Origin of the sequence: Kribbella caucasensis, assembly GCF_004361855.1 — a bacterium.
Classification (GTDB): domain Bacteria; phylum Actinomycetota; class Actinomycetes; order Propionibacteriales; family Kribbellaceae; genus Kribbella; species Kribbella caucasensis.
On record NZ_SNWQ01000012.1, the window covers coordinates 1 to 113,108 of the forward strand.

Genomic DNA, 113,108 nt, shown 5'->3' on the forward strand with positions numbered 1-113,108 from the left:
CGATCAACCGGCCGATACGAATTCGCCATATCCCAATACTCGAACACCCACCCGGTTATCCACATCACCGCCACGCCCATTTCCCAACAGGCTCTGCAACCCGACAGTGGCGCAACACCCCGTCACCGGCGACCCTGATTTCGGTCAAGTGGGCACTTCGGGGACGGGGATCGGGCGGCCGAAGAGGGCTTCGCCGACGGCGGCCAGGTGGGGTGCGATGTCGGCCTCGGTTGCCTTGGCCAACGTGGGTGTGCCGACAGCGGTTCGGAGGATGCCGATGCCGAGCAGCCAGGCGGCGAAGAGTTCGGTCCGGAGGTCGGCATCTTCGTTGCCGTCGGCAAGCTCCTGGAGAACGCCGAGGTAGCCGTCGCAGACCTGTTGGCGGACCCGGTCGCGCATGTCGTCGTGGCTCGCGGACCGGAGCATCGCGATCAACGGATGTTCGCCGGCGTACTCGGCCCAGTCCTCGAAGACGAGCTGGCGCAGGAGCTTCGCGGGCAGTTCATCGACCGGGCCGTCGGGGAGCACCACCGGAGCGGACGAGGTCGCCATCGCCTCGGTGAACAACTTCGACTTCGACCCGAAGTACCGGAACACCAATGCCGGATCCACGCCGACGTCCCCGGCGACATCTCGGACGCTGGTCCCGTCGTACCCGTCGCGGGCGAACCGCAGGCGCGCGCACTCCAGCAGCCGGGCCCGGGTCGCCTCCCGATCCCGCTTGTGCGTCATCACGGCTCCTCTCAAGTCATCGGTCGTTGACATCCTAACTGCCGACTGCCTATGCTCCAGCTAAGTCATCGATCGATGACTTAGTCTGGGGAACGAGGAGACAACCGATATGAAGAACGTGTTCGTGGCCGGTGGGACGACCGGAATGGGCCGGGCGATCGCGATGCACTACCTGGAGCGGGGTGCCCGCGTCACCGTGGTCGGGAGTACGCCGGCGCGTGGTGAGCGGTTTCTCGCCGACGCGGCCGCGCTGGCGGCGCGAGATCGGGCGGCCTTCGTGTCCGCCGATCTGCTGTCGGTCGCGGAGAACCACCGTGTCGTCGAGGAGATCGAGGCGCGGCACGACGCGTTGGACGCGGTGGTGTTCACCGCGATGCTGCCGTTCATCAAGCGGCACGAGACGGTCGACGGGTTCGAGGGGTCGTTCGTGCTGTACTACCTCAGCCGGTTCATCCTGAGCTACCGGCTGACCGGCCTGCTGGAACGCGGCGATACCCCGATCATCACCAGCATCGGCGCGACCGGGCTCACCAAGGGCGCGGTCAACTGGGACGACCTGCAGTTCACCCGCAACTACGGTGTCGTCCGCGCGACGATCAGCAGCGGCCGGGCGAACGACCTGCTCGGGGTGCACTACGTGGCGAACCACCCGGACGGGCGGACGAAGTACTTGCAGCTGCGTCCGCCGTACACGAACAGCGGGACCAACCACCTGCCCCAGCCGTACCGCGCGCTGTCGCGGCTGCTCGCGACGCTCTTCGCCAAGTCGCCCGAGGAAAGTGTTCGCGGCACCCTCGCCCTGATGGACGATCAGCCCACCGACCGCCTAATCCTCCGCGCCCTCGACAAACCGGTCGACCCCAACCTGCCGACCTTCGACCCCACCAACGCCCAACGCCTGTACGACCTGACCAAACACGTGCTCACCCCCTTAACCGAAACGCCGCTCGGTCAGGTCCCGGCATCGGCCGGCCGGCGCGACCCCACCTTGGGCACCCGGCAGGCGTAGTCGGGCGGGAAACGTGCCTGGCCGGCGCCCAAGGTCGCGCGTTCCACTCGATGGACCGGACCTGACTGTCAACACCTTCTGGGGAGATGGGACAGGGTATTTCCTGTCCGAGGCACCGGCTTCTTGTCCGAGGTGCCGGCTTCCTGTCCGAGGTGGCGGGAAAGTGGGGCGAAGTCGGGTGTCGAATTGGTGGTGGCCGGGTCGACGTGAGAGTAAGTGATCGACCGACGAACGAGGGAGTGGCAACTGATGCGGTACATGATCATCAACAAGGCGGACGCGGACACCGAGGCCGGGAAGATGGTGAGCCCGGGGGTGGGCGAGGCGGTCGGCAAATTGGTCGACGACCTGTCGAAGTCTGGTGTGCTGCTGTTCGCGGAGGGCGTGCACCGGAGCTCGCTGGGTGCCCGGGTGAAGGTGGCCGGTGGCAAGCGGACGGTGACCGATGGGCCGTTCGCGGAGACCAAGGAGCTGATCGGCGGCATCATCGTGATCGAGGTCCGCGACCAGGACGAGGCGATCGAGTGGGCAGCGCGGCTGGCGGAGGCGCTCGACGCCGAGGTGGAAGTCCGCCGCGTCGTCGAAGAAGCCGACTTCGACAACCCCGAGCTCTTCCAGCACTGAGTTCTTGGGTGACCTGGCAGCCAAGAGCTGCCAGGTCACCTAAGCTCGGTCGGGTGACGGTTGCGGAGGCGCAGGGGGCTGTTGACGCGGTCTGGCGGATCGAGTCGGCTCGGATCATCGCGGGGGTCGCGCGGATCGTCCGGGACGTCGGGCTGGCCGAGGAGCTGGCACAGGATGCCCTGGTGGCGGCGCTGGAGCAGTGGCCGGAATCGGGGGTGCCGAAGAATCCGGGGGCCTGGCTGATGGCGATCGCCAAGCGCCGGGCGATCGACCTGATCCGGCGGAAGGAGACCTACCAGCGCAAGCTGGCCGAGCTCGGGCACGAGCTGGAGATCGACGGCGACAGCGTGGAAGACGATGTCGAGGCGATTCTCGAGGACCAGATCGAGGACGACCTGCTCCGGCTGGTCTTCACCGCCTGCCATCCGGTGCTGACCACCGACGCACGGGTGAGTCTGACCCTGCGGCTGCTCGGCGGGTTGAAGACCGACGAGATCGCCCGTGCGTTCCTCGCACCGGAGCCGACCATCGCGCAGCGGATCGTCCGGGCCAAGCGGAACCTGGCGAAGGCCGGGGTGGAGTTCGAGGTCCCTGCCGGTGACGAGCTGATCGAGCGGCTGTCGTCGGTGCTCGAGGTGATCTACCTGATCTACAACGAGGGGTACTCCGCGACCGCGGGCGACGACTGGATGCGCCCGGCCCTGTGCAACGAGGCGATGCGGCTCGGCCGGTTGCTCGCCGAACTGATGCCGCAGGAGCCCGAAGTCCACGGCCTGCTCGCGTTGATGGAGCTCCAGGCGTCCCGCGCGACCGCCCGTACCGGCCCGTCCGGCGAACCCGTCCTGCTGCTCGACCAGGATCGCCGTCGCTGGGACCGCCTGCTGATCCGCCGCGGCCTGGAGAGCATCGAGCGCGCGTGGACCCTCGAAGCGCCACCCGGCCCGTACCTCCTCCAGGCCGCGATCGCCGCTTGTCACGCCCGAGCCGCCGAGCCCGGTGACACGGATTGGGCGCGCATCGCCGGCCTGTACGAGGTACTGGCGCAACTGGTCCCGTCGCCGGTGGTCGAACTGAACCGGGCGGTCGCGATCTCGATGGCGTTCGGGCCCGAGCGGGGACTCGTCGCGGTGGACGCGTTGCTCGACGAACCGGCGTTGAAGGACTATCACCTGCTGCCGAGTGTGCGCGGCGATCTGCTGTTCAAGCTGGGCCGGTACGACGAGGCGCGGGCGGAGTTCGAGCGGGCCGCCGGGCTGACCCGGAACGAGCGGGAGCGCGCACTCCTCCTCGACCGGGCCGCTGCGTGTGGTGTCGATTCTGGTGTCGATTCTGGGGCGGGTCGTTCGACGCAGGGGTGACGCCGGGAGAACGCCCGGCCCGGATGAGGAGAAACATCATGGAAAAGGTCACCTCGGCAGACGGCACCCCGATCGCGTACGACCGGCTCGGCGACGGATCCCCGGTGATCCTGGTCTGCGGCGGCTCGGTGGACCGGATGTCGAACGCCTCGCTGGCCGCGCTGCTGGCGGAGAACCACACCGTCTACAACTACGACCGCCGCGGCCGGGGCGACTCCGGTGACGCGGAGGTCTACGCGATCGAGCGCGAGTTCGAGGACCTGGACGCGATCTTCGCGTTGGCCGGTGGATCGGCTCACCTGTACGGCACCTCGTCCGGCGCGGCCCTGGCCCTGCTGGCGACCGCGTCCGGCCGTCCGGTGAACCGGCTCGCGCTCTGGGAGCCGCCGTACATTCTCGAGGGCACCCGGCAGCGGCCGCCGGCGAACACGGCCGACATCTACCGGGAGTTCGTCGCGGCGGGCCGGCGGGACAAGGCCGCGGAGTACTTCATGGCCGAGGTGGTCGGGCTGCCGGCCGAGTTCGTCGCGATGGCGAAGGAGTCGCCGTGGTGGCCGGACCAGGAGGCGATCGCGCACACCCTCGCGTACGACGCGACGATCATGGCCGACTACGAGGTCCCGACCGACGCGATCGCCAAGGTGACCGTGCCGACCCAGGTACTCAGTGGCGGCGCGTCCGACGACTGGATGCTGAAGAGCAACCAGGCCGTGGTCGAGGCACTCCCCAACGGCAGCCACCGGGTCCTGCCCGAGCAGCAGCACAACGTCGACGCCGCCGTACTGGCGCCCGCTCTGAAGGAGTTCTACCGATGACGAACACAGCGGTCTCGAAGGACGGGACGACGATCGCGTACGACCGGGCCGGGGACGGGCCTGCGGTGGTGCTCGTCGACGGGGCGCTGTGCAGTCGCGCGCAGGGCCCGATGCCCGACCTGTCGAAGGAGCTCGCCGGCAGGTTCACCGTCTACAACTACGACCGGCGCGGCCGGGGTGACAGCGGTGGGAGCAAGACCGGCGACGCGGCGTACGAGTTGGATCGGGAGATCGAGGACCTGGCCGCGGTGATCGAGGCGGCGGGCGGATCGGCGTACGTCTACGGCACGTCGTCCGGGGCGGCGCTCGCGCTGCGGGCCGCGGCGGCCGGGGTGCCGATCACGAAGCTGGCCGTGTTCGAGGCGCCGTTCGTGGTGGACGACAGCCGCAAGCCGATCCCGCGCACCTGGGTCGCGGATCTGCAGCAGCTGGTCGACGCCGGCCGGCGCGGCGACGCGGTGAAGTACTTCATGACGAAAGGCATCGGGCTGCCCGGCGTCGTCGTCCTGATGATGAAGCTGATGCCGGCCTGGAAGCCGATGAAGGAACTCGCCCACACGCTTCCGTACGACGCGGCGCTGCTCGGGGAGAACTGCTTCGGTCAACCGCTCGACGCATCCCAATGGTCATCGCTTGAGCAGCCGGTCCTGGTCGCGGGCGGCGGAAAGAGCCCGGGCTGGATGCGCACGTCGGTCTGGGCGGTCGCCGACGCGATTCCCGGGGCGACCCACCGGGAGATCCCCGGTCAGAACCACATCATCAAGGCGACCGCAATCGCCCCGGTGCTGACCGAGTTCTTCAGCTGACACCGTTGCGTCCGAGGAACCGTGTGACCCACGGTTCCTCGGACGCAAAAGCAGAGGTGTCAGCCGACGGTGATGAGGCCGCCGGCGTTGGTGCGGGCGGCGTCGAAGCGGGCCTGCGCGTCGGCCCAGTTCACCACGTTCCACCAGGCCTTGACGTAGTCCGGCTTCACGTTCTTGTACTGCAGGTAGAAGGCGTGCTCCCACATGTCCAGCATCACGATCGGGATCTGCCCGGCCGGCAGGTTGGCCTGCTGGTCGTACAGCTGGTGGATCAGCAGCCGGCCCTGCAGCGCGTCCCAGCCGAGGATCGCCCAACCGGACCCCTGGATGGTGGTCGCCGCCGCGGTGAAGTGCGCCTGGAACGCGTCGAACGAGCCGAAGTACTCGTCCAGCGCGGCCGCCAGCTCGCCGTCCGGCTTGTCGCCACCCTCCGGCGACAGGTTCTTCCAGAAGATCGAGTGGTTGACGTGCCCGCCGAGGTTGAAGGCGAGCGTCTTCTCCAGCCCGACGATCGAGCCGAAGTCGCCCTTCTCGCGGGCCGCGGCCAGCTTCTCCAGGGTGTCGTTCAGGCCGTTGACGTAGGTCTGGTGGTGCTTGGAGTGGTGCAGCTCCATGATCTCGCCGGAGATGTGCGGCGCCAGTGCGCCGTAGTCATAGGTGAGGTCGGGAAGCGTGTACGTGGTCAACTCTGCTCCTTCGTCGGGGCCCCGTCGGGGCCGATATCTGCGATGTCCTGTCTCAGCGGCACCAGCTTGAAACTTCAACCACGGTTGAGGTCAAGTCACCACGCCGGGCGGCGCCCGCCTTGGTCGACCCTGTGCCCGAACCTGTCGCCGTCTACACCCGGCCGACGGCTCGGTCACCACCCAGCTTCACATACTCCGCCACCCGCGGAACCGCCCGGTCTCATCCCAGTCCGAACCTCTCAACAGCCACTCAGCACTGTGCGGAGCCGGGCGGCGAACGCGTCCGGGTCGTCCACGAAGCCGATGTGGCCGCCGGGGAAGAAGGTGGGATCGATGCTCAGCCCCTTCGCGAGTGCGCGCGACGTCCAGTCGCAGAGCTGATCGGCCGATTCCTCACCGATCCCGACCACGATGTGGACAGGGCCGGACGTCAACGCGTCCAGGTCCGGCTGCCAGCGAACACTCGGGCGCAGCTCGTGCTCGAACCAGAACCGCTCGTCGGCCACGACCTGCGGGTCCCGCTCGCCGCCGAACATCACCTCGATCATCTCGTCCGGCAGCTGGATGTTCGCCTGGACGAAGAACTTCCGCCAGGCCCCGAGCACGTCACCGCCGAGGTAGGTCGCGACCAGGTCGTCGGCCAGTTCCCGCTGCCGGTCGCGATCGTCGAGCAGTTCTTCCAGTGGCGGCTCGTGTGCGATCGCCGTGCGGACCAGTTCGGGGTGGTGCTGGGCGAGCGCGAGGGTGCTGACCGCCCCGCCGCTCGAACCGAGCACGATCGCCGGTCCCGCGTCGAGGTTCCTGATCAGCCGGGCAAGGTCGCCGGCGCGCTGCTCGGGCGTCGAGTCGGCCGTCGGATCCTCGAGCGGGCTGCGGCCGATCCCGCGCGGATCGGTGGTCAGCACGGTGTGGTCAGCGGCCAGCAGATCGGCCAGCGGGGCGAACGACTGGGCATTCATCGGTGCACCGACCAGTACTACGAGGGGCCCGGCGCCGCGGACCTCGTAGTACAGGCCGGCGCCGGGGGTCTCGAGGGTCGAGGTGGTGGTCATCGTCTTCTCCTTCAATCGTGGGTCCTTGGGGATACAACGAGTGGAGAGTCCGGCGATGGACATCCGGTCCGAGATCGGCTGACTACGGTCTGGTGCAGGGGCGCGCTGGCGGGGCGAATAGACTTTGACCGCCGATGTCGGTGGCGAGCCCGGCCGCCGAGGCCTTCAGATCCCCATTGACCTGACCAGAGGTTGTTGTCGTGCTCACCATGCAGGACGCGCTGCTCGCGCTGACGAAGTACTGGACCGCCCGTGGCTGCATGATCGTGCAGCCGTTCAACACCGAGGTGGGAGCCGGCACGCTGAACCCGGCGACCATTCTGCGGGTGCTCGGTCCGGAGCCGTGGCGGGTCGCGTACGTCGAGCCGAGTGTGCGGCCGGACGACAGCCGGTACGGCGAGAACCCGAACCGGCTGCAGACGCACACCCAGTTCCAGGTGGTGCTCAAGCCGGACCCGGGCAACCCGCAGGAGCTGTTCCTGGACAGCCTGGAAGCGCTCGGCATCGACATCCACGCCCACGACGTCCGGTTCGTCGAGGACAACTGGGCGAACCCGGCGACCGGCTCCTGGGGACTCGGCTGGGAGGTCTGGCTGGACGGGCTGGAGATCACCCAGTTCACCTACTTCCAGCAGGCCGGCGGGATGACGCTGGACCCGGTGTCGGTGGAGATCACCTACGGCATCGAGCGGATCATGATGGCGCTGCAGGGCGTCTCGCACTTCAAGGACATCGCCTACGCCCCGGGCATCTCGTACGGCGAGGCGTTCGGCCAGGCGGAGTACGAGATGAGCCGGTACTACCTCGACGACGCCGATGTGGATGCGCAGAAGCGGCTCTTCGAGGAGTACGCGAACGAGGCCCGCCGGATGCTCGACGCCCGTCTCCCGGTCCCGGCCCACGCCTATGTACTCCGGTGCTCGCACACCTTCAACATCCTGGACGCCCGCGGCGCGGTCAGTACGACGGAACGGGCGAAGGCGTTCGGCCGGATGCGCGGCCTGGCTCGTGAGGTCGCCCAGCTCTGGGCCGAGCGGCGGACCGAGCTCGAGCACCCGCTGGGTCTCGCCGAGCTCCCCGACGCCGCGCCGGAGCCGGCCGAGTTCCCCAAGGTCAGCGGGACCCGGCAGCTGCTGTTCGAGATCGGCACCGAGGAGATGCCGCCGTCGGAGGTCACCAAGACCGCGGACGCGGTGCACCAGGCGCTGACCGAGAAGCTGGCCGCGACCCGGCTCGGCCACGGCAAGGTGACCACGTACGCGACGCCGCGCCGGGTGATCGCGTTCGTCACCGAGGTCCAGGCGGTCGAGCCGGACGCCGAGCGGGTGGTCCGCGGTCCGCGCAAGTCGGCCGCATTCGATGCCGAGGGCAACGTCACGAAAGCGGCCGCCGGGTTCGCCCGCGGCCAGGGTGTCTCCGCCGATGAGTTGCACGAACTGGACGTGGACGGCGTCGAGTACGTCGCGGTGACGAAGCCGGATCCTGGTCGGGGTGCGGCCGAGGTGCTGAGCGGCGTACTGGCTGAAATCGTCAGCGGGCTGCGGTCGGACAAGAACATGCGGTGGAACGACGCCAAGTTGTCGTTCACCCGGCCGGTCCGTTGGTTGGTGGCCCTGCTGGGCGACCAGGTCGTCCCGGTGTCGGTTTCGACCCTCGCTGCGGGCCGGACCACACGCGTCCACCGCACGGCCGCGCAGCCGGCCGTCGAGATCGCCGCGGCCGAGGGGTACCTCGACCTGCTCCGCATCCACGGTATCGAGGCCGACCCGGCCAAGCGCCGCGACCAGATCGTCAAGGCGGCCGTCGAGCTCGCCGGCACTGTCGGCGGCACGATCGACGTCGACGGTGAGGCCGCGCTGATCGACCAGATCGTCAACCTGGTCGAGGAGCCGACACCGATCCTGGGCGGCTACTCGGCCGACTACCTGGACCTGCCGGCCGAGATCCTCACCACCGTGATGCGCAAGCACCAGCGCTACCTGCCGGTCCGTGCCGAGGACGGCAAGCTGCTCGCGCATTTCGTTGCCGTGGCCAACGGTTCCGTCGACGAGGAGACCGTGCGTGGCGGTAACGAAGGCGTCCTGCGGGCCCGGTACGAGGACGCCAGCTTCTTCTGGCGGGCCGACCTGGAGACCACGCCCGAGGAGATGAAGTCCGGGCTGGAGAAGCTCGCCTTCGAGGAGCGGCTCGGTTCGATGGCCGAACGGGCGGGCCGGATCGGCAAGGTTGCCTTGAAGCTCGCCGAGACGGTGGAGCTCGACGGTGACGACCTGACCACGTTGCGCCGGGCGGCCGAGCTGGCCAAGTTCGACCTCGGTTCGCAGATGGTCGTGGAGCTGACCAGCCTGGCCGGCACGATGGCCCGCGAGTACGCCCGCCGGGCCGGTGAGACCGAGGCTGTCGCGCAGGCGCTGTACGACATGGAGCTGCCGCGCTCGGCGGGTGACCCGATCCCGGCGACCACCCCGGGTGCGCTGCTCGCGCTCGCGGATCGCTTCGACCTGCTGGCCGGTCTCTTCGCGATCGGCGCGAAGCCGACGGGCAGCTCCGACCCGTTCGCGCTTCGCCGGGCCGCCGCGGGTGTGGTCGCGATCCTGCGCGAACACCCGGAGCTGCGCGCGATCAGGCTGTCCACCGGCCTGGCCGCGGCCGCCGGTGAGATCGGTGCCCAGGGCATCGAAGTTTCGGCGGACTCGCTGGCCGACGTGGCCGAGTTCACCGTCCGGCGGTACGAGCAGCAGCTGCTCGATCGTGGTGACGACCACCTCCAGGTCGCCGCCGTCCTCCCACTCGCCGAAGCGCCCGCGACCGCCGACGAGGCCCTCACCGAGCTGGAGCGCCTGGTCACCACCGACGGCTTTGCGGACTTGGTCGCGGTGCTCCAGCGGGTACGCCGAATCGTGCCCGCGGACGTTGAAGCGCAGTACGACCCGGCCAAACTGACTGAGCCGGCTGAGCTCGTCCTGCACGAAGCGGTGCAGAAGGTCGGCAAGGCCCCGACCGCACTGGCCGAGTTCGTCCCGGCCGCGTCGGTCCTGGTCGAGCCCGTCACCACCTTCTTCGAGGAGATCCTGGTGATGGCCGAAGACCCCGACCTTCGCGCCGCCCGCCTCGGCCTCCTCGCCACCATCAGCGATCTGGCCGCCCCCGTCATCGACTGGCAAGCCCTCGGCACCAGCCTGACCGCATCAGCCTGACCGCCTAGAGCGGGAGGGTCAGTAGTGGGGCCAGGCGGTCGGCGATCAAGTGGTAGCCGTCGGGGGTGGGGTGGACCTCGTCGGCGTACAGGTGGCGGGCTTCTTCGGGGGTGAGGATGGTGCGGCCGTCGATCAGGTGGAGGTCGGGGTCGTGCAGGGTGCGGGCGCCCAGTTCGATGCAGGCGCGGACGTCGTCGAGGGTGAGGCCGACGGCGTTCGGTTTGCCTTCCAGGTCGGGCGCGATGAGCGGTGTGATCACGACCAGTGGGGTGTGTGGATGGCCGTCGCGGACGGTGCTGACGAAGGACTCGACCTGGCCGGGAAGGGTTCGCCCGCTGAAGGTCTCGGCGCCGTAGATGTTGATCCCGAGGCACATCGAGATCAGCCTGGCGGGGGTGTCCCGGATCGTCCGGGCGGCGATCGGGTCGAGGTGGCATTCGCCGGAGAAGCCGAGGGCGACCAGGTCCCATTGATGCCGCCGGGCGACCAGGGCCGGCCAGGTCTCCGAGGGACCATTCGCCCCGCTGCATTGGGTGATCGAGCTGCCGTACGTGATCCAGCGCGGCCCGGTCGGCGGCCGCGGCACTGCTTCCCCGTCGAAGCGGACCGCCCGCACGCCGATCGCTCCGGACTGGGGTAGCCAGATCTCCAGATCGACCGGTTCGCCGGGGAGGTCGACGGTGATCAGTTGTTCGCCTGGGTTGACCTCATGGCGCTGGTGCAACTCGCCGCCGATCAGGAAGTCGACCGGTGCGATGCGCGCGTAGATGTCCAGAGCGGCCCGGATCTCCAGGGTGACCGCGGTCGCCGTCGTACTCCAGGCTGCCCGTACGCCGGCCGGGGTGGCCGCGCGTGACCAGAGGCGGTGGCCCGGCTTGTTCGGGTAGGCGTGCCAGTCGTGCAACCGGAACGTCTGGCCGCGCGGGTCGAGCCGCCAGAAGGTCGCCCAACCGTCGGCGTCGACCTCGCGGTACCGGTATCCGGTCCAGAGCGGATCAGCGACCATGGCTCTCCTTCGTCAAAAGCCTGCCTATCCTCAAGTGCCCAGCCTCAAGTGCCCAGGCTGCTCAGTGCGCGGGCGCCGAGGCTGGCGTTCACGTGGGCAAGCATGACAGCCGCGGCGGTCTCACCGTCGCGCGAGGCGATCGCGTCGACCAGGGCCAGGTGGTCGGCGTGGGTGCGCTCCAGGTCCTCCTCGGTCCGTCCGCTCTCCAGCGCCAGCCGGCGATAGCGGTCGGCCTTGTCCCAGAGCCCGTCAAGGGCCTGGATCAGGAGCTGGTTGTGCGACGCCGTGTAGATCGCGGCGTGGAAACAACGATGGCTGGCCAGCTCCTTCGGCCCGGGATCGGTCCGGAGCGGCTGAAGGTCCGACGCGGTCTGCCGGATCAGGTCGAGGTCCGCCCGGGTCCGGCGTTCCGCGGCGAGGCCGGCGGCCAGCGGATCCAGCGAGCGACGGATTTCGAGCAGGTCGCGAGCCTCCTCCGCGGTCAGCGCCGGCACTCGCGCGTCGCGGTGCGCGTCCAGCTCGACCAGGCCGTCGCTCATCAACCGGCGCAGCGCCTCCCGAAGCGGGGTCGTGCTGATGCCGAGCTCCCGCGCCAGCGACCCCTGCTGGATCACCGAGCCGGGTGCCAGCTCGCCGGCGAGGATCTTGTCCCGGACCAGCCCGTACGCCGTCTCCGCCTTCGTCGACACCGATCCTCCAGTCGTTATAACGCGAGATCCGCCCGTTTCAAGCACTGAGACTACTCCACAAGCCAGCTTGACGAAACAGATTATAACGAAGGACAGTGGTTCGCGGACACCGACGAGAGGACAGTCACGATGGATTCGACCCACAGCTACCGGCTCGGCGTCCTGTCCGGTGACGGCATCGGACCTGAGATCGTGCCCGCCGCTGTGCGGGTGATGGACGCCGCCGTCGCCGCAGCCGGTGCACCCCCGATCGAGTGGGTGCCGTTGCCCGTTGGCGCCGCCGCGATCGATACTCACGGCAGCTCCCTACCGCCGAAAACGGTCGAGACCCTCGCGGAGCTGGACGGTTGGTTGCTCGGCCCGCACGACAGCGCGTCGTACCCGGAACCGCATCGCTCCCAGCTCAACCCGAGCGGCGCGCTGCGCAAGCACTTCGACCTGTACGCGAACATCCGGCCGGCCAAGTCCTTCGACGATCGCGGCATCGACCTGGTCGTCGTACGGGAGAACACCGAGGGCTTCTACGCCGACCGCAGTACGTATCGCGGCACCGGCGAGTTCATGCCGACGCCGGATGTGGCCATCGCGATGGGCATCTTCACCCGGCCCGCGATCGAGCGGATCGCTCGGGAGGCGTTCGAGCTGGCGCGTCGCCGCCGCAACCACGTGACCGTTGTGCACAAGGCGAACGTGTTGCGTACCAGCACCGGCTTCTTCCTCGACATCTGCCGCGAGATCGCCGCGGCGTACCCCGAGGTCGAGGTGGACGACTTCCACATCGACGCGATGACGGTGCACCTGGTCCGGCGCGCTCCCGCGTTCGACGTCGTGGTGACGGAGAACATGTTCGGCGACATCCTCTCCGACCTGGCCGGCGAGCTGGCCGGGTCGCTCGGGATCGCGCCCTCGATCAACTCCTCCACCGAGCGCGCGATGGCCCAGGCCGCGCACGGTTCCGCGCCGGACATCGCCGGGCGGGATCTGGCCAACCCGACCGCGATGATCGGATCCGGCGCGATGCTGCTCGACTGGCTCGGCCGCCGGTACGACGACCAGCGCGCGCTCGAGGCCGCGGTACTGATCGAGAAGGGGCTGTCGGCAACCATCAGCCAAGGAACCCGGACCAGGGATCTCGGTGGAACTGCCGGTACGGCGGAGTTCGGGGCGGCTGTGGCGTCGTCGATCGGGTCGCCGTGATCTACCAGCCATTGCAGGCGTCACCCCGGATGCCCCGGACCCTGCGCATCCTGCTGGAGAACGCACTCCGGCACCACACGGCAGCCGACGTACTGCGGAATTGGGTGCCTGGGGCAACCGGTGAGATCGAGGTGTTCCCGTCCCGCGTATTCCTGCACGACACGAACGGCGTACCCGTGCTCGCCGACCTCGCCTCGATGCGCGACGCACTGGCCGAGTTCGGTGGCGATCCGGCCGGGCTGGATCCAGTGATCCCGGCCGAGTTGGTGGTCGACCACTCGGTGATCGCGGACGTCTTCGGCCGGCCGGACGCGTTGGAGCGCAACGTCGAGCTGGAGTACCACCGCAACGCCGAGCGGTACCGCTTCCTGCGTTGGGGGCAGCAGGCCTTCGACCGGTTGAAGATCGTGCCGCCGGGATCGGGGATCATGCACCAGGTCAACCTGGAGAAGCTGGCCCGGGTCGTGGAGATCCGCGATGGCGTGGCATTCCCGGATCTCTGCCTGGGCACGGATTCGCACACCACGATGGTCAACGGACTCGGTGTGCTCGGCTGGGGGATCGGCGGGATCGAGGCCGAGGCCGCGATGCTCGGGCAGTCGGTCTCGATGCTGATCCCGCCGGTGGTCGGTGTCCGGCTGACTGGTTTGCTGCCGGCCGGTACGACGGCGACCGATCTGGTGCTGACGATCACAGAGCGGCTGCGCGCACACGGAGTGGTCGGCAAGTTCGTCGAGTTCTTCGGCCCGGCGCTCGCGGAGCTCCCGGTCGCGGATCGGGCGACGATCGCGAACATGAGCCCGGAGTTCGGATCGACCGTCGCATGGTTCCCGATCGACGAGCAGACGCTCACCTATCTCCGCTTCACGGGTCGCCCGGCCGAGCACGTCGACCTGGTGGAGGACTACGCCAAGGAACAAGGGCTCTGGCACGACTCGACCACCGAGCTGACCTTCGACGAGGAACTGACCGTCGACCTGGCCGACGTGGTCCCGTCGATCGCCGGCCCGAACCGTCCCTACCAGCGCATCCCGTTGACCGAGGTACCGACCACCAAGGCTCCGACCGACGAACTGCGGGACGGGTCGGTGGTGGTCGCCGCGATCACGTCGTGCACGAACACGTCCAATCCGAGCGTGATGGTCGCGGCCGGACTGCTGGCGAAGAAGGCCGTCGAACGCGGGCTCGCAACGCAGCCGTGGGTGAAGACGACCCTGTCGCCCGGATCGCGAGTGGTGATGGAGTACTACGATGCCGCCGGGCTGACGCCGTACCTGAACAAGCTCGGGTTCCACCTGGCCGGATTCGGCTGTATGACGTGTATCGGCGCGTCGGGTGGGCTCGCGGACGGCGTGGCCGAAGTGGTTCGCGCAAAGGACTTGTCGGTCGCGGCCGTGCTGTCGGGGAACCGGAACTTCGAGAGCCGGATCCAGCCCGACGTCCGGCAGAACTACCTCGCTTCGCCGCCGCTCGTGGTCGCCTACGCGCTCGCGGGACGGATGGATCTCGACCTCCAGGCCGATCCGCTCGGAGTGGACGACGATGGCCGGCCGGTCCATCTGAGGGATCTGTGGCCGTCCCGGAACGAGATCGAAGAGGTGATCCGGACGGCGCTGCGGCCCGAGATGTTCACCGAGGTCTACGCCGACGTGTTCGCAGGTGACGATCGCTGGCGGAATCTGCCCGCTCCCGTCGGCGACACGTTCGCCTGGGAGGACGAATCGACGTATCTCCGGCGTCCGCCGTACCTGGAAAACCCTGCGCAGCCTGGTGATCTGAAGGGCGCGCGGGCGTTGGTGCGGCTCGGCGACTCGGTGACCACGGATCACTTGTCGCCGGCTGGAGCGATCCCGGCCGACAGCGTTGCCGGGATGTATCTGCGTGAGTTGGGTGTGCGTGAGCTGAACACTTACGCATCGCGGCGCGGGAACCACTTGGTGATGATGCGTGGCGCGTTCGCCAATCTGCGGTTGCGGAATGCGTTGGTGGACGTTGAAGGCGGCTTCACGACCAAGGATGGCGAGCTGCTGACGATCTACGACGCGGCCGAGGCCTACCGGGCGGACGGTACGCCGGTGGTGGTTGTCGCGGGCAAGGATTACGGGATCGGGTCGTCGCGGGACTGGGCGGCGAAGGGGCCCGCCCTGCTCGGCGTACGGGCTGTGCTGGCGCAGTCGTTCGAGCGGATCCATCGGTCGAACCTGGTCGGGATGGGCGTGCTGCCGCTGGAGTTCGCGGCGGGCGAGGGGGACGACCTGACCGGTGAGGAGCCGATCGACATCACGCTTGGCGAGGACGGGTTCGCCCTGGTCCGATCCGCCGGTCGTAGTTATCGGATGCGGATGCGGCTCGATACGCCGCGGGAGGTCGAGTACTACCGGCACGGCGGGGTGCTGCCTTACGTGCTGGCGCGGTTGCGCGGGGAAGCGTTGCCTCACTTGGAGCGTAACGAGTAAGCTGATGTAACAGGTGATGCAGATTAACTCAGGTTACGCTCACCTAATCCCCTGCGGAAGGAATTCCAGAGATGACCGCGGAAGTCGTGGCCGAGATCCATCACTCGCACCGGGACGTGACCGGCGGCTGGTTGCGCCCGGCGACCTTCGGCGTGATGGACGGGCTGGTGTCGAACTTCGCGCTGGTCGCCGGCGTTGTCGGCGGCGGTGCGAGCGGCAAGGTGGTAATCGTCACCGGCCTGGCCGGCTTGGTCGCCGGGGCCTGCTCGATGGCGTCCGGCGAGTTCACCTCGGTGTCGTCGCAGACCGAGCTGATGCGGTCCGAGATCGAGGTCGAGCGGCGCGAGCTGAAGGTCCATCCCGAGGAGGAGCTGAAAGAGCTCGCGATGATGTACGAGGCGAAGGGCCTGCGCCCGGAGCTCGCCCTCGAGGTAGCCAAGGAGCTGACCGTCGATCCCGACGTCGCCCTGGACGTTCACGTCCGCGAGGAGCTCGGTGTCGACCCCAACGATCTGCCGTCGCCCTGGCTGGCGGCCGGTTCGTCGTTCGTGGCCTTCGCGTTCGGTGCGGTGATCCCGCTGCTCCCGTTCATCTTCGGCGCCGCCAGCGTGCTGCCCGCGCTGTTGCTGAGTGCATTGGGCCTGCTGGTTACCGGTGGCATCATCGGCAAGATCACCGCCCGCCCGTTCTGGTACGGCGGCGGCCGGCAACTGTTGCTCGGTGGGCTGTCCGCCGCCATCACCTACCTGATCGGCCTGGCAGTAGGTACCGGTCTGTCATGAGACCACTGCGGGTGACGGTGCTGGTGAAGCAGGTGCCGAAGGGGGATCACAGCGGCCGGCTCGACGCCGAAGGGCGGCTGGAGCGGACCGGGGCCGTGACCGAGATGAACCCGTGGTGCCGCCGCGCCGTCGCCCAGGCTGTCCGGCTGGCCCGTGAGACGGGCGGACGTAGTACGGCGATCACGATGGGTCCGCCGGCCGCGGTCGATGTACTGCGCGAGTCGCTGGCCTGGGGGATCGACGACGCGGTCCAGCTCAGTGATCCCGTATTGGCCGGGTCCGACTGTCTCGTCACCGCTCGCGCGCTCGCCGGTCTGGTGGATCGGGCTGATCTTGTGTTGGTCGGCGCGAGTTCGGTCGACGGGAGCACGGGTGCGGTCGGCGCGATGATCGCCGAACTGCTGGGGCTGCCGTTCGCGGGTCCGGTGCTGACGATCGAGCCCGAGGATGACGGTACGACGATCCGGGTGCGGGCCGTGGTTCAGCGTGACGACGGGCGCGAGTCGGTCGTCGTACAGCTGCCCGCGGTCCTGGCGGTCGCCGAACGTTCCTGCCCGCCCGTGAAGGTCCCGGTGGAGGAGTGGTCGTCCGCGGACTCCGTACGTCGCGTCACCACCGCCGCGCTCGCTCCGGGGACCTGGGGTCTGGCTGGCAGCCCGACCAAGGTCAACGGAGTCCAGCCGGTCGGGTTGACCCGCGAACCCGTCATCTTCCGTGGCACCCCCAGCATCCAGGCCGGCCGAGCGATCACCGAACTCCTGACCCGAGGCTGCTTCGACCGACTGAACCTGGCCACCACCCAAGACGAGGTCGTACCAGAACCGCTTGCCGCCCCGTCGGGACGAGGGCCTGAGGTTGTCCTGCTGGCCGGACCAGGGCCGGAGGCCGGTACCCGGGCTCTGCTCGGCGCGGCGGCAGTCCTTGCCGCTGAGGTCAGCGGGTCGGTGACTGCGGTGACTGCGGGGCGAGCGACTGAGCAGCTGTTCGGGTGGGGTGCGGATTCGGTGGTGCTGCTCGGGGGCGATGCACCTCGGCCGGTGGCCGCCGCGTTGGCTGAGTGGATGGCCGGTACTTCGCCCTGGGCTGTGCTCGGTGCGGCGTTGCCATGGGACCGGGAGGTTCTCGCCAGGCTCGCGGTGGCCTCCGGCGCGGGCCTGATGTCGGATCTCATCAGCCTGACGAGCCGTCGCAACGATGGTCCGGTGCCACGGTTGACCGGGTTGAAGCCGTCCGGCGGCGGAGTGCTGGCAAAGATCGTCAGTTCTGGTTCGCCGCAGATCGCGACCGTGCGGACCGGCCTGCTCCCGCTGCGGAAACCGCGCGCGCCCCGCGTCCACCGGCACTACGAACTCACGGTGCCGCCTGATCCCGCGATCGTGTGGACGGATCGGCGTACCGGGCACGAAGGCGACGCGCTGGACCGGGCCGACGTGGTGATCGGGGTCGGGCGCGGTGTCGACCCCACGCAGTACGAGGCGCTGGAACCGATCCGCAGACTGCTCGGCGCCGAGCTGGCCGCCACCCGCAAGGTCACCGACGAGGGCTGGATGCCACACGGCCGGCAGCTAGGGATCACCGGCCGGAGTGTGGCACCGCGGATGTACGTCGCGGTCGGCCTGTCCGGCAACCAGAACCACCTGGTCGGCGCGAGCCGGGCCGGGACCGTCCTCGCGATCAACACCGACCCGGCGGCGGAGATCTTCGCGCACTGCGACGTCGGGCTGGTCGCGGACTGGCGGGAGGTGATGCCCCACCTCGTCGACGCCTTGCAGGAACATGCGATCCGGTGAGTACGGATAACCTGTCCGGCATGGCAACGTCCCGTCGTACCAAGGCTCCCGTGAAAGAAACCTGGCTGCTGCTGATCTACAAGGTGCCCAGCGATTCGTCCCGGGCCCGGGTGGCGGTCTGGCGGGAGCTGAAGCGGCTCGGCGGGTTCTACGTGCAGCAGGCTGTCTGTGTGCTGCCCGATCGCGAGGATCTGCGGGCCGGGTTGGCGAAGGTCCGTGAGCGGGTCACCGAGCTCGGTGGCTCGAGTGTGTTCCTCACCTTGACCGATGTCGACGACGACGCCCGGACGCAGTTCGTCGAGGGGTTCCGCAGTCAGTCGGCCAAGGAGTACGCCGAGATCGTCGAGGAGTGCGACACCAAGTTCGTCAAGGAGATCGAGTTCGAGCGGTTCCGGGAGAACTACACGTTCGAGGAGGCCGAGGAGATCCGGCAGGACCTGGAGAAGCTGCGGCGCTGGCTGGCCAAGGTCGAGGGCCGCGACTGGATGGATGCCGAGGGCAAGGAGCTGGCCCGGTCCAAGGTGGCCGACTGCGAGCGGATGCTGGAGGAGTTCGAGGCGGACGTCTACGAACGCACCGAGGGCAAGGTCTAGGACCGCTTGCGACGCCGTTTGCGTGCTTCCGGCAGGTTAAGGGCGAGCTCGTCGGCGCGGGAGTAGCCCATCAGGTCCTCGCGCAGCTGGTTCATCCGGCCGGTCGTGTCCAGTGATCGGTCCCGGTCCTGGGCGGCCACGGCGATGATCAGGGCCTCCAGCAGGATCAGCACGGTCGCCTGACTGGTGAACGTACCGGGCCGGCTCATCGGCGCGGACAGCACGGCGCTCACCTGGTCGCGCAGTGCCTCGCCGAGCGTGTCGGTCAGCAGGATCACCGGGATGTCGAGCTGGTCGCAGTGATCCAGGATGACCCGCGTCTCCCGGGTGACCCGGTTGTGCGCCATCAGGATCACCACGTCCTCGGGGCCGAGCATCAGCAGCCGGTCGGCCAGCCGGTAGCCGGTGTCCGACGCCGTCCGGGCGCGGTGACCGATCCGGGTCAGATGCGTCGCGGCGTACTCCGAGACGCCGTCCAGGCCGGCGAAGCCGCAGATCACGGTCTCGCGGGCGTTGTCGATCAGTTCGACGGCACGGCGGAACTCGTCCGGGTCGATGGTCCGCTCGGCCTGCTGCAGCCGCTCGACCTGGTCGCTCAAGGTCGCGCTGAGCACGCCCTCCGGGCCGTCGCCCATCGACAGCAGGCTGTTGCTGAGCCGGTTGGCCGGGGTGAGCAGGGCCTGCAGGTGGCCTTGTAGCGAACGCTTCAGGCCCGGCAGACCGTCGAAGCCGAGCGCCTTGGCGGTGCGGACCACACTCGCGTCGCTGGTGCCGGTGGCGCGGCCGAGCTCCTCGGCGGAGGAGAACGCGGCCTCCTGCGGGTGCGCCGACAGGTACTCGGCGACCTTCCGCTCGGTGGCGGTGAGCGAGCCGAGCTTGCTCGCGACCCGCTCCTGCAGGGTCGGTGCGTTGGCTCCGGACACTCTCCACCTCGCAGTAGCGCTGTTGGTTACGCACAGATCATGTCACTCGCGAGTCTTTGTCACCGCCAGGTAAACGATGCCGCGACCCGTTGACAGCGATTGTAGTACTCACTACCGTCAAATGAATCTTCGTAGTGAATACAACGAACGGCTTCAAATTCCGTCCATACCTGGAGCGATCCCCGTGACAGAGCTCTTGACGATCGACATCTCCGGCGCCGACGCCCGGGAGCGCGGCCGGCAGTACGGCGAGGCGGCGCGCGAGCAGATCGCCCGCTCGGCCGCCTTCTACGCCGAGTCCGTGGCCCGGAAGACCGGACTCGGCTGGCCGGACGTGCTGGCCCGGGCGCCGCGCTGGATCCCGGTGATCGAGGACTACGCTCCCGGCCTGCTGGACGAGGTCCGCGGGATCGCCGACGGGTCGAACCGCAGCTTCGAGGAGATCCTGGCGCTGAACAGCCGGGGCGAACTCACCCGCGGCAACCCGTTCGAGGACGACGAGGGCTGTACGTCGTTCGCGATCCTGCCGGAGGCGAACGCGGTCGGGCACGTGTGGGCCGGGCAGAACTGGGATCTGTGGGCCGCGGCCGCGGAGACCGTCGTGGTGCTGCGGATCAGCCAGCCCGGCAAGCCGACCATCGTCTGTCACCTCGAGGCCGGCCAACTCGGCCGCCACGGCGCGAACTCGGCCGGTCTCGCCCTGAACGCCAACGGCCTCGGCGCCGGCTTCGGCCAAGGACTGGGTGTCCCCGGCACCTTCGTGCGCCGCAAGGTGCTGGAGAGCTGGGACCTGCACGACGCTCTGCAGGCGGTGTTCGATGCCCGCCAGAGCCTGTCGAGCAACCTGTTGCTGACCCATCGGGACGGTTTCGCCATCGACGTCGAGACCACCCCGGGCCGGCACGGCTGGATGTACCCGACGGATGGGTTGCTGGTGCACGGCAACCACTTCCAGGCGTTCGTCCCGCCACAGATCGACGACCACTACAAGCCGTTCTCGGTGGATTCGCTCTACCGGGTGCCCCGCGTCGAGGCGGGCCTGCGCCAGGCCCGTCTCGCCGGCACCACCGAGGAAGCGGTGAACGCCATCGTGCAGACCACGATGAGCGACCACTTCGGCCACCCCAACGCCGTCTGCCAGCACGTCGACCCGCGCCGGCACGAGCTCGACCGCTACGCCACGATCGTGTCCAGCCTGGTCGATCTGACCACTGGCACCTACCGGCTCACTCCTGGCCTGCCCTGTGCGAACAGCTATCAGCAGGCGCCATGGAACCTGTACGACGGCCCCGGTCCCGACGACCGTCCCGACGTCTCCGCCCCGGCCCTGTCCCTCGCCGGTCTCGGCGGATGAACCCCAGGAGCGAAATCCCATGTCCCAAGTTTCGAAAGTACGGCGATCGATCGCCGTCCTGGCCCTGACCGCCGCCTCGGTCGCCCTGTCCGGCTGTGGCGAATCGGCCTCCTCACCCGCCACCGGCGCCGCCCCGAACGCCGACCGCGCCGCCGCCGCGAAGGGCGTCAGCTCGGACCTCAACCTCGACGAGTGCGGGAAGCCGACTCGTACGATCAAGCACGACCTCGGCACCACCACGGTCACCGGCGACCCGAAGCGCGTGGTCGCGCTGGAGTACTCGTTCGTCGATGCGCTGGTCTCGGTCGGGATGTCCCCGGTCGGGATCGCCGACGACGACAAGCCGGACCGGATCATCCCCGGCCTGCGCAGCAAGATGGCCGAGTACAAGTCGGTCGGCCTACGGGCGACGCCGAACATCCAGGTGATCACCGCGCTCAAGCCGGACCTGATCCTGGCCGAGAGCGGCCGGCACAAGGCGATCTACGACCAGCTGTCCAAGATCGCCCCGACCGTGGCCTACCCAAGCCTGAACGGCAACTACCAGCAGGTCGTGGACAGCGAGATGTCGAGTGCCATCGCGCTGAACAAGTGCGACCAGATGAAGACCCGGCTGGCCGAGCACGACAAAGTCATCGAGGGCCTGAAGGCCAAGGTACCGGCCGGCGAGACGCGCAAGGCGCTTTTCGTGGTGACGTCGGAGAAGGGCTTCACCGGGTTCCCGCCGAAGGCCTACACGCCGGGTGTGCTGTCGCTGTTCGGCATCCAGTCCCCGTTGGCCGATGACAGCGGCGACGCCTCGGTCTCGCTCACCCTCGAGACGCTGGTCGCGACCAAGCCGGACGCGATGTTCATCGCCGGCCAGAACGGCAAGACGCTGGCCGACACGTGGGAGAAGAGCCCACTGTGGCAGGAGGTTCCGGCGGTCAAGAACAGCACGACGTACAAGGTCGACCAGAACATCTGGTCGCGGTCGCGCGGCCTGCTGGCCTCGGAGCTCATCGCCGAAGAGGCGATCAAGAACCTCTACGGGAAGTGACATGTCGCTTTCCGCGGGCACACTGCCCAGACCGGCCGAGTCCGGGGACGGCGAGCACCGGCGGCCCCGGATCGTCACCAGCAAGCAGCGCGTCACCTGGGTGACCGCGGCCCTGTTGCTGGTGCTCGTCGCCGGCATCGTCTGGAGTCTGTCGATCGGCAGCCAGCACATCCCGCTGACCCGGTTGCCCGGCGCGATCTTCAAACCGGACGAGACCGACGAGCTGATCGTCCACTCGATCCGGCTGCCGCGGGTGGTGCTGGCGCTCTGCGTCGGCGCCGCCCTGGCGGTGGCCGGGGCGTTGATGCAGGCCGTCGCGGCCAACCCGTTGGCGGCGCCCGAGATCATGGGCGTCAACGCGGGCGCGGTGCTGGTCGTCGTGCTGGCGGTCACCATCGTGCCGTCGCTGTCCGGGGCGCCGACGATCCTGCTGGCCTTCGGCGGTGCGGCCGCGGCGGGGATCTCGGTGATGTTGCTGGCCGGGTCGGGGCGCGGCCGGGTCAGCCCGGTCCGGCTCGCGCTGGCCGGGGTCACCGCGAGCAGCCTGTTGATCTCGCTCACCCAGGTGCTGATCATCTTCGACGAGAACTCCACTGACAGCGTGCTGTTCTGGCTGGTCGGCGGGGTCAACTACGCGGGCTGGCACGACATCCGGATTCTGCTGCCCTGGTTGGTGTTCGGGCTGCTCGGCTCGTTCGCGCTGGCCCGCTCGCTGAACCTGCTGGCTCTCGGGGACGACATGGCCCGCGGTCTCGGCCAGAACGTCGAGCGGACCCGGATCTTCGGGTCGGCGTTGGTGATCGTGCTCTGCGGTGCGGCCGTGTCCGTGGCCGGTCCGGTCGCGTTCATCGGCCTGATCGTTCCGCACATCCTCCGCCGCCTGGTGGGTTCGAGCTACACCGTGCTGTTGCCGCTGTGCTCGATCGGCGGCGGCGTACTGATCCTGTACGCCGATGTCGTGTCCCGCTACGTACGACCGCCGTACGAGGTGCCGGCCGGTGTGGTGACCGCGTTGATCGGCGCACCGATCTTCGTGTACCTGGCCCGACGGCAGAAGGTGACCTCATGACGAGTACGACGATCGTCGCCCAGTACGTCCGTCGTACGACGCTCGCCCAGCGGCATCCCAAGGTGCTGATGGGATCGCTCGGGGCGCTCGCGGTGGTGCTGAGCTTCTACAGCCTCAGCGTCGGCGCGACCGAGGTCTCGATGGGCGACGTGTTCAACGCGCTGGTCGGCGACACCACTGATCAGGCCGCGCGGATCGTGCTCGACTTCCAGTTGCCGCGGGTGTTGCTGTGCTGGCTGGTCGGTATCGCGCTGGCGGTCTCGGGTGGCGTCATGCAAGGCGTGATCCGCAACCCGCTGGCGGCGCCTGACGTCATCGGTGTCACCAAGGGCGCCGGTTTCGCGGGGATGTTGTTGCTCCTGGCAATCCCCGGTCTGCCGGTGTTCGCGGTCGTACCCGCGGCCTTCGCCGGTGGCCTGGGAGCCGCCGCGCTGGTCTACCTCTTCGCCTATCGGCGAGGTGCGACGCCGGTGCGGATCGCCTTGGTCGGGATCGCGGTCAGCGCGGCCTTCGAGGCCGGGATCCGCTTCCTGCTGGTGCGGAACCCGTTGGACGTCAGCGCGGCGCTGATCTGGCTGACCGGCAGCCTGTTCGGCCGGTCGATGAGTTCGGTGCTGGAGATCCTGCCCTGGGTGCTCGTGCTGGTTCCACTGATCGTGATCTGGAGCCGCAAGCTCGACGTCCTCGGTCTCGGTGACGATTTGGCCGCCGGGCTGGGGGAGCCGGTCGAGAAGACCCGCCGGATGCTGCTGCTGTTCGCAGTCGCGCTGGCTGCCTCGGCGGTCGCGGTGTCGGGCACGATCGGCTTCATCGGGCTGATCGCCCCGCACATGGCCCGCCGGGTCTTCGGTGGTCGTCACCTCGCGTCGATCCCCGCCGCCGGGTTGTTCGGCGTACTGCTGATGCTGTTCGCCGACATGCTCGGGCGCGGTCTGGCGCCACCCCTGGAGATCCCCACCGGACTGGTGACAGCGGTCATCGGCGGTCCGTACTTCCTGTACCTGCTCGTGAAGACCGGAAAGTAGGAGCCCGCCATGCGTCTGCAGGCACAAGGCGTTCAACTCGCCTATGACCGCACCGTGATCGCCAAGGACCTGACCCTGACCATCCCGGACGGCAAGGTGAGCGTGCTGATCGGGCCGAACGGTTCGGGTAAGAGCACCGCGCTGCGCGCCCTGGCCCGGCTGCTGCCGCCGAGCAGGGGCAGTGTGATCCTGGACGGTAAGTCGATCCAGGAGACCCCGACCAAGGAGGTGGCCCGGCTGCTGGCGATCCTGCCGCAGGTGCTGGTGACTCCGGAGTCGATCTCGGTCGAGGACCTGGTCTGGTTCGGCCGGCACCCGCATCGCGCCTCGTTGAAGGTGCCGAGTGAACAGGACCGGGAGACCGTCGAGTGGGCGATGAAGGTCACCAGTACGGCGGAACTGCGGCACCAACACGTCGACCAGTTGTCGGGCGGTCAACGGCAACGGGTCTGGATCGCGCTCTGCCTCGCGCAGGGGACGGACCTGATCCTCCTGGACGAGCCCACGACGTACCTCGATGTCGCCTACCAGTTGGAGGTGCTCGACCTGCTGGCCGAGCTCAACCGCGATCAGGGTAAGACGGTGGCGATGGTGCTGCACGACTTCAACATGGCGGCCGAGTACGCCGACCACGTGTTCGTGATGAAGTCGGGCGGCCTGGTCACTGAGGGCGCACCGGAGGAGGTGTTCACCTGCGACATCATCCGGGACGTGTTCGGGGTCGAGTCGCAGGTCGTACCGCATCCTGTCAGTGGTAAACCGATGTGTATCCCATTGCGGGCGGGGCTCCGGACCCAGCTCGCGGTAGCCAACGGATAGGAGCACTGGATGACAGAGCTGGACCCTTTGACCCCGGCGGCCGCCGCCGAGCGTTCCCACGCGGTCGCGCCGAAGTTGCGGGAGCACCTTCCGGTCACGCCGTTGGTCCGGTTCGATGCGTTCAGCGAGGAACTGGGCGCCGAGGTGCTGGTGAAGTGTGAACACCAGCAGCGCACCGGGTCGTTCAAGGCGCGCGGCTCGATGGCGAAGATCCTCACCCTGACCGACGAGCAGCGGCAGCGCGGTGTGGTGACCGCGTCGACCGGCAACCACGGTCTCGGCGTCGGCAACGCGTTGGCCACCCTGGGCGGACACGGGATCGTCTACCTGCCGGAGAACGCGTCGCCGAGCAAGGTGGCCGCGTTGCGACGGCTCGGGTTGGAGTTGCGGGCCGAAGGCAACGATTCCGGCGTGCTCGAACCGAAGGCGCGTGCCTATGCGGCCGAACACGATCTCACCTACGTCCCGCCGTACAACGATCCGGACATCATCGCCGGGCAGGGCACGGTCGGAGTGGAGATCGTCGAGCAGCTTGATGGGCAGCCGCTCGACGCGGTGGTGGTCGCGGTCGGCGGTGGTGGCCTGGTCAGTGGTGTCGCGGCGGTGTTGAAGAGACACCTACCGGGGATCAAGGTGTACGGCGCCTCGCCGGTGGCGGACGCCGCGATGGCCGCGTCGGTTGAGGCCGGCGAGATCGTCCAGGTGGATGGGCGGGAGACGTTGTCGGACGGGACGGCCGGGAGTGTCGAACCGGGCAGCATCACGTTCGCGTTGTGCCAGGAGTTGGTCGACGACTGGGTCCTGGTCGATGAGGATGCGATCCGGGACGCGCTGCGGATGGTGATCGATACGGAGCACCAGTTGATCGAAGGCTCGGCGGCCATGGCGTTCGCGGCCGCCCGGCTCCGGCGTACGGAACTGCAGGGCAAGCGGGTTGCGATCGTCTCCTGCGGTGGCAACATCTCGTCGAGCACCCTGGTGGCCGCGCTGACCTGACCCCTCCCCGGCGCGGCGGGCGCCCGGAGAACCTTCTGGATCTCCGGGCGCTTCAGCCTGCCCTCGTTCGGCCCGCGGACAGATTCCCGACGATGCGTTGACACCCTCAGAACTACGTAACTATCGTTACGTGAAGCATATGTTGCATCTTGAGAGAGGAAGTGAGAGATGGACGCGGCAACGTGGGGTCTCGTGATCGCGACGTTTGTCGCGTGCTTCGTGGAGATGGTGGAAGCCACCACGATCGTGATGGCGATGGGCTACACGCGCAGCTGGAAGTCGGCGCTGGCCGGCACGTTCGCGGCGCTCGGTGCGTTGGCGGTGGTCACGGTGTTCGCGGGCTACGCGCTGGCGACCTGGCTGCCCGAGTCGGCACTGCAGCTCGCCATCGGTGGTCTGCTGCTGATCTTCGGACTGCAGTGGCTGCGCAAGGCGATCCTCAGGTCGTCCGGGCGAAAAGCCGTGCACGACGAGGACAAGATCTACCAGGAGGAAGTCGCGGCGGCGAAGGCGGCTGGTGAGAGCAAGGGCAGCCTGGACATGTTCTCGTTCATGGTCTCCTTCAAGGGTGTCTTCCTGGAGGGCATGGAGGTCGTCTTCATCGTGATCACCTTCGGCCTGAACGCGAACAACATCCCGGGCGCCAGTGCCGGTGCGGTCGCCGCCGTGGTGATCGTGCTGACCGTCGCTGTCGTCCTGCGCCGGCCGCTGTCGATGATCAACGAGAACCTGCTCAAGTACGGCGTCGGCCTGCTGCTGGCGTCGTTCGGGACGTACTGGGCGGTGGAGGGTATCGGCATTTTCCAGGCCGGCCGGGAGAGCCTCGACTGGCCCGGTCACGACCTGATGATCCTGGTTCTGCTGGCCGCGTGGTTGGTGCTCAGCCGGATCTTCGTCGCGGTACTGAAGGTGCCCGCGGCAACCCCGGCCCCGGTCGGCACTCCGGTGGAGGTGGAGAAGTGAAGTTCCTCAAGTCCTTCGGCCAGTTCTGGTACGACTTCATCATCGGCGACGACTGGAAGATCGGCGTCGCCGTGCTGACCGCGCTCGTCGTCCTGTTCGTCGCGATGAAGGCCGAGTTGTTCGGAGACACCGGTCTGACCTTGCTGGGCGGCGCCGCCGTCGTGGTCGCGTTCGCGATCAGCCTCGCCATCGACGTCCGTCCGAAGAAGAGGTGAGGGTCTGACCGGGGTGGTGGGCTGGGGCAGGAAATCAGGCTGAATTCCCTGCTCTGCATGAACGCCCGGCCCTGCACGTGTCCCCTGACCGTGCGGGGCCGGTGCCATGTCCGGACGTCTCCGGCCTGCTGGCTCTGTAGCAAACACAACGTCTTCTCAAAATCTCGTAGCGTCTGCTACGGTGAGAATCGAGGCGCCCATCCCCAGTCAGTCGATGAACCGGAGGTTGCGATGCGCGACACCGCCGAGATTGTGCTCGGCCTGCTGCCCGCGGACGTGCAGTACGCCGATGTCCGGGTGGTCCGCCGGACTCACGAGCAGGTGCTGGTCGAGGTGGACGGCCCGGGCGAGGTCGGGTACGACGACTCGCTGGGCCTCGGGCTTCGCGTCGTCGTCGGCGGCCACTGGGGATTCGCGGCGACGTATCGCCTGGACCCGCAGGGCCTGGACGCCGTAGTCCGGCAGGCCGTCGGCCAGGCTCGCGCGGCCGGTGGCGGCGGAAAGGTGAGCCTCGGGCAGCCGGTGACGACGCGCGACACCTGGTCGTCTCCGATGGAGGTCGACCCGTTCACGGTCGCGTTGTCCACCAAGCTCGACCTCCTCGCGGCGACCGTGAAGGAGGCGTCGACGGCCGGCCCGCTGGTCCAGCAGATCGAGGCCTCGCTGGACTTCTACCGCGACGAGAAGGTGTTCGCGAACACCGAGGGCGCGCTGATCGAGCAGACCCTGACCGAGAGCGGCGGCGGCCTGATGGTCAACGCCGGCAACGGGGACGACCTGCAGCGCCGGTCGTTCCCGCAGGGGGTGCCCCGGCAGATCCGCGGTCAGCGTGGCGACTTCGCCACCGCCGGCTTCGAGCACGTCCTGTCGCTAGGGCTGGATCAGGAGGCGGCCCGGATCGGCTCCGAGGCGGTCGCGTTGCTGTCCGCGCCGCAGTGCCCGGACGAGATCACCACGCTGGTGGCCTCCGGCAACCAGTTGGCGATGGTGCTGCACGAGTGCGCCGGGCACCCGATGGAGGCGGACCGCGCACTCGGGACCGAGGTCAGCCTGGCCGGCGGCACCTATGCGACCCCCGAGCGCCGCGGCACGTTCCGCTGGGGCTCGCCCATCGTCTCGGCGTACGCGGATGCGACCATCCCCGGAGCTCTCGGGTCCTTCGGGTACGACGACGAGGGTGTGCGCGCGCAGCGGACCCAGTTGGTGAAGGACGGGATCTTCCTCGGCTACATGTCCGGCCGGGAGTCGGCGGCCGCGTTGGGAGCCGAGTCGACCGGGGCGGCGCGGGCCGATGGGTGGCAGCGGTTGCCGCTGGTCCGGATGACCAATATCTGTCTCGAGCCCGGCGACTCGTCGCTGGCCGAGATGATCGCGGACACGAAGCACGGCGTACTGGTGGACACCAACCGGGGTTTCTCGATCGACGATCAGCGGATGTCGTTCCGGTTCGCGACCGAGGTCGGCTGGGAGATCCGCGACGGGAAGGTGGGCCGGCTGCTGAAGAACTGCAGCTACGAAGGGGTGACGCCGCAGTTCTGGGCCGGGCTGGACGCGCTCGGTGGACCCGATGAGTGGAAAGTGCACGGTGTGCCGTCCTGCAACAAGGGCGAACCGTTGCAGGTGGCGCATGTCGGGCACGGGACCGTGCCGGGCCGATTCCGGAATGTGCAGGTGGGACGATGAGCATCGATCAGGCCCAGATCGAGCAGGCCCTGGAGATCGTTGGCGAAGGCACCCGCCTCGACGTCCTCGGTGAGAACGCCGACCTGCTCCGCTATGCCGAGTCCGCCATCACCGCCCAGCACAGCGAACGCCGCCTCCGCGTCCGAGTCCGCATCACCCGCGACGGCCGAGCCGCCGCCGGCACCCTGGAAACCCTGAACCCACAAGCCGTCCGCACCCTGGCAGGCCGCCTCACCGCAGCCCTGACAGAACTCCCACCCCTCCCCGCCCAGGCGGAATGGGGCGAGGCGGGTCATAGCGCGCGGACTGCGCGGGCGGAAGCGCCTGTGATCGTTCCTGCGCCGTCCGTGCTGGAGTCCGACCCGGCGGTGCGGCATCGGTGGTTTGCGAGAGTGCGGGACGGGCTCGATGCTTCGATGACGCTTGGTGGGGCGATCCGGTACGACGTACTCGATCGCGTGGTGGCCGACTCGGACGGGCTGTTCCGGGCCGAGACGTTGACCAAGGCATCCATCCAGGCGATCGCGAAGCAGGACGGCCGATCCGCCAGCGTGAAACTGGTGCATTGGGACGCGGACCGGATTCCGGTGGACGAGATCCCCGGCCGGCTGAGGGAAGCCCTGATGCCGTTGCCGGGCCGGGAGCCGCATCACGGGACCTGCCGGGTGCTGCTGAAACCTCAGGCCGTCAACAGCCTGATCGCCACCTACGGCTACGCGGCGCTCGGGGCGAACCAGTATGCGACCGGGCGGTCCGTCGTGGCCGGCCGGATGGGTGAGCGGGTCGTCGGCGAACTGCTCACGCTGGTCGACGACGGCGGTGATCCGGACGGCCTCCCCAGCGGATTCGATGCTGAGGGCAACGTTCGGCGCAGGACGACGTTGATCGAGAACGGCATGCTCACCGGCGTGGTCTCGGATCAGCGCCGGGCAGGGCTCACCGACGGCGTGCCGACCGGACACGCCGTACCGGATGGCTGGCGGTTCGGCGGCGACCCGGTTCCGTCCCACCTCTTGCTTTCGCCCGGTGAGTCCACCGAGGACGAGCTCCTGACCGAGTGCGGCAGCGGGCTGGTCGTGAATCGGCTCGACTATCTGCGAGTGCTGCACCCCAAGCAGACCCTGGTCACCGGCACCACCCGGGACGCGACGTACTGGGCCGAGGACGGGAAGCTCGTCGGCTGGCATCCGCAAGTGCGGTTCACCTTCCGGATGGACGAGGTCCTCAACGCCGTCCTGGCCGTCGGCTCCGTTCGCGAGCGCTGCGACCAGACCTTCATGGAGAGCGTCGTCGTCCCCTCCCTCCTGATCGACGCCGGCCCACTCGTCATCCCATGACGGTCGCCGACCGAACTCCGAGCATGCTCGAGGATCCGCCGCAGGTCGGGATGGTCGCCGCGGCGGAGGTGCTGCGGTCGCGGTATGGGATCGAGGCGGAGCTGCGGATGTTGCGCAGCGAGCGGGACCGCAACTTCCTGGCGATCACCGCGGACCGTCGCGAGCTCGTGCTGAAGGTGTCGAACAGTGGCGACGATCCTGCGCAGATCGCGATGGAGAGCGCGGCGATGCGGCACGTCGAGCAGACCGATCCCGGGCTGCCGATCCCGCGGATCCTGCCGGCGATCGACGGTGAGCCGGTGGTGCTGGTCAAGGCGCCGGACGGCCGATCGCACCAGGTGCGGGTGATGACGGTGATGCCCGGCGACGTCGGTGATCTCGTCGCGCTGCCGGACTGGTTCGCCGCCGAGTTCGGCACGATCGCGGCCCGGACCTCCCATGCGCTGCAGGGCTTCGGTCACTCGGCGGCCTATCGCCGGCTGGACTGGGATCCGCGGGTGGTCGCGTCCCTTCGCCCGTACGCCGAGCGGTTGCCGGAGGAACCGCGTCGTGACCCGATGGAGCGACTCCTGGACCGGTTGGAGACGTTGCCAGCAGCAACCAGCCGGCTACCCGGGTACGTCGTCCACGGCGACGTGACACTGAGCAACCTGTTGCTCGGCGCGGACCGGATCACCGGCCTGATCGACTTCGGCGACATGCACCACACCGCGCGGGTCGCGGACCTCGCGATCAGCCTGACCTCGTTGCTGCGGGAGTCCGAAGACCTGTGGCCGGCCGCGAGACGTTTCCTGGACGCCTACCAACGGGTGCTGCCGCTGGAGCCGGAAGAGGTCGGCCTGATCGGTGAGTTGGTACTCGCCCGGTCGGCCGGGAGCGTACTGATCTCCGCCTGGCGTGCGCCGCTCTATCCGGGGAACGAGGAGTACCTGACCAGTCTGGTCGCCGGGAGCTGGCACGTACTCGACGAATGGTCCGAGCTGGATCCGGCCGAGCTGGCTCAGCGGTTCCACCGGCTGTGCGGGACCAGCAGAGTGACGTCGGTGCCGGACCCGACCCTGCCCGACCGTCGGGGTGCGTCGCTCGGTGGGCGGAAACTGTCGCCGTTGTTCTACCGGCAACCACTGCAGGTCGTCCGAGCTGAAGGTCCATGGATCCACACCGCCGACGGCCGCCGGTATCTCGATGCCTACAACAACGTTCCCGTCGTCGGCCACGCGCACCCGGCCGTAGTACAGGCGATCTCCCGGCAGGCCGCGCTCCTCAACGTCAACTCGCGCTACCTGCACCCGAACGCGGTCGAGCTGGCCGAGCGGCTGACGGCGTCGATGCCGGCCGGGCTGGACACCTGCATCTTCATGAACTCCGGCAGCGAGGCGAACGACCTGGCCTGGCGGATGGCGCGGATCGTCACCGGGCGGTCCGGCGCGGTCGTCGCGGATCTCGCGTACCACGGAGTCAGCGAGGCAACCGCTGCGTTCTCCACCAACACCTACCCGCCGTCGGCCCGGCCCGCGCACATTGCCGTCTTCGAGGCTCCCCGGGGTGCGGCCGATGAGACCGATGCGACCAGGCGCGTGCAACATGCTCGCGAAGATCTGCAGCGGGCGGGACACGACCTGGCCTTGGTGGCGGTCGACACGGTCTTCAGCAGTGCAGGGATCCTGACGCCGACCGATGAGTTCATGCGCGGACTGCAGGACCAGGTACGGGCGGCCGGTGGGTTGTTCTTGGCCGACGAGGTGCAGGCCGGGTTCGGCCGGGGCGGACGCAACCTGTGGCGGTTTCTGGACTTCGGGCTGACGCCGGACTTCGTCACGCTGGGCAAGCCGATGGGGAACGGGCATCCGATCGCGGCGCTGATCACCCGGCGGGAGATCGCCGAGCGGTTCGCCGAGGTGGACGAGTTCTTCAGCACCTTCGGCGGCAACCCGGTCTCGTGTGCGGCGGCGCTGACCGTGCTGGACGTGATCGAGGAGACCGGCTTGGTCCGCCGCTCCGGCGAGGTCGGCGCGTTGCTGTCCGACGGGCTGCGCCGGATCGTGCCGGACGTGGTCAGCGTGCGCGGGCAAGGGTTGATGGTCGGCGTCGAGCTCGACGCGGCGCCTGAGCTCGCCGAGCGGCTGCGGGAGCACGGCGTACTGGTTGGGACGACGGGTCCGGGCGGCAACGTTCTGAAGGTGCGGCCGCCGCTGATCTGGCAGCCGTCTCAGGTCGAGGTGTTCCTGGCTGCATTCGAGGCCGCCTTAGGGTAGGGGCGTGCGTGAACTCGTTGTGCTGGGCACCGGCAGTCAGGTCGCGACGCGGGAGCGCAATCAGAACGGCTACTTCCTGCGCTGGGACTCCGACGGCTTCCTCTTCGATCCGGGCGAGGGCACTCAACGGCAGATGCTGTACGCCGGGATCGCGGCCGGCGCCCTTACCCGGCTCTGCGTGACCCATTTCCACGGCGACCACTGCCTCGGCGTACCGGGGGTGATCCAGCGGCTGTCCCTCGACGATGTGCCGCATCCGGTGCACGCGCACTATCCGGCGTCCGGGCAGCGGTACTTCGAGCGACTCCGGTACGCCGCGTCGTTCTACGAGCGGGCCGAGGTCCGGGAGGAACCCGTCGAGGAGGACGGGCTGCTCTCAGTCGGACCGTTCGGCCAGCTGTGGGCCCGGCGACTCGAGCACCCGGTCGAGGCCTTCGGCTACCAACTGGTCGAGCCGGACGGACGGCGGATGCTGCCGGACAAGCTCGCGCAGTACGGCGTCCGCGGACCGGCCGTCGGGAAGCTGCAGCGGTCCGGTTCGATCGTCGTCGACGGGCGGTCCGTCACGATCGAGGAGGTGAGCGAGCCGCGTCCGGGGCAGCGGTTCGCCTTCATCATGGACACCCGGTTGTGCGAGGGCGTCTTCCGGTTGGCCGATGGTGCGGACATGCTTGTGATCGAGTCGACGTATCTGTCTGGTGAGGCGACGCTGGCTCGGCGGTTCGGTCACCTCACGGCTGGTCAGGCTGCGCGTGTCGCCCGAGAGTGTGGGGTGCGAACGCTGGTGCTGACGCATTTCTCCCAGCGGTACACGGATCTCAGCCTGTTCCGGGAAGAGGCGGCCGCCGAGTTCGATGGCGAGATCTTCATCGCGACCGATCTGGCCCGGATCCCGGTGCCGTCGCGGCGCTGAAATCTGGTCGAGCATTCGCTGACACCGAAGGCCTCGGTGTCACGGTCTAGCGCAGGTCGCGGAAGAATTCGCGGACGTCGGCGAGCAGTAGCTCCGGCTCCTCGAGGGCGGCGAAGTGGCCGCCGTGGTCGACGTCGGTCCAGCGGGTGATGGTGTTCTCCCGCTCGGTGTAGCGGCGGATGCCGACGTCGTGGGCGAACACGATCGCGGCGGTCGGGACGCCGGAGTTGGCCGGTGTTGCGCCCCAGGCCTGTTGTTGCGCGTAGCCGACGTATGCCGCGGAGCCGGCCGTCCCGGTGAGCCAGTAGATCATCACGTTGGTGAGCAGCTTGTCCCGGTCGATGATTGCGTCCGGCAACGTTGTCCGGGGATGCGTCCACTCGCGGAACTTGTCCATGATCCAGGCGAGCTGTCCGACCGGTGAATCCACCAGCCCGTACGCCAGCGCCTGCGGCCGGGTCGACTGGATCGCGATGTAGCCGAACTCCTCCTGCATGAACGCGTTGATCCGCGCCACCCGGTCCTGCTCCAGCGGCGTCAGCTCGGCGAACTCCTCGGCCGGCAACGGGTACGGCGGGATCGGTCCGGGCCCGTTCAGGTGGACGCCGACGACGTGATCGCGAGCGGCCCGGCCGACCTCGGGTGAGACGGACGCGCCGATGTCGCCGCCCTGTACGCCGTACCGGTCGTAGCCGAGGCGGTTCATCAGCTCGGCCCAGGTCCGGCCGACCCGTTCGGCGGTCCAGCCCGACGACGTGATCGGGCTGGAGAACCCGAATCCGGGCAGCGACGGGATCACCACGTGGAAGGCGTCGGCCGCCGACCCGCCGTACGAGCTGGGGTCGGTGAGCGGCCCGATCAGGTCGATGAACTCGACGAACGATCCGGGCCAGCCGTGCGTCAGCACCAGCGGTAGCGCGTCAGGTTCGGCCGAGCGGACGTGCAGGAAGTGGATCACCTGACCGTCGATCTCGGTCGTGTACTGCGGGAACTCGTTGAGCTGCTTCTCCACGGACCGCCAGTCGTACTCGGTCCGCCAGTAGTCGACCAGCTCGGTCAGCCAGCCGACCGGGACGCCGGTGTCCCAGTCGTCACCCGGCAACGCGGCCGGGATCCGGGCGTGGTCCAGCCGGTGCTGGAGGTCGTCGAGGGTGCTCTGCGGGATGTCGATGCTGAACTGGTTGATCATGTTTCGATGGTGTCACCCGGTTAGGACAGCTTCGGTCCTAACCGGGTGACAGAATTCCGGGCATGCTGGAAACCTCCGCACGGCTCCTCAAGCTCCTCTCGCTGCTACAGTCACCCCGCGACTGGAGCGGCGCCGCCCTGGCCGAACAGGTCGGCGTCGGCGTACGGACGGTACGGCGGGACGTCGACAAGCTCCGCAACCTGGGCTACCCCGTCGAAGCGGTCGCGGGGGTCGCCGGCTATCGGCTCGGCGCGGGTGCTGCCTTGCCGCCGTTGCTGCTGGACGACGAGGAGGCGGTCGCCGTCGCGATCGGCCTGCGGGCAGCCGCGACCGGCAACGTGACCGGGATCGAGGAGTCGTCCATGCGGGCGTTGACCAAGCTCGAACAGGTCCTGCCGTCGCGGCTGCGGTATCGGGTCAAGCTGCTCCAGTCGGTCGCCGTGACCCCGTCGACGAGCGCGACCGTCGAACCTGACGTACTGCTGGCGGTCGCCTCGGCGTGCCGCGATCAGCAGCGGCTGCGGTTCGACTATCAGAGTCACGACGGTACAGCGGGGGTCCGCACGACCGAGCCGCATCGGCTGCTGCACACCGGGCGCCGGTGGTATCTCGTCGCGTGGGATCTCGATCGGGACGACTGGCGCACGTTCCGCCTTGATCGGCTGACCCCGCGGATCCCGACCGGGCCGCGGTTCCAGCCGCGCGACGTACCGGAGCTCGATCGGACCATGGGCGGCGTCGCGTCCGGGGGGTACCGCTACCAGGCGCGCATCCGGATCGCTGCCGCGGCGGAAGCGGTCGCAGACAAGATCTCCAGCACGATCGGCACGATCGAGGCCGTCGACGACTCCACCTGCATCCTCAGCACCGGCTCGAACTCACTCGACGAACTCGCCCTGTACGTCGGGTTGCTCGGCTTCGGCTTCTCGGTCGAGTCGCCGCCGGAGCTGGTCGATCACCTGCGCAACCTGACTCGGCGGCTCACGGCTGCGACTGACGGAGCTCGGTCAGGGCCGGGACCGGCCGACCAGGCGGAGTGAAGGCGGCCAGCACGGTCGCGGTGATGAAGTCCGCCGCCTCCCCGGTGGCGACCCGGCCGGCGTTGATCTCGTCGGCGGCGCTGTGCATCACGCTGTGCATGCTGCCGACCAGCCAGGAGACCGGCAGGTCGCTGCGGAACACGCCTTCGGCCTGACCGCGTTCGATCAGGCCCTGGACGCGCTCGGCCGGCCCGGCGTGCAGCGCGCGGATCCGGCCCGGCGGCAGCACGCTCTGGGCGGCCTGCAACAAGGACCGGAATCGGTCGACCAGATGCCAGCTGGAGTCGATCAGCCGGGCCAGCGCCTGCCGCGGATCGCCGGACAGGTCGACCGCGTCCAGGGCCGCGTGCCCATTCTCGATGGCGTGCGCGAGCGCCGCGTCGACCAGGTCGGCCCGGTTCGGGAAGTGGCCGTAGAGGGTGACCCGGCCGACGCCCGCCGCCTTGGCGATCTCGCTGACGCTGGCGTCCGGATTGCGGCTCAGGCTCTCGGTCGCGGCTTCCAGGATCGCCGCGATGCTCCGCTGCGCATCGGCCCGTTTGGGCTGTGTCTGCGGCACCCGACCCCTCCTCTTGTCGAACACTGGTGTACGAGTTAGCCTACCCGATATAACTCGTACAGCAGTGTTCAATTTAGGAGTTGGCTGTCATGTCAGGATCGTCTGAAACCGCCGCGGACCCACGTCGCTGGCGACTACTCGGACTGCTCGGAGTCGCGCAGTTCATGCTCATCCTCGACGTCACGGTGGTGGCGATCGCGCTCCCGAACATCGGCGCGGACCTCGGTCTGGCCCGGGACACCCTGACCTGGGTGGTCAGCGCCTACACGCTGATGTTCGGCGGCCTGATGCTGCTCGGCGGCCGGGCCGCGGACCTGTTCGGCTCCCGCCGCGTCGTCCTCGTCGGGCTGCTGGTGTTCACCGCCGCCTCCCTGGCGACCGGGTTGTCCAGCGGCGCGGAGTTGCTGATCGCCGGCCGGATCGCCCAGGGCGTCGGCGCCGCGATCCTGTCGCCCGCCGCGTTGTCCGTGGTCACCAAGATCTTCACGGGGGAGGAGCTGAACAAGGCGCTCGGCATCTGGTCCGCCCTCGGTGGTGGCGGCGCCGCGATCGGCGTACTCCTCGGCGGTCTGCTGACCGCGGGACCGGGCTGGCAGTGGGTCTTCTACGTGAACGTCCCGATCGGCATCATCGTGCTGGTGGTGCTGAGCCGGATGCTTCCAGTCGATCGTCCGGTGGAGAGCCGCGCGCGTCTGGACGTACCGGGTGCTGTGCTCGTCACGGCCGGCACCGGTACGGCGATCTACGCGCTGATCAACGCCGGCGACCAGGGCTGGCTCTCGGCCGCGACGCTGGGCCTGCTGGCGGGTGCGGTCGTCCTGTACGCCGCGTTCGCCTCGCTGCAGCGCGTCGTCCGGTCACCGTTGATGGACCTGCGGATCCTGGTACGCCGGCCCGTGGCATCCGGGACGTTCCTGATTCTGATCGCGACCGCGCTGATGATCTCGGTGTTCTTCCTCGGCACGTTCTACTTCCAGCACCGGCAGGGATACGGCGCGCTGCGGACCGGCCTGCTCTTCCTCCCGGTCGCGGTCGCCACGATCGTCGGGGCACAGGTGTCCGGGCAGGTCGTCGGACGATTCGGCGCCCGTCCGGTCGCGGTGATCGGCATGCTGATCGCGGCACTCGGCACCGCGATCGCGGCGATCTGGGACGGTCCGGTCCTGGTCGTCACCGGAATCAGCATCGGTGCCGTCGGTATCGGTGCGGCCTTCGTCGCGTCGTCCACGACGGCCCTGGCGCAGATCGACTATCGGGAGGCCGGGCTGGCTTCGGGGATCCTGAGCACGTTCCACGAGTTCGGTGCCGCGCTCGGCGCCGCGATCGTGTCCAGCATCGCGGCGGCCAGTATCGCCGGGACCAGCGGCACTGGGTTCACCCGTGGATTCACCTTCGCCGCGATCACGGCCGCGGTTGCCGCAGTACTGGCGCTGGTCGTCGTACCGGCCGCGAAACCGGCTCACCAGACCCACTGAATCGGAGACAGATATGACTGCACAGTCCATCGGCATCCGCCGCGCCGGCCCAGCCGATGCCGCCCTCCTCGTGACGATGATTCGCGAGCTCGCCGACTACCAGGACGAGGGGCAGTACGTGACCATCCCGGAGGACAAGTGGCGTGAGTTGCTCACCAACGAGGACGTGATCGTCCTGATCGCCGAGAGCGGAGAACAGGCGGCCGGGTACGTCTCGGCGTACCGTCGACCGCACTTCTGGACCGGCGGGGACATCCTCGCGCTCGACGATCTGTACGTCCGGGAGCAGTTCCGGGACGGCGGCGTCGGTCGCACCCTGATGCTCGAACTCGCCCGCCTCGCCCTGCCGCAACAACTCACCATCACCTGGGGCATGCGACCCGAGAACGTAGCCGGCCAGCGCTTCTACGCCCGCCTCGGCGCCAAACTGAAGCCGAAGGTGGTCGCCGCCTGGGATCCGGCGACGTACTCGAACTCCCTTGCCGACTGAGCAACGGCGGCGCGCACCAGAACAGCTGGTACGCGCCGCCCTTGCGTGCGCGATCAGCTGACGGGTAACTGTCCCAGCAGTCGCTTCATGGTCGCGATCTCCTTGGTCTGATCGGTCTCGACCTTCTTCGCCAGCGCGACCGCTGCGGTGTCCCTGCCGGCCTGCTGCTCCGTTTTCGCCATCGTGACCGCACCCGTGTGGTGCTTGATCATCAGCTGGGTCCACATCCGGTCGAACATCGCGCCGCTGGAGTTGCCCAGGTCGGACATCTCGTCCTCGGTCATCATGCCGGGCATCTCGGACATGCCGTGGCCGCCGTGCTCGGGGGCGGGTACGGGTTTGCCCCAGGTGGTGAGCCAACCCGACAGCAGCTTGACCTCCGGGTTCTGAGCGGCCTTGATCGCGGTCGCGAGCCGCTTGACGTCGGCTGTGGTCGCCTTCCTGATCGCCATGTCGGACATCTGCACCGCCTGCTGGTGATGCGGGATCATCTGTGTCGCAAAGGTGACATCGGCATCGTTGAACTCGCCCGCGGCGCTGCTGGGCGCTGCGGTCGGGGTGGTCGCGTGGTTCATCCCGGGCATCGTGCCGGAGTCGGAATCGTCACCGCAGCCGGCCAGGACGAGGGTCGCGGCGACGACGAGTGCCGTACCGCCAAGGGTGATTCGAACGTGTTTCATCGCTGAAGATCCTTCGTGAGTGTGTGTTTGATCGGGAACCAGGCGGTCGGCCTAGATCCGCAGCACACACAACTTGGACAGCGATGGGACAAGCCAGGGCGGCGACCGCCCGGTCAGCACCGGCGGCTCCGCCAAGGCGAAGAGCCGCACCGAACGCCATGCCGACAAGCTGCGCAGGGCCAGCGCGAGCGCCAGCAACAACACCAACCCGGTCAGCACCGCAAGACACACGCCACCCATCGAGTGGTGCCCACCAAGCGGCGCGAACGCCGGATGCTCCTCGCCGGCCGGCTTCTCGTTGGTGGGCGCGAGGGTCCTCGTCTGGGCGGGACCGGCATGGTCCATTTGCTGGTGGCCGGCCGGGAGCACCATCGCTCGGGGCGCGACGTTCAGGTGCTCGGCGGCCATTGCCGCGTCGTGGTTTCCGGTCAGGGCGTGCATCGCGAAGACGCCGGCGATCACGCCCAGCACAGCGACGGCCCGGGTGACCCCGGACCGCAGCATGCCCCCGACCTGGACGTTCATTGCTCCAAATTTAACCAGCAGGGCGGATGTTCTGGTTCAGGTGGAAGACATTCGTGGGGTCGTAGGTGGTTTTGAGGGCGGTCAGGCGGGTGAGTTTGGCGGGGGAGTAGGCGCGGTTGACGGTCTCGCCGTTGAGGGTGTTGACGTAGGCGCCGCCCGCGTACGGGTCCAGGCCGGCCGCGTAGCCGCGGATCGCGGTGATCCGGCTCTCGTCGTCGGCCGGGTCCTCCCACCTGGTGGCGGTGACGAACTCGAACAGGGTGTCCCGGTGGCTGAAGGCGGCGTCCTCTTCGGCGACGTCGGTGATCGCGCCGCCGTAGGCCTGGAGGCTGGCCGCCATGCCGGAGGGACGCTGGAGGAGGGCGCGGATCGCGTCGTCGGTAAGGGCCTTGAAGTAGTGGCCCTTCCAGTAGCGGCGGTACCGATGGCCCTGGATGCTGTCGTCGCGGCTCTGCAAAGTGAGGTAGGGCAGCTCTTCGATGCTCGCGGCAACTACTTGGCCGAGGGCGCGGAAGGCGTCCACGAGCGGCGTTGCGTCGGTGGGGTCGCCGATCCAGACGAAGCCGACGCTGAAGCCCTGGTCCGACAGGCTCACGGTGAACGTCGCCTGCCGGGGAGCCGACGCGTTGAGGTCGCGCCAACCCCGCAGTACGGCGAAGGCCTGATCCGTCGGATAGGTGAACTCGGTGACGAGGGTGCGAGTGCCGATGTGGTGCAGCCGGAAGACGAACTCGGTGACGATGCCGAAGTTGCCGCCGCCACCACGCAGTCCCCAGAAGAGCTCGGGGTTCTCGTCCGCGCTCGCCCGTACGACGTCGCCGTCGGCCGTGACCAGCTCGTACTGCGTGACGTTGTCGCAGGCGAGTCCGTACTGGCGCGCGAGCCAGCCCATTCCGCCGCCGAGGGTGAGCCCGCCGACGCCGGTGTGGGACACGTTTCCGGCGGTCGTGGCGAGACCGTACTTCTGCGCGGCGCGGTCCAGTTCGCCGAGGAGCGCGCCGCCCGCGACCTGGGCCAGCCGCCGCTCGGGGTCGACCTCGACCGCGTTCATCGGAGCCAGATCGATCATCAGGCCGCCATCGGGAACGGCGAGCCCGGCGATGTTGTGACCGCCGCACTTGACCCCGATCTCGAGGTCGTTGGCGCGGGCGTAGCGGACGGCTTCGGACACGTCCGCGGTCGAATGGCAGCGGGCGATCATGGCCGGGCGGCGGTCGATCATCGCGTTCCAGACCGTCCGGGCTTCGTCGTATCCGGGCTGACCGGGGTGGATGAGGTCCATGGGAGTGTCCCTTCTCGTCGTCCCCATCAGCCTGACAAGGAAGCGGTACGCCGGTAAGGTCCAGTTCCGTGGGCCGTGAGAGGACCAATTCCGTCGCCGGTGGTGAGCTGCTCGTCGAGCTCCGCCGGGACGGTTCGGTGCCGCTGCACCAGCAACTGGAGGGCGGGATCCGGGACCGGATCCGGCAGGGGCTGCTCCGGGCGGACGTGGTCCTGCCATCCACCCGGGCGCTCGCGGCCGACCTCGGGTTGTCGCGGGGTGTGGTGGTGGAGGCCTATCAACAACTGGTCGCCGAGGGGTATCTGGTCAGCCGCACGGGCGGATACACCCAGGTCGCGCCGGCCGCGGCCCGCCCAGCGGAGTCCCTGGGTACTACGGCGCAGGCCGCGCCGCCGCGGATCGACTTCAAGTACAGCCGGCCGGATGTGTCGCAGTTCCCGCGCGCGGCCTGGTTGCGGTCGATCCGGAAGGTGCTGAACGAGACCCCGCATCTGAGCTTCGCCTATCTCGACGGGCGTGGCGCGGACGAGCTGCGGATCGCGCTGGCCGATTACCTGAACCGGGTCCGCGGGACCTGCGCGACGCCCGAGAACATGCTGATCTGCAACGGTTTCGCGCAGGGATCGCGGTTGCTGTTGCAGGTGCTGGCGGCAACAGGATTCCGTCGGCTCGCGGTGGAGGACCCGTCCGACAACGAGCTCCGGGACGTCGCGATCGCGGCCGGCCTCGACGTCGTCGGCGTACCGGTGCTGGAGTCCGGGGTCGACGTGGACGCCCTCGCGCGGTCGGGAGCGGACGTAGTACTGGTGACTGCGGCGCATCAATTCCCGACCGGGGCGGTGACGTCGGCGGAGACCCGGGCGGCGTTGGTGGCGTGGGCGGCCGAGCGGGATGCGTTGATCGTCGAGGACGACTACGACGCGGAGTACCGGTACGACCGGGAGCCGATCGGGGCGATGCAGGGTCTGGCGCCCGAGCGAGTCGTGTACGCGGGGACCGCGAGCAAGACGTTGGCGCCGGGGCTCCGATTGGGTTGGCTGATCCTGCCGAGTCACCTGGTCGGGCCGATGTCGGCGGCGAAGGTGTCGGACGATCGTGGGTCGCCGGTGCTCGATCAGCTGACGTTCGCGGACTTCGTTGCGCGTGGCGAGTTCGATCGGCACCTGCGGCGGATGCGGCCGCGGTACCGGGTTCTGCGCGACACCTTGGTCTCGCGGCTGGCCGAACGCGTGCCGGAGTTGCGGCCGGTCGGGGTCTCGGCCGGCCTGCACGTGATGACGTGGCTGCCGCCGAACCTGTCCGAGGCAGCAGTGACGCAGGCCGCGCGTGAACGTGGGCTGGGGATCTATGGGCTGCGGCCCTATTGGGTGGAGAATGCGGGTCCGGAGGGGCTCGTCTTCGGCTACGGCGGGCTGACCGAGAAAGCCGTTGTCGAAGGCATCGAGCTGCTCGCCGAGACCGTCGCGTCACTGCGCTCTACTGATTAGGAGCTGGTCGCCGGTGCCGAGGACGCGACCTTCCCGGTCGACGAGACCCGCGTGATGGCCGACGCGATCCCCGGCTCCCGCTTCGTCGTACTGGACGGAGCCGCCCACCTGGCCGCCCTGGAATGCCAGGCCGAGGTGAACACGTTGATCGACGGATTCCTTGCGGAGCACGCGTCTCTGGAGCAGTGACCGGCTGCGAACCCGACCTCGGTGGGCGTGTCTGGGGACCGTGACCAAGTTGTCGGGAGCTCGGACAAGGTGTGCGTTGTTCACGGTCCCGCGATGTTGTTCACGGTCCCGCGATGTTGGTCAAGGTCCCCGGCTCGGGCCCGCGGCGAAGCGGTTGAGCCCGGTCGTCCCGTCGCACGCACCACTAGATCGACTCGACCCGGGACCGGGTACGGCGATCGCCACCTCCTCGAACGTCGGCAGCGCTGGACCGGGGAGGTTTTTCGCGGCGACCGGGGAGGCTTCCTTGCCTCAGACGCGCAAAAACCCACCCCGAACCCGAGGATGAACCGTGAGCGGTGTTGGCGTTGGTTGCTGGGGGCATCTGGTTTGCTGAGGATCGGCTGGGGGTGGGCTGAGAATTGGCTGGGGGCGGGTGGGGTGTGGGCTGGGACACGTCGGATTCTCAGCTGATTCCTCTGTTGGCTCGATGGAGTTCTCAGACTGGCGAGGTCTACTCGTTCGTGAGACGGGCTGAGGAGGCACCGGGACGATGAACGAGCCAACAGGACAACAGGGCGACCAGCCGTACTACGGACCTGCGGGCGGCCAGTCGGGCGGCCAGCCGCAGTACGGGCAACCAGGTCCCGAGCAGTATGGGCAGCCGGGGCCGCAGCAGTATGGACAGCCGGGCCCTCAGCAGTATGGGCAGCCGGGTCCCCAGCAGTACGGGCAACCGGGTCCTCAGCAGTATGGGCAGCCGGGGTATGGGCCTTGGGGCGGGTATCCGCAGGGGCCGTTCCAGCAGCCGCCGAAGCGGCGGAAGCGGTTGCCGTTGGTGCTCGGGTCGGTGGGGCTGGCGCTGGCGTTGGTGGGCGGGTCGGTGGCCTGGGGGATCGATCAGCGGGCGGCGAACTCGTCGCAGGTGGCTGCGGTGATGAACCCGTCGGCCGTCGCGGCGGAGGTGTCGCCCGGGCTGGTCGACGTGAACACGGTGCTCGGCTACGAAGGCGCTCGCGCCGCCGGTACCGGGATCGTGTTGACCTCGGACGGCGAGATCCTGACCAACCACCACGTGATCGAGGGCGCGACCGAGATCTCGGTGACGGCGGTCGCCACCGGCAAGGTCTACAAGGCCAGCGTCGTCGGCTATGACGAGTCCCACGACATCGCTGTACTGAAACTGCAGGACGCGTCCGGGCTGGAGACGGCCAAGATCGGGGACTCGTCCGAGGTCAAGCTCGGGGACCAGGTCGTCGGTGTCGGCAACGCGGGTGGCGATGGTGGCGAGCCGAGTTACACGGCCGGCCAGGTGACCGGGCTGAACGAGTCGATCACGGCCACGGACGAGTCCGGTTCGGATCCGGAGAACCTGACCGGGTTGATCGAGACCAACGCGGACATCGTCGCCGGGTACTCGGGCGGCCCGCTGGTGAACAGCGAGGGCGAGGTCATCGGCGTCGACACGGCCGGCTCCAGCACCAACGGCAACAGCGGCCCTGGACAAACGGCGTACAGCCCGGCTGCGAGCAGCCCGTCGGCTGTGCTCACCGCGGATGGCTTCGGTCCCGGCAACGGACCAGGCAACGGTCAGGGTCAGGAGCAGGAGTCGCAGGGGTACGCGGTGCCGATCAACCAGGCGATGGAGATCGCCGACCAGATCGAGGCCGGGAACGCCTCCTCGACCATCCACATCGGCGCCTCCGCGATGCTCGGCATCTCGGTCGCGAACGTCGCCGGCATCCAGGGCGCGGCCGTCAACGACGTGGTCGCCGACGGCAAGGCGGACGAGGCCGGGCTGTCCGCCGGCGACGTGATCACCGAGTTCGGCGGCAAGACGGTCGACTCGCCGGACACGCTGTCGACCCTGCTCGACCAGCACCACCCCGGTGACAAGGTCTCCGTCACCTGGGTCGACCAGAGCGGCGAGCGGCACACCGCCACCATCGAACTCATCACCGGCCCGGTCCGCTGACGCCTCCCCCTCACCGGCGGACCGAATCCGGTCGGGCCCGGCGCTCCCCACCCCCCAGGAGCCCGGGCCCGATCGCACGTTGTCCAGCCGTCTCACCGACTGACCGGTGATTCTGTGTTCCAGATCTCAACCCGGTACAGTGGACGACCCAGGTCGAGAGGCGCTGCAACGGGCCGGAGGGGTCCGCCACGCTCGGCCTGACGCACTAGACCGCAAGGGCGCCTCCGGATTCATTCTGGAGGCCTACGTAGTGAGTACGAGCGAGTTGCGGACCCTGCTCGACCAGCGGGTGGTGGTGCTGGACGGTGCCTGGGGCACGATGCTCCAGGGCGCCAAGCTGACCCCCGCCGACTACCAGGGCGATCGCTTCCTCGACCACAGTCACGATGTCACCGGCGACCCGGACCTGCTCAACCTGATGCGTCCGGACGTCATCCTGGACGTCCACCGGCAGTACCTAGAGGCCGGGGCGGACATCACCACCACCAACACGTTCACCGCGACCAGCATCGGCCAGGCCGACTACGGTCTGCAGTCGCTGGTCCGGGACATGAACATCGAAGGCGCCCGGCTGGCCAGGCAGGCGGCCGACGAGGCGGGCGGCCGGTTCGTGGCCGGCTCGATCGGCCCGTTGAACGTCACCCTGTCGCTGTCCCCGCGGGTGGAGGACCCGGCGTACCGGGCGGTGTCTTTCGAGCAGGTGCGGGACTCGTACGCCGAGCAGATCTCCGCGCTGGCCGACGGCGGGGTCGACCTGCTGCTGGTGGAGACCATCTTCGACACGCTGAACGCGAAGGCCGCGATCGCCGCCGCCCGCGAGGTGGCGCCGCAACTGCCGCTGTGGATCTCGGTGACGATCGTCGACCTGAGCGGCCGGACCCTGTCGGGCCAGACGGTCGAGGCGTTCTGGAGTTCGATCGAGCACGCCGACCCGCTGGTGGTCGGGGTGAACTGCTCGCTCGGTGGGCGGGAGATCCGGCCGCACGTCGCCGATCTCGCCCGGTTCGCCGACACCTACGTCGCCACCCACCCGAACGCGGGTCTGCCGAACGCCTTCGGCGGGTACGACGAGACGCCGGACGAGACCGCCGGGATGATCGGCGAGTTCGCCGGTTCGGGCCTGGTCAACATCGTCGGCGGCTGCTGCGGTACGACACCGGCCCACATCGCGGCGATCGCCAAGGCCGTACAGGGCGTGAAACCGCGCTCGGTCGCGCCCGCCTCGGACACCACCCGGTTCAGCGGGCTGGAGCCGTTCAAGATCGGCCCGGACACCGGGTTCGTGATGATCGGCGAGCGGACCAACGTGACCGGATCGGCCAAGTTCCGCCGGCTGATCGAGTCCGACAACCACCAGGCCGCGGTCGACGTGGCGCTGGAGCAGGTCCGCGGCGGCGCGAACCTGCTGGACGTGAACATGGATGCCGACCTGCTCGACAGCGAGCAGGCGATGACCACATTCCTGAACCTGATCGCCACCGAGCCCGAGGTGGCCCGGATCCCGATCATGATCGACAGCTCGAAGTGGTCGGTGCTCGAGGCCGGGCTGAAGTGCGTACAGGGCAAGGGCGTGGTCAACTCGATCAGCCTGAAGGAGGGCGAGGAGGAGTTCCTCGACCGGGCCCGGCGGATCCGCGACTACGGCGCCGGCGCGGTGGTGATGGCCTTCGACGAGCAGGGCCAGGCCGACACCGTCGAGCGCAAGGTGGCGATCTGCGGCCGCGCCTACGACCTGCTCACCGGGATCGGCTTCCCACCCGAGGACATCATCTTCGACCCGAACGTGCTCGCGGTCGCGACCGGCATGTCCGAGCACAACGGCTACGCCAAGAACTTCATCGACGCGCTGCCGCTGATCAAGCAGCGCTGCCCGGGCGTGCACATCAGCGGCGGCATCTCGAACCTGTCGTTCTCGTTCCGCGGCAACGACATCGTCCGCGAGGCGATGCACTCCGCGTTCCTGTACCACGCCGGCAAGGTCGGCCTGGACATGGGCATCGTGAACGCCGGTCAACTGGCGGTCTACGAGGACATCCCGAAGGACCTGCTGGAGCTTGTCGAGGACGTCATCTTCGACCGCCGCGACGACGCGACCGACCGGCTGGTCGCCTTCGCCGAGAACGTCAAGGGCAAGGGCACCAAGCGCGAGGTCGACCTGACCTGGCGCGAGGGCACGGTCCAGGAGCGGCTGTCGTACGCGCTGGTGCACGGCATCGTCGACTTCATCGAGGACGACACCGAGGAGGCCCGGCAGCAGCTGCCCCGGCCGCTGGAGGTGATCGAGGGTCCGCTGATGGACGGCATGAAGGTGGTCGGCGACCTGTTCGGCGCCGGCAAGATGTTCCTGCCGCAGGTGGTCAAGAGCGCCCGGGTGATGAAGCGCTCGGTCGCCTACCTGGAGCCGTTCATGGAGGCGGAGAAGGAGCAGGCCCGGCTGGAGGGCCGCGCCGAGGCCGTCCGCGGCCAGGGCAAGGTCGTGCTGGCCACGGTCAAGGGCGACGTGCACGACATCGGCAAGAACATCGTCGGCGTGGTGCTCGGCTGCAACAACTACGAGGTGATCGACCTCGGTGTGATGGTGCCCGCCGGCAAGATCCTGGACACCGCCGTCTCCGAGGGCGCCGACGCGGTCGGCCTGTCCGGCCTGATCACGCCGTCGCTGGACGAGATGGTCGCGGTGGCCGACGAGATGCAGCGCCGTGGGCTCAAGCTGCCGTTGCTGATCGGTGGCGCGACCACCTCCAAGCAGCACACGGCGGTCCGGATCGCACCGGCGTACGAGAACACCACCGTGCACGTGCTCGACGCGTCGCGGGTGGTCGGGGTGGTCTCCGATCTGCTGGACGCCGACCGCTCCGAAGCGCTTGCCGTCAGCAACAAGGCCGACCAGGAACGGCTCCGCGAGCAGCATGCGAACAAGCAGCGCAGCCCGTTGCTGCCGATCTCGAAGGCCCGCGCGAACCGCGAGCCGGTCGCGTACGACGAACTGCCGGTGCCGGCCTTCTCCGGGCTCCGCCGGGAGTCGCCGAGTATCGAGACGCTGCGGGCGATGATCGACTGGCAGTTCCTGTTCCTGGCCTGGGAGCTGAAGGGCAAGTACCCGGCGATCCTGGATCAGCCGGTCGCCCGCGAGCTGTTCGACGACGCGAACACGTTGCTCGACCAGATCATCGCGGACGGGTCCTTCACCGCCGAGGGTGTCTACGCGTTCTGGCCGGCGCACAGCGAGGGCGACGACATCCTGCTCGACGGGACCGACGTGTCGTTCCCGATGCTGCGGCAGCAGACCGAGAAGCCCGAAGGCCGGCACAACCGTTGCCTGGCCGACTACATCGCGCCGTCCGGCGATCACCTGGGCGGCTTCGGCGTGGCGATCCACGGTGCGGAGGAGCTCGCCGCGCAGTACGAGGCGAAGAACGACGACTACCGGGCGATCATGGTCAAGGCGCTGGCGGACCGGCTGGCGGAGGCGTTCGCCGAGTGGATCCACCTGGAGGCCCGCAAGGCTTGGTTCGAGCCGGACGTGGAGCCGGTGCTGGCGGATCTGCATGCCGAGCGGTTCCGCGGTATCCGGCCTGCGCTGGGCTACCCGGCCAGCCCGGATCACAGCGAGAAGAAGGACCTTTTCGCGCTGCTCGAGGCGGACAAGATCGGCCTCGGCCTGACCGAGTCGTACGCGATGACCCCGGCCGCGGCGGTCAGCGGCCTGATCTTCGCCAGCCCCGACGCGAAGTACTTCAGCGTCGGCCGGATCGGCAAGGACCAGACCGAGGATTACGCCCACCGCCGCGGTCTCTCGGTGGCCGAGGTCGAGCGCTGGCTGCGTCCGAACCTGGCGTACGACCCGGAGTAGATGTCACATCCGCGGGACGGCGGCCCTCTCAGGATCCGGAACTGTCGAGGGAAGGATCTGAAGGATGACCGACGTCCCGCGTGACACCGAGGTGTTCGTGGAGCACCGGGAACTGCTGTTCTCGATCGTCTACAGCATGCTCGGGAGTGTCGCCGACACCGAGGACGTGCTGCAGGAGACGTGGTTGGCCTGGTCCGGCCGGACCGGGATCGAGAACCCGCGGGCGTACCTGGTTCGTATTGCTGTCAACGCCGCCCTGGCCCGGCGGACGAGTATCAACAAGCGCAAAGAGGAGTACTACGGGCCGTGGTTGCCCGAGCCGGTGGTGGAGGCCTCTGGTGATCCGGTTGAGCGAGCCGAGGCGGTGTCGCTGGCGTTGCTCGTCGTACTGGAGACGCTGACGCCGTTGGAGCGGGCGGTGTTCGTGCTGCACGAAGTGTTCGGCTACGCGCACACCGAGATCGCCGAGATTCTCGACCGCAGCCCGGCCGCGGTCCGCCAGCATGCCCATCGAGCGCGCGAACATGTGCAGGCCCGGCGACCGAGGTTCCAGGCCGATCCGCAGGTCCGGCAGCAGGTGACCGAGCGGTTCATCTCGGCCGTCGTCGGCGGCGACCTCAACGCGCTGATGGAAGTGCTCGCCCCGGACGTCACGATGTGGGCGGACGGCGGCGGCAAGGCTCGCGCGGCAGGCCTGAATCCCGTCCAGGGCCGGGACAAGATCGCCCGCCTTATCATCGGCGACGCCGACCGCCGGCCGATCCCTGCGCTGAACGTCCAGTACCGCACGGTCAACGGCGATCCGTCCGCACTGCTGCTGTCCGGCGACACCCCGTTCGCGGTGATCGTCCTGGACCTCGCCGGCGACCAGGTCACCGGCATCTACGCGGTCACCAACCCCGACAAGCTCGCCCGGGTGGATCTAAAGTGACCGGATGACGATCATGCTGCGCCCGGCCGAAGACGCTGACGCCGAGGCCGTTGCTGCCATCTGGTACGCCGGGTGGGGGGATGGGCATCTCGGCAACGTCCCGGACGAACTGGTTGCGATTCGGACCAAGGAGTCGTTCTGGGAGCGGGCCCCGCAACGGATCGGCGACACGACTGTGGCGGTCGTGGGTGATGAGGTGGCTGGGTTTGTGATGGTGGTGAATGACGAGGTCGAGCAGGTGTACGTGTCCGGCGAGCATCGCGGTTCGGGTGTGGCCGGGATCCTGATCGGCGAAGCGGAACGCCAGGTCGAGGCGGCCGGGTACGACGCGGCCTGGCTCGCGGTCGCTACCGGCAACGCCCGAGCCCGCCGCTTCTACGAACGCAGCGGCTGGATCGACGAAGGCCCGTTCGACTACCCCGCTTCGGTGGAGACCGGCACCCTCGCGGTCCCATGCCACCGCTACGTCAAGCCGGTCTGATCGCGGGGGAGTAGGCCGAAGAGGAGGCTGTCGACGGCGGTTCGCAGGGCCGGTTCGAAGTCCATCCGGAGGGTCGAGAGCTCCGGGGCGGCTTCGTAGGCCGCAAGGATCGCCGCCGACGGTCGCGAGTGGGTCCAGATCGCGCCGGCCAGCATGCTCGCGGCCGCGATGAAGCGGGCGGCTCCCTCATCGCCCAACTCCGGCAGGGCGCGCAGTACCGACGCGACCAAGCCGTGATAGTTCACCAGTGCCGCACGCTTGAACCCGACCGCGACGTCGGTCGAGACGTTGTGCTCGAGCACGGCCGCCTGTGTGCTGATCAGCTCGCAGAACATCGGCCGCGCCGCCATCGTGCTGACCACCGCGTCCGCCAGCAGGTCGGCCCGCTCGCCGGCCGGCGACTTCGGGTCCGTGGCGGCCAGAGCTTGGTCGAGGTCCTCGATCCAGGCGGCCAGTTCGCGGTTGGTCAGCTCCAGCAGCACGGCCTCGCGGGACTCGAAGTACTTCAGCACGTTCGACTTCGCCAGCCCGACCCGGCGGCTCAGCTCGTTCAGGGTCAGCTGCGCGACCGGCATCTCGGCCAGCATCGCCGCCGCCGTCGCCAGGATCACCCGCCGCCGCTCGGCCCGCTGCTCATCGCTGCGGGCCCGCTGGAAAGTCGTCATGGTCACACATCTTACAGACCGCCGGTCTATTGCGAGCAGACCGACGGTCTGTTAGCTTGGGCGACGTAACAGACCAACAGTCTTTTAATCCCAGGAGCACACCATGTATGTCGTCCCTGACCAGACCGGCAAGCTCGCCGTTGTGACCGGCTCCAACAGTGGTACCGGCAAGGAGACCGCCAAACGCCTGGCCGCGGCCGGCGCCCGGGTGATCATGGCCGTCCGTACGCCGGCCAAAGGCGAGGCCGCGCGGGTGGAGATCCTGGCCGAGCACCCGGCCGCCCAGCTCGAAGTACGGCGGGTCGACCTGGCGGACCTGGCCTCGGTCGAGGAGTTCGCGACCGGCCTGATCGCCGACGAGTCGTCGCTCGACCTGCTGATCAACAACGCCGGCGTGATGATGCCGCCAACCCGGATGACGACCAAGGACGGGTTCGAGCTGCAGTTCGGCAGCAACTTCCTCGGCCCGTTCGCGCTCACCCTCCGGCTGCTGCCGTTGCTGCTGGCCGCGCCCGCGCCGCGGGTGGCGACGATGAGCAGCGGTGCGGCGAACGTCGGCAGGATCAACTTCGACGACCTGCAGTGGGAGCGGACCCGGTACCGCGCGATGCCGACGTACGCGCAGTCGAAGCTGGCCGACCTGATGTTCAGCCAGCAACTCGCGGCGGTCGCGGCCGAGCGCGGCTGGAACCTGCTCAGCACCGGTGCCCACCCCGGCTTCACCCACACCAACCTGCAGACCGCGGGCGCCAGCCTCGGACGCGACAAGCTGCCCTGGTACCACTCGGTCCTCTACCGCTACAACCCGCTACCGAGTCAGGGTGTAGAGCAGGGATCCGAGCCGCTCCTGCACGCCGCGGCCAGCCCTGATGCCTTCGCCGGCGTGTACTACGGACCGAGGGGCGCATTCGGAATGTCCGGCCCCACCAAGGTCGTCAAGCCGACCAGTCGGGCCCTCGATCCGCGCGAAAACGCTCGCCTCTGGCAGGCGGCCGAACGCCTCACCGGGGTCACCATCCCTGTCTCGGCGGGCTGAAGTTCCCTATCCTTCGGGCGTGGAGCGATGGTCGAGCGGGGAACAGTACGAGCCGTACGTCGGACGCTGGAGCCGGCTGGTCGCGGCCGAGTTCGTGAACTGGCTGGATCAGCCGGCCGGGTTGCGCTGGCTGGACGTGGGGTGTGGGACGGGAGCACTGAGCTCCACGATCCTCGCGGCCGCGACTCCCTCCGGACTACTGGCGCTCGATCCGTCGGCGGACTTTCTCGGCTACGCCCGGTCGAAGCTGGCTGAGCGCGCGGATGGCGTGGCCCGGTTCGTGGTCGGGAACGCCGAAGAGCTGGTGGACGAGAGCTTCGACGTGGTGGTCTCCGGGCTCGTGCTGAACTTCGTCCCCGACCGGGACCGGGCGCTCCGCCGGATGCGTGAGGTCGGGGGAGTGGTGGCCGCTTATGTCTGGGACTACGCGGACGGCATGCAGTTGATGAAGTACTTCTGGGACGTGGCGGCCGAGGTCGATCCGGAGCACCGGCACCTGCACGAGGGAGATCGCTTCCCGTTCTGCCGGCCGGATGCGTTGGAGGAGATGTTCGCGGCCGCCGGGTTCGACGGGGTCACCAGCCGCGAGATCGTCGTACCGACCGTGTTCCGGGATTTCGACGACTACTGGTCCCCGTTCCTCGGCGGTCAGGGAGCGGCACCGGCGTACGTGAGCACGCTGACCGACGAGGTCCGGGCGCGCTTGCGGGACGCCGTACGGGAACGCCTTCCGATCGAGGCCGACGGGACGATCCCGCTGACCGCCCGCGCGTGGGCGGTTCGCGGCAACTGAGCAGATGTCAAAACCGCGTGGTCGGCGACGTCTTCTCAGTGAAGCCGAGACGGGAGCCGACCATGAAGTATCTGCTGATCCTGCAGGGCGATGCCGAGTTGTGCGCACCGGATCACGACCGATTCCGCAAGGTCGCCGACGAATCCGGCGAACTGATCACCGGCCACCTACTGGCCGATCCGTCGACCGGCCTGGTGATCGGCACCGGCCCCGCGAACCCGATCCGCGCCTACTACCTGATCGACGTAGACACCCTCGACCGCGCCACCCACCTGGCCCACCTACTCCCCGAATCAGAGGCCCTAGCCGTCGAAATCCGCCCGATCATGCAACAGTCCGCCGCCGACTACTAGTACTTCACCTTGAACCAGAGGTTGTTTGCGAGTGGGGCGGTGCTGTCGTGGGTTCGTTCGAGTTTGACGTTGCGGCCGCCTGGTTGGCGGAAGAGTGGGGTGCCGTCGCCGAGCAGGACCGGGGCGATGCTGACGAGGATCTCGTCCACGTCGCCGGATTCGAGGAGTTGGTGGGCGAGGTTGGCGCCGAGGACGTTGACGTACTTGTCGCCGGCGGCCTCTTTCGCTTGCGCCAGGCCGTCCGCCAGGTCGGTGACGAAGAAGAGGTTTGGCTCCTGATCGGCCGGGACGTGGTGGGTGACGATGTACTGCGGGCCGTCCCAGCCGCCGCCGAATGCCTTGCCCTCGCCTTCGCGGCCCTTGTTCGGGTCGTCACCGGTGTAAGTCTTCTTGCCGACCAGCAGCGCGCCGATGCCGTCGATCAGGTCGGCGATGATCGGGTTGGGGCTGAAGTACTCCGCCAGCCAGGACATGTCGCCGCCGGGGCCCGCGATGAATCCGTCCAGCGACATCGACGCCGTGTACAACACCTTCGCCATGGTCCACACCTCCATTGGTTGCGTTCCAGTTGAGACGAGTGAGGGCTGGAGAACTCATCGGCGTACATATCGACATGAGGTAGTCGCCCTGTCGGGGTCCGGCCGCGCCGCCGTCAGCGTGAGGTTGTCGGTCCTGGACGACTACCTCATGTCGATTTGTACGGGAAGAAACCGGTGGCAGGGGCGGGTGGGGTGCTTGATCATGGGTGCATGTCCGCTGACAAGGGTGCCGCTTTCTGATCCACGCGGTTTCCGTGTGATCACCCGCTGCCGCCGTTCAGGCCGGTAGCGCCAGCCCGGGGTTCCGACGCCGGGCCGTCAAGCGTGCACCCTCCTCCAAGGAGCGACATCCCATGCGGTCAGACCCACTCGAGGTCGCCTGCGACGAATCAGGGTTCTCGGGCAGCAATCTGCTGGATCCCCGCGATCCCGTCATCACCCATGCCGCCGTCCACCTCGACACCGCCGAAGCCACCCGCGTGGTGCAGGCGATCCGGGCGAGATTCCGGTACTCGCCGAGGGAGTACAAGGCGAACCAGCTGCTCCGCCGAATCCAGCGCCCGGTGCTGGAGTGGTTGCTGGAGCCCGGCGGTCCACTGCACGGCCGGGCAACCGTTCATCTCACCGACAAGACGTTCTTCGTCGTGTCGCGCCTGGTCGACTACCTGCTCGGCGAACCCTCGTACGCCGCGGGGACGAGCCTCGATCGCGCACTCCACCAGACCGCGCTACACCTGCATCTCCAGGGGCCGGTCGAGTTCGGGGCCGATCGATGGGTGGACTTCCTGAAGGTCTTCGCGAGCATGATGCGGACCAAGCGCCATCGGATCATCAACCGTCCCGCTGTCGACCGGTTCTTCCGGACACTCGAAGGCCTCCGATCCGATGCCGTCGACCTGGACCCGTTCCGCCGTGCCCGCCCGCAGGTGGAGGCCGTCCTCACCGAACTGCTCGACGACCGCGCACCCGTCCCGCCCGCCCTCGAACCGCTGCTGCCGGCTCTCGTCGAGACCACCCTCCACTGGACCAGCAACGGCCAGTCGGTCGTCCTCGTCCACGACGAACAGAGCGCGCTCACCCGGCACCGCATCGCCCGCATCCAGCAGGTCCTCAACACCCATCAGTGCATCGCCCTGCAAGCGGTCGTCAGGGTCGACTCCCGCACCGACCCCCGCGTCCAACTCGCCGACCTCCTGGCCGGTACCGCCCGCCGCCTCGCCATCACTCCCGCTGCCGATGAGCTCATCGGCCTGCTGACCCCGTACGTCATCCCCACCCCGCTCTGGCCGTTCCCGACGGTGACGAACCGTTGACGGATTAGTAATCGATCTGCAAGCTTTGGCTACTCGCGCTGCAAAAAATTGGCAGGAGTCGTGCAAGTACAGAACTGAGGACAGCCATGAACCGCAGACCGCCCACCCGCCGCCTGATCGGAGGTCTGCTCGCCGCAGCCCTCGTCCTGATCGGGTCCACCCCGCCCACCACAGCCTCGGCCGCACCACTGACCAAGACCGTTTCCGCGAGCAGCCAACTGGGGGCGTATCCCGCCACCAACGCCGCCGACGGCAACCAGAACAGCTACTGGGAGAGCGCCAACAACCAGTTCCCGCAATGGTTGCGAGCGGACCTCGGTTCGGTCGTCAGCGTCGATCGAGTGGTGCTCAAACTCCCGTCCTCGTGGGGCGCGCGCACCCAGACCCTCGCAGTCCAGGCCAGCACCAACGGCACCTCGTACGCCGATCTCGTTGCCGGCGCCGCTTACAACTTCACCCCGGCGAGCGGTAACACGGTGACGATCTCCTTTCCCGTGACGACCGCCCGCTACGTCCGCCTCACCATCACCGCGAACACGGGCTGGCCCGCCGGTCAGCTCTCCGAGTTCGACCTCTTCGGCCCGGATGCCGGTGAGCCGAGTGACACCGACCTCGCGACCGGCAAACCGATCGAGGCATCCTCCTCGGTGCAGACGTACGTCGCCGCCAACGCAAACGACAACAACGTCGGCACCTACTGGGAGTCGAACGGCTTCCCGTCCACCCTGACCGTCAAGCTCGGCGCCAACGCCGACGTCAGTTCGGTGATCGTCAAACTCAACCCCGACCCGATCTGGGGCACTCGCACGCAGAACGTCGAGGTCCTCGGCCGCGAGCAGAACGCCGCCGCATTCACCACACTGTCCGCCCGGGCGAACCACGTCTTCGATCCCGCGGCGCAGAACACGATCGAGATCCCGGTCACCGGTCGCGTCGCCGACGTACGGCTGCAGTTCTTCAGCAACACCGGCGCCCCGGGCGGCCAGGTCGCCGAGCTGCAAGTGCTCGGTACTGCGGCGCCCAACCCCGACCTGGTCGTCAACTCGGTCACCTGGTCGCCGTCGTCGCCCAACGAGGCCAGCGCCATCACGCTCTCCGCGACGGTCCAGAATCTCGGCTCCGCGGCGGCTCCGGCAACGACCGTCGATTTCACCCTCGGCGGCACCGTGGCCGGCAGCGCGTCCGTACCCGCGCTGGCAGCGGGCGCCTCGACCACCGTCTCGTTCGATGCCGGACCGCGTCCGATGGGCAGCTACTCCGTCGCGGCCACGGTCGACCCGGCCAACACCGTCGTCGAACAGAACAACGACAACAACACCTTCACAGCGCCCACGCAACTGGTGGTTACGCAGGCACCCGGCCCCGACCTCGAGGTCACCGGCATCACGACCAACCCGGCGAACCCGGCCGTCGGACAACAAGTCAGCTTCACCGTTGCCCTCAACAACCGCGGTACTGCGGCCGCGGCGGCGAGCACGACCCGCTTGGTCGTAGGAGGCACCACTCTCAACACCACCACCGGATCGGTCGCCGCCGGTGCGACCATCAACGTCAGCATCAACGGCACCTGGACCGCCACGAACGGCGGCGCCACCATCACCGCGACCGCGGACGCGACGAATGTCGTTGCCGAGACCAACGAAACCAACAACGTCCTCTCCCGCGCGATCGTGGTCGGCCGAGGCGCCGCGGTCCCGTACACGTCATACGAGGCCGAAGCGGCGTCGTACCAAGGTGAGTTGCTCGTCAGCGACCCGCTCCGGACGTTCGGTCACACCAACTTCGCGACCGAGTCGTCCGGCCGCCAGTCGGTGCGGCTGAACAGCGCGGGGCAGTACGTCGAGTTCACCTCGACGAACCAGACGAACTCGATCGTCGTGCGCAACTCCATCCCCGACTCGGCGAACGGTCAGGGGCAGGAGAAGACGATCAGCCTCTACATCGACGGCACGTTCAACCGGAAGCTCACGCTGTCGTCGCGGCACAGCTGGCTCTACGGCAACAGCGACGGACCCGAGTCGCTGACCAACACCCCGGGCGGCGACGCACGCCGGCTCTTCGACGAATCACACGCGCTGCTCGGTACGTCGTACCCGGCCGGCACGCGGTTCAAGTTGCAGCGCGACGCGGGCGATGACGCGTCGTTCTACATCATCGACATGATCGATCTCGAGCAGGTCGCTGCACCGTTGAGCCAACCGGCCGGGTGTACCTCGATCACGCAGTACGGCGCGGTCGCGAACGACGGGATCGACGACGCGGACGCGATCCAGCGCGCGGTGACGGACGACCAGAACGGCGTGATCAGCTGTATCTGGATCCCGGCCGGGCAGTGGCGGCAGGAGAAGAAGATCCTCACCGACGACCCGCTGAACCGGGGCCAGTACAACCAGGTCGGGATCAGCAACGCCACGATCCGCGGTGCCGGGATGTGGCATTCGCAGCTCTACTCCACGATCGAGCCGCAGAGCGCGGGTGGGATCAACCATCCGCACGAAGGGAACTTCGGCTTCGACATCGACCAGAACGTGCAGCTGTCTGACATTGCGATCTTCGGTTCAGGTCGGATCCGTGGCGGTGACGGCAACGCGGAGGGCGGGGTCGGGCTGAACGGCCGGTTCGGTACCGGGACGAAGGTCAGCAACGTCTGGATCGAACACGCGAACGTCGGGGTCTGGGCCGGCCGCGACTACGACAACATCCAGGAGCTGTGGGGTCCGGGCGACGGGCTGGAGTTCACCGGGATGCGGATCCGCGACACGTACGCCGACGGGATCAACTTCACCAACGGGACCCGGAACTCTCGCGTCTTCAACTCCTCCTTCCGCACCACCGGTGACGACTCGCTCGCGGTGTGGGCGAACAAGTACGTGAAGGACCAGGCGGTGGACGTTGCCCATGACAACAGTTTTGTGAACAACACGATCCAGCTGCCGTGGCGGGCGAACGGGCTGGCGATCTACGGCGGCTACGGCAACAAGATCGAGAACAACCTGGTCTACGACACGATGAACTACCCCGGCATCATGCTCGCGACCGACCACGACCCGCTGCCGTTCTCCGGGCAGACGCTGATCGCGAACAACGCGCTGTACCGGGCCGGCGGGGTGTTCTGGGGTGAGGAGCAGGAGTTCGGCGCGATCACCATCTTCCCGCAGAACCTGCCGATCCCCGGCGTCACCATCCGCGACACCGAGATCCACGACTCCACCTACGACGGGATCCAGTTCAAGGGCGGCGGCGGTACCACGAACGTGGCCATCACCAACGTCCGGATCGACCGGTCGAACAACGGCGCCGGCATTCTCGCCCAGGGCTCGGCCCGCGGCTCCGCGACCCTGTCCAACGTCACCATCACCAACTCCCAGGCCGGCCACATCGTCATCGAACCCGGCTCCACGTTCACCATCACCGGCCAGTAAACCCACGCCCGGGCCTGGCGGGCTGTCCCGCCTGCCGGGCCCGAGCGGCCCTCCGATCTGTGAATGTCGAGAACCTCCCTGTGGTGCCGACGTCCTGGGTGCAATGAAGTACTTGATCCTGATCCACTCCAACCCCGAGCCTTGGGGGCATCCGACCATGGCCTATACCGCGGAGGGGCGGGCGCTCTCGGCTGAATGTCATCAGCAGATGAACGCCGACTTCGAGCGGTTGATGACCGAGCTCTCGGCTTCGGGGGAGTTCGTCACCGCCGAAGCCCTCGCCGCCCCGACGTCGTCCAAGCTCTACCGCTCGACCCCGGGCGGCACGGTCAAAACCGACGGCCCGTACGCCGAGGCGAAGGAGCACCTGGCCGGGTTCTTCCTGATCGACTGCGCCACCCGGCAACGTGCCGAAGAGATCGCTGCCCAATTCGTCACCCCGGGCGACACGGTCGAGCTCCGGCCGGTGATGTGAAGGTGTCCGACTCGATCAAGCTCAGCGGCATCGCGATCAACTGTCCCGATGCCGCCGAGCTGGCCGCCTCCTACGCCGAGATCACCGGCGGCCGGGTCATCTACACCGATCCTGTCTGGGCGGTCGTCGACGGCGCCGGCGGATCGCTCTGCCTCCAGACCATCCCCGACCACACTCCACCCACCTGGCCGGACCCGACCGTCCCGAACCAGACTCACCTCGACTTGGCGGCGTGCTTGGCGCGGCGTTTGGCGCGGGTCATGCGGAAGAGGTAGGCGGGGGTTGGTGGGACCCAGCCGAGTTGCTGGGCCTGGCCGAGGTCGTCTCGGTTGGCCCAGTGGTCGATCACCTGGCCGTCCTCGATCCGGAACCAGTGCGACTGGGTGACCGCGAACGTCTTGCCGGTGGGCGGGAACGCGGTGTCGACCTCGCCATCGGTGGTGTAGACGACGAACGGTGCGACGTGCCGGCCGTTCATCGTCGAGTTGATCGCCACTAGGTTGCCCTCGGCAACGACGTGGTGGATGTCGTAGTGCAGGTCAGCGAACGCCGTCCGCAACCACTCCGCGGTCGCCCGGTATCCGGCCGGCCCGCCAACCCGCGAAGGCGGCGGCTGTACGACGTTCTCCCGGTCCACGGCGGCCGGGTGGATCAGCTCGTCGAAGTCGGCTGCGGTGCCGTCCGCCATGATCTGGATGCTGCGCACCGCGACCGATTTCGGGTCACTCGCGACGACCCCCCGTTTGGTGTCCATGTCCCCTCCAAAAATTAGATACAGTTAGACTGTCTCCAAATATGGGAGTGCTGATGACGGATGTCAAGAGGAAGTACGACGCCTCCGGCCGACGCGAGCAGGCTCGTGCCCGCCGGAGGGCCGTCGTACGGGCTGCGCGGGAGTTGTTCGAGCGGAATGGGTTCCAGGCGACGACGATCGCGGCCGTCGCCGAGAGTGCGGGCGTCTCGGCGGAGAGCGTCTACAAGGGGTTCGGGACGAAGGCGGCGCTGGCCAAGGCGGTGTTCGACGCGGTGCTCGCGGGTGACGACGAGCCGGTCCCGATCGCCGAGCGTCCCGAGGCGGAGGCGGTCCGTGCCGAGCCCGACGTACGGCGCAAGCTCGCCCTGTACCTCGGCGGGCTGGCGCGCCGGCAGCAACGGTCCGCCAAGATCCAGATCGTCATCCGCGACGGCCGGCACGCTGATCAGGCCCTGGCCGGGATCTGGCGGCAACTCCTCGACGAACGCCTGATCGGCATGACCATGCTCGGCCGGCACCTGCACGAGACCGGCCAGCTCCGGACGGGCATCACCGTCGACGAGACCGCCGACCTCCTGTGGACGTACATCGCCGTCGAGCAGTACGAGCTCCTGATCCTGAACCGCGAGTGGTCCCTGGATCGATACACCAGCTGGCTCACCGACGCACTCGTCGCTGCGCTCTGCCCCTGACAACTCCGCTATGCCATCGTGGGGAGATGACCGTCGAGTTTCGCGGCACCGTCAGGCGCTGGGACGAGACCAAGCCGGGCGGCCTTGCCGTGGTCGACGTACCGGCGGGCCTCGTCGCGGACCTGGGCGGGCGTCGGCAGCGGCGCGTCACCGGCACCATGAACGGCGCCGACTTCAGCGGCAGCACCATGCTCGTGGCCGGCGGCGGCTTCTGCATCGGCGTCAGCAAGGCAGCCCTCAAGTCCGCGGGTGCCGCGGTGGGGGACGACGTACAGCTGAGTCTCGAGGCGTGAGTCGATGACGATCGTGATCCTGACCGGGCCGCCCGGATGCGGCAAAGGCACCCAGGCGGAGATCATGGCTGGGCGGCTCGGGGTTCCGGTCATCTCCACCGGTGATACCTTCCGCGCCCAGGTGGCCGCCGGGACGGAGCTGGGGCGACGCGCGCAGGCGTACCTGGATGCCGGGGAGTATGTCCCCGACGAGGTGACCAACGCGATGGTGCTCGACCGGCTGACCGCGGACGACACTCGCCCGGGCTTCCTCCTCGACGGTTATCCCCGCACGCTCGATCAGGTTGCCGTCCTCGACGAGTTCCTCGATGCGCACCATCGCCACCTCGACGCCGTCGTCGCCCTGGAGGTGCCGCCCGACGAACTGGTCCAGCGCTTGCTGCATCGGGCCCAGCTCGAACACCGCTCCGACGACACCGAGGACGTCATCAGGCACCGGCTGGAGGTGTACGACCAGTACACCCGCCCCCTGATCAAGGAGTACGCCGGCCGCGGCCGCCTCATCCCCGTCGACGGCACCGGCGAACTCGCAGAGGTCAGCAACCGAATTCTCACCGTCGCCGATTCGTTGCTGTACCCGCACGCCTGACGAGTTCACCGGATTCTGCCAGGAACCACGGGGGGGTCTTCACAGCTGGCGTTCCTAGCGTCTTCCACGGTCCTGCCCGGTTGGTACCAGGGCAGAACCGTGCACACCCACGTGAAGATCCGGCCACCACCACTAGTTGAGTCAGGGCCGGCCGGCGCTCTGGGGACCTCGTTCGGTCGAGGTGGCGCCGGCCAGCAAGGTGTTCGACCGCTGATCGATCAAGCGGGTGATGAACTCCTGGGCGGCACCGAACACCACGGCGTACGCGAGGATCTGTGACCGGGTGTCGATCTGGGTGAAGCCCGGAACGACACCCGCGCGCAGGAACAGCAGCCCCAGTACGGCCGCGAGCGTGCCGAGGGCGGCCTTCAAGAGTGCTTGGAAGGAACGCGTCGTCGACATCGGCACGGAGGACGCAACCGAGCTCTGGGCAACGAATCGCACTCCGGTCAGCACGGCGCCGAGCAATCCGAAGAGCACGACGAGCGCGACATCGCTGCTGGCGGGTTCGCTGTGCGGTCCACTCGGGCAAACCGCCGTCACCCCCTCGGCACCTGGGACCTTGGGATCCGGGAAGCACAGCGGAAGCATGCCTGGCCGGAGGAAGCCGAGCACGACCAGCCCGGCGACCAGCAGCAGCAACAGCAACGAGCCGATCGCGATCGAGATCTGGAAGCGCCGCAGCCGGTGGTACTCGTCCGCGATCCGCTCTTGCACGATCCGGAGCGTCTGCGCCAGCATCAGCCGATTCGGGTTGTCGCCGATCGCCAAGCGCTCGGGGTCGTTTTCGTTCAAGTACTTGCATGACAGCGCCTGGACATGCGGGCGGTACGCCTTGAGCTGCGCCGTGTCCATCAACTCGATCAGCGCGAGCTGTGCGTTGTGAATGTGTCCCCAGGTCCCTTGCAGGCGGGTGCCCAGCCACCAGGTCCGGACGTTCGCCCGCAGATCCAGGTACGACCCGGCGTACTCCAGTTGGCCTACGACCTCGGCGTACGACTCGCGCAGCTCGGCCTCGCCGACCGGGTCGCCCTCGCCGACCTCGGTCCGTGCGGTGAGCGCGCGATCGGCCTGGTGCTGGATGCCGTCCATCGCGACCTGCGCGACGACCTCCCACGACCGCATCCGCCGGGTCCGCGGGCGGCCTTCGTCCAAGTCTTCCGAGTGGCCCGGCCCTGAGGCCTTCCCCCGGTACAACTGCAGCGTGGCCATTGTGGTCCCTCCCTACCAGTACGGAGTACGGGTGGGCTGTTGCGATACGCAAGGAAAAAAATTCTTCGGCGGATTGTGTATCAGGGTCCGCCTGGACTGCTCCGTCTCAACAAGGCACAAGCGTTCGGGGGGACAGGTGCCGCGGGGCGAGGTCCGGAGGGATGATCTCGCCCCAACACCTGTGTCCGGGCGAGTACCTGTGTCAGGGTGAGACGACTCCGGTCAGGACCGCGGTCCCCGAGGCCGTCCGGCAGAGCAGGCGGAACGGCTCGCCAGGCACCGGTCGCAGGACGAAGAACCCGAGCTCGTCGATCACCGCCGTACCGATCGCGCTCACCTCGTCCGTCACCGGCCCGCTGTACGCCGTCACGTCGCCGGCCTCGACCGGTGAGATCTGCCCGAGCAATGCCTCGGCCGTCAACTCCAGCTCGATCGTCAGGTCGGCCCCGGCGAACGTCAGCGCCCGAAGCGTCGCGGAGTCGGCCCGCAGAACTCCGGCCAACTCCAAATCGGCGGCGGAGTCGTAGGTGAGTGCGGCCAGCTCGGCATCGATGGCCCGCCACGCGTACGCCGCTTTGCCGGCCTCGACGAACCCGGGCGGCACGGCACGCGCGTCGTTGAGTGCATCCGCGAGCACGGCCAGCAGCCGGTCGTCATCGTTCAACCAGTCATCGGGCATGTCGCTCACCTCCTCCAGTCTGCTCGAACTCGGCCCCGATCAAGGCGGCACGCAGTTTGTCCAGGCACCGGGTCCGGGTGGGACCGATGCTTCCGATCGGCATCAGCATCGCGTCGCTGATCTCGCCGTACGGTTTCGGCGGGTCCTCGACCAGCAATGACAGCAGTCGCCGGCATCGCTCCGACAACCCGGCGAACGCGGACCGTACGGCGTGCCGTCGCTCCTGCAGCAGCAGATCCTCGTCGACGGCGGCACGGCCGTCGTCGGCCAGGTCCTTGCTGTTCGCCAACGGGTCGACCGGTTCGATCCGCCGGCCGAGTCGCAGCAACCGGAGACACTCGCGCTGGGTCGTGGTGGCGACCCAACCCGGCAGTGCCGCCGGCTCCCGCAGGCCCGGCAGGTTTTCGACCAGCCGGAGCCAGACGCTCTGACCGACGTCCTCGCTGTCCGCGGTGGACAGCCGATGACGCCGGCAGATCGACCAGACCAGCGGGGCGTACCGCTCGACCAGTTCGTCCCACGCGGACTTGTCCCCGTCGCACGCCCGCGCGACGAGCCGGACGACAACGGGATCGCTCCGCATGCCGTGCCCCCTTCCCCTGCCGGCGGCGCGGATCCATGAGCTGGTCACAATCTGTCGAGAACCATTCACTTCACGGAGCACGCCGTCCCCAGCCTGATACATCGACCCTCTCACGATTTCGCCTGTCGCGATCAGGCTCCGAGCGCCACGAACGAGGACGCCGTCGCGACCGACACCGGGTCGTCGTCCATCCGCTCCCGGGCACCCGCGAACGCCTCCGCCAGCGATTGGCCGGACTGCAGGTTGGCATGCAGCGCGAGCATGAATGGCACCGCCACAGCATCGTTCACCGGTACTACGCTCGCCAGGATCCCCGCCGCTCCCAACGGAACCAGACTGCTTGTGAGACCGAGGAGCTCGTCCGCGCCGACCGGTTTCGCGACCCCGGATTCGCAACTGGACAGCACCAGCCGATGGGGTGCGCGCCGAAGCCGCTCGAAGTCGTACACGGTCAGCGGTCCGTCGTCGAGCTTGAGTGAGGAGAACATCGGGCTGTCCGAGCGGAACGTGCCGTGGGCCGCGAGATGCGCGAGCCACGCGCCGTCCAGTGCTCGGAGTACTCGCTCGGCGGTTGCCTGGCCGTCACCGAGGAGCGTGGCCGACGGGTAGCTGCCGGCGAGCTTCTGGACCTCGGCTCCACCGGACTTCAGCCCAGGTCCGAACGCCAGTGTGACGCGTTGCCGACGTGGGGGAGCGAGTCGGTGCGCCCGGAGCCACGTCGCCGCTGACGGAGCCACGCTGACGGGTCGGCGTACGAGCGGGGGCAAGAGCGTCCAGGGGAGCGCCTGCAACCGGCCGGGCGGGACGATGACCACCGGGCCGTCCATGAGGTCGGTCGCGGCGTCGCCGAGCAGAACTGCGGCCAGTCGGGCGCCGATCACGTCGAGCGGGGGACCGGCTGACGGCCTCGCTCGAGCCAGTTGGCGCAACCGGAACCTCGCCCGCTCCACCTCCAGCTCGGCGTCGCGGATCGGGCCGAGCAAATGCCGTTTGATGCGACCGTTTGCGACCACGATCGCGTGCAGGACTTCGTCGACCTCGACCAGTTCGACCAAGGTCGTCGACCCGAGAGCGGCCGTGATTTCGTCGAGGTCGAACGACTTGGTGGATCGCGGGTCGGCTCCCGGTGCCTGGATCGCCCTGGCCCGGATGGCGTCCTCGAGCCGGCGCCGTTCCCGGTTCAGCTGCGGGTCTTCCTCAGCACCGTCCAACCGGCGTACGACATCGCGGAGCGCGGCGAGATCCGCGATCGTGGACTTGTCGTCAGGCGGCCGGACCGACGGTACTGCGAGGGCGGTGGCGCGCCATCGCTCGCTCCAGGCCAGCAAGCGTTTGGTGTCTCCCTGGCGCAGCGCGTCGACCTGCGCCAGGCGGGCGAGCTCGGTCCCGTGCGTCGAGGCGCGTGCACGTAGCTCGGTCGCGCCCATCATCTGCCGGTGTTCGTCCAGTGCGTCCAGTCCGCGGCGGCAGGCGGCAAGCATGCCGCGAACGTCGCCCTTCGCCTCGCAGCGCAAAGCCTGGCCGAGCCACGCGCCACCACGGGTGAGCGGAGGAGCACCTCGGCGGAACCGGGCGGCCCTCTCCAACTCCTCACCTGCCGCTGCCGAACGATCCTGAGCCAGCGCAAGCCGCCCCGCCAGCAGATGTGCGGCCGATGCCTCCACAGCACCCAACTCGTCCATGTGCTCAGCAAGCCGAGTGACCTGCTTCAGGAGTTGGGCGCTTCGCTCACCAGCGCGGTAGCGGGCTTCGAACAGAACCATCGTTGCCCGCGACATCCACCAATCGCGTTGCTGGGTTGAGAACAAGCGCCGCGCCTGGTCCGCGCGATCCTGCGCCGTCGCGAGGTCGCCCGCGCTCAGCGCCGCCTTCGCCGCGGCGAACAACAGTTCGGGCCTCTTCGTCTGCTGCCCGCCGTCCTGCTCCATCCGGACGACCGCTTCATCGGCGACGGCCAGAGCCTCGGTGGTCAGGCCGGCGGCCAGTAAAGTCCCGCAACGATCGATCGCGAGGTCCGGCCAGAAGACGCCCAGCGTGCTGAAGCGGCGCCCGGCGTCGTCGAAGTACGCGAGTGCGGCCGGCAGATCTCCACGCGCGAAGGCGACCAGACCGCGGTTCAGCCAGGTCTCCGCGAGCTCGAACTCCTGCCCGGCGGTGGCATACAGCTTCTCGGCGACGGCGAAGTCCGCCTCAGCCGGCCGGGTCGCGCCCTTGGCCAGATGGGTAAAGCCGCGGTAGTTGTGGGACCGCGCCTCCCACGCCACGTCGCCCGCGCGCCGAAGCCGGGTGACCGCGCCGCGCAGATCTTCGAGGGCCTCGTCGTAGCGACCCATGATGATCAGTACGTCGGCGCGGCGCAGCAGCACCTTGCCGGCGAGTGCGCCGCGGCTGGCCTTCACCGCGAGGTCGAGGGTGGCCAGCCCTTCCTTGCCCCGGCCCGCCCGGCCGAGGGTTGCGCCGAGGGTCGCGAGTACGTCGACCTCGCGCTCGCGTTGTCCGGATGCGCGAGCCAGGCGGACCGCGGTACGGAGCTCGCGCAGTGCGGCGGGGATGTCGCCGAGCTGGCGGCGCGCGATTCCCGTTGCCTGCCGGGCGAAAGACGCGGTGTCCGGCGGCGGGTCGGTGGCGAGCAATTTTTCCGCGGCGGCGATCGCATCATGGGGCCGGGACAGAGCGAGTGGCAGTAAGTCCTCCGGTGCCCCTTCACTTGCGGTCGCCACAGTGACAGGGTATCGGGGTTGGTTTCCAACTGAATCTATTGCTCGTGGGGGAAGACATGACGGAACAGACACCGGTCAACGGTGGGCAGGACAACGGGAACGGGGCGGCGGCTCAGGCCAGGACCAAGGAACAGGCCCAGATCGAATTGATTCTGGCGGAGTTCCGCGACGAGGTGGAGGTCTCGCCGAAGAACTGGGCCGAGACCGGCGCCGACAGCATCTACCGGTCCGGGAGTTTCCTCATCCGCGATCGCGATCTGGTCCGGATCGAGGAGATCTTCGGCCGGGGCAACACCGATTTCCCGAGTATCGACGGGCTGACAAGGTTCGAGCCATCGGCGGAATTCATTTTTCCCGAAGATGCGCCGGAGGCGCCCACGCTGACCTTGCGGTACATCGCGCTGGCAGACAAACGGCTCGGCCGGGGCGTCGCCCGGCGGGACTCGCTGGTCTACGCGTGCCCCAGCGTGAGCCCATGTCCGGCGACCGAGCAGTTGGAGGTCCCACCGGCCAGCTCGCCGACGCCCGCACCGGTCGGCGGTGACTGCGACGGGCGTGGGGTCAAGGTCCTGGTCGTCGACGTCGGCTGGACCGAGAACGACGCGTACTGGCTCGAGGGAGTCACCGGCGAGGACGAACACCCTTATTCCTCTGGCGACAACATCCGCCCGTACGCCGGTCACGGTGTCTTCATCGCCGGCGTACTGCGTTGTGTCGCACCGCGTACCGAGATCGTCGTCAAGGCCTACCTCAACCGGGCCGGCGCGGCGTTCGGTTCCGACCTGGTCGTCAAGCTGGACGAGGGACTGGCTGAAAGCCCGGATCTGATCAGCCTGTCCGCGGGGACCTATACCGGCGACGGTTCCAGCTCGCTCGCCTTCGACGTCTTCCTGGAACGGCTCAGTCGTCTGAAAGGCGTGCTCATGGTCGCGGCGGCGGGCAACGAGGGCGACCGCGACTACTTCTTCCCCGCGGCCTCACCGGAGACCTTGTCAGTGGGTGCACTCGCCGAAGACCTCAACAATCGGGCGACCTACTCCAACTACGGCGGCTGGGTCGACGTCTACGCCCCGGGTTCGAACCTGGTCAACGCCTACCTGCACGGCACCTTCACCTGCACCGAACCGCCGTACGTGGGCCAGGTCCGCCACTTCGACGGCATGGCCCGCTGGAGCGGCACCTCCTTCGCCACTCCCGTGGTCGCCGGCCTGATCGCCGGCCGCATGTCCGTCACCGGCGAAAACGCCCGCCAAGCAGGCGACGCCCTACTCGCCTACTCCCACCACCTCCCGGGCGTCGGCCGCGTCCTCCTTCCCGGCGACGCCTGCCCCAGCACAGAACCCGCCCCCTGCAAACCCCACCGCTGCTGCTGACCCTCTCGTATCAAGAGCCCAGGTCGGCGCCTCCGTCAGGTGTCAGCACCGCGGAGGTGGCGACCGGGGGAGGGGACATGTCATGCCGTTGCGCCGTTATGGGGTTCTCGTCGGTCGGGCGGTGGCCAGTCGGGCGGAGGGCGGGACTGACACGCCACACTTTCAGATCCAGGTCCGCGGCGGCGGTGAGGACTTCCGGGTGGCCGTCAACGTGCTGTCGTAACAGTCCCCGCCGGAACTGCTCTACCTGGCTGTCGACAACTTCACGCATCCAGTGCTCGCACAGTTGACCGGACTGGCAGATGGCTACACACTTCCGCTGGGCGGAAGCACTGCGGAGGTGCCGACCGGGGGAGGCCCTATCGTTGCCGCATGTCGATCTTGGCTCGGCCGGCGGTGGCTTCCCTGGCTGCCAAGGCGTTTCAGCGTTTGGTCTCCTTGTCCGATCGGGGTACTTCCCGCGACAGCTTCCCCGAGTTCCCGCGGAACACGCGTGAGTTGACGATTCCGACGTCCGTCGCGCCGGCTCGGGTTGTGGTGTATTTGCCGGCGGAGTACGACGGGACGCCGCCGGTGCATGTCAACTTTCATGGTGGCGGATATGTGTTGGCGCCGACCGAGGTCGATGATGCGCTTTGCCGTTATCTTGCGGCGGAGGCGGGCGTTGTTGTCATCAACGTCGACTATGTCGTTGCACCGCAGCATCCCTTCCCCGAGCCGCCGCGTCAGGCGTTCGAGGTGGTTCGGTGGGTTGCTGAGAACGGCGCCGGGCAAGGTTGGGATGGGGCTCGGTTGTCGGTCGGTGGGCAGAGCGCGGGTGGGGGGTTGGCGGCGGCGGTTGCTCGTCTCGCGCTCGACGAAGGCGGGCCGGCCATCGCGCTTCAGGTGCTGCATTACCCGCCGCTCGACCTCGCGATCGATGCGCGGGACAAGCGCGCGGCCATCGCGAAGCCGGTGTTGCGGCCGTGGATGGCCGACATCTTCGACAATGCGTACGTCCCCGATCCGCAGCAACGGACTGATCGGCTGGTCTCGCCTGCCAACCCCGCCGATATCGCAGACCTGACCGGGATCGCTCCGGCGGTCGTCCTCACCCCGGAGTACGACCTGCTCCGCGTCGAGGGTCTTCGGTACGCCGACCGCCTCGCCAACGTGGGGGCCCTTGTCGAACACAAGGACATCGCCGGTGCCGATCATGGGTACGACCTCAAGGACCTGGTCAACGCTCGCGAGAGCTACGCCCTGATCGCACAGCACGTCAGGCAGGCCACGGGCGCTCAGGCATCTGAGGAGACCTGAGCGCCTGTGGGATCAGGATGTCTTCGGTTGGGTTAGGTCGTAGAGGGTGGTGCCGTCGACTGTCACCTGCTGGAAGGTCTGCTCGACCCAGGAGGTGATCGCCGCCGCGGTGCCGCGTCCGCCACCAGGGCCGCCGCCACGGTTGCTCCCGGCGAAGTAATGGATGCGGCCTTCGTCGACGTACTGCTTGAACTGCTCGAGGGTCGGGGACGGGTCGCCGCCGGAGAAGCCGCCGATCGCCATCACGGGCTTCTCGGTGGACAACTGGAGGTCGGCGCTCGTCTGGGACGAAACGGTCGCGGCGACCCAGGCGTATTTGTCGGCGTCCTTCGTCAGGAGTTTCTTGAGTTCCGCACTGATTCCCTGGAAACGCATGCCGCCGGGGAAGCCACCTTGCGCACCACCCTCGAAATCGCCAGCGCCGCCTGGTAGTTGCCCGCCGCCCCGACCCATGCCGCCCATCCCTCCCATCCCGCCCATTCGCGCCGATGCGGGGCCGGCGGTGATGATGCCGCCGTTGTGGCCGTCGCCGATCGTGGTCAGGCTGTACGCAACGGGTCCGGCGAGCGATGCCACCCCGGCCAGGGCAACCGCACCCATCGCCACTCGTCGGCCGAGTTGATCCGTGAGCAGCAGGGCCGCCGCCGCGACGAGTCCGCCGAGCAGAACGAACCACTTCAGCCACGGCACGTACTCCGGCGTACGGTTCAGCAGGACGAAGGCCCACGCGGCCGTGATGATGACCGAGCCGGAGAGCGTCGCGAGCACCCAGAGCCAGTCGCGGTGCTTCCACAGGGTCACGGTCCCCATCCCGACCAGCGCCCCGACGTACGGCGCCATCGCGACCGTGTAGTACTCGTGGAACGTGCCCTTCATGAAGCTGAACACGATCGTTGTGATCAGCAACGACCCGCCCCAGACGAGGAACGCGGACCGCATCACCTTCGCCTTCCACACCAGTACGAGTCCGGCCACGAGCAGGATCAGCGCGGCCGGGAGAAGCCAGGAGATCTGACCGCCGACGGCCGAGGCGAACATCCGGCCGATCCCGGACTCCTGCGAGAACGGGCTGCCACCCCGGAAGCCACCGGCACCGCTACCACCACCGCCGCCCGGCATCTCGTTGCCGTTGATCCGGCCGAGTCCGTTGTAGCCGAAGGTGAGGTTGAGGAACGAGTTGTTCTCGGAGCCGCCGATGTACGGTCGTGACGACGCGGGCCACAGTTCGACGATCGCGACCCACCAGCCGCCCGCGACCACCATCGCCAGTCCGGCGAGCAGCAACTGCCCGACCCGCTTGCCGAGCTTCACGGGTGCGCAGAGCAGATAGACCAGGGCCAGCACCGGCAGGATCAGGAAGGCCTGCAGCGTCTTGGCGAGGAACGCCGCGCCGATGACGGCACCGGCCAGCACCATCCACTTCGACCGGCCGTCCTCCAGCGCCCGTAGGACGAAATAGATCGCGACGGTGAGCAGCAAAGTGAGCAGCGCGTCGGGGTTGTTGTAGCGGAACATCAGTACTGCGACCGGGGTGAGCGCGAGCACCGCTCCCGCGATGAGACCGGCCACCGGCCCGAAGCGGCGTCGTACGGCCGCGAACAGAATGCCCACGGTCGCCACGCCCATCAATACCTGCGGAGCGAGGATCGTCCACGAATGCAGGCCGAACAACCGCACGCTCAAGGCCATCGGCCACAGCGACAAGGATGGTTTGTCGACGGTGATCGAGTTGCTCGCGTCCAACGAGCCGAAGAAGAACGCCTTCCAGCTCTCACTCCCCGCCTGGGCCGCCGCCGAGTAGTAGGCGTTCGCCCAGCCGCTGACGGTCAGACTCCAGACGTACAGTACGGCGGTCGCTCCGAGCAGACCGATCAGTGCCGGCCGCACCCACCGCGGATCCTTGGTGGTATTGGTCATCAGGCGGCGATCTCCTGGTCGTCGTCGAAGGTCACCTGGACCTGGGTTTCAGCCGGTTTGGTCTCTCGGTCGGCGAACACCCAGCCGCGGAGGAGGAGGAACCGCACGAGCGTGGCGGCGAGGTTGGCCGCGACGAGTACGGCGAGTTCGGTGGCGTGGTGCGCGTCGCCGACCGTGTTGTCGAGAACCGCCAGCGAGCCGCTGGTCAGGACCAGGCCGATGCCGAACACGATCAGGCCCTGCGCCTGGTGCCGGACCATCCGGTTGCGTCCCTTGAGGCCGAAGGTGAGCCGCCGATTGGCCGCGGTGTTGGCGATCGCGGAGATCAGCAGTGCCAGTGCGTTCGCGAGCTGTGCGTCGGCGAGCACCCGGAATCCGGAGTACAAGACCAGATAGAAGACCGTCGACAACGCGCCGACGGCACAGAAGCCGAGCAGTTGGCGAGGCAGACCGACCGGAACCCCGGCCACTTCACGATCGCGCGGATCGTCGCCGAACGGCCGAGTCAGCCGGTTCAGCGGTAGCGCCCCGGTTGCGAGCGCACGGCCAACCCGCAGTACACCCTTCAGGTCGTCGACGGCGGTCTGCACGATGTTGACGGTCGAGTGCGGGTCGTCGACCCAGTCGACCGGTACTTCGTGGATCCGCAGCCCGGCCTTCTCCGCCAGCACGAGCATCTCGGTGTCGAAGAACCAGCCGGTGTCCTGCACCAGCGGGAGCAATCGCTGAGCCACATCGCGGCGGATCGCCTTGAAACCACACTGCGCGTCGGAGAACCGCGCGGCCAGCGAACCGCGCAGGATCAGGTTGTAGCACCGGCTGATGAACTCGCGCTTCGTACCGCGCACCACCCGGGACGACCGCGCCAGCCGGGTCCCGATCGACAGGTCGGAATGACCCGAGATGAGCGGCGCGACGAGCGGTAGCAGCGCGTTCAGATCGGTCGACAAATCGACGTCCATGTACGCGAGCACCGGCGCGTCCGACGCCGACCACACCGCGTTCAACGCCCGGCCGCGACCCTTCTGCTCCAGCCGGACGTACGTCACCTCGTTGAACACCGCGGCCAGCTCGGCCGCCACCTCGGGAGTGGTGTCGGTCGAGGCGTTGTCCGCGATCGTGATCCGGAAGGGGTACGGGAAGTTCCGGCTGAGGAAGGCCTGCAGCCGCTCCACACACGGCGGCAGATCCAGCTCTTCGTTGTAGACGGGGATGACTATGTCGAGGGCCGGTACGCCGTCCGCGCCGGCCGGCAGATGCTCCCGCATCGGCAGCACGTCCGCGCCCGGCGCACCGCCCGAAATCGAGTCCGTTGGCATGCGCAGAACTCTGTCGCCCGAAAATGAGCGTTTGGTTCGGACAACCTGGCAACTACCTGTGAATCCCTCTGGACAGCCGGCGGGGTCTGGAGGACGCTTCGGTCAAGGGAGATGCCTGGGGAGGCAACATGAGTTTCGGTGTTCTCGGCGATCTGAACTGGCTGGCCGTGATCGTGGCCGCGATCGTGTACTTCGGTATCGGTGGGCTGTGGTTCGCGCCCGTGGCCTTCGGCAAGCAATGGCAGGACGCCATCGGCTGGAACGAAGCGGACGCGGCACAGGCAACGTCGGCCAAGATGTACGTCATCCCGGCGGTCACCTGTGTGGTCGCGACGGTCGCGCTCGCAATGGTGTCCGAGGCAACGACCACCGACACGTTCGGCGAGGGCATCGTGCTCGGCCTGGTGACCGGTATCGGGCTGGTCGGGTCGGGCCTGTTCGTCACCGGCTTCTTCGACCCGCGCAAACCCAAGCCGCAGACCTGGATCGCCATCACCGGCGGCTACCACGTCGTCGGCCTCCTGGTCGCCGCCGTCATCCTGGCCCTGTGGACCTGATTCCGGCTAGGTTCGCCAGGTGGGGGCGATGGTCTTGCGGTAGGTGCGGCCGAAGACGCCGTTGATGATGGTCAGGACGGGACGCGGAACGCTTCCCGTGATCGCGGCGAGTTCGTCGGGGCCGGCGCCGTCGGTGACCCAGGCGAAGAAGCGGCCACCGCGAGAGGGGCTGACCTGCCCGAATTTCCGGCCCATCGCCTTGATCTCCGCCGTGTCCTTCTTGGCCTGGTAGACCGGCTCGATCTCGGCTTCCTCGTGGTCCAGGTGCCGCACGGTCACCGTTTGCAGCTCCTGGACAGCTGTCCGGGCCGCCTCCGCATCCTCCGCACTCGCGGTACGCCGGAGTGCCGCGATCGCGTCGCGGGCCGCGGTCAGGGCCGCTGCCATCGTTTCGTGCTCGGCATCCATCTGCGCCAGCAGTTCGTGGCTCACCCCCACGGATTCGAGCGCGGGCCAGGCGATCTCGTGCTCACCCTCGTGGTGGAACACCAGTTGGTCGTCGAAGTTGTCCCATGCGGTGGCGAGTTGCTCGGCGCGCTGCAGGTCGCCGGCCGGGAAAATGGTCAGCGCCTCGATGAAGCGCCGCAGATCCCGCCGGAATGCGCCGTGAATTGCCTTGTTCATGCTCATCTCGGCCATGACCGCGAGTCTAGAGCCGTTCCCGCCGAATCGGGGGACCTCAGGACGCGGCGACGGAGAAGAGACGGGACGGGGCCGTCGCCGACTCGCGGATGATCAGGGTGGTTGCGAGCTCAACATGGTGTGAGTCCACCTTCTCGCCGGCGGCGAGCTGCAGCGCTGTCCGCAGGGCAACGGCGCCCATCTCCCGCAGCGGCTGCTTCACCGTCGTCAACGGCGGGGACGCGAGCCGAGCCACCTGAGTGTCGTCGAAGCCGACCACACTGAGATCCTCGGGCACTCGCAGACCCCTGGCCCGGGCGGCCTCCATGGCTCCGAGCGCCACTTCGTCGCTGCCGGCGAAGATCGCGCTGGGCCGGTCGGGCAGGTCGAGCAGGGCAGCGCCGCCGGCCAGGCCGTCGTCGTACAGGAACTCCCGCAGCCAGACGTACTCGTGGGGCACGGGGACTCCCGCCGCGTCCATGGCGTTGCGGAAGCCGCTCACCCGCGCCTGGTTGCAACCGGAGGTCGGCGGACCGCCGAGGTAGGCGATGCGCCGATGGCCGAGACCAAGCAGGTGCTGGGTGGCCGCCATCCCGCCGGCGAAGTTCGTCGAGCCCACGCTGGTCACATCCGGCTGTGGGATGTCGACCGGGTCGACGACCACGAGCGGCACCCGGGCCCGGGAGAGCGCGGCCAGGTCCGCGTCGGTCAGGTCACTGGTGATGCCGATGACGGCGCGCCGATCGGCCGCGATCATCTCCCGGATCCACCCCGCCGCCCGGCTGTTGCCCCGGGCATGTTTGCTGTGTGGGTGGGAGCTGACGACGACATCGACCCCGGCCGCACTGCCGGCCTCGATGACGCCTTGGATCACCTCGACCGAGTAGCTGTTGAGCACGCCCTGATAGAACAACTCGACCGTGGCTCGCGTGACAGGCTCCGGCCGGCGCCCGACGTACCCGTGCTTCTGAAGCACCTCCTGCACCCGCGCGCGGGTCTCGCGGGAGACGTCGCTCCGCCCGTTGAGCACCTTCGAGACGGTGGCGACCGACACCCCTGCTGAGGACGCGACGGTGGCCAGGGTGACACGGCCCTTCATGCGCGGCACATCCTCACCCTCCTCGTGGAACAGGTGTCAGGTCGACAGGGGTCACCATCGTACGATCGTGGCCCACCACACGGGTTTCTCCGTTGAACCGCACGGTACCCCGACACGGCAGGTCCACCGACGAGGTGCCGACCAGTACTTCGACGTCGCCCGGCTCGACGATCCGGCGCAGGTCCGGTCCGGTATAGGCGGCGCGGTCCGCGTGGACGTGGAAAGTGACATCCGTCGCCGCACCCGGCTCCAGCGGTACCCGGGCGAACCCGGTCAGCACCTTCAGCGGCCGGGCGACCTGTGCGACGACGTCGTGCAGGTAGAGCTGAACCACTTCGTCGCCGGCCCGGGCGCCGGTGTTCCGAACCCGGACCGTCACGCTGAACTCGCCGTCGGTCGCGATCTCGCCGGCGCTGATGCGTAGGTCGCCGACCTCGAAGCTGGTGTACGACGAACCGTGGCCGAAGGCGAACAACGGGGCGGCGTCCAGACCGCTGATCCCTGCACTCTCGACGCTGCCGAGCGCCGGCTGCAGGTAGGTACCGGGCTGCCCACCGACGTGCCGCGGGATCTGCACTGGCAGCTTGCCGCTCGGCACGATCCGGCCGGTGAGTACTCCGGCGATCGCGGCGCCGCCCTCTTGACCGGGGATGAAGGCCTGCACCAAACCGGCCGTACGATCCGCGAAACCACCAAGTGCGTAAGGCCGACCGGAGACGACCACCACGACCACCGGCGTACCGGTGTCCAGTAGTTGTGCGATCAGTTCCTCTTGTACGCCGGGCAGCCGGAGGTCCTCGGCGTCGCAGCCCTCCCCGGAGGTGCCATGTCCGAACAGGCCGGACAGGTCTCCTACGTAGGCGATGCACAGGTCGGCACCGCGAGCCGCGTCCACGGCCGCCGCGAACCCGGAACGGTCCTCGCCGATCACCGCGCAGCCCTGCTCGTGCACGAGTTCGACGTCGCCGAGTTCGTTGCGCAGGGCATCGACTGCGCTGACGACCTCGACGCCGAGCCCGCGTTCGGGGTACCGCGGCAGCACGTGGTTCGGGTAGGAATAGCAACCCATCAGAGTCCTGGGATCACCGGCGCACGGGCCGACCACAGCGACCTTCCGCAGAGCGGGCAGCGGCAAGGCAGATCCGGCATCCAGCAGCACGATGGAGCGCTCGGCCAGCTCGCGGGCGAGTTCGCGGTTCCCGGGGGAGTCGAGGTCCACGCCGGCCTGCCGGACAGAGCCTTCCGGGGTCCAGTCCGGGTCGAGCAGGCCGAGCTGCACCTTCTGCAGGAGCACCCGCTGGGCCGCGCGATCGATGAGGTCCTCGGAGAGCTCACCCGACCGCACCTGGTCGGCCAGTGAGCTGAAGGCGGTGGTGTCGGGGAGTTCGACGTCGGTGCCGGCGGAGAGCGCCAACGCGCCCGCGGCGCCGGTGTCGGCGGCCACCCGGTGCATCGTGGCGAGGAACGGCACCGCCCAGTAGTCGGAGACGACGGTGCCGCCGAAACCCCAGTCGTCCCGCAGTACCTCGGTGAACAGCCACGGATCGGCGCCGGCCGGGAGCCCGTCGATATCGGAGTACGAACTCATCACCGAACCCGCGCCGGCGGTCGCGATCGCGGTCTCGAAGGTCGGCAGGATGAAGTCGAGCAACTCGCGCCGGCCCATCGACACGGGTCCGTGGTTGCGGCCGGCCCGGGAGGCGGAGTACCCGGCGAAGTGTTTCAGCGTCGCCAGTACGCCGGCGCTCTGCAGGCCGCGGACGTACGCCGAACCGAGCATCGCGACCAGGTACGGGTCCTCGCCGATCGTCTCCTCCACCCGGCCCCACCGGTAGTCGCGGACGACGTCGAGCACGGGAGACAGGCCCTGATGAACACCGACGGCAGCCATGTCACGGCCGATCGCGGCGGCCATCCGCTCCACCAGCTCGGGATCGAAGGTCGCTCCCCACGCGAGTGCGGTCGGGTAGACGGTCGCGCCGTATGTCGTGAAGCCGGTCAGACACTCCTCATGGACCAGTGCCGGTACGCCGAGCCGGGATCCGTCCAGGACGACCTTGTGCTGGCGGATCACTTCGGCAACTCCCTGGTCAACCGTGACTGGCACGCTGCCCCAGATCCGGGTGAGGTGACCGAGGCCGTCGCGGCTCGCCTCCGCCAGCGAGACGGATCCGCCGGCCGCGAAGACGTCCTGCATCGGGGCGACGTTGATCGTCTCGTCGGCCGGCAGCTCGGCGTCGGCCATGTCGTTGCCGGCCCAGCGGCTGCCGAGTTGAGCGACCTTCTCCGGCAACGTCATCGCCTGCAGGAGAAGTTCGGCCCGCTTCTCGGCCGACAGCGAGGTGTTCTGCCACGGGCGCTCCGCCGGCGCTGCCGCCGCGGTTGAGGTCGTCACGAAATTCTCCCTTGATTTCGGCCCATGAAGTAACAAACTATCGAAAAGTTTCGAAAGCCCGGGCGAAGTGCTCGAGAGCTCCGGGCGGCTTGGAAAGTGCCGCATTTGCCCTTCTGCTTGGGCTTGTCCGCATCGTTACTCTGACTCGTCCAAGCGATCCACGCAAGCTCTTGACAGCAACACGAGCGAAATCTACGTTACGAAACAAAGTCGTAAAACCATCCGCCGTGGGAGTGGTCCGCGGCACTGAGTACGGAGATCACCGTGGATCCCATGACGACATCTCGGCGCACATTCCTCCGGCTGACCGCGGGTGGTGTCGCCGCCGCCGGCCTGGCCGCCTGCGGCACCTCGGGCCCGCAGAGTTCCGGCTCTGGCACCGGCGGCGCGGCAACCGGTGGCGCCACCTACTGGTTCCTCACCGGCCAGCCGCAGCAGGCCATCCGCGAGGCGCAGGTCAAGCGGTTCAACGACGCGAACTCGGGCAGCCAGATCAAGTCCACCGAGTTCCAGAACGATGCGTTCAAGCAGAAGATCAAGACCGCGATCGGCGCCGGTGAGGGCCCGACCCTGATCTGGGGCTGGGGCGGTGGTGGGCTGAAGAGCTACGTCGACGCCAACCAGGTGGAGGATCTGACCTCCTGGTTCGGCGAGAACGCCGCGCTGAAGGAGTCGATCTTCCCGTCGGCCTTCGGCGCGGCCACCGTGAACGGCAAGATCTACGCGATGCCGGTCGAGACCACCACGCCGATCGTCCTGTACTACAACAAGCGCGCCTTCGAGAAGGTCGGCGCCCAGCCCCCGCAGTCGTGGGGCGACATCATGGACCTGGTGCCCAAGTTCAACGACCAGAACATCGCGCCGTTCTCGCTCGGCGGGCAGTCCCGCTGGACCAACATGATGTGGCTGGAGTTCCTCTTCGACCGGATCGGCGGCAGCGAGGTCTTCCAGAACATCTTCGACGGCAAGGCGAACGGCTGGTCCGACCCGTCGGCGCTGCAGGCACTCGACGAGATGCAGAAGCTGATCAAGGCGAACGGTTTCATCAAGGGCTTCTCCTCGATCACCGCCGACTCCAACGCCGACCAGGCCCTGCTCTACACCGGCAAGGCCGCGATGATGCTGCACGGCGCGTGGACGTACGGCAGCATGAAGGCCGACGGCAAGGACTTCGTCACCGGCGGCCACCTCGGCTACATGAACTTCCCGCCGGTCGACGGCGGTAAGGGCGACCCGACCGACACCGTCGGCAACCCGGGCCAGTACCTGTCGATCTCGTCGAAGGCGAGTCAGGCCGAGAAGGACACCGCGAAGAAGTTCCTCGCCAGCAACACCCTGGACGACGCCTCGATCGACGCGTGGGTGAAGTCCGGCAACATCCCGGTGGTCAAGAGCGCCAAGGACAAGCTCGCCTCCATCACCGACAAGAACGACGCCGAGTGGCTGAAGTTCATCTACGACACGTCGGCCAACGCGAAGAGCTTCGCCCAGTCCTGGGACCAGGCACTCCCCCCGACCCAGGCCGAGACCTTGCTCGACAACATCGCCAAACTGTTCCAGCTGTCGATCTCGCCGCAGCAGTTCGCGGACAGCATGAACGCTGTGATCGGGAAGTGACCGTGGCCGCTCCGCCCATACTGCCGGCGAACGCCCGCAAAGCTCCGTCCGCCAGCGTCGGGCGGAGCGGCGCGGTCGCCTGGATGGCGCTCCCGGCGCTCGCCATGTTCCTGCTGTTCGGCATCGTTCCGCTGGCCGGGGTGCTGCTGCTGAGCTTCACGCAGTGGGACGGCCTTGGCGAGATCAACCCGGCCGGGCTGTCCAACTGGCGTTCGGTGCTAAGCGATCCGGCGCTCCCGCACACGGTCTGGGTGACCTTCGAGATCATGATCCTCTCCTGGGCCGTGCAGACGCCGCTGAGCTTGCTGCTCGGGACGTTCCTGGCCGGCCGTCAGCGGTACCGCGCGCTGCTGGCCGTCCTGTACTTCATTCCGCTGCTGCTGAGCTCGACCGCGATCGCCATCACCTACAAGGCGCTGCTCGATCCCAATTTCGGGCTGGGACCGGGCCTGCATCTGGACTTCCTGACCCAGGACTGGCTCGGGAACGGCAACCTCGCGCTCGGCGTGGTGGTCTTCGTCGTCTCCTGGCAGTTCATCCCGTTCCACTCGCTCATCTACCAAGGCGGCGTCCGGCAGATCCCGACCACGATGTACGAGGCGGCCTCGATCGACGGCGCGGGCCGGATCCGGCAGTTCTTCAGCATCACCGTTCCGCAGTTGAAGTACACGATCATCACGTCGTCCACCCTGATGGTGGTGGGGTCGCTGACCTTCTTCGACCTGATCTTCGTCCTCACCGCGGGCGGTCCGGGCGACGCGACCCGGGTGCTGGCCCTCGACATGTACAAACGCGGCTTCCAGGCCAACCTGATGGGGCCCGCCAGCATGATCGCAGTACTGCTCGTGCTGCTCGGCCTGGCTCTGGCTCTGCTGTTGCGCCGACTCGGCGGCAGTACGACGGCCAGCCAGCAGGAAGGAGCCTGACATGGCGGTGGTGACCACTGAAGCGAGCACGGCCGCAGGCGGCGTACGCAGCGGGGTGTCAATCGGTCGACGCCTCGCCCGGATGAACTGGCTGGGCGGTACGGCGGGGTGGTTGTGGCTGGTGATCGTGCTGATCCCGCTGTACTGGATCGTCGTCACCAGCTTCAAGGACCAGGGCGAGTACTTCATACAGAACCCGTTCGCCCTGCCCGCCGATCCGACGATCGCGAACTACAAGCTCGTGATCGAGTCCGACTTCCCGCGGTACTTCCTCAACAGCGTCATCGTCACCGCCGGCACGATCCTGCCCGCGGTCGCGATCTCGTTCATGGCGGCGTACGCGATCGTCCGGGGCGCAGGGGGCCGGTTCCTGACTGGTGTCAACTGGTTGTTCCTGATGGGGCTGGCGATTCCGTTGCAGGCCACGATCATCCCGGTCTACCTGCTGATCATCCGGATGCGCCTGTACGACAGCCTGCTCGCGATCATCCTGCCGTCGATCGCGTTCGCGATCCCGTTGTCCGTGCTGGTGCTGACGAACTTCATCCGGGACGTGCCGAAGGAGCTCTTCGAGTCCATGCGAGTCGACGGCGCATCCGAGTGGGGCATGTTGCGCACCCTCGCGCTGCCGTTGACCAAGCCCGCGCTGGTGACGGTCAGCATCTACAACGGTCTCGCGGTCTGGAACGGGTTCCTGTTGCCGCTGATCCTGACCCAGAGCCCGGACAAACGGACCCTTCCCCTTGCGCTGTGGACTTTCCAGGGGCAATACAGCGTCAACGTTCCTGCGGTCCTCGCGGCCGTGGTACTGACGACGCTACCGATCGTCATCCTGTACGCCGTGGGCCGTCGCCAGCTTCTCAGCGGCCTCACCGCCGGCTTCAGCCGGTAAAACTTGGAGGAACTTCATGCTCACCCCCACCCCCGAGGACAAGTTCTCCTTCGGCTTGTGGACGGTCGGCTGGCAAGGCGTCGACGTCTTCGGCGGCGCCGTCCGGCCGGTGCTCGACCCGGCCGAGGCGGTGCACAAATTGAGCGAACTGGGTGCCTACGGCATCACTTTCCACGACAACGACGTGTTCCCGTTCGAGAGTTCGGCGGCGGAACGTGATGCGCACCTGAAGCCGTTCCGGGCCGCGCTGGAGGCGACCGGGCTCGCCGTACCGATGGTGACGACGAACCTGTTCTCGCACCCGGTCTTCCGCGACGGCGGTTTCACCAACAACGATCGCGACGTACGGCGGTTCGCAATCCGCAAGACGGCCGACCAGCTCGACCTGGCCGCGGAGTTGGGCGCGCAGACCTTCGTCGCGTGGGGCGGCCGTGAGGGTGCTGAGTCCGGTGCCGCGAAGGACGTACGGGTTGCGCTGGATCGGTACAAGGAGGCGTTCGACATCCTGGGGTCGTACGCGATCGAGCAGGGCTACGACATCCGGTTCGCGATCGAGCCCAAGCCGAACGAGCCGCGCGGCGACATTCTGCTCCCGACGATCGGTCACGCGCTCGCGTTCATCGAGGAACTCGAGCACTCCGAACGGGTCGGGCTCAACCCCGAGGTCGGGCACGAGGAGATGGCCGGGCTGAACTACGCGCACGGTCTCGCGCAGGCCCTGTGGCACGGCAAGCTCTTCCACGTCGACCTGAACGGCCAGAACGGCCCGCGGTACGACCAGGACCTCCGCTTCGGCGCCGGCAACGCCCGTGGTGCCTTCTGGACCGTGGACGTGCTGGAGAGCGGTGGGTACGACGGGCCTCGCCACTTCGACTTCAAACCGCCGCGCACCGAGGACATGGCCGGTGTGTGGGCCTCAGCCGCGGCCTGCATGAGCAACTACCTGGTACTCCGGGCAAAGGTCCGCGCCTTCCGCTCCGATCCGGAGGTCCAGCAGGCGCTCCTCGACGCACGGCTCGACCAGTTGGCCCGACCCACTCTGGATGCCGGCGAAACCATCGCGACCCTGCGCACAGAGTCCTTCGACCCCGAGTCAGCGGCCCAGCGAGGAATGGCCTTCGAACACCTCGATCAACTGGCCCTGGAACACCTCTACGGAACGCGCTGACCTGGGGTTACGCCGCTACGCCGCCTGAAGCTGGAGGTTGGTCGCGGTTGCGGTTAGTACGACCGACTGGCCGTCGACCGCGACCTGCCTCAACGACGCCCCGAACGGCATCTGGGGAACTTTGATGCCCCTGGCAAGCAACGAGCTGACCGCGTCCTTGAGGGCGGTCGGCACATTGGTATCGCCGACCACCAGCCCGATCCGTCCGTTCTGCACCTGCGGCCGGACCGACGCGACCACGTCGACCCCGCGGACCTCCAACCGTGCTTCCAGCCGTCCGTCGGCGATCCGCAAGGTCAACCCGTCCAGCCCGCTGGCGACTTTCGACAGAGCGTCCGGCGACATCCGAAGCGTCAGGTCGGCCGAGTCGACCCGCACGGTCCCGCCGTCCCCGGTCAGCAGCGCGCGGGGTACATGAACGCCCGTCATCGCGACACTCAGGTCCTCGGCCTGCACTGACGAATAGGTCGGCTCCCGCATGTCCAGCGTGATCCCATCGAATTTCTCTCTGGCCAGCTGCGGCAGGAAGCCGAACCCCTCCACCTTCGCCGAGGTGCCGGCCGACTGTACGTCGTACTTCGCCGCCTCGGCCTGCGCGCGCGTGGCCAGCTGGTCCTCGGCGACCCACTCGGCCGCCCGGTCCACGCCGACGCCCAACAGGGCCAGCAGCACCACCGTGACGACAAGCCGCCTGAACCACCGCCGCGGTCTCCTGGACCCCATCAACGTCATCCCATCCATCGCCGACACTACCGTGGCCTCGTGGACCATATCGGCTACATCATCCTGTACGTCACCAACCTGGACGCCTCGGTCGCCTTCTACCGCGACGTCCTCGGCCTGACGCACCGCTTCACCGACGCCGGCTACGCCGAGTTCGACACCCAAGGCACCCGCTTCGCCCTCTACGAACGCCGCCGCGCCGAATGGCTGACCAACTACCCGGTGACCCCCGGCCCAGCCGCCGAAATCGTCCTCCTGGTCCCCGACGTGGACACCGAAGCCATCCGCCTGACCTCAATCGGCGTACCAATCCTCAGCCCGCCAGCCGACCGCCCCTGGGGCCACCGAACCGTACACATCGCCGACCCCGACGGCTTCATCATCGAACTCGCCCATGAGATCCCCCGCCGCCGGACCCGCTCAGCGACGTAGGCGGGCGAAGGTGAAAGGGGAGAGGACGTCGGGGCGGTGGCCGGTGAGGATGTAGTTGGTCAGGGACTTGCCGGTGGCGGGGCCTAGCGTCACGCCGAGCATGCCGTGGCCGGTGGCGATGAAGACGTTCTGGTCGTCGGAGAGGCGGTCGATCACGGGGAGGCCGTCGGGGAGGAAGGGGCGGCCGCCTACCCACGGGTCGCGGATCAGGCCGACGAGTTCGTCCGGATGGCGGAACCACGGGCCGAGATAGTGCCGGCTTCCGCGGGCTATCGCGACGATGCGGCGCCAGTCGAGGTCGTTGTTGTTGCCGCTGAGTTCCATCGTCCCGGCGATCCGGGTCGCGCCGCCGATCGGGGAGGCCACGATGCGCTTGTCGCCGAAGTACAGGGCGTAGCGCGGTGCCGGGTCGAGCTCGATCGAGAAGCTGTAGCCCTTGCCGGCCTGCAATGGGAGGTGATGGCCGAGCGTGCGGAGCAGCGCCCGTGACCACATGCCTGCGGCAACGACGACACCACTGCAGGGGATCTCCCCGGTCTCCGTCTGCGCCGCGACCACCGTGCCGTTGGTACGACGGAAGCCGGTGACCTCCACCTTTTCGTTGATCCGGCCACCCAGCTTCGTCACGGCCTCCGAGAGCGCGTTGACGAACCGCCCGGGGTCAACCACACCCTCGCCCTCGACCAGGTACGCCGCTCGCACGGCCGACGATAGTGAGGGATCGAGGAAGGATGCATCAGCACCGGTGACGACGCCTTCCGGCAGGTCGTACAGGCCATCCGCCATCGACCTCTGTACGTCGAGGTGGTGCCGCGCCTGACTCGTCGACAGGAACGCATGCACGAGTCCCGGTCGGGTGAGAGTGGTGTCGACACCGGCCTCGGCCAATTCGTCGAACAGCTCGAACGTCGGCCGATTGAGCTCCGCCACCGCCGCGTAGCCGTCCCGGAAGACCGACGAACCGCTGCTTCGCCAGAATCGCCAAAGCCAACGCAGGAAGGCCGGATCGGGCAGCGGTCGCACATACAGAGGCGAGTCCGGCCGCCCCAGGGAGCCGGCGGCGTACCGGATCACACCAGGCGCGGGCACGGGCGCGGAGTGGCTCGCGCACACCCATCCCGCGTTGCCCCACGATGCGCCGGACGCGACGCTTCGCCGTTCGACGACCTCGACTGGTACGCCTTCAGCGGCGAGGTAGTACGCCACGCACAGCCCGACGACTCCGCCGCCGACCACCAGAACCGGATCGTCGCCTCTCGTGATGTTCATCGCGGCCTAGTGCGATGCCGCGTACGAGGCGAGGAACGCCTTCGTTCGCGGCTCCCGCGGCTTGCCGAGGACGTCGGCCGGTTTGCCTTCTTCGACGATCCGGCCGCCGTCGACGAACACCACCCAGTCGGCGACGTCACGGGCGAAGGGGAGCTCGTGCGTCACCAGGATCATCGTCATCCCGTCATCGGCCAGCTCCCGCATCACCCGCAGTACTTCACTGGTCGACTCGGGGTCGAGGGACGAGGTGGGCTCGTCGAACAGCAGTACGGACGGCCGGAGGGCGAGTGCACGGGCGATGGCAACGCGTTGCTGCTCGCCGCCGGACATCTGCTCGGGGTACGCGACGCCACGGTGGGCCAGACCGACGCGGCGCAGCAGTTTGACCGCGCGATCCAGTGCGTCTTCCTCAGAGACCCCGGCCTTGAGTTGGGCGAGCATGACGTTCTCGACAGCGGTCAGGTGCGGGAACAGGTTGAACCGCTGGAACACCATCCCGACCGATTGCCGCAGTTTCGCCAGGTTGCGAATCGTCACCCGGTCGCCGGCGAAGATGGTCTCGCCCGCCACCTCCATGGTGGCGTTGTCCGGTCGCTCGAGCAGGTTGACGCATCGGAGCAGCGTCGTCTTCCCGCCACCGCTCTGCCCGATGATCGCGACGATCTTGCTGTGATGAACGGTCAGGTGAACGTCGTCGAGGACCAGCCGCCCGTCGAACGACTTGCTGAGGTTCTCGATCCGTACGACGACCTCGGGCTGCTCCGGCACCACGATCGCGGTGGTCTCTTGCGCTGCGTCCGTCATACCGGAGCTCCTTTCTCGGCCAGCAGGGCTCGGGCGGCACGCAACCGGCGACGGCGTTTCGGCGACAGCGGTATGCCGGCCCGGATCCGCCGTTCGAGCCAGAGCAATCCCTGGGACAGCGGGTAGCACAAGGCGAAGTAGATCGCCGCGATGACGAGGTACACCTCGAGCGCGCGGAACGTCGCCGACGTGATGATCCGGCCCTCGGACATCAACTCCGCGGCGGAAATGGTGACCAGCAACGAGGTGGATTTCAGCAGGTCGACGAACATCGTGTTCGTACCGGGCAGCGCCGAACGCAACGCCTGGGGGAGGATCACCTGCGCGAAGGTGCTGACGCGGCCGAGCCCGAGTGCCTCGGCCGCCTCCTGCTGTCCGCCGTGGACCCCGGCGATCGCCGCCCGGAAGATCTCCGACAGGTAGGCCGCGTAGAACACGATCAGACTGACGCAGCCGGCCTCGAACACGCCCAGCCGCAACCCCACCGACGCCAATCCGAAGTAGGTCACGAAGATGATCGCGAGCAGCGGGATGTTCTTGAAGATCTCGGTGTACGCCGCTGCCGGCAGCCGCATGATCCGGTGTTTGCTCAACCGGAGCAGGGCCACGGCGAGACCGAGGACGGCGGCGCCGAGGAAGCTCGCGAGGGTGTAGGAAACGGTGCGCTGGAGTCCGTCGAGGAGGGCGGGCGCGTAGTCCGACCACGGGACCTCGAAGAGTTTTGGAAGCATCGGGGTCTCCTGTTCAGGTGGTCGGCGCTTGCCAGTCGGCGGGGCGGTCGACGCCGCGACGAGTGGCCGCGAGTTGCTCGGTGGGCTTGAGGAACTCGTCCGGCCGGCCGCCGTACTTCTCGATCAGCTTGGTCAGCTCGCCGTTCTCGTACATCTTCCGGATCTCCGCCGAGATCGCCTGCTCCAGCTTCGGCGACTGCTTGGGCAGGTAGAAGCTGGTCATGTACGGCCGGAAGTACTCGTACGCCGGCTGCGCCTTGACCTCCGCGTCGGTCGGGGGCGTCAGGTACTGCGTCTCGATCTTCAGTTCCGGCCGTTGTTGCTGTGCGGCCAGGATCAGCAGCGGATCCAGGAAGCCCACCTTGATCCGGCCGGCGCTGAGATCGTCGAAGACCCCGTTGCCGTCCGGGTACGCGTGCAGCTTCGCGCCGGGCACAGCCTGGATCGACTTGACCCACACGTACCCCTCGACCGTGCCGAGATCGAGACCGCGGAAGTCGTTGATCGTCTTGTACGACTCACCGGAGCGAACGGCCATCGCGGGCGGCGAGTAGTACGGCGGATCGGTGAACAGCCCCTGCTTCTGCCGATCCGCGGTCCACGCGACGCCGCCGATGGTGATGTCGACCCAGCGGGACTGGACCCCGGCGAGCATGCCGGCGAAGTCGGTGACCTCGGGCTCGATCTTGAGGCCCAGCTTCTCCGCGACGGCGTTCAGGATGTCGCTGTCCAGGCCGGTCAGCTTGTCGCCGGCGACTGAGGTGTACGGCGCGTACGGCTGGACGGCGACCTTCAGGACACCGGGTTGGATGGTGTCCAGGTTGGCCGCCGTACCGGAGACCGCGGCCGTGTCGTCACCGGAGCACGCGGTCAACGCCAGCAGGCCGGTCGTGAGAACACCGACCAGGCCGGTGGTCCATCGGCGAATGAAACGAGAGTTCGACATGCTCGGGGCCTTCCGTGACGGAGTCTCCGCGAACCGGAGGAAAGGGGTCGGCGAGGTTCGGGGGTGTCTCGCTGATTCCGATCAACGCTACGGATGCCTGGAGCGCCGGTCACCGGACGATAGATACGGAATCCGTTCACTTGTGCGCCATCCGGTCGTACGCTTCGTACAGCCCAGTCGCGAGTTGGTGGAGGAGGCGGTCATGCTCGCTGGATCGCTCGCACAGCAGATCGCCCGGGACACCTCCGACGTGATCGGGTACAACGTGCTGATCACCGACGACGCCGGCATCGTGATCGGCAGCGGCGACATCGGTCGCCTCGGCAGTTTCCACGAGGCCTCGGTCGAAGTACTGCGGTCCCGGCAGGCGGCCTGGCACACAGCAGCCGAGGCCGCCGAACTGCGCGGGGTCAAGCCGGGGATGACTCTGCCGATCCTGATCGACGGTGAGGCGGTCGGGACGGTCGGGATCACGGGCTCGCCGCGGCAGGTGCGCCGGTTCGGGTTGGTGGTCCGGCGGCAGACGGAGATCCTGCTGCAGGAATCACTCGAGTTGCGGTCCCGGTTGCTGCGCGAGCGCGCTCTGGAGGAACTGGTCCGCGATATTGGCTCCTTCGACCCGGACGTGCTGGATCCGGAGTTCCTGGTCGGCCGCGCGGCGGAGCTGGGCTACGACCTCACCGTGCCCCGGACGGTCCTGCTCGTCGACGTCGACGAGCCGATGCCGGAGCTGCTTCGCACGCTACGCGACGCGCTCGGGCCGAAGGCGCTGGTGGCGACGATGACGTCCGGGCGACTGGCGGCGCTGCCGGTGACCAAGGGCCGCTCGCCGTCGCAGCTGGCCACAGCCACCGCCAATGCCGTTGCCCGGCGCAACGACCTGCGATGCCGGGTCGCAGTCGGTGGTACTGGTGTCGGTGCGGCTGCTCTGCACGACGCATACGCCGACGCCGCGGACGCGTTGCGCCTTGGTCCGCGGATCGACCCGGGCGGTACGACGTACCTGATTGACGAGTTGCGCGGTCACCAGGTGATGGCGGCGGTCGGCCTCCGCGCCCGGTCCCGGCTGATGACGTCGGTGGCCGGCTCGCTCGTCGCCCAACCTGATTGGCCGGACCTGCGGCGTACGTTGATCGCCTGGTGCGAAAGCGGCTTCAACCTCGTCCGCACCGCCGAGGCGCTCCACATCCACCGCAACACCCTGATCTACCGGCTACAGAAGATCGAACGCCTCACCGGTACCCCGTGGCGGAACCACCGAGCAAACCTCACCCTCTACCTGGCCTGCCTAGCCAACCAACTGGACTAGCTGTCAGTTGGCGGGAAGGCCGTCGCAACGACCCCGAACCCCAGTACCAGCAATCCCAGAACTATTGCCCCGAGCGCCATCCGGTTCCTGCCCGGCGTACTGGGGGAGAGCAACCCGAGAACGATGCCGCCTCCGGCGATGACCAGCGGGAATCCCAGCCAGCCCGCAACGAACACCAGCGGCACGGCCAGTCCACTCAGCCAGAGCGCCCGTCGTGGTGCTTTGCTCAGGTCGACGATGGTCCGTGGCACCACCACCCAATTGATCAGACCGCCGCACACGAGGCTGACGGCCATGGCGATCACGAACGTCCCGGCGTCCACGGGGAACTCGCCGCTGCCCTCGTTACCCCAAAGGTGGTCCCACGCCATGAGGCCGGCCACCAGCACAAGGACACCCACCCCAACGACCCACGTAGTCCTCGTCGACTCGCTGGAGGGAACCGCAGAGGGTGTCCCCGTGCCCACAACAGCAGTCTACGCCGCTCCACCCATCCTGCACTGCCGCGTTTCTCCTTGTGGGTAAGGGGAAATTTGGTGGGGTCACGGAGTGTGACATATAATCGACAGTATGTTCGAGACGGATCTCACCGAGTTGTCGACGGCCGACCTGCTGGCCTCGGCCGCCGAGCAACGCGCCGAGGCCAACCGGCGCGAGGCCAGCCTCCTCGAACACGCCCTGGAATACGCCGACCGGCACCACCCCGACACCTGCCCGCCCCGCCCCGGCCGCCGCAGCTGGCAGGGCCGCGAACGATCCGTCGTGCTGGGTGGTGACGGCTGCCCCGAGGTCGCCGAGTTCGCGGCGGCCGAGTTCGGCGCGATGCTCGGCATCTCGGCCGGCGCCGCGGCCAACCTCATCGGGCAGGCCCTCGCCCTGCGGCACCGGTTGCCGTTCACCTTCGCCCGGGTCCGGTCCGGGGAGGCGACACCGTGGCGGGCCTGCCGGATCGCCACCGCCTGCCTGCCGCTGTCGCAGGAGGCCGCGGCGCTGGTGGACAAGCAGGTCGCGGCGATCGTGGACAGCGTGACCCCGCTGCGGTTGGAGAACATCGTGAAGGCGGCGAAGTGGCGTGCCGATCCCGACGCTGCCCGCGCGGCGGCCGAGGAGAAGGCGCGGGAACGCGGTGTATATGTCGCCCAGTCCGACGAGCACGGCACGAAGAAGGTCTACATCCGCGCCGCGTCCGGCGACGTGATCCGGTTCGACGCCACCATCGCCGGCCTCGCCGACGCGTTGAAGATCCTCGGCGACACCGACACCCTGCCGCACCGCCGCGCCAAGGCGATCGGCATCATCGCCGACCCCGTCTACACCGAGGAACTCCTCCGCCAGGCCCGCGCCCAGCTCCTCACCCAAACCGACCCCGGCCCGGAGCCCGCACCCGCCCGCAACTCCGGCGCCGAGCCTGAGTCCGAGTCCGGCGGTGAGTCCGAGCCCGGCCATCGGCCGGAGTTCGGGCCTGAGCCTGGGCCGGATGACCAGGCTGACCGCGACGCAGCACCTGAGCCCGGTAAACCACTCGGCGCCGCGGCGCAGCGGGCCTTCGACGCCCGCCTGGCGCAGATCAAACACGACGCCCACGCCGCCCACAGCGCAGCGTCCGGAGCTGGTGCGGGCCGTCGGGCGGGCGGTCGGGTGCGTCCCGGGCAGACCGAGATCTACGTACACCTGACCGACCACACCCTCGCCACCGGCGACGGGATCCTGCGGGTCGAGGGCCTCGGCCCGCTGCTGGCCAGCCAACTGGCCGAACTCGTCGGCCACGGCCCCTACACCGTCAAACCGGTCATCGACCTCAACGACGCCGTCGGTGTTGACTGTTACGAGATCCCGGACCGGATCCGGGAACGGGTCAAGCTGATCCACCCGATCGAGCAATTCCCCTACGGCACCCGCGAGGCCGACCGGTCCATCGACCTGGACCACATCCGCCCGTACGACCCCCTCGGGCCACCCGGCCAGACCGGCACCGACAACCTCGCACCCCTGAGGCGCTACGCCCACAGGGTCAAGACCCACGGCCGCTGGAAGGTCAGGCGCCTGGACCGCAAGACCCTGGAATGGACCACACCCCACGGCTACCGCTTCCACGTCACACCCACCGGAACCCACCGAATCACCGACCCCACACCAGACCCCTGACCCGCTGCCCCAGTCGAGCATGTCGGCGCAGCTATCGTGGGGCCGTGTCGACGCAATTGATTGTTCTCAACGGGGGATCCAGTTCCGGCAAGTCTGGCATCATTCGGTGTCTTCAGGCGGTCCTGCCTGAGCCTTGGCTGACGTTCGGGGCCGACAGCTTCGTCGATGCGCTGCCGGCCGCGATGCAGGCGTCGGACGCTGGGATCGATTTCGGTCTGAATGGCGAGGTGAGCGTCGGGCCGGTGTTCCGGAAGCTGGAGGCGGCCTGGGTGGCCGGCATCATCGCGATGAGCCGGGCCTGCGCCAAGATCATCATCGACGAGGTCTTCCTTGGTGGACAGGCCTCGCAGCGCCGATGGGTTGATGCCGCCGGCAACCTCGAGATCCTCTGGGTCGGCGTGCGATGCGACCCGGACGTTGCCGCGGGCCGCGAGATCGCCCGAGGTGACCGGACCGCCGGAATGGCCGCATTGCAAGCAGATGTGGTCCACCAGGGCGTCAAGTACGACGTGGAGGTGGACACCACCGACACCGAGGCAATCGACTGCGCTCACGCCATCGCCCGCCACGTCAAGTAGCCGGCGCTCGTGCGGCCGGAGTGGCGACCATCGTCGGCCGCCACTCCGTCCGGCGGCTGCTCGCTCAGCAGCTGCCGATGTCGTGGCTGTGCAGCGCGATCAGGTGCCCCTCACCATCGAAGTCGGCGTAGACCTCGGTGAGCACGTGCCCGTGGCAAAGATCGCCAAGGTGGACGCCCCCGATCCCGCCCTGGTCACTGGCCAACATCGGCAACCGCAACTTGGGCCGATCCTTCTTCGCAGCCGCGTAGTCCGTGGAGTTGTCGTCCATGGTTCCCCTCCAGTTTGCTCTGACCTTCCACTGAGCCAAGCCTCCGCCCATTCCTTCAGACAGCCTTAAAGGCGCCGTGATGCCTCGATCACACTCGGCCGTCGCCCGTTGCGAACCTACATACGCGTCTGTATGTTTCTGAGCATGAGGAGCGACCGGGTCACCCAGGCTGATCGACGGGCGCGGTCGCGCAACGCATTGCTCGAGTCGGCCGCGCGGGGCCTGTCCCGCTATGGCTACGGCAACCTGGTGCTCGAGCAGGTGGCAACGGACGCCGGGTATACCCGTGGCGCGCTGTACCACCAGTTCAAGGACAAGCAGGACCTGACGCTGGCCGTGCTCGAGTGGATCCTCCAGACCTGGACTGAGGAGGTCGGCGTCCTGGTCGAGAAGGAGTCGGAGCCGGTCGCGGCCTTGCTCGCACTCGCGCGCGGTCACGCGGTCTTCTGCCGACGGGACATCGCGCGGGTCGCGGTCGCGTTGCGGCTGGAGTTCTCCGGTCAGGATCACGTCATCGGGCGCGCGGTGGAAGACGCATACGAGCTGCTCGTCAAGCGCTGCGTGCGACTCATCAACGCCGGCCGCAAGGCAGGCGCTATCCCGCCCGGCCCGCCGACCCGATCCCTCGCTCTCGCTTTCCTCGGCGCGTTCGAGGGCGCCGTGATCGCACTCGACGGCCAGGCGCCGCACGACGAGCTGCTCGCGGCCCGCGCCGCAGCCGGAGTACTGGGACTCGATCCCCTGACCGCAACCCGCCGCCCCTGATCTGGAGGCCATGCGACATGAAGCTCCCCAAGACCGCACATACGGACCTGCCTTGGCGAATCCACGAGGTCGCGCCCGACTTCACCCTGTACGACGTGTGGGCGCTGCCGACCCCGGGAGGTCCGGACGACTTCCCGCGACTGGTCCGCCAGGTTGCCGGAGGTGACACGGCCGACAACCCCTCCTGGATCGCTCGCATCCTCTTCAAGATCCGCTGGAAACTCGGGGAGCTATTCGGCTGGGACGACCCCGATTCCGGCGTCGGCTCCCGCGTCCCACGGCTGCTTGACCGACTGCCGGCCGACCTGCGCGACGGTCCGCAGGGTCCCGAGCTCGACAAGCTCCCCTTCACCACGGTCTACCTGACCGACAACGAGTGGGCCGCCGAAATGGCCAACCGCACCGTCCACGCCGTGATGCACCTCAGCTGGGTCCCCGACGACGACGGCGGCTACCGCGGCCAGATGGCCGTCCTGGTCAAACCCAACGGCCTCTTCGGCAGGGCCTACATGGCTGCAATCGCCCCGTTCCGCCACCTGATCGTCTACCCACCCCTGATGCAAGGCATCGCCCGCGAATGGCAGGCGAGCTCGGCCCCGGCTGGTACGCCGCTCGCAAGGGCCAGGTCATCGTCGAAGTCCGCGACGAGTACAGCGAACTGACCAACGACGGAGCCAAGAGCATCCTGGCAGTCGCCCTCAACCGGCTCCCCTGACTGCCTGACGCACTCGGTCTGGTCAGCGCCGGCTAGTTGTCCTATTGTCGTATTTGAGTAGGACAATAGGGGAGGTCGGCCGTGATCGAGTTTCATCTCGACGGTCACTCGAAGGTCGCGACGTACATGCAGTTGGTGCAGCAGGTGAGGCAGTCGCTGCGGCTCGGGTTGATCGATCCGGGTGATCAGCTGCCGCGGGTGCGGGAGGTTGCGGAGGCGCTGGCGATCAACCCGAACACGGTGCTGAAGGCGTACCGGCAGTTGGAGCTCGAAGGGCTGGTCTCCGCGCGTCCGGGCGTCGGCACGTTCGTGACGCGGTCGCTGGCCGGTCCGTCGCTGGCGAACCAGGCGGCACTCCGGCACGACCTGATCGGTTGGCTCAGTCAGGCCAGGGCCGCGGGGCTGGACCAGGAGGACATCGTCGCCCTGGTCGAGACGACGCTGCGGGCCACGTTTCAGGAGGGGATAGCGGAAGCATGAGTACGGTGCTGGAAACCACCGGCCTGGGCAAGCGGTATGGCGGGACCTGGGCACTGCGGGATTGCACGCTGCGGCTCCCGGCCGGCCGGGTTGCCGCTCTGGTCGGCCCGAACGGTGCAGGCAAGACGACGCTGCTGCACCTCGCGGTCGGCCTGCTGCGGCCGGACGCCGGAACGGTCCAGGTTCTCGGCCGTACGCCGGCCGCCGACTCGGGACTGCTGACGAGGATCGGGTTCGTTGCCCAGGACTCGCCGCTGTACCCGGACTTCACGGTTCCGGATCTGCTCAAGATGGGCCAGAAGCTCAACCAGCGTTGGGATTCCGAGTTTGCGTCCGCCCGGCTCGAACGGCTGAGGATCCCGTTCGACCGCAAGGTCGGCAAGCTGTCCGGCGGCCAGCGAGCCCAGGTGGCGCTCGCCCTCGCATTGGCCAAGCGTCCCGAGTTCCTGCTGCTGGACGAGCCGGTGGCCAGCCTCGACCCGCTGGCCCGGCGCGAGTTTCTTCAGGCGCTGATGGGAGGGGTCGCGGATGACGGAACGACCGTGCTGCTCTCCTCGCATCTGGTGGCCGACCTGGAGCGGGTCTGCGACTACTTGATCGTGTTGCAGGAATCGCGGGTACAGGTCCTCGGCTCGGTCGATGACCTGCTCGCAGAGCACCAGGTGCTGATCGGTCCGCGTCGCGCGGCGGCTCAGGCTTCGCCGGCCGGTGTCGCGTCTGTGATTCGGGAGAGCCATACAGACAAGCAGTCAACGCTGTTGGTGCGTACCAACGGTCCGATCCTCGACCCCGCCTGGACCACCCGCGATCTGAGTCTCGAGGATCTGGTGCTCGCCTACCTCGCCGACCCGTCGGCCGGAGTACTGCCAGGGCCGTCGCCGCTCGGGATGGATTTGACGTCATGATCTGGATGACTTGGCGCCAGCACCGCCAGCAGGTCCTGTTCGTGCTCATCGGCATGGTGGCGGTGAGTGCGCTGATCCTGCCGACCGGGCTCAGGATGCACGACGTCTTCACGGACAGCGGCCTGGCGGACTGCCTCCGCCGGACCGGCGACGCCGAGTTCGTCACCGTCGGCCCCGGCTCGAACGACTGCGCCGAGCTCGCGAATCAGTTCCTGGCCAGGTTCGGGAATCTGCAGCCGCTCGCGGTCCTGTTCGCCGTACTGCCGTTGCTGGTCGGGTTGTTCCTCGGTGCGCCACTGGTTGCCCGTGAGGTCGAGCTCGGTACCCACCGGCTGGTCTGGACCCAGGGGGTCAGCAGGTTGCGCTGGGCAATGATCAAGTTCGGCCTGATCGGAACCGGCTGCCTCGCGATCGCCACGGCGTACACACTGCTGCTGAGCTGGTGGATCCGGCCGCTGAACGGGGCGAACGGCAGCCGCTTCACGGTGCTGATCTTCGACCAGCAGGGGATCGTACCGATCGGCTACACCCTGTTCGCGGTGGCGCTGGGCATCTTCGCCGGCACCGTGAGCGGGAAGGTGATGCCGGCGATGGCGACCACGCTGGTCGGCTTCCTCGCAGTACGGCTTCTCGTCGCCGGGGTGGCGCGGCCGCACTTCCAGGCCCAGCGGGAGCGCAAGTTCCCGGTCACCAGCCAGGTCGAGCCGAACCAGCTCAACGGCGACTGGATCATCCATGTCGGCATCTACAACTCGTCGGGCGTGCAGGTTGCGGCGAACCAGCAACGATCGTGCCGCCCCGAATCGCCGTCGCCTTCACCGAGCGCGACGCCGGCCGGGCCCACGCCAGAGGGTTGCGAGGAGGGCCTCTACAACCTGCAGATCTACCAGCCGGGCAGCCGGTTCTGGCTCTTCCAGACGATCGAAACCGGCATCTTCGTCGCGCTGGCCGCGGTGCTGGTCATCTTGGCCGTCTACCGAGTACGGCGCCGCATCTCCTGATGTATCTCCGGGCGTGCTGCTGACTCTGGTTAGTAGGGGATCTTCCAGAGGGGGAGCGTCATGGAGTTGCCGAGTGGGCCTGAGATCAGGACGTACCGGTACGTGCGGCTCGCGATGATCGCGGTGCTGCTGATGTTGGCTGTGTCGGTGGTGATCGAGCGGGTGAAGACGGACCCGGGTTGCTGGCAAGGATCGATCAGCGCGTACTACTACACGCCGGTCCATGCGGTCTTCGTCGGCGCGCTGCTCGCCGTCGCCGTCTGCATGGTGGTCCTCAAGGGGAACACGAATCTGGAAGACGTCCTGCTGAACCTCGGCGGCATGTTCGCACCGGTCGTTGCCCTGGTACCGACCCCGAATGCGGGCTCCTGCTGGTCGGAACGCGTTATGTTGACCGACGCGACACCGAGCATCGTCAACAACATGTGGGGACTCTTCGCCGCGGGTGGGCTCGGCATCGTGATCACGATCTGGCTCTGGCGGAAAGCAGAGCCGGGCGATTGGGATCAGCGGCAAACTATTGCCCTGGTCGTGTCGATCGGCATCTTCGTCGTCGGACTCATCTGGTTCATCGGGCTCCGCTCCAACTTCGAGGCCAACGCTCACTACTGGACCGCCGTTCTCCTGTTCGTCATGATCATCTGGATCGTGTTCCAGAACGCGAGGCAATCACGGAACAGTCCCGAGGCCGAACGGCGGCTAGGGCCCTGGCCGCCTCGTCTGTACTTCGTGATCGCCGGCCTGATGGCGGTATGCGTCATCCTCGGCTTGGTGGGATGGAGAGCTGACTGGAGGAACGTGGTGTTGCTGGTCGAGGCGGCGTTGATCCTGTTGTTCTTGGCCTTCTGGGCGATTCAGACGGTGGAACTCTGGGATCGAGGCCTGCGCGCGGACCCGAGTGAGCCCGAGGCGAAACACCTGAAGGTGCCGACTCCGTGACAGCCTGGGGACCTGAGACGCTGAGTGTGCGGGACAAGGTTTGCTTCTTGCCCGATGTGGCCGCGCGACTGGGCTCCACGCTCCTCGGACTGGCGGCGTACCGGCTTGGCAAACGAGGACCATCGCTGTCGCCGAACCTGGATCCTCCGCCGACGCCCTGGGCGACAACAGCCGAGTCCCACGGCCGCGACGTACTGTGGCGCGAGTTCTATGACCATTCCCTTCGTACGTGGTGCTTCGGCCTTGCCCTGGCAGAAGCCGACGGCATCGGACTCGATCGGGAACTCTTCTACGTCGCGGCGATGCTGCACGACGTCGGGCTCCGGAAACCGACAGCCGATCGATGCTTCACGTACGCCGGAGCCGAGGCCGCCGAATCAACAGCACCACCCCACACGCCACGGGACGAAATCGAGCAGGTCAAGACCGCGATCCTCGCCCACATCGACATCCGAGCGCCCAAGGACCCTCTCGGCCACTACCTCCAAGCCGGATCCCTGCTAGACCTCGCCGGCACCCGGATCACAGCCGTCGACCCAGAGATCCTGTCTGAGGCCTGTACCAAGTGGAGCCGAGCCAACTTCCCCGAAACGTGCCGATCTCTTTGGCTCCAGGAATGCCGACGCTCCCCCCACGGCCGAGCCGCCTACGCCCGCCGCCCAGGCTGCCTCCTACTAGCGACCCGGCTCAACCCTCTCGACTGGAAACAGCGCCCTGTACGTGGATGACTCCTACTTGGTCTTCGATGTCGATTTGGGTTCCGAAGGGTTTGGAGAGTTCTTGTAGGCGGTTGAGAATGCGTAGCGCCGATTCGGCCGGAGCGAGGGTGGGGATTCCGCGATCTGCGTCTCGGGCGGGCGACCAGTGGAGTTCGATGGGGTGGAGGCGTACGTCGTACAGGTTGCCGTGGTTGCTGTAGCGGCATACGGCGACGACGCTCTCGTACCAGATGCGCTCCTTGAACACGCCGTAGACCCGTTTGTGCTCAAGGAACTCTGCTTCGGTGATCGACTCGGCCCGGTCGTCTTCGGCGATTCGTCGGCAGTCCGATGTGAACGCCTTCTCGTATCCGTCAGGTGTGAGCGGCTGCTGGGTGTTGATCATGAAGAAGAAGTTGCCGAGCGAGTAGAAGATGGGTCGCTGTCGGTAGATCTCGATGCCGCGCAGCTGGTGCGGGCCGTGCCCGACGAACGCGTCGGCGCCGTTGTCGATGGCCTGGCGGGCCAGCACGGTGAGGAAGTCGGGCGGTTCGGGGCTGTAGTTGCCTGGTTCATGGGTGTGCATACCGAAGACGGCGAAGTCGGACGTCTGCTTTCCTTGGCGGAGGTTTCGCAGGATCTCGGTCCGGTCGTGGTCGTGCATCGAGAAGGTGAACTCGATCCCGCTGCCGGCGACGGGGTTGGCGACGTACGTCGTTCCGAAAAGGGTCACCGAGCCGGTCGTCTCGTCGGTTGCCACGATTGACGGGCGGATCGAGCCTGACGGCTGGGAGTCGCGGATCGCCGCGAGTTGCGCGAGTTGGTCTGGTGCGACCTGCACGTATCGGGTTGTCCTCAGCGCACTGACACCGGGCCTGCCACGAATCTGCCCCAACGGGTTGGCGGCGCGCGACATGACTTCGAACCTCGATGCCGCCGCGACCATGCTGACCCGACCCGCTGGAACGTGCAGGAACCTCGGCGATCTGGCCTCAGCGAGCGTCTGACCGGTACCGGCGTGCACGATTCCCGCCTTGTCCAGAAGATTGTCGGTGGATCGCATGCCCTGTACGCCGAAGTCCGTGGTGTGGTTGTTGGCCCGGCTGAGGAGGTTGAAACCCATCGCCGCAAGGTCCTGTGGGACCCTCGGCGAGCTGATCACCCAGGCTCCGCCGGCCTCGGCTTCCGGCCAACCGCCGAACTCGGCCAAGTCGATCGCTGTGCTCTCGAAGTTCCCCACCGTGACGTCGGAACTCTGCAACAGTTCGACGAGTTCCGGTGACTCGCGCTGAAGCCGTGGCAGCAGTACGTCGTCGATCAGCAGATCGCCGGTCGCCGCCAACGTGAAGCCGTCCGCCACGGCGGCATTCCGCCACGACTCGTCGAGCATGCCTTCGTCGAATGAGCTCATTCGTCGGCCCCCAGGACCCAGAGGTTCAGGTGTGACGGGTGGTCGCCTTCCATGTGGATCCGGTTCGTCGCGATCGTCGTACGGCGGCTCTGGGCCTCGGCCACACCGGTGTTGGAGTTCACGTCGAACCGCGGGAAGTTGCTGGAGGAGACGTCCAGCCGGATCCGATGTCCGGCGCCGAAGAGGTTGGCCGTGTCCGGGGCCGAGACCTCGACCTGGTAGACGTGCCCGGGGGACAGCGCCTGAGGTTCCTCGAACGACGCGTGGAACCGGCAGCGGAACACGCCTTCGGTCAGGTTCATGGCGAACCCGTGCGGGTAGTCCTCGTTCGGTGGGTGGACGTCGATCAGCTTGATGGTGAAGTCGGTGTCCGGAGCGCTCGACGAGACGAAGAGCCGCGCGGATACGGGTCCGGCGACGGCGACCGGTTCGTCCAGGGGCGCGGTCACCAGGCTGACGACATCGGGTCGGGTGTTCAGCGGCAGATAGGGCCTGATCGCACCGAAGACCCGGCTGTCGGGCGTCTGGTCGTACGCACCGCCGCTCATCACCGGCTCGCCCGACGTGACCTGCCCACCTATCGTCGGGACCGGGTCACGCGGATCGAAGTCGTACTCGACTCCGGCCACCAGTTCTTCCGGCCGCTGCTCGGAGAGGTTGCCGGAGGCATGCAAGTAGAGCTGAACGGGCCGTGCGGAAGTCGGCGGCCAAGCGGTGTCGGTGCGCCATTCACCACCGTGGCGCATTCGGCCCGCCTCGTTGCGTCGGCCGTCGCCCCCGCCCATCAGGAAGTACTGCACCTTCGGCATGCCGGCCGCCGCTCGGCCGATCGCCTGGTCGAACCAGCGGCGGCGGAACGACAGGTAGGACTGGTCGACATTGCCGGACAACGTCGAGGTGGGTCCGAAGTCGACGTCCCCCGCGTACGGCGTACAGCGTCGGCCGTGTGTCCACGGACCCATGACCAGGAACGTCGGGGACTCGTTCCGCGTGGTCAGCGACCCGAAGTTCTCGATCGTGGACCGCACATACGGGTCGTACCAGCTGCCGAGGTGCATGGTCGGGATGTCGGGGTAGCGCGAGTAGGACTCCCGGCTGTAGATCGCCGGGAGCCGCCAGAAGTCCGAGAACCGGTCCTGGCGCCATTGCTCGAGCAGGTACTCCTCGTACTCGGGCACGAGGCTGAGCGGTGAGGTGCCCGGTCTCCACGGCAGCACACCGAACCAGTCGCGCAAGTCGATCTCTGCCAGGGCCGCCGCGAGCAGCGTGTCCCTCACGACCTCAGGGCTCTGCTTTGCGTGCTCCACCGCCCAGGTCACCTGTTTGAGCTCGAACGCCCCGCCCATCCGGCTGCCTGCCTCGTATGCGCTGGAGAGCCCGCCACAATCCTGGAACATGGCCGTCAACGCCTTGGGGGACTCCGTGGCCGCGGCGGCTTGGACGTGTGCGGAGTACGACGTCCCGGTCATCATGACCCGGCCGTCGCACCAAGGTTGCGCGGCGATCCACTCGATCGTGTCCGCGCCGTCGGGACCTTCACTGAGGTACTTGGTGAACCGGCCACCCGAGTCGCCACGACCACGGCAGTCCTGACGTACGACGTGGTAGTCGCCGTCGACGAAGTACTGGGCGATGTCCTCGGGCTGCGGTACGGGCTCGTCGTGGTGGTTCTCGTCGGATCGGCGCTGCTTGCGTCGGCCGTACGGCGTCCGTTCCAGGATGACCGGCCGGGGCGATGGGTCAGATTCGGCCGTGTAGCGGTCGGCGACGAGGGCGACACCGTCACGCATGGGGATCTGGAGGACGGTTCGGTACAGCTCACGGCCCGGAAGCCGTCCCGGTGAGACGTCGGTGAGCGCGGGCCGGGTCACGAGCGCGACTCCGCGCCGATGCCGGCCGGCTCGGTCTCGGGATGGTGGCAGGCGACGAGCGTTGGCGTGTCGTACGCCGTCAACGTGGGTTCCTCCTTCGAACAGTCTTCCTCGGACTTCCAGCAGCGCGACCGGAACGCGCACCCCTCGATGCGGTCCGCCGGGTCTGGTGGATCGCCGCTGAGGACTATCCGTTTCCGCTGGCGTTCCAGCCGCGGATCGGGCATCGGGATGGCGGACAGCAGTGCGCGGGTGTACGGGTGGCGCGGGAAGGTGTAGACGTCCTTCGCGGCGCCCGTCTCGACGATCAGGCCGCGGTGCATCACGGCCACCCGGTGCGACAGTTGACGGACGACGGCCAGATCGTGAGCGATGAACAGGTAGCTCAGGCCCTGGTCGCGCTGCAGTCGGCTGAGCAGACGCATGATGCCGGCCTGGATGCTGACGTCGAGAGCTGCGACCGGCTCGTCCAGCACCAGCAGTCTCGGTCGCAGCGCGAGCGCTCGCGCGATGACCACCCGTTGTCGTTGTCCGCCGGAGAGTTCGTGCGGGTAGCGGCCCGCCAGCTCGGGGCCGAGATCGACCGTCACGAGGAGTTCGGTGACCCGTACTGCGATGTCGGGCCGGGCCCAGCCATGAACCTGCATCGGCTCAGCGAGAAACGCCTCGATCGTCATCCTGGGGTCGATGGCCGAGTACGGATCCTGGAAGACGATCTGCAGCTCCTGGCGCAGTGGGCGCAACTGCCGCCGGGACAGGCCAGTGATGGACTTCCCGCGGTAGCGAACGTCTCCGGAGGTCGGCTCGATCAGCCTCAGCAGGCATCGGCCCACTGTGGATTTCCCCGATCCCGACTCGCCGACCAGCGCCAGCGTCTCTCCTTCGCGGATGGAGAAGGAGACCCCGCCGACCGCGGTCAGTTCCTTGCGGTGATTCACGGGATAGGTCTTGACCAGGTTCGATACCTCGATCATCTGGACTTCCTCTCCTGGGCTGCCGCCACGGTCTCCGCGCGAAGGCATGCGACGCCGTGTCCAGGACGTAGGTCTTGCAGCGGTGGGTCGTCGGTCAGGCATGTTTCGGCCGCCCAGGAACACCGGGGTGCGAAGGAGCAGCCCACGTCCACGCCGGCCGCCGAACGGCTCGTACCCGGGATCGGTTCAGGCTCGTAGTCGGCCAGGTCGATCCTGGGAACGGCTGCCAGCAGGCCCTGCGTGTAGGGATGGGAATTGCGGTAGAAGAGCTCGTCCACGGTGCCCCGCTCGACGATGCGGCCGGCGTACATCACCGCGACGTCATCGGCGACACCAGCGACCACGCCGAGGTCGTGGGTGACGAGGACCAGGCCGGTCTGTTGCTCACGGCAAAGATCAGTGAGCAGCTCGAGGATCTGGGCCTGGACGGTGACGTCCAGCGCCGTGGTGGGTTCGTCGGCGACCAGGACCGACGGCGAGTTCGCCAGCGCGATGGCGATCATCACACGTTGGCGCATACCGCCGGAGAACTGGTGAGGGTAGTCGTCGAGGCGGCGTACGGCTGCGGGAATGCCGACCCGGGCCAGCAACTCACCCGCACGGGCGCGGGCCTGCCGACTGCTCAATCCCTGGTCGTGCACCAGGAGGGCTTCGGCGACCTGTTGCCCGACCGTGTGTACCGGGTTCAGGCTCGTCATCGGGTCCTGGAATACGATCGCCACGTCTTTGCCGAGTCGCCGGCGGAGCTTGGCGGAACTGAGGCTGAGGAGGTCGACGCCGTTCACCATCGCTGTCCCGGTCGTGCGAGTTCCGGGAGGCAGCAGACCCAGCATGCCGAGGACGGACGCGCTCTTGCCGGAGCCCGACTCACCTACCAGTGCCAGCACCTTTCCTGGCCGGACGTCGAGGTCCAGGCCGCGGACGGCGGGCACGTCCCGGCCGTCGGCCCGGAAGGTCACCGTCAGGTCGCGGACCCGCAGCCCGTCGGTTGTCCTCGTAATACCCGGCCCCATCATGCTCGGCCTCCTGAACGCCTTGTGTCGAAGGCGTCCCGCAGACCGTCGCCGACGAAGTTCACGCACAGGCAGATGACGAGCAGGACCACGCCAGGGAAGTAGAAGAGCCAGGGCCTGCTCGACGAAGCGGTCTGTCCGACGGCGACGAGCTTGCCGAGCGAAGTGTCCGGTGGCGCGATGCCGAAACCGAGGAAGGCGAGCGAGCTCTCGAGCAGGATCGCCGTCACCACCAGCAGCGTGGCGCTCACCGCTATCGGACCGACGGCGTTCGGGATCAGGTGCTTGACGATGATGCGTACGTCGCTGGCTCCGATCGCGACCTGGGCCTGGACGAAGTCCTGCTCCCGCAGACTCAGCACCGTACTGCGCACGACCAGTGCCACGGTGGGCCACAGGAACAGAGCGATCAGGATAGCGACGAGGAACCAGTTGCCGCCGCGCTGCGAGATCGAGTTCGCGGCGGCGAGAAGTACGGCGAGAACGGGGACCACGAGCACCAGGTCGGTCATCCGGGACAACAGTGTGTCCACCCAACCTCGGTAGTAGCCCGCCACTGTCCCGATAAGGACTCCGATGAACGTCGAGAGGGCGGCCACCACCAGGGCGATCTGGATCGACTTCTGCGAGGCCCGGAGTACCTGGGAAAGCAGGTCGTGCCCGATGGCGTCGGTCCCCATCCAGTGCTCCGCGGAGGGAGGCTGGGAGTAGTCCTCGGTGAGCTCGGCGAAACCGTACGGCGTGAAGTGCGGACCGATCAAGCTCGCCCCGAAAACGAGGACCAGCACAACGGTGCCGGCCATGGCAGCGCGATGGCGAACGAAGCGCCGCATCGCCAACCGGAGCTGGGATCGCGACTGCCGTGGCGCGCCCGTCAGGAGAAGTGGTTCAGGCATGGCGAATCCTCGGGTCGAGCAGCGCGTAGACGATGTCGGCGACGAGGTTGAACACCACGACCGCACCGGCCGCGATCAGCAGCCAAGCGGTACTCAGCTGGACATCGCCTTGTTGCAGGGAGGTGATGAAGAGGCGGCCCAGGCCGTTCCACGCGTACACGGTCTCGATCACGATCGATCCGTTCACCAAGGTGGCGAAGTCGACGGCGACGATCGTGGTCAGCGGGATCAACGCGTTGCGAAGGCCGTGTCTGAGCAGAACGGATCGCTCCGGAACGCCCTTGGCCCGTGCGGTTCGCATGAAGTCCGCGCCGAGGATCTCCAGCATGCTCGCGCGCTGATACCGGCTCCAGGCGGCGAACGTCACCAGTACGAGCGTCAAGGTCGGTAGGACCATGTGCCCGGCGCGGTCGGAGATCGTGTCCAGCAGGCCGGTCACCGCACCGGATCCCCGCTCGCCGACCGTTGTGAAGATCACGTGTCCGGTCGCCTCGTTGAGCCTGATCGCGAGGTCCTTGAGCACCCCGGCGAGGAAGAACACGGGCATGGAGAAGAAGACGAACGCGGCGAAGGTGGCCGAGTAGTCCCAGACGGTGTAGCGGCGTACCGCTGACAGCACGCCGACGACGACGGCCAGCAGAATCGCGACCACGGCCGCGGCGATGACCAACCGCAGGGTGACACTGAAGGCCCGCGTGAGCTTGTCGGCTACCGGCTCACCGTCCAGGGACAGGCCCAGGTTGCCTTGCAGAACGTTGGTGATCCAACCGAGGTAACGGACGATGAGCGGCTGGTCGAGGTTCAACGCCTCCGAACGCGCGGCGATGGCCTCGGCGGACACGCCCGGCTGCTCCCGCAGCCGGGCGAGGGGGTCGCCGGACAGGGCGACCAGGCAGAAGACCGCGAAGCTGGCGACGAGCATCATCGGGACGGAGGCGGCCAGCCGTTTCAGGATGTAGCGGAGCATGACTGCGTCCTTCTCGGGATGGTGGTCACTTCGACAGGCCCCAGCCGGCGGCGTTCCACAGGACCCCGTCCCGGGTGCCGTTCGGTTCGATCCCGACCAGGGATGCGCGGTACGCCACCAGATCGGGTCGCTGGAACAGCGGCAACATCGGCAGGTCCTCCCACAGGACCTTGTCCATCTCGTTCGCCAGCCGGATCTGTTCTTGCGCCTGCAGGGTTTCGGCGGCCTGCTTGGCCAGCTCGTCGAAGCGGGCGTTGGAGTACTTCGAGTAGTTGTCGCCGCCACCTGTCCCGAAGCGCGCCCTCGCATCCGCGACCGGGAACGGGCTGCCCGAGAACCCCTTGAGCGTGATCTGGAACTTGCCGGCCGGGAGCCGGTCGCTGAACAGGCAAGCGGCCGGGCAAGTGTCGATGGTGAGGTTGATCCCGACCTTGGACAGCTGATTCTTGATCAGCTCGAGTGTCTGCTCCTGGCGTTGGTTGCCCGCGACGGCCGAGAACTGAATGGTCAGTTGCTTGCCGCTCTTGGCCCGTACGCCGTTCGGTCCCGGGATCCAGCCAGCGTATTGGAGGATCCGCTTCGCCGCTTCGGGGTCGGCACTGTGGTACTGCTCGCCATGCGGCTCCGAGCCAGGCGCCTGGGCGTTCGTCAGCACCATGTTGTCGAGTCGCTTCGCCTCGGGCTGGAACGGCGCCACCAGCGCCTTGACGATCGCGTCGCGGTCGAGGGCGTGCGCGATCGCCTTGCGTACGGCGGGATCTCCCACCACGGGATCCTTGTGGTTGAGGACGAGGTGCTCGAACCTCGGTCCGGTGGAGATCTCGAGCTTCAGCCCGTCGACGTGCTGCAGATCCTGCATGAGGTCGAGCTGCGCCTGGGCCTCGACGATGTTGATCTCCTGGTTCCGCAGGGCGTCCGGGATCGTGGACGACTCCGGCAGGAAGCGGAAGACGATGCGGTCGACGGTGGGTTTCGGCTGCAGCTTCCACTGGGGATTGGGGACCAGGGTGATTGACTCGCCTTTGGTCCACCGCTCGAATTTGTACGGCCCGGCGGACGGACCAGGATCGTTGTTCAGTCCGTTCTCCCATCCGCCCGGCGTGGACTTGAGGTGCGCCGCTTGCGGGACGGCTTGCCACAGTCCGCGGAAGTCGCCGTACCGGCTTCGGAACGTGGCCCGGAACGTCTTGGCGTCAACGAGGTCGAGCTTGCTGATCAGGTCGTAGCCCACCCGGCTGGCCACGTCGTTCTTCGGGTTCGTGACGTTGTCGAAGTAGTACTTGATGTCCTGGGTGGTCACCGGCGTACCGTCGCTCCAGGTGGAATCCGGGTTGATCTTCCACTCGACGATCTGCGGCTGGTCCGACACGATCGCGGGCTCGGCGGCGAGACCCTCGTAGTACAGGGTGCCGTCCGGACGCGACTTCGCGGCGAAGAAGAAGAGGTTCTCGACCACGTCACGGACGCCGAGGATCGAGTCCTTCGACGTCGCGTAGTTGAAGCCGGACGGCTCGTCCTCGGCCCCGAAGACGATCTCCCCACCCGCCGCGCGCTCGGCGGTCGTGGTGTTGCCGGCGCTGGTCTCGTCGATCGCGCTGCAGGCCGACAGCGCGAGGAGAGTGGCCACGACTGATACCAGCAAGCGAGCTGGTTTTCGAGTGCGCGAGTCGGACATCGAGTGGCTCCTTGGATGTTGGGGATATTCAGCTGAGCTACGTCCCCCGAACGTGCAGTGCACTGACGGTAGGCCCGAACGCTTCGGTGCAGCCCGACGATTGCCGCGGCTGCGTCAATCGTGAAGCGGACAGCGCCCTACCATGCCGCCATGGCCATCACGTTCCTGCTCGAGGGGCTTCGGCGAACGCAGGTGACGGTCGGATGCAGCCCGCTGGCGGAGCTGATGGCGAGCCTTCACGTGCTCACCGAGCAGGATCATCACCCCCGGCAGCAGCGCTGGGCGCGGCCACGACCGCGGCCCTCCCGCCCTCGTTGGTGCCGTCATTACGGCGCTTTTCGCCGCTGTGGGCTCGGTTCCGCTGCCGGCTCATGCTGCCGCTCACTCTTCCGCTCGACCGCACACTGGCCGAGGAGCTGGACACGCTCGCGGACCTGGACCTCGACGTCTTCGCGGAACACATCGCCTACGCGATCGTCGGCGTACAGCTCGGAAGCTTCGCCGACGTCTTGAACGAGCCGGACCAGCAGGAGCGGGTACTGCGTGAGGCCCGGCGCCGGTCTTATCTGCGCGAGGAACTGGCCGAGCGGCTCTTCGCCGATGCGGCCGGCCTGCGTTCGAATCTGCTCGAAGCCTTGTCGGAGTGCCAGTCCTCGTTCTTCGACGAGTACTGGGAACAAGCTCACGGCAGGCTGCGCGAGGCCAGCGACAAATTGGTACGACGCCTCGCTGAGGAGCCGCTGGCGACGGTGTTCATGTCGCTCGGACCGGCGTCCCGGTTCGAACGGTCACCGGATCGCGTCGTCTACGACAAGTTGCAGCACGCGGTGGTCAACCTGGCAACGCGACACTGCCTGGTCGTCCCATCGCTGCAGTCGTACCCGCACGTCCTCATCAAGGTGGAGCGACGCTGGCCAGTGATCGTGCACGCGCCAGTCGCACCGGCGGACGACGCACAGGCCCCGAGCCTCGCCCTGGTGAAGTCGCGGATGTCGATCCTGACGGATCCGCAGCGACTGGCGCTGTGCCGCCACCTGGCCGGCGAGGCCATCACGACCTCGGAACTCGCCCGCCGGACCGGGATGTCGGCTCCGCAGGTCTCCCGGCACGTGGGCCGGCTACGCGACGCGGGCCTGATCACGTCGGCCCGCGACGGCCGCCTGGTCTACCATCGCTTGGCCACCGACGTGGTAATGCGCCTCGGCTTCGACCTAATGGGCGCGATCCTCCGCTAGCCAGCCGGCCCGGCGCTCCAGTGGCTACTGGACCTGGAGCGTGGGGCTGTGGGCCGTCACGCCATAGTTCGGGTTCGAATCATTGATGTGCACGTCGGCGGCGTATGCTCCGGGCACGCGCGTGAGGACACAGGCCGACCGAGGAGTGCTCGTCACGGAATTGGCGGGGACGTTGAAGCTCCCTTCCTGCCACCACCCGAGGTAGCACGTGTAGCTGACGCCGCTCTTGATGTAGTTCACGTAGACCGTGTCGGGACGCCAGTCGCTGGAACCGGTGTTGCCGAAGTTGGCTGTGAACCACACGTACCGGTAGTCCGCCCACGCGCACGCCTGCCAGTAGTGCTGCAGTCCGTTCACGTACTGGTATTCGCTGCACGTGTGCCCCGCCGCACCAGGCGGCACGGTGACCGCGGCTGAGGCCACGCCGGGAGACCCGACCACTCCCACGATCGCCAACGGCAATACCAGCAGCTTGGACATGACTCGACGCCAACTCTTCATTTCCATCTCCAGGGGGCGCAGGAATCAGGCACTCCGAGGCTACGATCCCCAAGCCGCCCCTGACAGGCACTTCGCGTTGCACGTTCCTGCAGAAACGTATGGGCCAAATGGCTTGACTTAGGCCGACAGAACCGGCCAGGTGATCGAGAAGACCACTTCGGGCCGAGCCGACAATCAGCCGGTCGTGGGCAGGGTTTCCAGCGGTTGTCGGTCAGATCGGAACAGGGCGCGTAGCCGGTCGACGTCCACTTCGGGTAGGTGAACCTCGACAAGGTCGTAGGTCTCTTCGAACAGGCTGCGCAGCGCTTCCGCCCCCTCTGGTGCGGGAAGAGTGAACACCGAACGCAGCCGGGCAGCAAGATCGTGCGGTGCGATCGGCAGTTCGTGTTCCAGCGCGTCGAGACGCTTGAACGCCGACGGGTGTCCGCAGTACCGGCCGTTCAGCGCGTGCAGGACGTTGAGCACCTGGCTCCCGATCCGCATGAACTCGCGGGCGAGCAAGAGAGCTTCATCGACCAAACTCGTCAACGTGTGTACGACTTCGACCATCAGCCCGTCCGGCCGTTCGGCACCAAGGTAGATGTGGTCGTACCAGGGTGGGTTCGCGTCCTCACCGCTCACCAGACGGATGTCGGCCGCGTAAGCCGCCCGGGCAACCGCGGCCCGCTCCTCAACCGTCGGTCGCCGGGACCAGAACACCCCGACCTCCACATCCGACCACCGATCGGCGTCACCACGAGCTGTCGACCCGCTCAGCATCACCGCGTCGACCCCTGCGACCCGGCATACGCCTCAACCACAGGCCGCACCGCCACCCGCCGCCAACTCGCCGCATCGGTTGAGTCCGACAGCCGATCATCCATCCCCGAAGTAGAGCACGGTGCCGGGTCCGGGTCGCGGCGGCCTCCTACGGCGTCAGGCCTCGTCCGACAACGGTGATCGAAAGCGTGGAAAGCAGGTCTCCGGTCGTCGGATCCCGCACGGTTGCGGTGAGTGTTCCGGTCTGACGGAGTCCGGCGAAGAAGTCGGTCGGGGTGAAGCGAACCACGACATCACAGCTCTCGTCGGCGGCGAGGATGTCTCCGGGCGTCAGCGCCGGGCAGGTCGAGCCGGGCAGCAGTCCGAATCCGAAGTCATCCGGCAGCCCTCCCTCAACAAGCAGTAGCAGGTCTGAGCCACTGGTATTCGTGATCTTCGCGCCCGCGAGAACCTCGGTTCCCACTGGTACGGACCCGAAGTTGATGATCCTCGGGGCCACCGTTGCCAGCTTCTTCCCCGCGACCGCGGACGGCGCAGTACCTACTACTGCGAAGACGCAAACGAGCATGACTGCAAGCACGCGTTTCATTGATCCCTCCCTTGATGCATGGGTCGCCTTAGAGCGGCCCCACAACTCGAACCGTGGCCGAGGCCTGATCGTTGCCCGGGTTGGGATCGATCGTCGTCCCGAAGTCCGCGATGAATGCGGTGTTGCCGATGAGCCGCTCAGTGCGCGCCAAGTTCGTGATCGGCGTCGCGGCGATCGTGAGCGTTGCACTCGCACCACTTGGCAGGCTGTCGACCGTACAGAACGCGGAAACCCCATCGCAGGTCGAGCTCACGAGGTTGAGTTGGTCCGGCAGCGAGTCACCGAACACGACACCCACGGCCACACCAGGACCGAGATTCGTGAGCGTCACCGTGTACGTGACCGTCTCACCCACCCGCACCGCCTTCGACGAAGCCACCTTCGTGACTTGAAGATCGGCGCTCTCCTGTCCAACCGCGGTCTCCACGCCCAGGCCAATCAGCAGCACAACTCCCAGGAAGCCTGTTGCCATGCACCTTGCCACGCCCCGCATCAGCCACCTCCTCGAGACACCTCAGACAATGGCAGCGCTGACGACCTTCCCCCGACTTGCTCCCCACCAGCTGCGTAGCCCCCACGCCCCCTAGAAAATGAGGCTACGCCTCAGCCGCCAGGTCCGATATGGCCCCGCAACATCGTCGATGCAATGTCAAGCGGCATCCCGGACGTTGCGCCCACGCTCTGCGGCACCCACACAATGCAGCCTGCCAGAAAGGTGGCCGCCGTGCGTTGCCCGCAGTGGGGCAAGAATTCAGCGCCGTGCCGTCCACTCGTCGACGAGGATCGCGTAGATGAGCTGGTCGGCCCATTCGCCCTTGAAGAACTCGTCATGCACGAAGTGCGCCTCGCGTCGCATGCCGAGCTTCTCCAGTACCCGGGCCGAACCGAGGTTCCGGCATCGAGTCGGCCGATGATCCGGTGCAGCCCGAGATCGGCGAAGCCGAGCTGGAGCACCACCGCAGCTGCTTCGGTGGCGAACCCCTTGCCGTGATGGTCAGGGTGGAACACGAACCCGATCTCGCCTTGTCGATGCTCCCGGCTCAACCACTGCAGGTGAACCTCGCCGATCACCCGGTTGAGCTCCGGCCGGACCACGGCGAGCGAGAGGCGCTGCCCGACCTCGTCGAGCATCGACTCGCCGATCTTCTGATCGAGAACTTCCCGCACCTGCGCAGCGTCACCCGGCTCCGAGTAAAGGTAGCGGGTCACGTCCGGCCGCGAGTTGATCGCGTACAGGTCCTCGAAGTCGGCGGCCGCAAATGGCCGCAGCTTCAGCCGCGCAGTCACCAAGGGATAGGCCGGTCGCACCACCGATCGATCATACGACCTCACTGGCACATCCACGCCTGCCCGCTGTCGGACGCGAAGAGGAGACTGTTGTCGCGGGCAACCGGTGTCGGATGTCTTGATGTCAGGTGCTTTCGCGGGTGAGGGTTCGTGTGGTCGTGGCGCTTGTCCGCCGGGTCAGTGGTGAGGCTGCGGCTGTGCCGGATCACGGCAAAGGGTCATCAGTGCGCCCAGTTGGCTCTGCGTGGGCGGTGGAGAGTCGCTGAGGTCGCCGGCGTAGTAGCCGTTGTGCGGGTGGATCCAACCGGTCCAGGTCCCCGACTCTTTTTCGATGATCAACGATGCCGCCATGTCGTCCACTTCCGTCAGCTCCGGGGCTGAGGCTGGTCCTCAGCGGTTCTTGTGGTGTTCACGACGCTATGGGCGTGTACTCCTCGAGCGCGTCGTCGGAAGGCCTCGTTCGCGCCGGCACCATGCGATGAGCGGCCGTCCGACTTTGGTAGGACGCAAACAATGATCGTGGTGACGTACGTTGACCAGGTGAGCCGAGCGCGGCTGTTCTTCTCGAAGTACGGTCTCGACCTCCTGCTTGTGATCGCGGCGGTCGAGAGCGCGATCAGTACGGCGTTGCGCGACGACCCGGGCCACCCCACCGGCCCGATGCTGTGGTTCGAAGTGCTCGCGGTCTCCGCCATCGTTCTCACCCTGCTCGGGCGACGCCACGTCCCATTCGCCGCACCGGCGGTCACCTGGCTGTCAAGTGCGGCGCTTTCCTTCGTGGACGGCCTACTCATCGTCGACAAGGCCGGGCTCTTCGTCGCCGGAATGGGTGCTGCCCTGCTGCTCGGCAACCTGCGCCGCGACACGCAGGCACGGGTCGGCCTGGCGATCGTGCTCAGCGGCGCAGCGATCGTCATCTATAACGACCCGGATCACGCGAGTGGCGACCTCATCTTCACGCCGGTGCTCTTCGGGATCGGCTGGCTCGTCGGCTTCGCGCTACGGGGGCGAACCGAGCAGATCGAGGCTGCCGAGGAGCGCGCGACTCGGGCCGAGAGAGAGCGGGAGGCGGCGGCTCGCGTTGCGGTGGCCGAGGAGCGCGCACGGATCGCACGAGAGCTCCATGATGTCGTCGCACACGCCGTCAGCGTGATGGTCCTCCAGGTGGGGGCTGTGCGCCACCGGATGCGCGAGACCGACACGGAGGATCGGGAGACGCTCAAGAACGTCGAGCAGGCTGGACGCACGGCGCTCGCGGAGATGCGCCGCCTTCTCAACGCGATGCGACATGATGGCGACGAGCTCGAGCTCCTGCCGCACCCGGGACTCGGCAACCTCGACTCACTCGTGGACGACGTGCGAGCTACGGGGCTGCCCGTGCGGCTCCAAATCAGCGGTGAGCCGTTCGCGCTGCCGCCAGGCCTCGACCTCTCCGCCTACCGCATCCTGCAGGAGGGGCTCACCAACGCCCTCAAGCACGCCCGTGCGAGCCAGGCGGAGGTGGAGGTGCAGTACTCCGCCACGGAGCTTCGACTCGAAGTACGTGACGACGGCCCCGGCGGCCCTTCCACCGACGCTGGTGTCGGCCACGGACTGGTCGGCATCCGCGAGCGCGTCAGGATCTTCGGCGGGGACATGACTGCGGGCGCCGGCCGGGCCGGCGGCTTCGTGCTCCGCGCACAGCTCCCGTTGGACGGCGGGACCCGATGACCATCCGTGTCCTCGTGGTGGACGACCAATCGATGGTACGGGCGGGGTTCCGGCTGCTGCTCGCCGACGAGCCCGACCTGGAGGTGGTGGCGGAAGGGAGCAACGGCCTCGAGGCGGTGGCCCAGGCCGCCCGCTTCCACCCGAACGTCATTTTGATGGACATTCGGATGCCGGAGCTCGACGGGCTCGAGGCGACCCGACGGATCCTGGCGGCAGATGCCTCTGCGCGGATCCTGATCCTCACCACCTTCGATCTCGACGACTACGTCTACCAAGCGCTGCGAGCCGGCGCGAGCGGCTTCGTCCTCAAGGACGACCCTCCCGAGCAGTTGATCGCCGCTGTGCGAACCGTTGCCGCCGGAGATGCCCTCCTTTCGCCCGCCATCACCAAACGGGTGATCCAGCACTTCACCCGCCTCCACCGACAGGCTCCGCCGAAGGCGCGGTGGACACCTTGACCGCCCGGGAGATGGAGGTGTTCCGCCTGATCACGCGCGGTCTGTCCAACGCCGAGATCGGGCACGAGCTCTTCATCAGCGACACGACGGTCAAGACGCACGTCACCCGCCTGCTGCAAAAGCTCGACCTGCGCGACCGCGCACAGGCGATCGTCCTCGCCTACCAGACAGGCCTCTTCGACGCGTCCGAGACGCGGCCCCAGGACCGACCCGACGGCTCACGCTGACCCTGCTCTCCCCGGGTCCTCGGCGCCGAGAGTCCTACCTGAGTAGGACGCTCCACTCGTCGGCTGGTCGGACTCGATCGCGACCTCATGACGACGCGCTGACGTCGCCGCGTTCTTAGCGTTGAGGCATTCGGTCAACCACTCCAAGGAGCAACACCATGAACCACCAAGAGCGCGTATGGACACGATGGGGCGCTCGTCCGTGATCACCATCGAGTCCCTGTCCAAGAGGTACGGCGCCAGCACCGTCGTCGACAACATCAGCTTCGTTGCGCCGGCGGGCCGGGTGACCGGCTTCCTGGGTCCGAACGGGGCCGGCAAGTCAACCTCGATGCGCATGATGGTCGGCCTCACCTCACCCACCCCGGGAAGTGCCACCATCTCCGGTCGCAGGTTCGCGGACCTTCGCAACCCAGGACGCGAGGTCGGCGTGATGCTTGACGCTTCCGCCCAGCATGCCGGCCGCACCGGCCGCGAGATCCTCACCATCGCCCAGCGGATGATGGGGCTACCCGGCCGGCGGGTCGCCGAGATGCTCGAGTTGGTCAGCCTCACCGAAACCGAGGCGAACCGTCGGGTGGGCAACTACTCGCTCGGGATGCGCCAGCGACTCGGCATCGCCACCGCCCTGATCGGCGGCCCGGCCGTGCTGATCCTCGACGAACCAGCCAACGGGCTCGACCCGGCCGGCATCCGCTGGATGAGGGACCTGCTCCGCGGCTACGCCGACCAGGGAGGAACCGTCCTGCTGTCCTCGCACCTGCTGCGCGAGATTGAGGTTATCGCCGATGACATCGTGATGATCGGCAACGGCAGGATCGTCTGCCAGGGCTCGAAGACGCAGCTCCTGCAGTCCGCGGGCACCATCGCCCGTGCCGCAGACATGTACGCCCTCAAGCGGGCTTTCGACACGTCCGGTCTCCCCACCACCGTCTCGGATGACGGAGCTCTGCGCACCGACGCGGACCCGACGCGGGTCGGACGAGTGGCGCACGAGGCAGGCGTGGCTCTCATCGAGCTGCGCACCGTCGACGGCGGCCTGGAGGAGATGTTCCTTCAGCTCACCGCCGACACCCAACGAGAAAGGGCCGACACCCAACGAGAAAGGAAAGGCGCATGACCGCCATCGTCATCGACCCCGTCCGTGACCAGCGCGCCGACGTCTACCCGGTGCCCCTCTCGCGAGTCATCAACGTCGAGCTGCGAAAGATGTTCGACACCCGTTCTGGCTTCTGGCTGATGGCGAGCATCGTCATCACCGCCCTCCTGACCACGATCGGGACGATCGCGTTCGCCCCCGAGACGGACCTCACCTATTACACCTTCGCCAAGGCGATCGGATTCCCGATGACGGTCGTCCTGCCGATCATCGCCATCTTGTCGATCACCGGCGAGTGGAGCCAACGCAGCGGTCTGACGACGTTCACGTTGGTCCCGCACCGGAACCGGGTCATCGCAGCCAAGGCAGTCTCGTCGGTCGCCGTGGCCATCGCCTCGATGCTGTTCGCCTTCGTGATCGGAGCGATCGGCAACCTGGTGGGAACCGCGATCACCGGGACGGAGATGGTGTGGGACGTGTCCCTCGCCGAGGGCGTGAACATCGTGCTCGGCAGCCTGCTCTGTCTGCTGACCGGCACCATGCTGGGCATGCTGATCCGCAGCTCGGCGGGGGCATTGGTGGCGTATTTCGTCTACTCGCTCCTGCTGCCCACCGTCGCTGGCATCCTGGCTTCCAGCCAGGAGTGGTTCCGGGACCTGCAGCCATGGGTGGACCTCAACTACGCCCAGGCTGCCCTGTTCGAAGGCACCCTTACCGCTGAGCAGTGGGCCAACGTCGTGGTCACAGCGTCAACCTGGCTCGTCCTGCCCGCCATCCTCGGACTCCGGCTGGTCATGAAGTCAGAAGTCAAGTAGACGCCCGCGCTGCCCCTACGACGACCCCCTCGGTGTCACCGGCTCAGAGGCCCTGTTGCTCGACCGAGCGACAGGGCCTCTGGCCTGCTCT

The 113,108-nt window shown here is 67.8% G+C and carries 107 protein-coding genes, 2 pseudogenes and 1 riboswitch; of the genes and pseudogenes, 67 read left to right on the plus strand and 42 right to left on the minus strand.

Translation table 11 applies throughout. The annotated features are described in order from the left end of the window. Positions 1 to 144: 144 nt before the first annotated feature. A complete protein-coding gene (locus tag EV643_RS23620; RefSeq protein ID WP_133802317.1) occupies positions 145 to 732 on the minus strand; it encodes a TetR/AcrR family transcriptional regulator in 588 nt (195 codons plus the stop codon). A 109-nt stretch (positions 733 to 841) separates the two neighbouring features. Between EV643_RS23620 and EV643_RS23625 the strand changes: the two genes are divergently transcribed. From EV643_RS23625 to EV643_RS23645, 5 genes are all read left to right on the plus strand, one after another. Next, a complete protein-coding gene (locus tag EV643_RS23625; RefSeq protein ID WP_133802318.1) occupies positions 842 to 1,741 on the plus strand; it encodes an SDR family NAD(P)-dependent oxidoreductase in 900 nt (299 codons plus the stop codon). Positions 1,742 to 1,990: 249 nt separating this feature from the next. Continuing rightward, positions 1,991 to 2,365, plus strand: coding sequence for a YciI family protein (locus tag EV643_RS23630; RefSeq protein WP_133802319.1), 375 nt, complete (start codon positions 1,991 to 1,993; stop codon positions 2,363 to 2,365). Positions 2,366 to 2,418: 53 nt separating this feature from the next. Further along, positions 2,419 to 3,723 carry an RNA polymerase sigma factor gene (locus tag EV643_RS23635; RefSeq protein ID WP_133802320.1) on the plus strand — a complete coding sequence of 435 codons (1,305 nt, stop codon included), beginning with the start codon at positions 2,419 to 2,421 and terminating at the stop codon, positions 3,721 to 3,723. A gap of 38 nt (positions 3,724 to 3,761) precedes the next feature. Then, on the plus strand, positions 3,762 to 4,538 hold the full coding sequence (locus EV643_RS23640; RefSeq protein WP_133802321.1) for an alpha/beta fold hydrolase: 777 nt from the start codon (positions 3,762 to 3,764) through the stop codon (positions 4,536 to 4,538). Further along, positions 4,535 to 5,344 (plus strand): alpha/beta fold hydrolase, encoded by an 810-nt coding sequence (locus EV643_RS23645; protein ID WP_133802322.1) that lies wholly within the window; start codon positions 4,535 to 4,537, stop codon positions 5,342 to 5,344. The genes EV643_RS23640 and EV643_RS23645 overlap by 4 nt, the downstream gene beginning before the upstream one ends. Before the next feature lie 59 nt (positions 5,345 to 5,403). On the opposite strand, the gene EV643_RS23650 is transcribed toward EV643_RS23645, so the two are convergent. Both EV643_RS23650 and EV643_RS23655 read right to left on the minus strand, forming a co-directional pair. Further along, positions 5,404 to 6,030: a superoxide dismutase gene (locus tag EV643_RS23650; protein WP_133802323.1), complete on the minus strand. Its 627-nt coding sequence runs from the start codon at positions 6,028 to 6,030 to the stop codon at positions 5,404 to 5,406. Positions 6,031 to 6,269: 239 nt separating this feature from the next. Further along, the gene (locus EV643_RS23655) at positions 6,270 to 7,082 is read right to left on the minus strand and encodes an alpha/beta fold hydrolase (RefSeq protein ID WP_133802324.1); all 813 of its coding nucleotides are present in this window, start codon (positions 7,080 to 7,082) and stop codon (positions 6,270 to 6,272) included. 209 nt (positions 7,083 to 7,291) lie between these two features. Here EV643_RS23655 and EV643_RS23660 point away from each other — a divergent pair, with 209 nt between their 5' ends. Next, positions 7,292 to 10,279, plus strand: a complete 2,988-nt coding sequence (locus EV643_RS23660) for a glycine--tRNA ligase (protein ID WP_202869741.1) — start codon at positions 7,292 to 7,294, stop codon at positions 10,277 to 10,279. Positions 10,280 to 10,283: 4 nt separating this feature from the next. On the opposite strand, the gene EV643_RS23665 is transcribed toward EV643_RS23660, so the two are convergent. Next, entirely contained in the window at positions 10,284 to 11,285 is a 1,002-nt protein-coding gene (locus EV643_RS23665) for a GDSL-type esterase/lipase family protein (RefSeq protein WP_133802326.1), read from the minus strand. 44 nt (positions 11,286 to 11,329) lie between these two features. Beyond that, positions 11,330 to 11,974 carry a GntR family transcriptional regulator gene (locus tag EV643_RS23670; protein WP_202869728.1) on the minus strand — a complete coding sequence of 215 codons (645 nt, stop codon included), beginning with the start codon at positions 11,972 to 11,974 and terminating at the stop codon, positions 11,330 to 11,332. Positions 11,975 to 12,103: 129 nt separating this feature from the next. Here EV643_RS23670 and EV643_RS23675 point away from each other — a divergent pair, with 129 nt between their 5' ends. The 5 genes from EV643_RS23675 (at position 12,104) to EV643_RS23695 (ending at position 18,792) form a co-directional block, all read left to right on the plus strand. Beyond that, a complete protein-coding gene (locus EV643_RS23675; RefSeq protein WP_133802327.1) occupies positions 12,104 to 13,171 on the plus strand; it encodes an isocitrate/isopropylmalate dehydrogenase family protein in 1,068 nt (355 codons plus the stop codon). Then, entirely contained in the window at positions 13,168 to 15,627 is a 2,460-nt protein-coding gene (locus tag EV643_RS23680) for an aconitate hydratase (protein WP_370452344.1), read from the plus strand. Before EV643_RS23675 ends, EV643_RS23680 begins: the two co-directional genes overlap by 4 nt. 71 nt (positions 15,628 to 15,698) lie before the next feature. Continuing rightward, entirely contained in the window at positions 15,699 to 16,409 is a 711-nt protein-coding gene (locus tag EV643_RS23685) for a VIT1/CCC1 transporter family protein (RefSeq protein WP_133802329.1), read from the plus strand. Beyond that, positions 16,406 to 18,199 (plus strand): FAD-binding protein, encoded by a 1,794-nt coding sequence (locus EV643_RS23690; RefSeq protein WP_133802330.1) that lies wholly within the window; start codon positions 16,406 to 16,408, stop codon positions 18,197 to 18,199. Before EV643_RS23685 ends, EV643_RS23690 begins: the two co-directional genes overlap by 4 nt. 20 nt (positions 18,200 to 18,219) lie before the next feature. Then, complete coding sequence (locus EV643_RS23695; protein ID WP_133802331.1) at positions 18,220 to 18,792, plus strand: Chromate resistance protein ChrB; 573 nt, start codon at positions 18,220 to 18,222, stop codon at positions 18,790 to 18,792. Here the strand turns inward: EV643_RS23695 and EV643_RS23700 are convergent. Continuing rightward, complete coding sequence (locus tag EV643_RS23700; protein WP_133802332.1) at positions 18,789 to 19,715, minus strand: MurR/RpiR family transcriptional regulator; 927 nt, start codon at positions 19,713 to 19,715, stop codon at positions 18,789 to 18,791. The genes EV643_RS23695 and EV643_RS23700 overlap by 4 nt on opposite strands. Positions 19,716 to 19,899: 184 nt before the next feature. On the opposite strand from EV643_RS23700, the gene EV643_RS23705 reads away from it, so the two are divergent. The 12 genes from EV643_RS23705 to EV643_RS23760 all read left to right on the plus strand — a co-directional run bounded on the left by EV643_RS23705 (position 19,900) and on the right by EV643_RS23760 (position 33,383). Continuing rightward, complete coding sequence (locus EV643_RS23705; RefSeq protein WP_202869729.1) at positions 19,900 to 21,069, plus strand: C45 family autoproteolytic acyltransferase/hydrolase; 1,170 nt, start codon at positions 19,900 to 19,902, stop codon at positions 21,067 to 21,069. Positions 21,070 to 21,088: 19 nt separating this feature from the next. After that, positions 21,089 to 22,108 carry an ABC transporter substrate-binding protein gene (locus tag EV643_RS23710; RefSeq protein WP_133802334.1) on the plus strand — a complete coding sequence of 340 codons (1,020 nt, stop codon included), beginning with the start codon at positions 21,089 to 21,091 and terminating at the stop codon, positions 22,106 to 22,108. A gap of 1 nt (position 22,109) precedes the next feature. Continuing rightward, complete coding sequence (locus EV643_RS23715) at positions 22,110 to 23,177, plus strand: FecCD family ABC transporter permease (RefSeq protein ID WP_133802335.1); 1,068 nt, start codon at positions 22,110 to 22,112, stop codon at positions 23,175 to 23,177. Continuing rightward, on the plus strand, positions 23,174 to 24,202 hold the full coding sequence (locus EV643_RS23720; protein WP_133802336.1) for a FecCD family ABC transporter permease: 1,029 nt from the start codon (positions 23,174 to 23,176) through the stop codon (positions 24,200 to 24,202). Before EV643_RS23715 ends, EV643_RS23720 begins: the two co-directional genes overlap by 4 nt. Positions 24,203 to 24,211: 9 nt before the next feature. After that, a complete protein-coding gene (locus EV643_RS23725) occupies positions 24,212 to 25,021 on the plus strand; it encodes an ABC transporter ATP-binding protein (protein WP_133802337.1) in 810 nt (269 codons plus the stop codon). A 9-nt stretch (positions 25,022 to 25,030) separates the two neighbouring features. Beyond that, positions 25,031 to 26,017 carry a threonine/serine dehydratase gene (locus tag EV643_RS23730; RefSeq protein WP_133802338.1) on the plus strand — a complete coding sequence of 329 codons (987 nt, stop codon included), beginning with the start codon at positions 25,031 to 25,033 and terminating at the stop codon, positions 26,015 to 26,017. A gap of 168 nt (positions 26,018 to 26,185) precedes the next feature. Next, on the plus strand, positions 26,186 to 26,980 hold the full coding sequence (locus EV643_RS23735; RefSeq protein ID WP_133802339.1) for a COG4280 domain-containing protein: 795 nt from the start codon (positions 26,186 to 26,188) through the stop codon (positions 26,978 to 26,980). Continuing rightward, a complete protein-coding gene (locus tag EV643_RS23740; RefSeq protein ID WP_133802340.1) occupies positions 26,977 to 27,195 on the plus strand; it encodes a hypothetical protein in 219 nt (72 codons plus the stop codon). Before EV643_RS23735 ends, EV643_RS23740 begins: the two co-directional genes overlap by 4 nt. A gap of 231 nt (positions 27,196 to 27,426) precedes the next feature. Next, positions 27,427 to 28,878 (plus strand): TldD/PmbA family protein, encoded by a 1,452-nt coding sequence (locus EV643_RS23745; protein ID WP_166665550.1) that lies wholly within the window; start codon positions 27,427 to 27,429, stop codon positions 28,876 to 28,878. Then, a complete protein-coding gene (locus EV643_RS23750; RefSeq protein ID WP_133802342.1) occupies positions 28,875 to 30,215 on the plus strand; it encodes a metallopeptidase TldD-related protein in 1,341 nt (446 codons plus the stop codon). The genes EV643_RS23745 and EV643_RS23750 overlap by 4 nt, the downstream gene beginning before the upstream one ends. Beyond that, on the plus strand, positions 30,212 to 32,470 hold the full coding sequence (locus EV643_RS23755) for an aminotransferase class III-fold pyridoxal phosphate-dependent enzyme (RefSeq protein WP_133802343.1): 2,259 nt from the start codon (positions 30,212 to 30,214) through the stop codon (positions 32,468 to 32,470). Before EV643_RS23750 ends, EV643_RS23755 begins: the two co-directional genes overlap by 4 nt. A 4-nt stretch (positions 32,471 to 32,474) precedes the next feature. Then, positions 32,475 to 33,383, plus strand: coding sequence for a ribonuclease Z (locus EV643_RS23760; protein WP_133802344.1), 909 nt, complete (start codon positions 32,475 to 32,477; stop codon positions 33,381 to 33,383). A gap of 46 nt (positions 33,384 to 33,429) precedes the next feature. Here EV643_RS23760 and EV643_RS23765 read toward each other — a convergent pair whose 3' ends face one another. After that, on the minus strand, positions 33,430 to 34,572 hold the full coding sequence (locus tag EV643_RS23765; protein ID WP_133802345.1) for an epoxide hydrolase family protein: 1,143 nt from the start codon (positions 34,570 to 34,572) through the stop codon (positions 33,430 to 33,432). Between the two features lie 62 nt (positions 34,573 to 34,634). Between EV643_RS23765 and EV643_RS23770 the strand changes: the two genes are divergently transcribed. Then, positions 34,635 to 35,612, plus strand: coding sequence for a helix-turn-helix transcriptional regulator (locus tag EV643_RS23770; protein WP_133802346.1), 978 nt, complete (start codon positions 34,635 to 34,637; stop codon positions 35,610 to 35,612). On the opposite strand, the gene EV643_RS23775 is transcribed toward EV643_RS23770, so the two are convergent. After that, the gene (locus tag EV643_RS23775; protein WP_133802347.1) at positions 35,554 to 36,171 is read right to left on the minus strand and encodes a TetR/AcrR family transcriptional regulator; all 618 of its coding nucleotides are present in this window, start codon (positions 36,169 to 36,171) and stop codon (positions 35,554 to 35,556) included. The two genes, EV643_RS23770 and EV643_RS23775, sit on opposite strands and share 59 nt — an antisense overlap. Positions 36,172 to 36,260: 89 nt before the next feature. Here EV643_RS23775 and EV643_RS23780 point away from each other — a divergent pair, with 89 nt between their 5' ends. Beyond that, complete coding sequence (locus tag EV643_RS23780) at positions 36,261 to 37,646, plus strand: MFS transporter (protein WP_133802348.1); 1,386 nt, start codon at positions 36,261 to 36,263, stop codon at positions 37,644 to 37,646. A 13-nt stretch (positions 37,647 to 37,659) separates the two neighbouring features. After that, positions 37,660 to 38,136, plus strand: coding sequence for a GNAT family N-acetyltransferase (locus tag EV643_RS23785; RefSeq protein ID WP_133802349.1), 477 nt, complete (start codon positions 37,660 to 37,662; stop codon positions 38,134 to 38,136). Positions 38,137 to 38,189: 53 nt separating this feature from the next. On the opposite strand, the gene EV643_RS23790 is transcribed toward EV643_RS23785, so the two are convergent. From EV643_RS23790 to EV643_RS23800, 3 genes are read right to left on the minus strand one after another with little or no spacing between them, the layout of a single operon-like run. Then, the gene (locus tag EV643_RS23790; protein WP_133802350.1) at positions 38,190 to 38,816 is read right to left on the minus strand and encodes a DUF305 domain-containing protein; all 627 of its coding nucleotides are present in this window, start codon (positions 38,814 to 38,816) and stop codon (positions 38,190 to 38,192) included. Positions 38,817 to 38,867: 51 nt separating this feature from the next. Continuing rightward, positions 38,868 to 39,341, minus strand: a complete 474-nt coding sequence (locus EV643_RS23795) for a DUF6153 family protein (RefSeq protein WP_133802351.1) — start codon at positions 39,339 to 39,341, stop codon at positions 38,868 to 38,870. Between the two features lie 10 nt (positions 39,342 to 39,351). Further along, positions 39,352 to 40,623, minus strand: coding sequence for an FAD-binding oxidoreductase (locus tag EV643_RS23800; protein WP_238165751.1), 1,272 nt, complete (start codon positions 40,621 to 40,623; stop codon positions 39,352 to 39,354). A gap of 68 nt (positions 40,624 to 40,691) precedes the next feature. Here EV643_RS23800 and pdxR point away from each other — a divergent pair, with 68 nt between their 5' ends. From pdxR to EV643_RS23830, 6 genes are all read left to right on the plus strand, one after another. Beyond that, a complete protein-coding gene (pdxR, locus tag EV643_RS23805) occupies positions 40,692 to 42,110 on the plus strand; it encodes a MocR-like pyridoxine biosynthesis transcription factor PdxR (RefSeq protein ID WP_133802353.1) in 1,419 nt (472 codons plus the stop codon). 54 nt (positions 42,111 to 42,164) lie between these two features. Further along, entirely contained in the window at positions 42,165 to 42,299 is a 135-nt protein-coding gene (locus tag EV643_RS46520) for an alpha/beta fold hydrolase (protein ID WP_255513034.1), read from the plus strand. Positions 42,300 to 42,831: 532 nt separating this feature from the next. After that, a complete protein-coding gene (locus EV643_RS23815) occupies positions 42,832 to 44,253 on the plus strand; it encodes a S1C family serine protease (RefSeq protein WP_133802354.1) in 1,422 nt (473 codons plus the stop codon). A gap of 149 nt (positions 44,254 to 44,402) precedes the next feature. Next, positions 44,403 to 44,484, plus strand: a riboswitch (S-adenosyl-L-homocysteine riboswitch). 19 nt (positions 44,485 to 44,503) lie between these two features. Further along, entirely contained in the window at positions 44,504 to 48,106 is a 3,603-nt protein-coding gene (metH, locus tag EV643_RS23820; RefSeq protein WP_166665551.1) for a methionine synthase, read from the plus strand. Positions 48,107 to 48,170: 64 nt separating this feature from the next. After that, positions 48,171 to 49,037 (plus strand): RNA polymerase sigma factor SigJ, encoded by an 867-nt coding sequence (sigJ, locus tag EV643_RS23825; protein ID WP_133802356.1) that lies wholly within the window; start codon positions 48,171 to 48,173, stop codon positions 49,035 to 49,037. 4 nt (positions 49,038 to 49,041) lie between these two features. Continuing rightward, positions 49,042 to 49,518: a GNAT family N-acetyltransferase gene (locus EV643_RS23830; protein WP_133802357.1), complete on the plus strand. Its 477-nt coding sequence runs from the start codon at positions 49,042 to 49,044 to the stop codon at positions 49,516 to 49,518. On the opposite strand, the gene EV643_RS23835 is transcribed toward EV643_RS23830, so the two are convergent. Continuing rightward, a complete protein-coding gene (locus tag EV643_RS23835; protein ID WP_133802358.1) occupies positions 49,500 to 50,183 on the minus strand; it encodes a TetR/AcrR family transcriptional regulator in 684 nt (227 codons plus the stop codon). The two genes, EV643_RS23830 and EV643_RS23835, sit on opposite strands and share 19 nt — an antisense overlap. Before the next feature lie 103 nt (positions 50,184 to 50,286). Here EV643_RS23835 and EV643_RS23840 point away from each other — a divergent pair, with 103 nt between their 5' ends. The 3 genes from EV643_RS23840 to EV643_RS23850 all read left to right on the plus strand — a co-directional run bounded on the left by EV643_RS23840 (position 50,287) and on the right by EV643_RS23850 (position 52,365). Next, complete coding sequence (locus EV643_RS23840) at positions 50,287 to 51,219, plus strand: SDR family oxidoreductase (protein WP_133802359.1); 933 nt, start codon at positions 50,287 to 50,289, stop codon at positions 51,217 to 51,219. A gap of 19 nt (positions 51,220 to 51,238) precedes the next feature. Beyond that, positions 51,239 to 52,012 (plus strand): class I SAM-dependent methyltransferase, encoded by a 774-nt coding sequence (locus tag EV643_RS23845; RefSeq protein WP_133802360.1) that lies wholly within the window; start codon positions 51,239 to 51,241, stop codon positions 52,010 to 52,012. A 62-nt stretch (positions 52,013 to 52,074) separates the two neighbouring features. Further along, positions 52,075 to 52,365, plus strand: coding sequence for a YciI family protein (locus EV643_RS23850; protein WP_133802361.1), 291 nt, complete (start codon positions 52,075 to 52,077; stop codon positions 52,363 to 52,365). Here the strand turns inward: EV643_RS23850 and EV643_RS23855 are convergent. Further along, the gene (locus EV643_RS23855; RefSeq protein WP_133802362.1) at positions 52,362 to 52,904 is read right to left on the minus strand and encodes a dihydrofolate reductase family protein; all 543 of its coding nucleotides are present in this window, start codon (positions 52,902 to 52,904) and stop codon (positions 52,362 to 52,364) included. The genes EV643_RS23850 and EV643_RS23855 overlap by 4 nt on opposite strands. A gap of 353 nt (positions 52,905 to 53,257) precedes the next feature. Here EV643_RS23855 and EV643_RS23860 point away from each other — a divergent pair, with 353 nt between their 5' ends. The 4 genes from EV643_RS23860 (at position 53,258) to EV643_RS23875 (ending at position 58,389) form a co-directional block, all read left to right on the plus strand. After that, positions 53,258 to 54,217 carry a DUF3800 domain-containing protein gene (locus tag EV643_RS23860; RefSeq protein ID WP_133802363.1) on the plus strand — a complete coding sequence of 320 codons (960 nt, stop codon included), beginning with the start codon at positions 53,258 to 53,260 and terminating at the stop codon, positions 54,215 to 54,217. An 86-nt stretch (positions 54,218 to 54,303) separates the two neighbouring features. Then, positions 54,304 to 57,639 (plus strand): CARDB domain-containing protein, encoded by a 3,336-nt coding sequence (locus EV643_RS46730; protein WP_133802364.1) that lies wholly within the window; start codon positions 54,304 to 54,306, stop codon positions 57,637 to 57,639. A gap of 103 nt (positions 57,640 to 57,742) precedes the next feature. Beyond that, entirely contained in the window at positions 57,743 to 58,114 is a 372-nt protein-coding gene (locus EV643_RS23870) for a YciI family protein (protein ID WP_133802365.1), read from the plus strand. Positions 58,115 to 58,116: 2 nt separating this feature from the next. Then, on the plus strand, positions 58,117 to 58,389 hold the full coding sequence (locus tag EV643_RS23875; RefSeq protein ID WP_133802366.1) for a VOC family protein: 273 nt from the start codon (positions 58,117 to 58,119) through the stop codon (positions 58,387 to 58,389). On the opposite strand, the gene EV643_RS23880 is transcribed toward EV643_RS23875, so the two are convergent. Beyond that, positions 58,329 to 58,868 carry an ester cyclase gene (locus tag EV643_RS23880; protein WP_133802367.1) on the minus strand — a complete coding sequence of 180 codons (540 nt, stop codon included), beginning with the start codon at positions 58,866 to 58,868 and terminating at the stop codon, positions 58,329 to 58,331. The two genes, EV643_RS23875 and EV643_RS23880, sit on opposite strands and share 61 nt — an antisense overlap. A gap of 53 nt (positions 58,869 to 58,921) precedes the next feature. Between EV643_RS23880 and EV643_RS23885 the strand changes: the two genes are divergently transcribed. Genes EV643_RS23885 through EV643_RS23895 form a run of 3 tightly spaced genes read left to right on the plus strand, consistent with a single transcriptional unit; the run spans position 58,922 to position 60,442 of the window. After that, positions 58,922 to 59,560 carry a TetR family transcriptional regulator gene (locus tag EV643_RS23885; protein WP_133802368.1) on the plus strand — a complete coding sequence of 213 codons (639 nt, stop codon included), beginning with the start codon at positions 58,922 to 58,924 and terminating at the stop codon, positions 59,558 to 59,560. Positions 59,561 to 59,586: 26 nt separating this feature from the next. Next, complete coding sequence (locus EV643_RS23890; RefSeq protein WP_133802369.1) at positions 59,587 to 59,853, plus strand: DUF1905 domain-containing protein; 267 nt, start codon at positions 59,587 to 59,589, stop codon at positions 59,851 to 59,853. Positions 59,854 to 59,857: 4 nt separating this feature from the next. After that, entirely contained in the window at positions 59,858 to 60,442 is a 585-nt protein-coding gene (locus tag EV643_RS23895; protein ID WP_133802370.1) for an adenylate kinase, read from the plus strand. Positions 60,443 to 60,583: 141 nt separating this feature from the next. Here EV643_RS23895 and EV643_RS23900 read toward each other — a convergent pair whose 3' ends face one another. The 4 genes from EV643_RS23900 to EV643_RS23915 form a co-directional block, all read right to left on the minus strand. Further along, complete coding sequence (locus EV643_RS23900; RefSeq protein ID WP_133802371.1) at positions 60,584 to 61,654, minus strand: hypothetical protein; 1,071 nt, start codon at positions 61,652 to 61,654, stop codon at positions 60,584 to 60,586. A 202-nt stretch (positions 61,655 to 61,856) separates the two neighbouring features. Continuing rightward, positions 61,857 to 62,333, minus strand: coding sequence for a hypothetical protein (locus EV643_RS23905; RefSeq protein ID WP_133802372.1), 477 nt, complete (start codon positions 62,331 to 62,333; stop codon positions 61,857 to 61,859). Next, the gene (locus tag EV643_RS23910) at positions 62,323 to 62,916 is read right to left on the minus strand and encodes an RNA polymerase sigma factor (RefSeq protein ID WP_133802373.1); all 594 of its coding nucleotides are present in this window, start codon (positions 62,914 to 62,916) and stop codon (positions 62,323 to 62,325) included. Before EV643_RS23910 ends, EV643_RS23905 begins: the two co-directional genes overlap by 11 nt. Positions 62,917 to 63,047: 131 nt before the next feature. Beyond that, complete coding sequence (locus EV643_RS23915; RefSeq protein WP_133802374.1) at positions 63,048 to 65,636, minus strand: CHAT domain-containing protein; 2,589 nt, start codon at positions 65,634 to 65,636, stop codon at positions 63,048 to 63,050. Between the two features lie 56 nt (positions 65,637 to 65,692). On the opposite strand from EV643_RS23915, the gene EV643_RS23920 reads away from it, so the two are divergent. The 3 genes from EV643_RS23920 to EV643_RS23930 all read left to right on the plus strand — a co-directional run bounded on the left by EV643_RS23920 (position 65,693) and on the right by EV643_RS23930 (position 68,308). After that, a complete protein-coding gene (locus tag EV643_RS23920) occupies positions 65,693 to 67,009 on the plus strand; it encodes a S8 family peptidase (protein WP_133802375.1) in 1,317 nt (438 codons plus the stop codon). Positions 67,010 to 67,091: 82 nt separating this feature from the next. Further along, positions 67,092 to 67,232, plus strand: coding sequence for a DUF2278 family protein (locus EV643_RS46975; protein WP_202869730.1), 141 nt, complete (start codon positions 67,092 to 67,094; stop codon positions 67,230 to 67,232). A gap of 149 nt (positions 67,233 to 67,381) precedes the next feature. Then, complete coding sequence (locus tag EV643_RS23930) at positions 67,382 to 68,308, plus strand: alpha/beta hydrolase fold domain-containing protein (RefSeq protein ID WP_133802376.1); 927 nt, start codon at positions 67,382 to 67,384, stop codon at positions 68,306 to 68,308. A 12-nt stretch (positions 68,309 to 68,320) separates the two neighbouring features. Here the strand turns inward: EV643_RS23930 and EV643_RS23935 are convergent, their stop codons facing one another. Both EV643_RS23935 and EV643_RS23940 read right to left on the minus strand, forming a co-directional pair. Continuing rightward, complete coding sequence (locus EV643_RS23935; protein ID WP_133802377.1) at positions 68,321 to 70,225, minus strand: ArnT family glycosyltransferase; 1,905 nt, start codon at positions 70,223 to 70,225, stop codon at positions 68,321 to 68,323. Beyond that, positions 70,225 to 71,544, minus strand: a complete 1,320-nt coding sequence (locus EV643_RS23940; RefSeq protein ID WP_133802378.1) for a bifunctional glycosyltransferase family 2/GtrA family protein — start codon at positions 71,542 to 71,544, stop codon at positions 70,225 to 70,227. Before EV643_RS23940 ends, EV643_RS23935 begins: the two co-directional genes overlap by 1 nt. Before the next feature lie 128 nt (positions 71,545 to 71,672). Here EV643_RS23940 and EV643_RS23945 point away from each other — a divergent pair, with 128 nt between their 5' ends. Next, entirely contained in the window at positions 71,673 to 72,101 is a 429-nt protein-coding gene (locus tag EV643_RS23945) for a DUF1761 domain-containing protein (protein ID WP_133802379.1), read from the plus strand. 6 nt (positions 72,102 to 72,107) lie between these two features. On the opposite strand, the gene EV643_RS23950 is transcribed toward EV643_RS23945, so the two are convergent. Genes EV643_RS23950 through EV643_RS23960 form a run of 3 tightly spaced genes read right to left on the minus strand, consistent with a single transcriptional unit; the run spans position 72,108 to position 76,216 of the window. Next, positions 72,108 to 72,740, minus strand: coding sequence for a hemerythrin domain-containing protein (locus tag EV643_RS23950; protein WP_133802380.1), 633 nt, complete (start codon positions 72,738 to 72,740; stop codon positions 72,108 to 72,110). Between the two features lie 40 nt (positions 72,741 to 72,780). Then, positions 72,781 to 73,821 (minus strand): LacI family DNA-binding transcriptional regulator, encoded by a 1,041-nt coding sequence (locus EV643_RS23955; RefSeq protein WP_166665552.1) that lies wholly within the window; start codon positions 73,819 to 73,821, stop codon positions 72,781 to 72,783. A 13-nt stretch (positions 73,822 to 73,834) separates the two neighbouring features. After that, a complete protein-coding gene (locus EV643_RS23960) occupies positions 73,835 to 76,216 on the minus strand; it encodes a glycoside hydrolase family 3 N-terminal domain-containing protein (protein ID WP_202869731.1) in 2,382 nt (793 codons plus the stop codon). 273 nt (positions 76,217 to 76,489) lie between these two features. Here EV643_RS23960 and EV643_RS23965 point away from each other — a divergent pair, with 273 nt between their 5' ends. The 4 genes from EV643_RS23965 to xylA are packed head-to-tail and all read left to right on the plus strand — an operon-like array spanning position 76,490 to position 80,819. Further along, positions 76,490 to 77,833, plus strand: coding sequence for an extracellular solute-binding protein (locus EV643_RS23965; protein WP_133802383.1), 1,344 nt, complete (start codon positions 76,490 to 76,492; stop codon positions 77,831 to 77,833). Then, a complete protein-coding gene (locus tag EV643_RS23970) occupies positions 77,830 to 78,759 on the plus strand; it encodes a carbohydrate ABC transporter permease (RefSeq protein WP_238165752.1) in 930 nt (309 codons plus the stop codon). The genes EV643_RS23965 and EV643_RS23970 overlap by 4 nt, the downstream gene beginning before the upstream one ends. A gap of 1 nt (position 78,760) precedes the next feature. Further along, entirely contained in the window at positions 78,761 to 79,651 is an 891-nt protein-coding gene (locus EV643_RS23975) for a carbohydrate ABC transporter permease (RefSeq protein ID WP_238165753.1), read from the plus strand. 16 nt (positions 79,652 to 79,667) lie between these two features. Then, positions 79,668 to 80,819, plus strand: a complete 1,152-nt coding sequence (gene xylA, locus EV643_RS23980) for a xylose isomerase (protein WP_133802384.1) — start codon at positions 79,668 to 79,670, stop codon at positions 80,817 to 80,819. Between the two features lie 15 nt (positions 80,820 to 80,834). Here xylA and EV643_RS23985 read toward each other — a convergent pair whose 3' ends face one another. Beyond that, positions 80,835 to 81,542, minus strand: coding sequence for an LmeA family phospholipid-binding protein (locus tag EV643_RS23985; RefSeq protein ID WP_133802385.1), 708 nt, complete (start codon positions 81,540 to 81,542; stop codon positions 80,835 to 80,837). 39 nt (positions 81,543 to 81,581) lie between these two features. Here EV643_RS23985 and EV643_RS23990 point away from each other — a divergent pair, with 39 nt between their 5' ends. Further along, positions 81,582 to 81,974: a VOC family protein gene (locus EV643_RS23990; protein ID WP_202869732.1), complete on the plus strand. Its 393-nt coding sequence runs from the start codon at positions 81,582 to 81,584 to the stop codon at positions 81,972 to 81,974. Here the strand turns inward: EV643_RS23990 and EV643_RS23995 are convergent. Genes EV643_RS23995 through EV643_RS24010 form a run of 4 tightly spaced genes read right to left on the minus strand, consistent with a single transcriptional unit; the run spans position 81,963 to position 85,724 of the window. Next, positions 81,963 to 83,243, minus strand: coding sequence for an NAD(P)/FAD-dependent oxidoreductase (locus tag EV643_RS23995; RefSeq protein ID WP_133802386.1), 1,281 nt, complete (start codon positions 83,241 to 83,243; stop codon positions 81,963 to 81,965). The genes EV643_RS23990 and EV643_RS23995 overlap by 12 nt on opposite strands. A 6-nt stretch (positions 83,244 to 83,249) precedes the next feature. Further along, entirely contained in the window at positions 83,250 to 84,047 is a 798-nt protein-coding gene (locus tag EV643_RS24000) for an amino acid ABC transporter ATP-binding protein (protein ID WP_133802387.1), read from the minus strand. Next, a complete protein-coding gene (locus tag EV643_RS24005) occupies positions 84,044 to 84,778 on the minus strand; it encodes an amino acid ABC transporter permease (RefSeq protein ID WP_133802388.1) in 735 nt (244 codons plus the stop codon). Before EV643_RS24005 ends, EV643_RS24000 begins: the two co-directional genes overlap by 4 nt. A 13-nt stretch (positions 84,779 to 84,791) precedes the next feature. Next, positions 84,792 to 85,724 (minus strand): substrate-binding periplasmic protein, encoded by a 933-nt coding sequence (locus EV643_RS24010; RefSeq protein WP_133802389.1) that lies wholly within the window; start codon positions 85,722 to 85,724, stop codon positions 84,792 to 84,794. A 202-nt stretch (positions 85,725 to 85,926) separates the two neighbouring features. Here EV643_RS24010 and EV643_RS24015 point away from each other — a divergent pair, with 202 nt between their 5' ends. Next, complete coding sequence (locus EV643_RS24015) at positions 85,927 to 87,033, plus strand: CdaR family transcriptional regulator (protein ID WP_133802390.1); 1,107 nt, start codon at positions 85,927 to 85,929, stop codon at positions 87,031 to 87,033. Here the strand turns inward: EV643_RS24015 and EV643_RS24020 are convergent. Further along, on the minus strand, positions 87,030 to 87,434 hold the full coding sequence (locus EV643_RS24020) for a hypothetical protein (protein WP_133802391.1): 405 nt from the start codon (positions 87,432 to 87,434) through the stop codon (positions 87,030 to 87,032). The genes EV643_RS24015 and EV643_RS24020 overlap by 4 nt on opposite strands. 169 nt (positions 87,435 to 87,603) lie before the next feature. On the opposite strand from EV643_RS24020, the gene EV643_RS45030 reads away from it, so the two are divergent. Both EV643_RS45030 and cpt read left to right on the plus strand, forming a co-directional pair. Further along, complete coding sequence (locus EV643_RS45030) at positions 87,604 to 89,178, plus strand: DUF222 domain-containing protein (RefSeq protein WP_202869733.1); 1,575 nt, start codon at positions 87,604 to 87,606, stop codon at positions 89,176 to 89,178. Between the two features lie 44 nt (positions 89,179 to 89,222). After that, complete coding sequence (gene cpt / locus EV643_RS24030) at positions 89,223 to 89,756, plus strand: chloramphenicol phosphotransferase CPT (protein WP_238165754.1); 534 nt, start codon at positions 89,223 to 89,225, stop codon at positions 89,754 to 89,756. Between the two features lie 64 nt (positions 89,757 to 89,820). Here cpt and EV643_RS24035 read toward each other — a convergent pair whose 3' ends face one another. Beyond that, positions 89,821 to 90,027, minus strand: a complete 207-nt coding sequence (locus EV643_RS24035) for a hypothetical protein (RefSeq protein WP_133802393.1) — start codon at positions 90,025 to 90,027, stop codon at positions 89,821 to 89,823. A 144-nt stretch (positions 90,028 to 90,171) separates the two neighbouring features. Here EV643_RS24035 and EV643_RS24040 point away from each other — a divergent pair, with 144 nt between their 5' ends. The 7 genes from EV643_RS24040 (at position 90,172) to EV643_RS24070 (ending at position 95,560) form a co-directional block, all read left to right on the plus strand. Next, positions 90,172 to 90,792 (plus strand): TetR/AcrR family transcriptional regulator, encoded by a 621-nt coding sequence (locus EV643_RS24040; RefSeq protein WP_133802394.1) that lies wholly within the window; start codon positions 90,172 to 90,174, stop codon positions 90,790 to 90,792. 17 nt (positions 90,793 to 90,809) lie between these two features. After that, positions 90,810 to 91,454 carry a DUF2867 domain-containing protein gene (locus tag EV643_RS24045; protein WP_133802395.1) on the plus strand — a complete coding sequence of 215 codons (645 nt, stop codon included), beginning with the start codon at positions 90,810 to 90,812 and terminating at the stop codon, positions 91,452 to 91,454. A 134-nt stretch (positions 91,455 to 91,588) separates the two neighbouring features. Continuing rightward, positions 91,589 to 91,987, plus strand: coding sequence for a GntR family transcriptional regulator (locus EV643_RS24050; protein WP_133802396.1), 399 nt, complete (start codon positions 91,589 to 91,591; stop codon positions 91,985 to 91,987). Next, positions 91,984 to 92,892: an ABC transporter ATP-binding protein gene (locus EV643_RS24055; protein WP_133802397.1), complete on the plus strand. Its 909-nt coding sequence runs from the start codon at positions 91,984 to 91,986 to the stop codon at positions 92,890 to 92,892. The genes EV643_RS24050 and EV643_RS24055 overlap by 4 nt, the downstream gene beginning before the upstream one ends. Continuing rightward, positions 92,889 to 93,893 (plus strand): ABC transporter permease, encoded by a 1,005-nt coding sequence (locus EV643_RS24060; protein WP_133802398.1) that lies wholly within the window; start codon positions 92,889 to 92,891, stop codon positions 93,891 to 93,893. The genes EV643_RS24055 and EV643_RS24060 overlap by 4 nt, the downstream gene beginning before the upstream one ends. A gap of 60 nt (positions 93,894 to 93,953) precedes the next feature. After that, entirely contained in the window at positions 93,954 to 94,832 is an 879-nt protein-coding gene (locus EV643_RS24065; protein WP_133802399.1) for a hypothetical protein, read from the plus strand. Beyond that, positions 94,829 to 95,560: an HD domain-containing protein gene (locus EV643_RS24070; protein ID WP_133802400.1), complete on the plus strand. Its 732-nt coding sequence runs from the start codon at positions 94,829 to 94,831 to the stop codon at positions 95,558 to 95,560. Before EV643_RS24065 ends, EV643_RS24070 begins: the two co-directional genes overlap by 4 nt. Here the strand turns inward: EV643_RS24070 and EV643_RS24075 are convergent. From EV643_RS24075 to EV643_RS24105, 7 genes are read right to left on the minus strand one after another with little or no spacing between them, the layout of a single operon-like run. Further along, on the minus strand, positions 95,520 to 96,941 hold the full coding sequence (locus EV643_RS24075; RefSeq protein WP_133802401.1) for a CapA family protein: 1,422 nt from the start codon (positions 96,939 to 96,941) through the stop codon (positions 95,520 to 95,522). The two genes, EV643_RS24070 and EV643_RS24075, sit on opposite strands and share 41 nt — an antisense overlap. Further along, the gene (locus EV643_RS24080) at positions 96,938 to 98,812 is read right to left on the minus strand and encodes a CocE/NonD family hydrolase (protein WP_202869734.1); all 1,875 of its coding nucleotides are present in this window, start codon (positions 98,810 to 98,812) and stop codon (positions 96,938 to 96,940) included. Before EV643_RS24080 ends, EV643_RS24075 begins: the two co-directional genes overlap by 4 nt. After that, positions 98,809 to 99,786 (minus strand): ABC transporter ATP-binding protein, encoded by a 978-nt coding sequence (locus EV643_RS24085; protein WP_238165755.1) that lies wholly within the window; start codon positions 99,784 to 99,786, stop codon positions 98,809 to 98,811. Before EV643_RS24085 ends, EV643_RS24080 begins: the two co-directional genes overlap by 4 nt. Next, positions 99,783 to 100,802 (minus strand): ABC transporter ATP-binding protein, encoded by a 1,020-nt coding sequence (locus EV643_RS24090; protein WP_166665553.1) that lies wholly within the window; start codon positions 100,800 to 100,802, stop codon positions 99,783 to 99,785. Before EV643_RS24090 ends, EV643_RS24085 begins: the two co-directional genes overlap by 4 nt. Continuing rightward, the gene (locus tag EV643_RS24095; protein WP_133802403.1) at positions 100,799 to 101,695 is read right to left on the minus strand and encodes an ABC transporter permease; all 897 of its coding nucleotides are present in this window, start codon (positions 101,693 to 101,695) and stop codon (positions 100,799 to 100,801) included. The genes EV643_RS24090 and EV643_RS24095 overlap by 4 nt, the downstream gene beginning before the upstream one ends. Then, positions 101,688 to 102,662, minus strand: a complete 975-nt coding sequence (locus tag EV643_RS24100; RefSeq protein WP_166665554.1) for an ABC transporter permease — start codon at positions 102,660 to 102,662, stop codon at positions 101,688 to 101,690. Before EV643_RS24100 ends, EV643_RS24095 begins: the two co-directional genes overlap by 8 nt. A gap of 25 nt (positions 102,663 to 102,687) precedes the next feature. Next, positions 102,688 to 104,289 (minus strand): ABC transporter family substrate-binding protein, encoded by a 1,602-nt coding sequence (locus tag EV643_RS24105; protein WP_166665555.1) that lies wholly within the window; start codon positions 104,287 to 104,289, stop codon positions 102,688 to 102,690. 198 nt (positions 104,290 to 104,487) lie between these two features. On the opposite strand from EV643_RS24105, the pseudogene EV643_RS45810 reads away from it, so the two are divergent. Then, a pseudogene (locus EV643_RS45810) lies at positions 104,488 to 105,218 on the plus strand (DUF5937 family protein); the annotation flags it as partial. 108 nt (positions 105,219 to 105,326) lie between these two features. After that, positions 105,327 to 105,572, plus strand: a complete 246-nt coding sequence (locus EV643_RS45815; protein WP_238165778.1) for an ArsR/SmtB family transcription factor — start codon at positions 105,327 to 105,329, stop codon at positions 105,570 to 105,572. A gap of 24 nt (positions 105,573 to 105,596) precedes the next feature. Here EV643_RS45815 and EV643_RS24115 read toward each other — a convergent pair whose 3' ends face one another. From EV643_RS24115 to EV643_RS24135, 5 genes are all read right to left on the minus strand, one after another. Continuing rightward, on the minus strand, positions 105,597 to 106,052 hold the full coding sequence (locus EV643_RS24115; RefSeq protein ID WP_133802407.1) for a hypothetical protein: 456 nt from the start codon (positions 106,050 to 106,052) through the stop codon (positions 105,597 to 105,599). Positions 106,053 to 106,247: 195 nt separating this feature from the next. Beyond that, positions 106,248 to 106,832 carry a hypothetical protein gene (locus EV643_RS24120; RefSeq protein ID WP_133802408.1) on the minus strand — a complete coding sequence of 195 codons (585 nt, stop codon included), beginning with the start codon at positions 106,830 to 106,832 and terminating at the stop codon, positions 106,248 to 106,250. Between the two features lie 148 nt (positions 106,833 to 106,980). Beyond that, positions 106,981 to 107,421, minus strand: a complete 441-nt coding sequence (locus EV643_RS24125; RefSeq protein ID WP_133802409.1) for a hypothetical protein — start codon at positions 107,419 to 107,421, stop codon at positions 106,981 to 106,983. 28 nt (positions 107,422 to 107,449) lie between these two features. Beyond that, complete coding sequence (locus EV643_RS24130) at positions 107,450 to 107,893, minus strand: DUF11 domain-containing protein (protein ID WP_166665557.1); 444 nt, start codon at positions 107,891 to 107,893, stop codon at positions 107,450 to 107,452. 131 nt (positions 107,894 to 108,024) lie between these two features. Further along, positions 108,025 to 108,732, minus strand: coding sequence for a GNAT family N-acetyltransferase (locus EV643_RS24135; RefSeq protein ID WP_238165756.1), 708 nt, complete (start codon positions 108,730 to 108,732; stop codon positions 108,025 to 108,027). Positions 108,733 to 109,230: 498 nt separating this feature from the next. Here EV643_RS24135 and EV643_RS24140 point away from each other — a divergent pair, with 498 nt between their 5' ends. From EV643_RS24140 to EV643_RS24155, 4 genes and pseudogenes are all read left to right on the plus strand, one after another. After that, on the plus strand, positions 109,231 to 110,418 hold the full coding sequence (locus tag EV643_RS24140) for a sensor histidine kinase (RefSeq protein ID WP_238165757.1): 1,188 nt from the start codon (positions 109,231 to 109,233) through the stop codon (positions 110,416 to 110,418). Further along, positions 110,415 to 111,103: pseudogene (locus tag EV643_RS24145) on the plus strand (response regulator). Before EV643_RS24140 ends, EV643_RS24145 begins: the two are co-directional and overlap by 4 nt. A gap of 178 nt (positions 111,104 to 111,281) precedes the next feature. After that, on the plus strand, positions 111,282 to 112,223 hold the full coding sequence (locus EV643_RS24150) for an ABC transporter ATP-binding protein (protein ID WP_370452347.1): 942 nt from the start codon (positions 111,282 to 111,284) through the stop codon (positions 112,221 to 112,223). Further along, positions 112,220 to 113,017: an ABC transporter permease subunit gene (locus EV643_RS24155; protein ID WP_133802412.1), complete on the plus strand. Its 798-nt coding sequence runs from the start codon at positions 112,220 to 112,222 to the stop codon at positions 113,015 to 113,017. Before EV643_RS24150 ends, EV643_RS24155 begins: the two co-directional genes overlap by 4 nt. Positions 113,018 to 113,108 lie beyond the last annotated feature (91 nt).

Coding starts and splice junctions, on each gene's coding strand:
- EV643_RS23985 (WP_133802385.1), bottom strand. CDS start 81,542: ATGGGGTCCAGGAGACCGCGGCGGTGGTTCAGGCGGCTTGTCGTCACG.
- EV643_RS46975 (WP_202869730.1), top strand. CDS start 67,092: ATGCCGTTGCGCCGTTATGGGGTTCTCGTCGGTCGGGCGGTGGCCAGT.
- EV643_RS23690 (WP_133802330.1), top strand. CDS start 16,406: ATGAGACCACTGCGGGTGACGGTGCTGGTGAAGCAGGTGCCGAAGGGG.
- EV643_RS23965 (WP_133802383.1), top strand. CDS start 76,490: ATGACGACATCTCGGCGCACATTCCTCCGGCTGACCGCGGGTGGTGTC.
- EV643_RS23840 (WP_133802359.1), top strand. CDS start 50,287: ATGTATGTCGTCCCTGACCAGACCGGCAAGCTCGCCGTTGTGACCGGC.
- EV643_RS23940 (WP_133802378.1), bottom strand. CDS start 71,544: ATGCCAACGGACTCGATTTCGGGCGGTGCGCCGGGCGCGGACGTGCTG.
- EV643_RS24055 (WP_133802397.1), top strand. CDS start 91,984: ATGAGTACGGTGCTGGAAACCACCGGCCTGGGCAAGCGGTATGGCGGG.
- EV643_RS24095 (WP_133802403.1), bottom strand. CDS start 101,695: ATGCCTGAACCACTTCTCCTGACGGGCGCGCCACGGCAGTCGCGATCC.
- EV643_RS24065 (WP_133802399.1), top strand. CDS start 93,954: ATGGAGTTGCCGAGTGGGCCTGAGATCAGGACGTACCGGTACGTGCGG.
- EV643_RS24125 (WP_133802409.1), bottom strand. CDS start 107,421: ATGAAACGCGTGCTTGCAGTCATGCTCGTTTGCGTCTTCGCAGTAGTA.
- EV643_RS23720 (WP_133802336.1), top strand. CDS start 23,174: ATGACGAGTACGACGATCGTCGCCCAGTACGTCCGTCGTACGACGCTC.
- EV643_RS23725 (WP_133802337.1), top strand. CDS start 24,212: ATGCGTCTGCAGGCACAAGGCGTTCAACTCGCCTATGACCGCACCGTG.
- EV643_RS23795 (WP_133802351.1), bottom strand. CDS start 39,341: ATGAACGTCCAGGTCGGGGGCATGCTGCGGTCCGGGGTCACCCGGGCC.
- EV643_RS23620 (WP_133802317.1), bottom strand. CDS start 732: ATGACGCACAAGCGGGATCGGGAGGCGACCCGGGCCCGGCTGCTGGAG.
- xylA (WP_133802384.1), top strand. CDS start 79,668: ATGCTCACCCCCACCCCCGAGGACAAGTTCTCCTTCGGCTTGTGGACG.
- EV643_RS23910 (WP_133802373.1), bottom strand. CDS start 62,916: ATGCGGAGCGATCCCGTTGTCGTCCGGCTCGTCGCGCGGGCGTGCGAC.
- EV643_RS24035 (WP_133802393.1), bottom strand. CDS start 90,027: ATGGACGACAACTCCACGGACTACGCGGCTGCGAAGAAGGATCGGCCC.
- EV643_RS23895 (WP_133802370.1), top strand. CDS start 59,858: ATGACGATCGTGATCCTGACCGGGCCGCCCGGATGCGGCAAAGGCACC.
- EV643_RS24085 (WP_238165755.1), bottom strand. CDS start 99,786: ATGATCGAGGTATCGAACCTGGTCAAGACCTATCCCGTGAATCACCGC.
- EV643_RS23675 (WP_133802327.1), top strand. CDS start 12,104: ATGGATTCGACCCACAGCTACCGGCTCGGCGTCCTGTCCGGTGACGGC.
- EV643_RS23870 (WP_133802365.1), top strand. CDS start 57,743: ATGAAGTACTTGATCCTGATCCACTCCAACCCCGAGCCTTGGGGGCAT.
- EV643_RS23715 (WP_133802335.1), top strand. CDS start 22,110: ATGTCGCTTTCCGCGGGCACACTGCCCAGACCGGCCGAGTCCGGGGAC.
- EV643_RS23945 (WP_133802379.1), top strand. CDS start 71,673: ATGAGTTTCGGTGTTCTCGGCGATCTGAACTGGCTGGCCGTGATCGTG.
- EV643_RS23695 (WP_133802331.1), top strand. CDS start 18,220: ATGGCAACGTCCCGTCGTACCAAGGCTCCCGTGAAAGAAACCTGGCTG.
- EV643_RS46520 (WP_255513034.1), top strand. CDS start 42,165: ATGGCCGACGCGATCCCCGGCTCCCGCTTCGTCGTACTGGACGGAGCC.
- EV643_RS23950 (WP_133802380.1), bottom strand. CDS start 72,740: ATGGCCGAGATGAGCATGAACAAGGCAATTCACGGCGCATTCCGGCGG.
- EV643_RS23850 (WP_133802361.1), top strand. CDS start 52,075: ATGAAGTATCTGCTGATCCTGCAGGGCGATGCCGAGTTGTGCGCACCG.
- EV643_RS24100 (WP_166665554.1), bottom strand. CDS start 102,662: ATGCTCCGCTACATCCTGAAACGGCTGGCCGCCTCCGTCCCGATGATG.
- EV643_RS23835 (WP_133802358.1), bottom strand. CDS start 50,183: ATGACGACTTTCCAGCGGGCCCGCAGCGATGAGCAGCGGGCCGAGCGG.
- EV643_RS24060 (WP_133802398.1), top strand. CDS start 92,889: ATGATCTGGATGACTTGGCGCCAGCACCGCCAGCAGGTCCTGTTCGTG.
- EV643_RS24040 (WP_133802394.1), top strand. CDS start 90,172: ATGAGGAGCGACCGGGTCACCCAGGCTGATCGACGGGCGCGGTCGCGC.
- EV643_RS24045 (WP_133802395.1), top strand. CDS start 90,810: ATGAAGCTCCCCAAGACCGCACATACGGACCTGCCTTGGCGAATCCAC.
- EV643_RS23735 (WP_133802339.1), top strand. CDS start 26,186: ATGGACGCGGCAACGTGGGGTCTCGTGATCGCGACGTTTGTCGCGTGC.
- EV643_RS23830 (WP_133802357.1), top strand. CDS start 49,042: ATGACGATCATGCTGCGCCCGGCCGAAGACGCTGACGCCGAGGCCGTT.
- EV643_RS45815 (WP_238165778.1), top strand. CDS start 105,327: ATGTCGATCCTGACGGATCCGCAGCGACTGGCGCTGTGCCGCCACCTG.
- EV643_RS24015 (WP_133802390.1), top strand. CDS start 85,927: ATGCTCGCTGGATCGCTCGCACAGCAGATCGCCCGGGACACCTCCGAC.
- EV643_RS24075 (WP_133802401.1), bottom strand. CDS start 96,941: ATGAGCTCATTCGACGAAGGCATGCTCGACGAGTCGTGGCGGAATGCC.
- EV643_RS46730 (WP_133802364.1), top strand. CDS start 54,304: ATGAACCGCAGACCGCCCACCCGCCGCCTGATCGGAGGTCTGCTCGCC.
- EV643_RS23790 (WP_133802350.1), bottom strand. CDS start 38,816: ATGAAACACGTTCGAATCACCCTTGGCGGTACGGCACTCGTCGTCGCC.
- EV643_RS23730 (WP_133802338.1), top strand. CDS start 25,031: ATGACAGAGCTGGACCCTTTGACCCCGGCGGCCGCCGCCGAGCGTTCC.
- EV643_RS23995 (WP_133802386.1), bottom strand. CDS start 83,243: ATGAACATCACGAGAGGCGACGATCCGGTTCTGGTGGTCGGCGGCGGA.
- EV643_RS23750 (WP_133802342.1), top strand. CDS start 28,875: ATGAGCATCGATCAGGCCCAGATCGAGCAGGCCCTGGAGATCGTTGGC.
- EV643_RS24010 (WP_133802389.1), bottom strand. CDS start 85,724: ATGTCGAACTCTCGTTTCATTCGCCGATGGACCACCGGCCTGGTCGGT.
- EV643_RS24005 (WP_133802388.1), bottom strand. CDS start 84,778: ATGCTTCCAAAACTCTTCGAGGTCCCGTGGTCGGACTACGCGCCCGCC.
- EV643_RS23905 (WP_133802372.1), bottom strand. CDS start 62,333: ATGCCCGATGACTGGTTGAACGATGACGACCGGCTGCTGGCCGTGCTC.
- EV643_RS23800 (WP_238165751.1), bottom strand. CDS start 40,623: ATGGACCTCATCCACCCCGGTCAGCCCGGATACGACGAAGCCCGGACG.
- EV643_RS45030 (WP_202869733.1), top strand. CDS start 87,604: ATGTTCGAGACGGATCTCACCGAGTTGTCGACGGCCGACCTGCTGGCC.
- EV643_RS23765 (WP_133802345.1), bottom strand. CDS start 34,572: ATGATCAACCAGTTCAGCATCGACATCCCGCAGAGCACCCTCGACGAC.
- EV643_RS24130 (WP_166665557.1), bottom strand. CDS start 107,893: ATGGCAACAGGCTTCCTGGGAGTTGTGCTGCTGATTGGCCTGGGCGTG.
- EV643_RS23930 (WP_133802376.1), top strand. CDS start 67,382: ATGTCGATCTTGGCTCGGCCGGCGGTGGCTTCCCTGGCTGCCAAGGCG.
- EV643_RS23815 (WP_133802354.1), top strand. CDS start 42,832: ATGAACGAGCCAACAGGACAACAGGGCGACCAGCCGTACTACGGACCT.
- EV643_RS23630 (WP_133802319.1), top strand. CDS start 1,991: ATGCGGTACATGATCATCAACAAGGCGGACGCGGACACCGAGGCCGGG.
- EV643_RS23955 (WP_166665552.1), bottom strand. CDS start 73,821: ATGAAGGGCCGTGTCACCCTGGCCACCGTCGCGTCCTCAGCAGGGGTG.
- EV643_RS23900 (WP_133802371.1), bottom strand. CDS start 61,654: ATGGCCACGCTGCAGTTGTACCGGGGGAAGGCCTCAGGGCCGGGCCAC.
- EV643_RS23640 (WP_133802321.1), top strand. CDS start 3,762: ATGGAAAAGGTCACCTCGGCAGACGGCACCCCGATCGCGTACGACCGG.
- EV643_RS23855 (WP_133802362.1), bottom strand. CDS start 52,904: ATGGCGAAGGTGTTGTACACGGCGTCGATGTCGCTGGACGGATTCATC.
- EV643_RS24155 (WP_133802412.1), top strand. CDS start 112,220: ATGACCGCCATCGTCATCGACCCCGTCCGTGACCAGCGCGCCGACGTC.
- EV643_RS23785 (WP_133802349.1), top strand. CDS start 37,660: ATGACTGCACAGTCCATCGGCATCCGCCGCGCCGGCCCAGCCGATGCC.
- EV643_RS23770 (WP_133802346.1), top strand. CDS start 34,635: ATGCTGGAAACCTCCGCACGGCTCCTCAAGCTCCTCTCGCTGCTACAG.
- EV643_RS23665 (WP_133802326.1), bottom strand. CDS start 11,285: ATGGTCGCTGATCCGCTCTGGACCGGATACCGGTACCGCGAGGTCGAC.
- EV643_RS23625 (WP_133802318.1), top strand. CDS start 842: ATGAAGAACGTGTTCGTGGCCGGTGGGACGACCGGAATGGGCCGGGCG.
- EV643_RS23745 (WP_166665550.1), top strand. CDS start 27,427: ATGCGCGACACCGCCGAGATTGTGCTCGGCCTGCTGCCCGCGGACGTG.
- EV643_RS23885 (WP_133802368.1), top strand. CDS start 58,922: ATGACGGATGTCAAGAGGAAGTACGACGCCTCCGGCCGACGCGAGCAG.
- EV643_RS23685 (WP_133802329.1), top strand. CDS start 15,699: ATGACCGCGGAAGTCGTGGCCGAGATCCATCACTCGCACCGGGACGTG.
- sigJ (WP_133802356.1), top strand. CDS start 48,171: ATGACCGACGTCCCGCGTGACACCGAGGTGTTCGTGGAGCACCGGGAA.
- EV643_RS24090 (WP_166665553.1), bottom strand. CDS start 100,802: ATGATGGGGCCGGGTATTACGAGGACAACCGACGGGCTGCGGGTCCGC.
- EV643_RS23935 (WP_133802377.1), bottom strand. CDS start 70,225: ATGACCAATACCACCAAGGATCCGCGGTGGGTGCGGCCGGCACTGATC.
- EV643_RS23975 (WP_238165753.1), top strand. CDS start 78,761: ATGGCGGTGGTGACCACTGAAGCGAGCACGGCCGCAGGCGGCGTACGC.
- EV643_RS23860 (WP_133802363.1), top strand. CDS start 53,258: ATGCGGTCAGACCCACTCGAGGTCGCCTGCGACGAATCAGGGTTCTCG.
- EV643_RS23920 (WP_133802375.1), top strand. CDS start 65,693: ATGACGGAACAGACACCGGTCAACGGTGGGCAGGACAACGGGAACGGG.
- EV643_RS24150 (WP_370452347.1), top strand. CDS start 111,282: ATGGACACGATGGGGCGCTCGTCCGTGATCACCATCGAGTCCCTGTCC.
- EV643_RS24000 (WP_133802387.1), bottom strand. CDS start 84,047: ATGACGGACGCAGCGCAAGAGACCACCGCGATCGTGGTGCCGGAGCAG.
- EV643_RS23780 (WP_133802348.1), top strand. CDS start 36,261: ATGTCAGGATCGTCTGAAACCGCCGCGGACCCACGTCGCTGGCGACTA.
- EV643_RS23660 (WP_202869741.1), top strand. CDS start 7,292: ATGCAGGACGCGCTGCTCGCGCTGACGAAGTACTGGACCGCCCGTGGC.
- EV643_RS24120 (WP_133802408.1), bottom strand. CDS start 106,832: ATGCTGAGCGGGTCGACAGCTCGTGGTGACGCCGATCGGTGGTCGGAT.
- EV643_RS23710 (WP_133802334.1), top strand. CDS start 21,089: ATGTCCCAAGTTTCGAAAGTACGGCGATCGATCGCCGTCCTGGCCCTG.
- EV643_RS23755 (WP_133802343.1), top strand. CDS start 30,212: ATGACGGTCGCCGACCGAACTCCGAGCATGCTCGAGGATCCGCCGCAG.
- EV643_RS23645 (WP_133802322.1), top strand. CDS start 4,535: ATGACGAACACAGCGGTCTCGAAGGACGGGACGACGATCGCGTACGAC.
- EV643_RS23880 (WP_133802367.1), bottom strand. CDS start 58,868: ATGGACACCAAACGGGGGGTCGTCGCGAGTGACCCGAAATCGGTCGCG.
- EV643_RS23655 (WP_133802324.1), bottom strand. CDS start 7,082: ATGACCACCACCTCGACCCTCGAGACCCCCGGCGCCGGCCTGTACTAC.
- EV643_RS24115 (WP_133802407.1), bottom strand. CDS start 106,052: ATGTCCAAGCTGCTGGTATTGCCGTTGGCGATCGTGGGAGTGGTCGGG.
- EV643_RS23890 (WP_133802369.1), top strand. CDS start 59,587: ATGACCGTCGAGTTTCGCGGCACCGTCAGGCGCTGGGACGAGACCAAG.